Genomic DNA, 112745 nt, shown 5'->3' with positions numbered 1-112745 from the left:
GTCAGGACGAACCGGACCTTCTCGCCCTTGGGCAGCCACAGGGTCGGACCCGGGTTGCCGTTCTGCGGATTCCGGTCGCCGGGGATACCCGCGTCGTAGACGCCTCCGGCGTTCTCCGGGAAGTCCTTGAGGAACTTGTCCGGGATGGACTCCAGGTTCTTGTCCGTCTTCGCGTCGCCCGTCACGCCGGGCACGTTCTCGACGTAGTTGAAGCCCCAGCTCCACTGGTAGCCGACCACGTTGATGGTGTGGGTGGGCTTGGCGGAGAGCTCGAGGAGCTTCGACTCGTCGCGTGCCGTGAAGTAGAAGAGCACGGAGACGATGATGAGCGGGGTGACCGTGTACAGCGCCTCGATGGGCATGTTGTACCGCGTCTGCGGAGGTACCTCGACCTTGGTGCGGCTGCGCCGGTGGAAGAAGACCGACCACAGGATCAGACCCCAGACCAGGACACCCGTGGCGAGCGCAGCCGCCCACGAGCCCTGCCAGAGGGAGAGGATCCGAGGTGCCTCTTCCGTCACCGGGGTGGGCATACCAAGGCGGGGGAAGTCTTCCCAGTTGTACGAGCAGCCGGTGGCTGTCGCCAGGATCAGGCCCGCAGTCAGCACCTGCGGCAGCTTCCGCCGCATCGAGCGCCGAGACGTGGGGGTACCACCCGCGCCTTGGCTGCGGGGGAGGTCGGAGCCGTTGGGACTCACGTAGCGCCTTCCCGAGAGTCTCGGCCCGCGCTGGTCGGCTACGGCCGTCTCGCTGGTCGGTCGCCGCCCCGGCCGCGGGCAGGGGTTTGGATGTTTATGCGGACCAAACCCTACTGGACGCTATTTGGGGTCGCGCGGGGAGGGTGCCCAACGCGCCGCCCGACTCCCCGAAGGGGTGGACGCGGGCATTCCGCGGGGGGCTCGGGGGCGGCCGTCCGGTGGTCGACGAGCGGGGCGGGCGGGCCGTCTGACGGGGGCTTACGCGCGGGGGCTCTACCGTGGTGGTGTGCCCTATTTCGACGCCGCATCCGCCGCCCCGCTGCACCCCGTCGCCCGCCAGGCGCTGCTTGCCTCCCTGGACGAGGGCTGGGCGGATCCCGCCCGTCTCTATCGCGAGGGACGGCGGGCCAGGCTGCTGCTGGACGCGGCGCGGGAGGCCGCCGCGGAGGCGGTGGGGTGCCGCCCCGACGAGCTCGTGTTCACTCCTTCGGGGACGCGCGCGGTTCACGCGGGAATTTCCGGAGCTCTCGCGGGCCGTCGGCGTGTCGGGGACCGGCTCGTGGTCTCGGCGGTCGAACACTCCTCCGTGCTGCACGCGGCCGAGGCGCACACGGCGGCCGGCGGGTCGGTGACCGAGGTGCCGGTGGGCCGCTCCGGTGCGGTGGAGGCCGCGGCCTTCGCGGCGGCGCTGGACGCGGGCACCGCGCTGGCCTGTCTGCAGTCGGCCAACCACGAGGTGGGGACGGTGCAGCCGGTGGCCGAGGTCGCCGAGGTGTGCCGGGCGGCGGGGGTCCCGCTCCTGGTGGACGCGGCGCAGTCGCTGGGCTGGGGGCCGGTCGAGGGCGCCTGGTCGCTGCTCGCGGCGAGCGCGCACAAGTGGGGCGGTCCGGCCGGGGTGGGGCTGCTCGCCGTACGGAAGGGCGTGCGGTTCGCCGCCCAAGGACCGGCGGACGAACGGGAGTCCGGGCGGGCGCCCGGGTTCGAGAACCTGCCGGCGATCGTGGCGGCGGCGGCGTCCCTGCGGGCGGTGCGGGCGGAGGCGGAGGCCGAGGCGGCCCGGCTGCGGGGGCTGGTGGACCGGATCCGGGCGCGGGTGCCCGAGCTGGTGCCGGACGTGGAGGTGGTGGGCGATCCGGTGCGCCGGCTTCCCCACCTCGTGACCTTCTCCTGTCTCTATGTCGACGGAGAGACCTTGCTGCACGAGCTGGACCGGGAGGGTTTCTCCGTTTCGTCCGGTTCGTCGTGTACGAGTTCCACTCTCACGCCCAGCCATGTGCTGCGGGCGATGGGGGTGCTGAGCGAGGGCAACGTCCGGGTGTCCCTGCCGGTAGGGGCCTCGGAGGGCGATGTGGACCGGTTCCTCGACCTGCTGCCGGGGGTGGTCGGGGCGGTACGGGAGCGGCTCGGGGCCCCGGAGGCGGTGGCCGGGAAGAGCGACGGGGCGGGCTCACTCGTGGTGGACGCCCTGGGCAGGCGCTGCCCGATCCCGGTCATCGAACTGGCCCGGGTGATCGGGGACGTACCGCTGGGCGGCACGGTGACGGTCCTCGCCGACGACGAGGCGGCCCGGCTGGACGTTCCGGCCTGGTGCGAGATGCGCGGCCAGGAGTACGTCGGCGAGGAGCCCTCGCCGAAGGGCGGCACCGCCTACGTGGTGCGACGGGTGGCGTAGCGGCCTCGGGGCCCGCGTGGCGCGGGCCCCGAGGGGCCGGGAGGGCCCGTCGCGTCAGGCGAGGTGCGCCTGGACCTCGGCGCCGGCCTCGTGGCCGTACGCCTTGACGAACCGCTCCATGAAGTTGGCGCGGCGCAGGGTGTACTCCTGGGTGCCCAGGGTCTCGATCACCAGGGTGGCGAGCATGCAGCCGACCTGGGCGGCGCGCTCCAGGCCGACGCCCCAGGACAGGCCGGTCAGGAAGCCGGCGCGGAACGCGTCGCCGACGCCCGTCGGGTCGACCTTGGCGTCCTCCTCGGGGCAGCCGACCTCGATGACGGGGTCGCCGACGCGCTCGATGCGCACGCCGCGCGAGCCGAGGGTGGTGACGCGGTGGCCGACGCGGGCGAGGATCTCCTCGTCGGTCCAGCCGGTCTTGGACTCGATGAGGCCCTTCTCGTACTCGTTGGAGAAGAGGTAGGTCGCGCCGTCGAGCAGGGTGCGGATCTCGTCGCCGCCCATGCGCGCGATCTGCTGGGAGAAGTCGGCGGCGAAGTTGATGCCCCGCGCCTTGCACTCCTCGGTGTGGCGCAGCATCGCCTCGGGGTCGTCGGCGCCGATCAGCACCAGGTCGAGCCCGCCGACGCGGTCGGCGACGGCCTTCAGCTCGATCTGCCGGGCCTCGCTCATCGCGCCCGTGTAGAAGGAGCCGATCTGGTTGTGGTCCTTGTCCGTGGTGCAGACGAAGCGGGCGGTGTGCAGGACCTCGGAGATCCGTACGGATTCGGTGTCGACGCCGTGGCGGTCGAGCCAGGCGCGGTACTCGTCGAAGTCGTAGCCGGCCGCGCCCACCAGGATCGGGTTGCCGCCGAGCTGGCCCATGCCGAAGCAGATGTTCGGGCCGACGCCTCCCCGCCGGATGTCGAGGTTGTCGACGAGGAAGGAGAGCGAGACCGTATGCAGCTGGTCCGCGACGAGCTGGTCTGCGAACCGGCCGGGGAAGGTCATGAGGTGGTCGGTGGCGATGGAGCCGGTGACTGCGATACGCACGGCTGGGCGCTCCTGCGGGACGGAGAGGGTTGACGGTTCACGCTACCGGTCCGGGGGCCCCGCTGCCGAACAGCGGAAACTACCCCAGAGTAGGTCTTTTCCGGGAAGCCGTGCCGTGCGTACGGTGCGCTTATGCCCTCGCACCCCGCTCCCCGGGAGCCTCAGGAGTCCGATCTCAGCCTGGACCAGCTGCGCGGCGACAGCGCGCGGATGGCACCGCACTGGGTGGTGCCGGCGGCCGCGGCGGCCGCCCCGGTCTCTCCCGCGCTGATCCACGGTGTCGTCGTCCCGCCCGCCTCGGCGCGGCTGATCGACGCCACCTCCGAGTACGGCGGCTGACCGGGACGGAACCACTCGGCCGCCCGTTCCGTCCCATCCGTGTCTTCCAGAGATTTCGGCGGGACGAAGGAGCGATGCGGTGAGCGGTACGGAGAACCCCCGGCGGAAACGTACGCCGTTGCTGGTCGCCTCGGTGACGGCGGGAGTGCTGCTGGTCGGCGGCGGGGGCGCGTTCTTCGCCACCACCGCCTCCGACGGGGGTGACGGTACGAGAAGCGGTGCCGCCACTCCCCCGCGGCTGCACCTCGACGGCAAGAGCGACAGCGGCGTGGGCGACGGCCCGGGCATCGCGCCCGGCGAGCCGGACCCGAACGACGGCGGTGCCGTCTACAAGGCCAAGGGTCCCCTCCCCCAGGGGCCCTCCTCGGCCGCGGTCCACCGGCCAGAGGGCCGGGTCACCTCGGCGGAGGTGACCCGGCTGGCGAAGGCGCTCGGCATCCCGGGCGCTCCGAGGCTGGAGGGCGCGGTCTGGAAGGTGGCGCCCGAGAAGGACGGCTCCGGGCTGCGGCTCGACGTGTCGGCCGAGGCTCCGGGCAGCTGGACGTTCTCGCGGCACGACGGCGGCCCGGCCGGGGACGCCTGCCTCAAGGGCAGGGCGTGTCCGCCTCCGGGCGAGCCGAAGCCGCCGCGCGGCGGTACGCCGGTGAGCGAGGCGGCGGCGAAGGCCGCGGCCGCGCCGGTGCTCAAGGCGATCGGGCAGGGCGACGCGAAGCTGGACGCGACCCAGGTGATGAGCGGCTCGGTGCGCGTGGTCAACGCGGACCCGGTCGTGGGCGGGCTGCCGACGTACGGCTGGTCGACCGGGATCCAGGTCGGTCCGGAAGGCTCTCCGGTGGCCGGCAGCGGCCAGCTGAAGGAGCCGGTGAAGAGCCATACGTATCCGGTGATCGGCGCGGAGCAGGCGCTGAAGGAGCTGAACAAGTCGTCGGCCGGCGGGCCGATCGGCATCGGCGGCTGCGCGACCGCCCCGCCGGCGGGCGCGGACGTTCCCACGGTGACCTGCGAGCCGGATGCCCGGCCGCGGGAGCTGGCCGTGACCGGCGCGACGCTCGGTCTCGCCTCGGAGTTCGTGGACGGCAAGCGGGCGCTCGTACCGTCGTGGCTGTTCCGGGTCGAGGCCGAGGCAGGGGCCGAGCCGCACACGGTCGTGCACACGGCGGTGGCTCCTGAGCATCTGGCGCCGCCGGCGAAGCCGTCCCCGGCCCCCTCGGACGAGGGCACGCCGCGGCAGATCGGCTCGTACCGGACGGACGCGGACGGCCGGAAGCTGTCGGTGACCTTCTGGGGCGGGGTGTGCAGCACGTACACGGCGACCGCGCAGGAGAGCCCCGGCAAGGTCACGGTGCGGGTGAGCGAGAAGCCCGCCGACCCGGACCGGGCGTGCATCGCCATCGCGGTGGAGGTGACGAAGACGGTGACGCTGGACCAGCCGCTGGGCAGCAGGACGGTCGTGGACGCGGCGAGCGGGGAGCCCGTGCCCAGGAAGTAGCCGCGCTCCCCCGAGCATGCACGAAGGCGGCCGCCCGGAATCCGGGCGGCCGCCTTCGTACGTCGTGCGCGTTCAGGGGTCAGCTGAACGAGTCGCCGCAGGCGCAGGAGCCCGTGGCGTTGGGGTTGTCGATCGTGAAGCCCTGCTTCTCGATGGTGTCGACGAAGTCGATGGAGGCGCCGCCGAGGTAGGGGGCGCTCATGCGGTCGGTGACGACCTTGACGCCGTCGAAGTCCTTGACGACGTCGCCGTCGAGCGAGCGCTCGTCGAAGAAGAGCTGGTAACGCAGGCCGGAGCAGCCGCCGGGCTGAACGGCGACGCGCAGCGCCAGGTCGTCGCGGCCTTCCTGGTCCAGCAGGGCCTTGACCTTGGCCGCGGCGGCGTCAGACAGGAGGATGCCGTCGCTGACAGTGGTCTTCTCGTCCGATACGGACATCTGCTTCTCTCCCGGTGTGTACGGAGACTGCTTGCCGACGGTTGCAACCGGCGGGACGCCGGAATCATTCCGGGCGAGGCTCGGCTTTCGCGTCTTTTCCTCTTCATGCTCGCACACCGGCCGCGGAAGGGTCACGCGCCGCTGTCCAGGCCGCCGTGCGGACTTTCGTCACATCGACACTATGGACATCGTCAAAGTGACGTGAAGCGGTTATCATAGATAGCGTCATTTCGACGAAAAGGCTCGCTCCGCAGATAAGAAAGGGTGCGTGACGTGACCACCGCCCAGCCCCTGGACGTTCAGCCGACGCCGCTCGCCCTCCTGCTGCTCGGCCGCGAGGCCGACCCGAAGAGCGAGCGCGGCGTGGAGTGCCCCGGCGACCTGCCGTCGCCCTCCGACCCCGACCTGGTGGAGCGCGCCCGCGCCGCGAAGGAGAAGCTCGGGGACAAGGTCTTCGTCCTCGGCCACCACTACCAGCGCGACGAGGTCATCCAGTTCGCGGACGTCACCGGCGACTCCTTCAAGCTCGCCCGCGACGCGGCGGCGCGTCCGGAGGCCGAGTACATCGTCTTCTGCGGTGTGCACTTCATGGCCGAGTCCGCCGACATCCTCACCACCGACGACCAGAAGGTCGTCCTGCCGGACCTGGCGGCGGGCTGCTCGATGGCCGACATGGCCACCGCCGAGCAGGTCGCGGAGTGCTGGGACGTGCTGACCGAGGCCGGGATCGCCGAGCAGGTCGTGCCCGTCTCGTACATGAACTCCTCGGCCGACATCAAGGCGTTCACCGGCAAGCACGGCGGCACGATCTGCACCTCGTCCAACGCCAAGCGGGCCCTGGACTGGGCCTTCGAGCAGGGCGAGAAGGTGCTGTTCCTGCCCGACCAGCACCTGGGCCGCAACACCGCCGTCCGCGAGATGGGGATGTCGCTGGACGACTGCGTCCTCTACAACCCGCACAAGCCGAACGGCGGCCTGACCGTCGAGGAGCTGCGCGCGGCGAAGATGATCCTGTGGCGGGGGCACTGCTCGGTGCACGGCCGGTTCTCGCTGGACTCGGTCAACGACGTGCGCGAGCGGATCCCGGGCGTGAACGTCCTCGTGCACCCGGAGTGCAAGCACGAGGTCGTGGCGGCCGCGGACTACGTCGGCTCGACGGAGTACATCATCAAGACGCTGGAGGCGGCCCCGGCCGGCTCGAAGTGGGCCATCGGCACAGAGCTGAACCTGGTCCGGCGCGTGGCCAACGCGCACCCGGACAAGGAGATCGTCTTCCTCGACAAGACGGTCTGCTTCTGCTCGACGATGAACCGGATCGACCTTCCGCACCTGGTGTGGGCGCTGGAGTCGCTGGCCGAGGGCAACCTGGTCAACCGGATCGAGGTCGACAAGGAGACCGAGAGCTTCGCGAAGCTGGCCCTGGAGCGGATGCTGGCGCTGCCGTAGGCAGCGGGCACGCGTGAAGGGGCGCCCCCGTTTGGGGGCGCCCCTTCGGCGTGCGGGGGCGGTTACACGCCTGCGGGCTCCTTCGCCTGCGGCGGGACCGGGGTCTCGCCCGTCTTCGCCGCTCGCTTCGCCGCCTTCTTCTTCGCGCGGCGCTCCTTGCGGAGTTCGACCATCGCGTAGAGCGTCGGGACCAGCAGCAGCGTCAGCAGTGTCGAGGTGATCAGGCCGCCGATCACGACCACGGCGAGCGGCTGGGCGATGAAACCGCCCTCGCCCGTGATGCCGAGCGCCATCGGGAGCAGGGCGAAGATCGTCGCCAGGGCCGTCATCAGGATCGGGCGCAGCCGGTGGCGGCCGCCCTCGACGACCGCTTCGACGACGCCGACGCCCTGCGCCCGGTACTGGTTGATCAGGTCGATCAGCACGATCGCGTTGGTCACCACGATGCCGATCAGCATCAGCATGCCGATCATCGCCGGGACGCCCATCGCCGTACCCGTCACCAGCAGCAGACCGATCGCCCCGGTCGCCGCGAACGGGATCGAGACCAGCAGGATCAGCGGCTGGATCAGCGATCTGAAGGTCGCCACCAGGAGCATGAAGACGATCGCGATCGCCGCCAGCATCGCCAGCCCCAGGTTGCCGAACGCCTCGGACTGGTCCTCGGAGACACCGCCGATGGAGGCGCTCGCGCCCTCCGGCAGGTCAAGCCCGTCGATCTTCGTCTGGAGGGCGGCGCTCACCGCGCCGGTGTTGTCACCGGTCGGCTCGGCCGTGATCGTCGCCGCCCGCGAGCCGTCGATCCGGGTCATCGAGACCGGGCCGGGGACCAGCTTCACGTCGGCGATGTCGCCGAGCCTGACCGGCCCGAGCGGCAGGGCCTTCAGCTCGGCCATCGTCGTGGCCCGCTTCGCGGAGGTGAGGACGACGTCCCGCTCGGTGTCGTCGAGGATCGCCTTGCCGGCCGGGGTGCCGCGCACCGCCTGCGCGACGGCCATGCCGAGCGTGGTGTCGTCGAAGCCCGCCTCCGCCGCCCTGGCGTTGGCCCGGACGGAGATCCTCGGCACCGACTGGGACAGGTCGCTCTGGACGTCGGTGACGTCGTCGAGCTCCGCCACGCCGGCCTTGACCGCCTCGGACGCCTTCTTCAGCGTGTCCGCGTCGGCCGCCTTGACCACCACGCTGAGGTCCTGGCTGCCGAAGCCGTCGCCCGCCGCGATCGTCGTGTCGCCGATGCCGTCGAGCGCGCCCAGCGCCTCGTCGATGGCGTCGCGGGTCTTCTCGTACGACGCCGAGTCCTCCAGCGTCACCTGGTACGAGGCCTGGTTGGCGCCCGTGCCGCCGCCGAAGGCGGCCATGAAGCCCGAGGAGCCGACCGTGACCTGGTAGTCCTTCACGCCACCGGTGGCGGCGAGCACCTTCTCGACCTTCTTCGCGGCCTCGTCGGCCGCCGCAAGGCTGGTGCCCGGGGCCAGCTCCTGCTTGATGCTCATGACCTCCTGGTCGCCCTGGTCGAAGAAGTTGGTCTTCAGGAGCGGGGCCATGCCGAAGGTGCCGATGAGGACGACGACCGCGATCGCCACGCTGGTGAGGCGGCGCCGGGTCGCGAACCGCAGGACCGGGACGTACAGACGCTGCAGCCGGCTCCTGTTCTCCTTCTCCTCGGCCAGCCGCCGGGCTTCGTCCGGGTCCGCGGACGTGCCCTTGGGGGCGCGCAGGAACCAGTACGACAGGACCGGGACGACGGTCAGGGAGACCAGCAGGGAGGCGAGCAGGGCGGCGGTCACCGTCAGGCTGAACGACCCGAACAGTTCGCCCACCATGCCGCCGACCAGCCCGATCGGCAGGAAGACCGCGACGGTGGTGAGGGTCGAGGAGGTGACGGCGCCCGACACCTCCCGTACGGCCGTGAGGATCGCCGCCTGGCGCTCCTCGCCATAGCCGAGGTGCCGCTTGATGTTCTCCAGCACCACGATCGAGTCGTCGACGACCCGGCCGATGGCGATGGTCAGGGCGCCCAGCGTCAGCATGTTGAGCGACAGGTCGCGGGTCCACAGCACGATGAGCGCCAGGACCACCGAGAGCGGGATGGAGACCGCCGTGACCAGGGTGGAGCGCAGGGAGGCGAGGAAGACCAGGATCACCAGGACGGCCATGACGAGCCCGAGCGCGCCCTCGGTGGTCAGACCGGAGATGGACTTGGAGACCGCCGGGCCCTGGTCGGACACCACGGTCAGCTCGGCGCCCGCGCCGAGGTCCTCTCGGAGCTCGGGCAGCTTCTCCTTGACCGCGTCGGAGATGGAGACGGCGCTGCCGTCGTTGTCCATGGTGGCCATCACGGCGAGGCTCGGCTTGCCGTTGGTACGGGTGAGGGAGACCCGGGAGGACTCCTCCTGCTTGACCGTGGCCACGTCGGCGAGGCGGACCGCCTTGCCCTTCTCGGACTTGATCCGCAGGTCCTGGATCTGCCGGAGCGAGGTGAAGCCGCCGCCGACCTGGACCGTGCGGCTCTTGCCGGCCTCGGAGAACGAGCCGGCCGGGACCGTGCCGCCGCCGGCCCGGACGGCCTCGGCGAGCTTCATGGTGTTCAGGCCGGCCGCGGCGAGCCTGGCGTCGTCGGGGGTGATGGAGACCTGGAGGTCCTGGACGCCGTCGACGGAGACCTGGCCGACCCCGTCGATGTCCTCCAGGGCCGGGACGACGGTCCGCTCCAACTGGTCCGCGAGCGCCTGCTGGTCCTTGTCCGAGGTGACGGCGAGGACGACGGTCGGGATGTCGTCGGTCGAGCCCGCCACGACCTGGGGGTCCACGCCGTCGGGCAGGGCGGTCCTGGCCCGGTTCACGGCCTGCTGGACGTCGGCGACGAGCTGCTTGGTGCCCTCGTCGCCGTAGTCGAAGGTGGCCATGATGACCGCGTTGCCCTCGGAGGCGGTGGCGGTGACGCCCGTGATGCCGTCGACGGCCTCAAGGGTGTTCTCGAGCGGTTCGACGACCTGCTTCTCGACCACCTCGGGGGAGGCGCCCTGGTACTGGGCGAGGACCGAGACCATCGGGAGCTCGATCGAGGGCAGCAACTGCTGCTTCAGCTGCGGGATCGCGATCGCTCCGAAGAGGATGGCGACGATGGACATCAGCCCTATCAGGGCCCGTTGTGCGAGGCTGAATCTGGACAGCCAGGACATGGGGTCTCTCTTCTGTGGCGTGCTCGGCAGGCGGGCGGTGACAGGTGCCCGCCTCCACGATCAGCCATGGGAGGCGCCGGATCCTCGGCCCCCGGACCCACTTCCTCGTCCCGCGCGTACCGCGCCTGGAGTACGCCGGGGTGCTCCCTCACTCCACCTTCGGACGTACCAGACCCGACTCGTAGGCCGTGACCACCAGTTGAGCCCGGTCGCGGGCGCCGAGCTTGGACATGGTCCGGTTGACGTGCGTCTTGACCGTGAGGGGGCTGACGTGGAGGCGTTCGGCGATCTCGTCGTTGGAGTGGCCGCCCGCGACCAGGACGAGGACCTCGCGTTCGCGGGTGGTGAGGGCGGCCAGGCGCTCGGAGTGCCGCGGCGCGTTCTGCCCCTCCTCACCGTCCGCACCGCCGCCCTGGGCGAGGAATCTGGCGATCAGTCCCCTGGTCGCCACGGGCGAGAGCAGCGCCTCGCCGGCGGCGGCGATCCGGATGGCGTTGAGGAGTTCCTCCGGTTCCGCCCCCTTGCCGAGGAAGCCGGAGGCGCCGGCGCGGAGCGACCGCACGACGTACTCGTCCACCTCGAAGGTGGTCAGCATGACGATCCGTACGGCGGACAGCTCGGGGTCCTCCGTGATCATGCGGGTGGCGGCGAGCCCGTCCGTACCGGGCATGCGGATGTCCATCAGGACGACGTCCGCCTTAGCGGACCGGGCCAGGGCGACGGCCTGGGCGCCGTCCGCGGCCTCGGCGACCACCTCCATGTCCGGCTCGGAGTCCACCAGCACCTTGAACGCGCTGCGCAGCAGGGCCTGGTCGTCGGCGAGCAGCACCCGGATCGTCATGTGTCCTCCCCCGTACGGGCCGTGGTGGGCAGTATCGCCTGCACGCGGAAGCCGCCGCCGTAACGGGGGGCGGCGGTCAGGGTGCCGCCGAGGGCGGTGACCCGCTCGCGCATGCCGATCAGGCCGTGGCCGCCCGTACCGGTGTCGGCGGGGGCGTCCTTGGGCCTGCCGTCGTCGAGGACGGTGATCTCGATCGTCCGGCCGACCCGCACGACGCTCACCTCCGCCCTGGCGTCCGGCCCGGCGTGCTTGCGCACATTGGTCAGCGCCTCCTGGATGATCCGGTACGCGGCGAGGTCGACGGCCCCGGGCAGGGCGGCGCTGTCGTCGGTGCGGGCCAGTTCGACGGGGAGACCGGCGTTGCGGAAGGTGGTGAGCAGTTCGTCGAGGACGCCGAGGCCGGGCGCCGGCTCGGTGGGGGCCTCCGGGTCGCCGGACTGGCGGAGCAGACCGACGGTGGCGCGCAGCTCGTTGAGGGCCGAGCGGCTGGCCTCGCGGACGTGCGCGAGGGCCTCCTTGGCCTGGTCGGGGCGCTTGTCCATGACGTGCGCGGCGACCCCGGCCTGGACGTTGACCAGCGCGATGTGGTGGGCGACCACGTCATGGAGGTCGCGGGCGATCCGCAGGCGCTCCTCGGCGACACGGCGCCGTGCCTCCTCCTCGCGGGTGCGTTCGGCGCGTTCGGCCCGCTCCCGGATGGCGTCGACGAAGGCCCGCCGGCTGCGGACGGCGTCACCGGCGGCCGCGGCCATGCCGGACCAGGCGAAGACGCCCAGGTTCTCCTGGGCGTACCAGGGCGTGGGGCCGAAGAGCATCCCGGCGGCGGTCAGCACCGTCATGGTGGCGAGGCCGACGCGCCAGGTGGTGGGGCGGTCGGTGCGGGAGGCGACGGTGTAGAGCGCGACGACGGCGGCCATGGCGACGGGCGCGGGCCTGTCGTCGGCGAGCAGCTCGACGAGGGCGACCGCGGAGGTGAAGCCGAGGACCGCGAGGGGCGCGCGCCGTCGCGGGACGAGGGCGGCGGCCCCCAGCACCATGAGCAGGACGCTGGAGGCGTCCGGGGTGCGGTCGCCGAACGTCGGGCCGTTGGGGCTGCCGTGGGGATCGGCGAAGGAGCCGGTGACCATGCAGACGAGCACGGCGAGAGCGAGGCCGGCGTCGAAGGCGAGGGGGTGCGTCCGCAGCCAGTGCCGGCCGCGCGAGAACCCGCTGTCGAGGGAGGTCACACCGGGCAACGGTACGGGGTGGCGCACGGCGGTGCCCCGCGCCCCCGGGAAGGGGCGCGGGGCACCGGGAGTGTCGGGTGCCTGGGCTCAGCCCGGGATGAGCCCGTCGTCCGAGAGCATCTCGCGGACCTCTTCGAGGGTCGCGTCGGGAGACGGGAGGATCAGCTCGGACGGCTCCAGCGCGTCGTCCGGGAGCGGGGAACCGAGCGTGCGGACGGCGTCGAGCAGGGCGGAGAGGGTGCGGCGGAAGCCCGCGCCGTCACCCGACTCCATCTCGTCCAGCAGCTCGTCGTCGAGTTTGTTCAACTCGGCGAAGTGACTGTCCGCCAGCTTCCACTGGCCCTCCCCCATGATCCGTACGATCATGACGCGCCGTCCTTAGGGCTCGTTACCGCTCAGGGATGGTGACCGCTCAAGGTTCGTCACTGCTTGTCGAAACGGGGGTTCGACTGCTGCTGGTCCTGCGGCGCCGCCGTTCCGGTGCCGCCCTCGATGGCCTGCTTCGAGGCCGCGGGGCCTCCCGCCAGCTCGGCCTTCATCCGCTGGAGCTCCAGCTCGACGTCCGTGCCTCCGGACAGCCGGTCGAGCTCGGCCTGGATGTCGTCCTTCGCCAGGCCCGACTGGTCGTCGAGCGCGCCCGAGGCGAGCAGCTCGTCGATCGCGCCGGCCCGGGCCTGCAGCTGGGCCGTCTTGTCCTCGGCGCGCTGGATGGCCACGCCGACGTCGCTCATCTCCTCCGAGATACCGGAGAACGACTCGGCGATCCGGGTCTGGGCCTGCGCCGCCGTGTACGTCGCCTTGATCGTCTCCTTCTTCGTACGGAAGGCGTCGACCTTGGCCTGGAGCCGCTGCGCGGCGAGCGTGAGCTTCTCCTCCTCGCCCTGCAGCGTCTGGTGCTGCACCTCCAGGTCGCTCACCTGCTGCTGGAGCGCCGCCCGCCGGGACAGCGCCTCGCGCGCCAGGTCCTCGCGGCCGAGCGCCAGCGCCTTGCGGCCCTGGTCCTCCAACTTGGCGGACTGGCCCTGGAGCTGGTTCAGCTGCAGTTCGAGCCGCTTGCGCGAGGTCGCCACGTCGGCGACGCCCCGCCGGACCTTCTGCAGCAGCTCCAGCTGCTTCTGGTAGGAGTAATCGAGGGTCTCGCGCGGATCCTCGGCCCGGTCAAGGGCCTTGTTTGCCTTCGCGCGGAAGATCATCCCCATACGCTTCATGACACCGCTCATGGGCTTCGCGCGCCCCCTTCTGACGGACTCGGCTCAAGCACTCCAACAGGATCCACAGTACGGTCCCTGTATCCATTACCGCACTGTTCGGGGCCGGATGTGCTCCTCCCCAAGGACGACTGCGGTGCGGTTTCCCTCCCGCCCAGGGAGTAGAGGGATCTCGGGGTGACCGTGCCCGTCTTCCGTGCGTACCCCCACAGACGCGGGCCGTTAGCGGATCGTTCCCGCCGGGGCTGGGGTCCATGCCCCCCACCACGTACCCTTGGGTTTTGTGTTCCGTAGCCGTTCGAAGGAAGAGAAGGCCCCCACCGACAAGGTGACGGCGGACCTCTCCAAGCAGCCCCGCGACCCCGAGGCCCCCAAGGGCCGCCCGACTCCGAAGCGGAGCGAGGCGCAGACCCAGCGCCGCCGTGCCGCGACGGTGCCGACCGACCGCAAGGAGGCCATGAAGCGCCAGCGAGAGGCGCGCCGCGCGGACCTCGCCCGTCAGCGCGAGGCGCTGGCCAGTGGCGACGAGCGTTACCTGCCGGCCCGTGACAAGGGTCCGGTCCGCCGCTTCGTGCGCGACTTCGTCGACTCGCGCTTCGCCATCGCGGAGTTCTTCCTCCCGATGGCCGTGGTGATCCTCGTGCTGTCGATGATCCGCGTCCCGGCGCTGCAGAACATCTCGCTGCTGCTCTGGCTCGGTGTGATCGTCATGATCGTCATCGACTCGATCGGCATCTGGCTGCGGCTGAAGAAGCAGCTGAACGAGCGCTTCCCGAACGAGTCCAAGCGCGGCGCGGTGGCCTACGGCCTCATGCGTACGCTCCAGATGCGCCGACTGCGACTGCCGAAGCCGCAGGTCAAGCGCGGAGAGCGGCCCTGAGCGGGAACGGCTCCGGCTCTGCCACGGGCGGCCCGCTGCTGCCCGCCGTGTCCCCGTGGCCTGCCGGTCACGGGGGCCTGCGCGAGACCGTCCGCCAGGAGATGATCGCCCGCCAGCTCGACGAGCAGATAGCCGGCCGCTACCCCGTGGGGCAGCGGCTGCGGATACTCGACGCGGGCATGGGGCAGGGCACCCAGGCCCTGCGGCTGGCCAGGGCCGGGCACACGGTGACCGGTCTGGAGGCCGACCCCGAGCTGCTCAAGGCCGCCCGTGAGGCGCTGGCCACCGAGCCGGCCGGGATCCGCGAGCGGGTCCGGCTGGTGGAGGGCGACGGCCGCGAGACCGGGGTGCACTTCCTGCCGGGCAGCTTCGACGTCGTGCTCTGCCACGGCGTGCTCATGTACGCGGACGAGCCGGACGCGCTCCTCGCCGGCCTGGCCCGGATGCTGGCGCCCGGCGGCCTGCTGTCCCTGGTCGTACGGAACGCGGAGGCACTGGCCATGCGGCCGGGACTCGCCGGGGACTGGGCGGGCGCGCTGGCCGGGTTCGAGTCGGACGTGTACACCGACGACAACGGCCTCAAGGTGCGCGCCGACCGGCTCGACGCGCTGACGGCGACGCTCGCGGGGATCGCGGCGCCGCTGCACGCCTGGTACGGCGTACGGGTCTTCACCGACGGCGTGCCGGGTGACGAGGGACTGCCGTCCGCCGAGCAACTGGACCGGCTCTTCATGGCGGAGGACCGCGCGGGCCGCACGGACCCGTACCGCCGTATCGCGGCGCTCCTGCACCTGTGCGGGGTCCGGGGCTAGCGGGAGCCTTTCCGCCCCGGAGGCGCTGGGGGCTTTGCCCGGCGGCCTTACGGAGGCCCGCGGGACCGAGACGGCGCGCGGCACCGAGACGGCGCATGGGCGCGCGGCCTTGCCTGTGTGTGCGCCGGTGCGCTCCCGCCGGTTCGGTTGCCGCGTCAGGTGACCGGGGTGCTGCCGCGTCCTCCTCCCCGTGAGTACCGACACCTCCCCCGCCGCCGCTTCCCCCGTGCCCGCACGCGACGTGTGGCGCGCGCTCTACGCCCACTTCCGGCCGCATCGCCGGACGGTCGCCCTCGGTGCGCTCTTCGCGCTGGCCGGCGCCGCCGGCGGGCTCGCCCAGCCGCTCGCCGCGAAGGCTCTCGTGGAGCGCCTAGGCGACGGCGGATCGGTCGCCGGGATCCTGCTCCTCCTCACCGCCCTGGTCGTCGTCGGGACGGCGATCGAGTCGCTCGGCGCGTACATCCTGGAGCGGACGGCCGAGTCCGTCGTCCTGGCCGCCCGCCGCACGCTGATCGGCCGGCTGCTGCGGCTGCGGCTGCCCGAGGTGGAGAAGACCCAGCCGGGCGATCTGATGTCCCGCGTCACCTCCGACACCACCCTGCTGCGCGCGGTCACGACCCAGTCGGTGGTCTCGGCGGCGACCGGCGGACTCGCCTTCGTGGCGACGCTCGTGCTGATGGGGCTGATGGACCCCGTCCTGCTCGGCGTCACCGTGGGCGTGATCGCGCTGATCGGCGGCGCGGTCGCGTTCGTGATGCCGAGGATCTCGCGGGCCACGAAACGCTCCCAGGAGGCGGTGGGCGAGATCTCCACGGTCCTGGAGCGGGCGTTCGGCGCGTTCCGTACGATCAAGGCGTCCGGCGCCGAGGAGCGGGAGACCGCGGTCGTCGAGGCGGCGGCGCACGAGGCCTGGCGGCACGGGGTGCGCTCGGCGAAGTGGCAGGCGGTGGCCGGATCCTCGATCGGGCTCGCCGTGCAGGTGTCGTTCCTCGCGGTGCTCGGCATCGGCGGCGCCCGGGTCGCGTCCGGAGCGATCTCCGTCTCCTCGCTCATCGCCTTCCTGCTCTTCCTCTTCTATCTGATCGAGCCCGTCTCCAAGCTGGTCGACGCGGCGACGCAGTACCAGGTGGGCTCGGCGGCGATCGGCCGCATCCTGGAGGCCGAGCGCCTCGCGACGGAGGAGCTGGGCGAGCCGGCCGCGGGCGGGGTGGCGGACGGCCCCGCCTCGGTCGTCTTCGAGGACGTCTCCTTCCGCTACCGCGACGACCTCCCTCTCGTCCACCAGGGCGTCTCCTTCACCGTCCGCGGCCCCGGGATGACCGCCTTCGTCGGCCCGTCCGGCGCGGGCAAGACGACCCTGTTCGGGCTGATCGAGCGCTTCTACGAACCCTCGGGCGGCCGGGTCCTGATCGACGGGAAGGACGTACGCGACTGGTCGCTGCCCGATCTGCGCGCGGCCATCGGGTACGTCGAGCAGGACGCCCCGGTCCTCTCCGGCACGCTGCGCGAGAACCTGGTGTTCGCCGCGCCGGAGGCGACGGAGGAGGAGATCCGGGACGTGCTCGTACGGGCCAGGCTCGACGGGCTCGTCGAGCGGCTGCCGGACGGTCTGGAGACGGTCGTCGGCCACCGCGGGTCCAAGCTGTCGGGCGGTGAGCGGCAGCGGGTGGCGATCGCCCGGGCGCTGCTGCGCAGGCCCCGGCTGCTGCTGCTGGACGAGGCGACCTCGCAGCTGGACGCGGTGAACGAGCTGGCGCTGCGCGACGTGGTCGCGGAGGCGGCCCGCGAGGTGACGGTCCTGGTGGTGGCGCACCGGCTGTCGACGGTGACGCTGGCGGACCGGATCGTGGTGATGGAGTCGGGGCGGGTCCGGGCGGTGGGCACGCACGGCGAGCTGGTCGCGGGCGACGAGCTGTACGGGGAGCTGGCGGCCACGCAGTTCCTGTCGTCGGCCCCCTGATCGGCGGCGCTCACCGGGCCGGTCCTACGGGGTGAACGGGATACTCCGGACATGGACGTCTCCCGTGCCCGCGCCCGTTGCCTCGCTCGTGCCCGTACGCGCCGTCTGCTGCTGCCCTTCGCCGCCGGGGCCTGCGCCGCCGCCCTGGCCGGCGGCTGCACATCTGGTGCGGTGCCGGAGGCGGAGCGCTCCACGCAGGCGGCCGCCCCGCTCGCGGCAAACGACCTCCAGGACGACTACCGGGCCGTCATCAAGGCGGTGCTGCCGTCCGTCGTCCAGATCGACGCCTCGCAGAGCCTCGGCTCCGGAGTGGTGTACGACGCCAAGGGGCACATCGTCACCAACGCGCACGTGATCGGGCGGGAGGAGAGCTTCCGGGTCACGGCGGCGACCGGCGGGCAGCCGGTGGTGGGCAAGCTGGTCTCGGCGTACCCCGAGCAGGATCTCGCCGTCATCAAGCTGGACTCCGTCCCGCAGGGGCTGAAACCGGCGAAGTTCGGCGACTCCGCCAAGGTCGACATGGGGCAGATCGTCCTGGCGATGGGCTCCCCGCTGGGTCTGTCGGGCAGCGTCACCCAGGGCATCGTGTCGGCGACCGGCCGCACGGTCAGCGCGGGCCGTGCCGGCGGTGGTACGGGGGCGACCATCGGGAACATGGTGCAGACGTCCGCGGCGATCAACCCGGGCAACAGCGGGGGCGCGCTGGTCAATCTGGACAGCGAGGTCATCGGCATCCCGACACTGGCGGCGACGGACCCGCAGATGGGCGGCGGCGCGGCGCCGGGGATCGGGTTCGCGATCCCCGCCTCGATGGTCAGGACGGTCGCCGACCAGATCATCGAGAGCGGCAGGGTGACCGACTCCGGCCGGGCGGCCCTGAACATCATCGGCCGGACGGTGCTCGACGACGCCTACGAGCCGTCGGGGGTCGCGGTGGTCGAGGCGCCGGCGAACGGGGCGGCGGGGAGGGCGGGGCTGCGGCCGGGGGACGTGATCACCCGGGTGGGCGACGAGCCGATCACGACGATCACGTCGCTGTCGGAGGCGCTGGCCGCGCTGAAGCCGGGCGACAGGGTGACGGTGGTGTACGAGCGGGCGGGCCGGGAGTCCCGGGCGGAGGTCACGCTGGGCAAGATGTGACCTCGTGGTCGTGGCCTCCCTCCGCCGGGGCAGGCACGACCACGAGGCCGGGGTCCGCGGTCCGGGGGCTCTAGCCCTCCGCGTTCAGCGGCATCGGGCCGTAGATCTTCGTGCCGTCCTCCGAGAGCGTCACCTGGTCCGCGCCGCCCTCCAGGAGGTCCTTCCAGTACTCACCGATCCAGGACTCGGCGTCTCCCTGGGTCGTGAACTCCTCCGGCGCCACCGCCGGCTGGACCTCCGTGCCGTCGGACTTCTCGAACCGCCACGTCCATGCCATGTCCGCCTCCTGAAGGCTCACCGGATGATCGGTTTCCTGCCCGCAGCGTAGCCGGGCGCGCACCCCTCGCGGTGACGCGGGAGGATCTGAGGGTGGAACTGACTCTGCTCGGCACCGGTGCCCCCCTCGGGCTCCCCCGCCCCGACTGCCCCTGCGCCGTGTGCGCGACCGCTCGTGGACCGCAGGCGCGGGCGGCCACCGCCCTGCTCGTGGACGGGGCGCTGCTGCTGGACCTGACGCCGGGGGCCGCGCTGGCCGCCGCCCGGTCCGGGCACTCGCTGGTGGGCGTACGGCAGGTCTTGTTGACGCATCCGCACGACGGGCCGGCCGTGGAGGTGCCGGCCGGGCTGCCGGCGGCGGGGCGGGTCCCGGACGGGCGGGAGCTGACCCTGATCAGCGGGCACCGGGTACGGGCCCTGCCGATGGATTCGCCGGGGACCGGCTACGAGGTGATCTCCCCGGACGGCGAGCGGCTGCTTTATCTGCCTCCGGGCGGCGCCCCGGCCGGGCTGCCGGACGCGCACCGCACCCCGTACGACATGGTCGTCCTGGATGTCACCGGACGGCCCGACGCGCTCGCCAGGCTCCGGGCGACCGGGGCTGTCGGGGCGAGCACCGATGTGGTCGCCGCCCACCTGGACCATGACGTCCCGGGCGGTGCCGAGCTGGACCGGCGGCTCGCGGCGGCCGGGGCGCGGGCGGTGCCGGACGGGACGACGCTGTACGTCGGGGAGTACCACGCCGTGACCGACGTGCCGCGGCGCACGCTGGTGACCGGGGGCGCCCGGTCGGGCAAGTCGGTGGAGGCGGAGCGGCGTCTGGAGACCTTCCCCGAGGTGCTGTACGTGGCGACCGGCGGGACGCGGGAGGGCGATCGGGAGTGGGCGCAGCGGGTGAGCCTGCACCGTGACCGGCGGCCGGGTTCCTGGCGTACCGCCGAGACGTGCGATCTCGTACCGCTGCTCGGGTCCGACGGTCCGGCCCTGCTGATCGACTGTCTGTCGCTGTGGCTGACGGACGCGATGGACCGGGCCGGGGCCTGGGACGACGAGCGGTGGGCGCACGGCGGGCAGGAGGAGTTGCGGGAGCGGACGGCCGAGCTGGTGGCGGCGGTGCGCGCCACCTCCCGTACGGTCGTCGCCGTGACGAACGAGGTCGGTTCGGGAGTCGTCCCGGCCACGGCGTCGGGGCGCCGCTTCCGGGACGAGCTGGGCCGGCTGAACGCGGCCTTCGGCGACGAGTGCGAGCAGGTGCTCCTCGTCGTCTCGGGACAGGCCCTGGTGCTGCGCGGGTAGGGTGCGATCACCCATGGCCATCGCCGACGTCACGAGGAAGAGCCTTGAACCTGGACGACTTCTCCGATCTGATCGAGCGCCCGGACGGCGGGATACGGCGTGACGCCGAGGAGCGCCGGGAGCGGTTGATCGTTCCGCCCGGCGCGCTCGGCCGGCTCGACGAGCTGGGCGAGTGGCTGTCGGCGGCGCAGGGTTCGGTCAAGGTGCGGGCGATCGAGCAACCGCGGGTGGTGCTCTTCGCGGGTGATCACGGGGTGGCCTCGCTCGGGGTGTCGGGCCGTCCCGCCGGTACCGCGTACGAGCTGGTCCGCGCGGTGCTCGACGGTGCGAGCCCGGTGGCGGTGCTGGCCCGGCGGGCCGGCGTGCCGGTGCGGGTGGTGGACGCGGGTCTGGACTGCGATCCGGAGCTGCTGCCCGCCGAGGTGGTACGGCACCGGGTGCGGCGGGGCAGCGGCCGGATCGACGTCGAGAACGCGCTGACCGCCGAGGAGACCGTGGCGGCGGTCGAGCTGGGCGTCGCGATCGCGGACGAGGAGGCCGACTCGGGCACGGACCTGGTCGTCCTGGGTGATCTGAGCGTCGGCGGTACGACGCCGGCGGCCACCCTGGTCGCGGCGCTGTGCGGCACGGACGCCTCGGTGGTCACCGGCCGGGGCGGCGCGGGGATCGACGATCTGGCCTGGATGCGCAAGTGCGCGGCCGTCCGGGACTCGCTGCGGCGCGCGCGGCCGGTCCTGGGCGATCAGCTGGAGCTCCTCGCGGCGGTCGGCGGCGCGGATCTGGCGGCGATGACGGGGTTCCTGCTGCAGAGCGCGGTGCGGCGGATGCCGGTGATCCTGGACGGTGTGGTGGGGGCGGCCTGTGCGCTGGTGGCGCAGCGGGCGGCGTTCCGTGCGCCGGACTGGTGGCTGGCGGGTCAGGTGAGCGGGGAGCCGGCGCAGGCGAAGGCGCTGGACCGGATGGCGCTCAACCCGCTGCTCGATCAGGGCGTCACTGTGGGCGAGGGAACCGGGGCGCTGCTCGCTCTTCCCCTCGTCCAGGCCGCGGCCGCACTGGCCGCCGAGCTGCCGGAGCGACCGGAACCGACCATTCCGGAAGAGCCCGCGGCGGTCTCCGCGGACGAGGAGAGCTGAGACGGATCACGGCACCGGGCGCGTCCTTCCGCCACGCGCGGACGGGTGCGCCCGGCGACCGATCATGACGAGCGATGCCCCATATGATCGCTTTTCATGGGAGAGGTCCGTTTGTCCACCGAAGGAGCGCCCGGGAGCACGGCCCGATCGCGGCGCGGCGCCGCTTTCGCCGTCTGGTATCTGCGCGCCGTCACGTTCGTCAACTTCCTGAGCGCCGTCTGGGTCTCCTTCGGCCAGGACCTCCGCCGGCACAACACGGACGACTACTTCACCCCGTACCTGCTGACCGCGGGCTTCGCCTCGGGCGTCTTCACGCTCTTCCTTGCGATCACCATGCGCCGCCGCAAGCGCGCCGCCTGGATCCTCAACACCGTGCTCAGCGGGCTCTTCCTGCTGCTCCTCGCCTTGGCGATGACCCTCCCCGAGATCCGGCAGCACGCCCAGAACTGGGTCTCGCTGGCCCTCACGGCCGCGTTCGTGCTCGCGCTGCTCCTCGGCCGCGGGGAGTTCTACGCCAAGGGCGACCGCTCCAACCCGATGCTCGCCGCGGCCGTGGCGGTCGGCGGACTCCTGGTCGCCTCGCTGCTCGCCGCGGTCCTGGTCACCGTCACCGACACCTCCCCCGGCACCTCCACCTTCCTGGAGCGCTGGCGGTACGGCGTGATGCGGCTGGTCACCCTGGCCTCGGACGGCTCCCGCTTCGACGGGATCACCCCACCGGGCTGGGTCGACGTCACCATCAACGTCCTGTACACGCTGCTGCTGATCGCCGTGCTCTTCGCCGCCTTCCGCTCGCGCCGGGCCGTCGACCCGCTCACCGAGGAGGACGAGGACAGACTGCGGGCGCTGCTCGACAGGTACGGGGACCGCGATTCGCTCGGCTACTTCGCGCTGCGTCGCGACAAGAGCGTGGTCTGGTCCCCCAGCCGGAAGGCGGCGATCACCTACCGCGTGGTCGGCGGCGTCTCGCTCGCCTCCGGCGACCCCATCGGCGACCCGGAGGCCTGGCCCGGCGCGATCGAGCCGTGGCTGGCCGAGGCCCGCGAGCACGGCTGGATCCCGGCCGTGATGGGCGCGAGCGAGGAGGGCGGCACCGTCTACGCGCGGCACGGCTTCGACGCCCTGGAGCTGGGCGACGAGGCGATCGTGGAGACCGCGGAGTTCACCCTGGACGGCCGGGCCATGCGCACGGTCCGGCAGGCGTTCAACCGGGTGAAGCGGGCCGGGCACCAGGTGCGGATCCGGCGCCACGAGGACATCCCGGCCGACGAGATGGACGAGCTGCTCCGCAAGGCCGACGACTGGCGCGACGGGGCCACCGAGCGGGGCTTCTCGATGGCCCTCGGCCGGCTCGGCGACCCGCGCGACGGCCGGTGCGTGATGCTGGAGTGCACGGACGGCAGCGGTGCGCCGCGGGCCCTGCTCTCCTTCGTCCCCTGGGGCCCGAAGGGCCTCTCGCTGGACCTGATGCGGCGTGACCGGGACTCCGAGAACGGCCTGACGGAGTTCATGGTCATCGAACTCCTCCAGCGCGCCGAGGAGATCGGGATCACCCCGGTCTCACTGAACTTCGCGATGTTCCGCTCCGTCTTCGAACGCGGCTCGAGGCTCGGGGCGGGAGGGCTTCCTGGAGGCCCCCGGGCTGCCGAAGTGGCTGCACCGCAAGCACCTGGAGGGCCGGAGATGAGGCCCGCCCTCAAGGATTTCGCCCGCCGCGAGTGGGGGTCGCTGTTCACCGCCGTACGGACGGCCCTCGTCGCGCGCGGGTGGCGGGCGATCCCGCTGACGCTGACCGCCATCTGCCTCACGTCCGCGTTCCAGCTGATGCAGAACCAGGAGTGGGGCTATCAGCCGGTGCAGAACGTCGGCTCGGTACGGGCCGAGGAACCGCTCTGGCTCGCCCTCCTCCGTACCCCGCTCTCGCTGTTCGTACCGGCCCTGGATCTGCCGGTGTGGGGCGCGCTGGCGCAGATCCTGCTGGTCTTCGGGATCGCCGAGATCTGCCTGGGCCGGTGGCGGACGCTCGCGATCGCCTATCTCGCCACGCTGGCCGGGACGCTGTACGCCCGGATCGGCATCGCGCTCGGCCCGGAGAACCCGCTCGGGCTGCCGGCCTCGGACGCGCGGGTCGTCGACACCGGACCGTCGGCCGCCGTGGTGGGCCTCGCGGTCTACGTCTGCTGGCGCCACCGGGCGCGGTGGACCGGCGCCCTCGTGATCGTCGCGATGGTCGTGGAGATCCTCGTCAAGAACAACCTGGCGGGCAAGGAGCATCTGGCGGCGATCGCGGCCGTGCTCGGGCTCATCGCCTGCGTCGCCTGGTGGGAGCGCCGTCAAGGCCGGCCGGAACCGGAGCCCGGGCCCGGGGCGCGCTCCTGGAAGCCGCCGATCAGGTCCTGAACCCTGCGGCGGACGCGGGTCCAGCGCCGGTCGTGGCGGTAGGCGCGCACCGTGGCGCGGGCGCGGGTCCGCGGGCGGCGGGCGTAGGCGTGCCGTGACCACCAGGAGCCGGGACGGGCGAGCCGTACGGCCGCCACGATCGCGACGAACGGCACCAGCGCGCCGATGACGGCCATGCGGAACTTCCCCTTCACCAGGGCGATGAGCACGAAGAGGAAGTTCCCCGCGAGAGTGAGCAGGAAGGTCGCCCGGCTCTGGCGCTCGTCGGCGGTCATGTCGTCGACGCCGAGCGGTGAGAAGCCGCCGAGTGCCAGCAGCACCAGCGCGGCCGTCAGGACGACGACCTCCACGCTCTGGCGCCCCTGTTCGCTCCAGTACACGTCGTCGAGATGGAGGATCAGCGCGAACTCGTCGAGGACGAGACCCGCACCGATCCCGAAGACGATCGCGAAGACGGCGACGCCGACGCCGTGCCGTCCGCTGCCGATGGCGCCGAAGCCGCCTACGACGGTGAGCACGACGCCCGGGACGACGTGGTGGATGTGCAGACCGCCGGGAGAGACGTTCTTGAACGGCCCCCTGCCGGCCCGGATCAGCCGGGTGATCGTCCGCGTGACCAGGAAGGTCAGGACGAAGGAGGCCAGGGCGAGCAGCATCGGGAGCTTCCCGGGCTCGACGATGTTGCGGGAGAACCAGTGACCCATGCCACCCACTTCCGGTTTGCGCTCAATGCGCAATTTACAAGGCCGGGCTCTGGCCTACCCTGCCCGGATGGACGGCCTGCGTTTCGCCTTCGGCACCCTGACCGTGCTGCCCGCCCGCGTCACCCGCTGGGACCGGGACGCGGCGCGCGCCGGCATGCTCTGGGCCCCGCTCGCCGGCCTCGTCGTCGGCCTCTTCTCCGCCGCGCTCGGCGGCGCGTTCCTGCTGCTCGGCGCGGGCCCGCTGCTCGCAGCCGTCGTCACGGCGGCGGTGCCCGCGCTGCTGACCAGGGGGCTGCACCTGGACGGGCTCGCGGACACGGCGGACGGCCTCGGCAGCGCGAAGCCGGCCGAGGAGGCGCTCGCCGTCATGAAACGGTCGGACATCGGCCCGTTCGGCGTCGTCGTGCTCCTCTTCGTCCTCCTCGCCCAGGTCGCCGCGCTCCACCGGCTGTACGGGGAGGGCTGGGCGCACGGCGCGGTGGCCGCCGCGCTCGCCGCGACCGTCGCCCGCCTCGCGCTGACCCACGCCTCCCGCGCGGGCGTCCCCGCGGCCCGCCCGGAGGGCCTGGGCGCGATGGTCGCCTCGACCGTCCCGGCCCGGTCGGCGGCGCTGGTCACGGGGGGCGTCCTGATCCTGTGCGCGGCCGCCGGCGCGCTGTTCTCGCCGTACGACGCGGTCCGTCACGTCCTGGCGGCGGTGGCGGGGCTCGGGGCGGCCGCGCTGCTGCTGCGACGGTGTGTGCGCCGGTTCGGCGGGGTGACGGGGGACGTGTTCGGGGCGGTGGAGGAGACCGCGGGGACGGTGGCGCTGGTGGCACTGACCCTGGGCGCTCTCTGAACCCCCGGGGCCCTGTCCAGGACCCCGGGGAACAGCGGCCGTCTCATCGCACGGGCGCCAGGGCGTGCGGGAGCGTGCCCCACGGGTGGGCGCCCGCGCCGGGGACCGCGCAGTGGACCCGGGTCGTGGGCAGGGCGTCGGGCGGGGCGGCGTAGACGAGGTGGCAGTAGTGGTCGGCGACGGGCAGGTCGAGCGTGCGGTAGGAGTCCCAGGGGCCCTCGAAGGTGACCAGCAGGTCGGCGAGGTCGGCGTAGCCGGGGGCGGGGTGCGCGCCGTGGTTGAGGACCACGGTCCGGGCCCCGGCGGCCCGCGCGGCGACGCCGAGGCGCTGATAGTGGGTCAGGGCCCCCGGCTCGGTCGGCACCTGGTCCAGGAAGGCGCCGTCGGCGCCGTACCAGTCGCGGTGGCGGAGCAGATCGGCGACGACCTCGCCGTGCGGGCGCCGGCCGTACGCGGTGTCGGTGTAGCCGAGCACCCGCACCCCGGCCTCCCGGAGCCGGCCGGCGACGGCGGCGAAGGCGGGATCGGGCGCCGGTCCGGCGCCGTCGGCGGGGTTCAGCACGACGCCGTAGAGGGCGCGCGCCGACTCGATCACCGCCGTCCACGCCTCCGGACGGTCGGCGGGGTGCTCGTAGAAGGGCACCAGCAGAGAGGGGACCGGTCGAGTCGGGTTCACAACTTCCCTAGGCACGATGGGCGGTCGGTCGGGTAAGCAGGGCGCAGGGGGACGGTGGCGGGCACGTCGGCCGAGTGTGGACGAGCTCTCCGGGCGTGCGCGGTGAACGCGAAGGAGACACCTCTGACGAGTGAATCGCCGTCGCCGTGAGCGAACGCGGAGAGCGAGCGTAGGCTCGTTCCCGGCGCTCATCGGGCCGAAATACGATACGGCGGGCACGGTCGGCCCATCCCTCGACCGCCACAGGACTCAACGGAAGCGAGATTTCACCACCGTGACTGCTCTCACTCTCAGCACTGCCGGTGCGGCGACGCTGCGCGCCGACGCACTCGTCGTCGGCGTAGCGAAGTCGGGCAAGGCCCTCGTCGTCACGCCGGGCGCCGAGGCCGTGGACAAGGCGTTCGACGGAAAGCTCGCCGCCGTCCTGGAGACCCTGGGCGCCTCGGGTGCCGAGGGTGAGGTGACCAAGCTGCCCGCCCCCGCCGGTCTGAAGGCCCCCGTCGTCCTGGCCGTCGGCCTGGGCTCGGCGCCCGAGGACGGCGAGGCGTTCGGCACCGAGGCGCTGCGCCGTGCCGCCGGTACCGCCGCCCGCACCCTGACCGGCGCCAAGAAGGCCGCGTTCGCGCTGCCGATCGCCGCCGTCGAGGACGCCGCGGCGATCGCGGAGGGCGCGCTGCTTGGCGCGTACGCCTTCACCGCCTACCAGGAGAACGGCAAGGACGGGAAGAAGCCGCTGGCCGAGGTGGCCCTGCTGGGCGCCAAGCCGCGCGACAAGGCCTTCAAGGCCGCCGCGGAGCGCGCGCAGGCGGTCGCCGAGGAGATCAACCGGGCGCGCGACCTGATCAACATGCCCCCGAACGACCTGACCCCGGCCGCCTTCGCCGCCGAGGCTCAGGCCGCGGGCAAGGCGCACGGCCTCAAGGTCCAGGTCCTGGACGAGAAGGCGCTCGCCAAGGGCGGCTACGGCGGCATCCTGGGCGTCGGCGCCGGTTCGGAGAACCCGCCGCGGCTGGTCCGTATCGCCTACACCCACCCGAAGGCGGAGCGGACCCTCGCCCTGGTCGGCAAGGGCATCACCTACGACTCGGGCGGCATCTCGCTGAAGCCGGCCGGCCACAACGAGACGATGAAGTGCGACATGAGCGGCGCCGCCGCCGTGTTCGCCGCCGTCGTCGCCGCCGCCCGGATCGGTCTGGCCGTCAACGTCACCGGCTGGCTGGCGCTCGCCGAGAACATGCCGTCGGGCTCGGCCACCCGCCCCGGCGATGTGCTGCGCATGTACAGCGGCAAGACCGTCGAGGTCCTGAACACCGACGCCGAGGGCCGCCTCGTCCTCGCCGACGCGCTGACCCGGGCCTCGGAGGAGAACCCGGACGCGATCGTCGACGTGGCGACCCTGACCGGTGCGATGGTCCTGGCCCTGGGCAACCGGACGTTCGGCATCATGGCCAACGACGACGCCTACCGCACCGCGATCCACGAGATCGCCGAGGAGGTCGGCGAGCAGTCCTGGCCGATGCCGCTCCCCGCGGACCTGCGCAAGGGCATGGACTCCCCGACCGCCGACATCGCCAACATGGGCGAGCGGATGGGCGGCGGCCTGGTCGCCGGCCTCTTCCTCAAGGAGTTCGTCGGCGAGGGCATCACCTGGGCCCACCTCGACATCGCGGGCCCGGCCTTCCACGAGGGGGCGCCGTACGGCTACACCCCGAAGGGCGGCACGGGATCCGCGGTCCGCACGCTGGTGCGGCTGGCGGAGCGCACGGCCGACGGCGAGCTCTGACCGCTCGCGCGTGCCACCGGCCCCCGGGTGCTGAGCCCGGGGGCCGTTGCGCTCACGACGAAATCCGTACGTTCGTACGTGCCGATCACCTGTCCGTACGGGCGATCGGCCGTCTCACACCCCGGCCCCGCGTCCCGCCGTCCGGCAACAAGTGCGAAGATGGGTTCTCGGCAGGACAGGGCCCCCACCACAGGGCCGAAGAAACAGCGGCCGAACACCAGCCGCCGCCCGGTCGGAGATGACCGGCGACCGGCGCACATGCATGGAGGACGTGACGTGGCGAACGACGCCAGCACCGTTTTCGACCTAGTGATCCTCGGCGGCGGTAGCGGCGGTTACGCCGCGGCGCTGCGCGGAGCGCAGCTGGGCCTGGACGTCGCACTGATCGAGAAGAACAAGCTCGGCGGCACCTGCCTGCACAACGGCTGCATTCCCACGAAGGCCCTGCTCCACGCCGGCGAGATCGCCGACCAGGCCCGCGAGGCGGAGCAGTTCGGTGTCAAGGCCTCCTTCGAGGGCATCGACATCAAGGCCGTGCACAAGTACAAGGACGATGTGATCTCGGGCCTCTACAAGGGTCTGCAGGGACTCGTCGCCTCCCGCAAGGTGACCTACATCGAGGGTCACGGTCACCTGTCCTCCCCGACCTCGGTCGACGTGGACGGCCGCCGCGTCGAGGGTCGGCACGTGCTCCTCGCGACCGGTTCCGTGCCGAAGTCGCTGCCGGGCCTGGAGATCGACGGCAACCGCATCATCTCCTCGGACCACGCGCTGACCCTGGACCGTGTCCCGGAGTCCGCGATCATCCTCGGCGGCGGTGTCATCGGCGTCGAGTTCGCTTCCGCGTGGAAGTCCTTCGGGACCGACGTGACGGTCGTCGAGGGTCTGAAGCACCTGGTCCCGGCCGAGGACGAGAACAGCTCCAAGCTTCTTGAGCGCGCTTTCCGCAAGCGCGGCATCAAGTTCAACCTCGGAACGTTCTTCCAGTCCGCCGAGTACACCGACAGCGGCGTCAAGGTCACCCTGGCCGACGGCAAGACCTTCGAGGCGGAGGTGCTGCTGGTCGCCATCGGCCGCGGCCCGGTCTCGTCGGGTCTGGGCTACGAGGAGCAGGGCGTCGCGATGGACCGCGGCTACGTCCTGGTCGACGAGTACATGCGCACGAACGTGCCGACGATCTCGGCCGTGGGCGACCTCGTCCCGACGCTCCAGCTCGCGCACGTCGGCTTCGCCGAGGGCATCCTGGTGGCGGAGCGTCTGGCCGGTCTGAAGACGGTTCCGATCGACTACGACGGCGTGCCGCGGGTGACGTACTGCCACCCGGAGGTCGCCTCCGTCGGGATCACCGAGGCGAAGGCCAAGGAGATCTACGGCGCGGACAAGGTCGTCGCCCTGAAGTACAACCTCGCGGGCAACGGCAGGAGCAAGATCCTGAAGACCGCGGGCGAGATCAAGCTCGTCCAGGTCAAGGACGGTGCCGTGGTCGGCGTCCACATGGTCGGTGACCGCATGGGCGAGCAGGTCGGCGAAGCGCAGCTGATCTACAACTGGGAGGCGCTGCCGGCCGAGGTCGCGCAGCTCATCCACGCCCACCCGACGCAGAACGAGGCGCTCGGCGAGGCTCACCTGGCTCTGGCCGGCAAGCCCCTCCACTCCCACGACTGACGCTCACGTCATCTACGGGCGCGACGACCACTTTCCGCAATTCGTTAGGAGCAACTGAAACCATGCCGGTTTCCGTAACCCTGCCGGCGCTCGGCGAGAGCGTCACCGAGGGCACCGTCACCCGCTGGCTCAAGGCCGAGGGCGAGCGTGTCGAGGCCGACGAGCCGCTGCTCGAGGTCTCGACCGACAAGGTCGACACCGAGATCCCCGCCCCCGCGTCGGGTGTCCTGTCCTCCATCAAGGTGGCCGAGGACGAGACCGTCGAGGTGGGCGCCGAGCTGGCGATCATCGACGACGGCTCGGGTGCCGACGCGGCCGCTCCGGCCGCCGAGCCGGCCCAGGCCGAGGCCCCGGCTCCGGCCGCTCAGCAGGAGGCCCCGCAGCAGGAGGCCCCGGCCCCCGCGCCGCAGGCCGCCCCCTCCACCGAGGTGCAGACCCCGGCTCCGGCCCCGACGGCCGAGGCCGCGGCCGGCGGCGGTTCCGCCGAGGGCACCGACGTCGTCCTGCCGGCGCTGGGCGAGTCCGTCACCGAGGGCACCGTCACCCGCTGGCTGAAGTCGGTCGGCGAGTCGGTCGAGGCCGACGAGCCGCTGCTCGAGGTCTCCACGGACAAGGTCGACACCGAGATCCCCGCTCCGGCGTCGGGCGTCCTGCTCGAGATCGTCGTGGGTGAGGACGAGACCGCCGAGGTCGGCGCCAAGCTGGCCGTCATCGGTGCCGCGGGTGCCGCCCCGGCCGCCGCTCCGGCTCCGGCCGCCGCTCCCGAGGCCCCGGCGCCCGCTCCGGCTCCGGCTCCCGCCCAGGCCGCTCCCGCCGCCCCGGCACCGGCCCCGGAGGCTCCGGCCCCGGCGCCCGCCCAGGCCGCTCCGGCTGCCCCGGCCCCCGCGCCGGCGCCCGCCCCGGCGGCTCCGGCTCCGGCTCCGGCTCCGGCTCCGGCCGCCCAGGCTCCGGCCGCCCCCGCCGCCGCACAGCCGGCGGAGGACGGCGCCTACGTGACCCCGCTGGTCCGCAAGCTCGCCACCGAGAACGGTGTCGACCTGGCGACCGTCAAGGGCACCGGCGTCGGTGGCCGTATCCGCAAGCAGGACGTCCTCGCGGCCGCCGAGGCCAAGAAGGCCGCCCCGGCTCCGGCCGCCGCTGCCGCCCCGGCTCCCGCCGCGAAGGCGCCGGCCCTGGAGGTCTCCCCCCTCCGCGGCCAGACCGTCAAGATGACCCGCATGCGCAAGGTCATCGGCGACAACATGATGAAGGCGCTGCACGGCCAGGCCCAGCTGACCTCGGTCGTCGAGGTCGACATCACCAAGCTGATGCGTCTGCGCGCCGCCGCGAAGGACTCCTTCGCGGCCCGCGAGGGCGTCAAGCTGTCCCCGATGCCGTTCTTCGTGAAGGCGGCGGCCCAGGCGCTGAAGGCCCACCCGGTCATCAACGCCCGGATCAACGAGGACGAGGGCACCATCACGTACTTCGACTCGGAGAACATCGGCATCGCCGTGGACTCCGAGAAGGGTCTGATGACGCCGGTCATCAAGGGTGCGGGCGACCTGAACATCGCCGGTATCTCGAAGGCCACCGCCGAGCTGGCCGGCAAGGTCCGCGGCAACAAGATCACGCCGGACGAGCTCTCGGGCGCGACCTTCACGATCTCCAACACCGGCTCGCGGGGCGCGCTGTTCGACACGATCATCGTGCCGCCGAACCAGGTCGCCATCCTGGGCATCGGTGCCACGGTCCGCCGTCCGGTCGTCGTCAACCACCCGGACCTGGGTGAGACGATCGCGATCCGCGACATGACGTACGTCGCGCTCTCCTACGACCACCGTCTGGTGGACGGCGCCGACGCGGCCCGCTACCTGACGACGGTCAAGGCGATCCTCGAGGCCGGCGAGTTCGAGGTCGAGCTCGGCCTGTAGGCAAGCCCCTGAGCTGTAACAAGGCTCACCAGCGGCGCCCCTGCCGGGGAGTACTCCCTGGCAGGGGCGCCGCCGTATTGTCATAGGCGTCAGCACGTCCCTAAGGAGCGGCTTCATGAGCGTGCCCGTCGTCCACTCGCTGCGCGAACAGATCCGCGAGCACATCGTGGAGGGCATCGTCAGCGGCCGCTGGAAGCCGGGCGAGCGGATCGTGGAGCGGCGGATCGCCACGGAGCTGGAGGTCAGCCAGACCCCGGTCCGCGAGGCGCTGCGGGAGCTGGAGTCGCTGCGGCTGATCGAGTCGGCCCCCAACAAGGGCGTACGGGTACGGAACCTCACCGCGGCCGATCTGGAGGAGAGCTACCCCGTCCGGGCCGGTCTGGAGCAGATCGCGGCCGAGCTGGCGGCGACCCGTCTCGCGGCGGACTGCTCGGCCCTGGAGCCGCATGTGACGGCGTTGTACGAGGCGGACCGGACGGCCGACGGGACGGCGCAGGTGCGGCACACCGTGGCCTTCCACCGGGAGCTGGTGAAGGCGGCCGGGAACGGTGTGCTGCTGCACACCTGGGAGGGCCTGGGCATCGAGGTCTTCACGGCGCTGTCGATCCGCTGGCTGGGCACGGTGCAGAAGTCGTACGCCGAGGAGCACCAGGAGCTGGTGGAGGCCTTCCGGCGGGGCGACCCGAACATCGGCGCCCTGGTCAAGGCCCATGTCCTGGGCTGTGCGCCGAGAGCCTGAGCCCCCTTTCGCAGGCCCGACAACCCATCGAGCGGACCGTCCGGACGGCGGTCCGCTCATTCGTGCGCGCCCGACCTCATCCGGCTCCTCACCTGCGAAAACAAGGCACCCGGTGCCCATTTTCGCGGCACCCTGTGCCGACTTTCCCGATCCGAAGAGGTTTTCGCCTTCAACCCTTTGATCGATCATCGATCGGCGGCTTACAGTCTTCGGCGGGCCGCACCCCGGCCCTCGCCCTGTCCTGCCAGACAAGGCACCCCTTCTCCACCCCCATCTGTCCGGAAGGCGGCGATCATGACCGATCCCGTAGGCAAGATTCCGAGTGAGCTCGACCAGCTCCCGGACCGTGACACCGAGGAGACCGCCGAGTGGGCGGCCTCCCTCGACGCCGTCACCAAGGCCGCCGGCCCTCATCGGGCCGCCTACCTGATGCGCCGCACCCTCCAGCACGCCGAGGGCGCGGGCCTGGCCCTGCCCAAGCTGCTGGAGACGGACTACGTCAACACCATCCCCACCTCCGCCGAGCCGGGCATCGACGGCGACGAGGAGATGGAGCGGAGGATCACCGCCTGGAACCGCTGGAACGCGGCCGCGATGGTCTCCCGCGGCGCCAAGCACGGCGTCGGCGGCCACATCGCCACCTTCGCCTCGGCGGCCTGGCTGTACGAGACGGGCTTCAACCACTTCTTCCAGGGCAAGGAGGCCGACGGCTCCGGCGACCAGCTCTACATCCAGGGCCACGCCTCCCCCGGCATCTACGCCCGCGCCTTCCTCGACGGCCGCCTCACCGAGGCGCACCTCGACAACTTCCGGCAGGAGTCGGGCGGCGAGGGCCTGCCCTCCTACCCGCACCCGCGCCGCCTCCCCTGGCTGTGGGAGTTCCCGACCGTCTCCATGGGTCTGGGCCCGCTCTCCGCCATCTACCAGGCGCGCTTCAACCGCTACCTCACCAACCGCGGCATCAAGGACGTCTCCGCGTCCCACGTGTGGGCGTTCCTCGGTGACGGCGAGATGGACGAGCCGGAGTCGACGGCGGCCCTCGCACTCGCCGCCCGCGAGGGTCTGGACAACCTGACCTTCGTCATCAACTGCAACCTGCAGCGCCTGGACGGCCCGGTCCGCGCCAACTTCAAGATCGTGCAGGAGCTGGAGGCCCAGTTCCGCGGCGCCGGCTGGAACGTCGTGAAGTCGCTGTGGGGCAACGCCTGGGACGAGCTGTTCCAGCTCGACACCTCCGGCGCGCTCGTCCGCCGGCTGCGTGAGGTCCCGGACGCCCAGGTCCAGACGTACCAGACCCGGGACGCGGCCTACATCCGCCAGGACTTCTTCGGCTCCGACCCGGCGCTCGTCGAGATGGCGAAGCTGCTGAGCGACGACAAGATCCTGGAGTGCTTCCACCTCTCGCGCGGTGGCCACGAGCCGCGCAAGGTGTACGCCGCGTACAAGGCCGCGCTGGAGTTCAAGGGCGCGCCGACGGTCGTCCTCGCGCAGACCGTGAAGGGCTTCACCCTCGGCGAGGGCTTCGCCTCGAAGAACGCGAACCACCAGATGAAGAAGCTCTCGGTGGACGAGTTCAAGAACATGCGCGACCTGCTTGAGCTGCCGATCTCGGACGCGCAGTTCGTCGACGGCGTGGTGCCCTACGGCCACCCGGGCGCCGACTCCCCCGAGGTCCGCTACCTCCAGGAGCGCCGCGCGGCCCTCGGCGGCCCCGCCCCGGCCCGCCGCACGCACGCCCTGGCCCCGCTGCCCGCGCCGGCCGAGAAGGCGTTCGCCGCGTTCGACAAGGGCTCCGGCTCGCAGTCGGTGGCGACCACGATGGCGTTCGTACGGCTGGTGAAGGACCTGGTCCGCGACAAGGAGACCGGCAAGCGCTGGGTCCCGATCGTCCCGGACGAGGCCCGTACCTTCGGTATGGAGTCGCTCTTCCCGTCGCTCGGCATCTACTCGCCGAAGGGCCAGACGTACGAGCCGGTCGACCGCGACCAGCTGATGTACTACAAGGAGGCCGTCAACGGCCAGATCCTCAACGAGGGGATCACCGAGGCCGGTTCGATGGCCGACTTCATCGCCGCTTCGTCGTCGTACGCGACGCACGGCGAGGCGATGATCCCGTTCTACATCTTCTACTCGATGTTCGGCTGGCAGCGCACCGCCGACCAGATGTGGCAGCTCGGCGACCAGCTCGGCCGCGGCTTCCTCGTCGGCGCGACCGCGGGCCGTACGACGCTGACCGGTGAGGGACTGCAGCACGCGGACGGCCACTCGCCGATGATCGCGGCGACCAACCCGGCCGCGCTGACGTACGACCCGGCGTTCGCCTACGAGGTCGCGGCGATCGTCAAGGAGGGCCTGCGCCGGATGTACGGCGAGGCCGCCCCGGGCGAGGACCGGGACGTCTTCTACTACCTCACCGTCTACAACGAGCCGATGCCGCAGCCGGCCAAGCCGGCGGGTGTGGACGAGGGCATCATCAAGGGCCTGTACCGCTTCAACACGGCGGAGTCGGCCGGTCTGTCCCTGCCCGCGAACGCCCCGCGCGTCCAGCTGCTCGGCTCGGGCACGGCGATCCACTGGACCCTGCAGGCGCAGAAGCTGCTCGCCGAGGAGTGGGGTGTCGGCGCGGACGTGTGGTCCGCGACCTCCTGGACCGAGCTGCGGCGCGACGCGCTGGAGGCGGACGCGGCGCTGCTGCGCGGCGAGGAGCGGGTCCCGTACGTCCGCAAGGCGCTCGAAGGGATCGACTCCCCGGTCCTCGCGGTCTCCGACTACATGCGGCAGGTGCCGGACCAGATCGCGCAGTGGGTCGAGCAGGACTACTCCTCGCTCGGTGCGGACGGCTTCGGCCTGTCGGACACCCGCGAGGCGGCCCGCCGCCACTTCGGTGTCGACGCGCAGTCGATCGTGGTCGCGGCCCTGGCCCAGCTCGCCCGCCGCGGCGAGGTACGGGCGACGGCCGTGAAGGAGGCGCGCGAGCGCTACGGCCTGTAAGGCCTTCGACCGGCCGGGCAGAATGCCTCTCATGCGCGCTGCCCGGCTGATCAAGATGGTGCTGCTCCTCCAGTCCCGTCCTTCGATGACGGCGGCCGAACTGGCCGAGGAGCTGGAGGTGTCGGAGCGCACCATCACCCGTGATGCCCTCGCCCTCTCGGAGGCGGGGGTTCCGGTGTATGCGGACCGGGGGCGGGGCGGGGGTTACCGGCTCGTCGGCGGTTATCGCACGCGGCTCACGGGGCTGGCCCGCGGCGAGGCGGAGGCGTTGTTCCTGTCCGGGCTGCCGGGGGCGCTGCGGGACATGGGGCTCGGGGACGCGGCCTCGGCGGCCCGGCTGAAGGTGTCGGCGGCGCTGCTGCCGTCGCTGCGCGACGCCCCGGAGTCGGCGGCGCAGCGTTTCCATCTGGACGCGCCCGGCTGGTACCAGGAGCCGCGCACACCGGAGTTGCTCGCGCCGATCGCCGAGGCGGTGTGGGACGACCGGATGATCTCGGCCCGCTACCGCCGCGGCGACACGGAGGTAGACCGCGAACTGGCGCCGTACGGGCTCGTGCTGAAGGCGGGCGTCTGGTACGTGTGCGCCCGGGCCGGCTCCTCGTTCCGTACGTACCGGGTGGACCGCTTCACGGCGGTCGCGCTCGGCGAGGAGCGCTTCGTACGGGACGAGGGCTTCGATCTGCCGGCGTTCTGGGAGGCGCGGGCGGCGGAGTTCGCCCGGTCCCTGCTGCGTACGGAGGTGGTGCTGCGGCTGTCGGAGGCGGGGGCCCGCCGGCTGCCGTACGTCACGGACCGCGCGGCGGTCGAGGAGGCGCTGGCCTCGGGGTCGACCGACGCGGAGGGGCGGGTGACGGTGACGCTCCGGGTGGAGAACGAGGAGGTCGCCTTCTCGCAGCTGCTGGCGCTCGGTCCGGAGGCGGAGGTGCTCGCCCCGGACAGCCTCCGCGCGCGGTTCGCGGAGGCGGCCCGGGGCATGGCGGCGCTGTACGGCTGAGCCGCTCAGCCGATGAACCGCTCAGCGCTAGCGGTAGTCGTCGACGGAGACGTCCGGGTCGCTCTCCTTGGCGATGATGTAGCCCCAGGCGTCCGGACGGGAGCCGTCGGCGTCGGTGAAGCCGTACTCCTTGGCCAGTTGGCCGCTGGAGAGGGACTGGCCGTTCCAGCGGGCCCGGTCGGGGTCGGCGGCGAGGGCGGCGACCGCGCGGCCGGCGTAGACCGGGGACTCGGAACTGGCGAAGTCGGGGAGCTTCTCGACGGCGTCGCGCCAGTTCTCCTCGGTGACGCCGAAGTGGTCCAGCATCTGCTCGGAGCGGAGCCAGCCCGGGGTGAGCGCGACCGCGGTGCAGCCGACGTCCTTCAGGTCCTTGGAGAGGCCGAAGGCCATCCGGATCGGCGCGTTCTTGGTCAGGTCGTAGAAGAGGTTCTCGCGGAACCGGGTGGTGTTGTACTCGGCCGTGCCGTCGGTGACCTCGACGACGAGGCCGCCGGGGTGCCGGACGAGCAGCGGCACCGCGAGCCGTGCGGTGATGGCGTGGGTCTTGACGCCGAGTTCGAGCATGCGCAGGCCGCCGGTGAGGTCGGTCTCCCAGAACGTGTCGCCGAACTTGATCAGGTGTTCGCCTCCCCACACGTCGTTCACGAGGATGTCCAGCCGTCCCCGCTCCCGGTCGATCCGGTCGACGAGGGCCCGCACCTGGTCGATCTCCAGGTGGTCGGTGGGGACGGCGACGCCCTCGCCGCCGGCGGCCGTCACCAGCTCGGCGGTCTCCTCGATGGTCTCGGTGGTGCGTCCGACCTCGCTGACCCTGTCCCGTGTGGTGCGTCCCGTCACGTACACCGTGGCTCCGGCCGCGCCCAGCTGTACGGCGATGGCCCGTCCCGCGCCCCTGGTCGCACCGGCCACCAGGGCGATCCTGCCGCCGAGCGGCTTCGTTTCGTCGGTCATGAATCGAGCGTCCCAGGAAAGTACGACATCCTCTGTCCGGATTGTTTTCGGCCGTTTCCGGGTGCGTCGCACTCCCCCAAGGCCGATGCTGTATCCCGTGATGGACGAAACGGAGTTCTGGGAGATCATCGACTCCACCCGGGAGGCCGCCGAGGGCGATCCCGAGGACCATGCCGACCTGCTCGTGGAGCGGTTGCTGCAGCTCGATCCCGACTCCGTGCTGGACTTCGCCCGTCATTTCGAGGCCCGCTACAACCGTGCGTACCGCTGGGACCTGTGGGGCGCGGCGGCGATCCTGCTCGGCGGGGCGGGCGACGACGCCTTCGACTACTTCCGCTGCTGGCTGATCGGGCAGGGGCGGGAGGTCTTCGAGGGCGCGGTGCACGAGCCGGACGCCCTGGCCGAGCTCCTGGACGAGTTCGACGAGGAGATCGACGGGGACGGCGAGGAGCTCGGGTACGCGGCGGACGAGGCGTACGAGCAGCTCACGGGCGCGGAGGCGCCGGACCTGGGGATTCCGCCCCAGCCGGCCGAGCCGGAGGGCAGCCCGCTGGAGCTGGAGGACGACGCGGCGCTCGCGGAGCGCTTCCCGAGACTGTGGTCGCGATTCGGGGGGACGGAGATCTGACGGGAGTACGACCGACGGACCGGTACGGCCCCGGGGCCGGCGCGACCGACGAGGTGAGCGGTACGGCCCCGGTAGCCGTACCGGTCACGCAAGCCGCCGAGGGGCGGGCGGCCCGTCAGAAGTGGGTGCCGCCGTCGATGCGCACCTCGGTGCCGGTGATGAACCTGCCGTCCTCGCTCGCCAGCATCGCGACGACCCCGGCGACGGTCTCGGGCCCGGCGAAGCCCTGCCCGAGGGCGGGGGCGAGCTTGGCGAAGAGGGACAGGTCGGCGTCCTCGGGGAGGCCGGGGCCGACGCTCTGCCTGCTGGCGCCGGTGCCGTCGGTCATGCCGGAGGAGATGGAGCCGGGCTGGACGGCGGTGAAGCGGATGCCCCGCTTGGCGTACTCGGCGGCGAGCGCGTGGGTCATGGACTGGATGCCGCCCTTGCTGGCCGCGTAGGCGGACATGTACGGGTGGGCGAACATCGCCGAGGTGGAGGAGAAGTTCACGACGGCGGAGCCGTTGCCCGCGAGGAGGGCGGGTATCGCCTCGCGGATCACCAGGAAGGTGCCGGTCAGGTTGATCCGGACGACCTGTTCGAAGGCGTCGAGGCTGGTCTCGTGGGTGTGCGAGGAGCGCAGCACGCCGGCCGCGTTGACCAGCACGTCCAGGCCGCCCAGCGCCTCGACGGCGGCGGCGACGCCCTCGCGCACCGACGTCTCGTCGGCGACGTCCACGACGACGGTCGTCAGGCGGTCCGCGTGGGCTCCGGCTTTAGCGGCGGTGTCCTTGAGCCCGGCCGCGCTGATGTCGGCGGCGACCACGTCGCCGCCCTCGGCGAGCATGCGGAGCACGGTGGCCTGGCCGATGCCGGAGCCGCCGCCGGTGACCAGGGCGCGGCGTCCTTCGTAGCGGTTCATGTTGCTGTCCGACCTCTCGGGCTGTCCGTCTGGGCGTGAGACACCGTACGCCGAAGTGGCACGTTTTGCCATTACTACACATCATGCCGCCGCGGCAGGCGCGGGCGTACGCTTCGTACGGTGAGCACCAAGCCCCCTTCGCTGACGGAGCGCCGCAAGGCGGCGACGCAGCTCGACATCGCCCGCGCCGCCGCCGAGCTCTTCACCGAGCGCGGCCCCGACGACACCACGGCCGAGGAGATCGCCCTGCGCGCCGGGGTCGCCCTGCGCACCTTCTACCGCTACTTCCGCTCCAAGCAGGACGCCGTGGCCCCGCTCCTGGCGGGTGGGGCGGACCGCTGGCGCGAGCGGCTGGCGGCCGGACCGGGGGCGGCCCTGCCCGACGCGCTGGAACGCTCGATCGCCGCGTCGCTGACACCGGCCGACGCGGAGGCCGCCGAGGGGCTGCGCTGGACACGGGGTCTGCTGCGGGCGGCCGAGCGGGACCCGGCGCTGCGGGCGGTCTGGTACCGGGTCAACCAGGAGTCCGAGGACCGGCTGCGGGTCGTCGTCGCGGAACTCGCCGGGCCGGACGCCGACCCGCTGGAGGTGCGTCTCGCCGCGGCGGCGGCCACGGACGCGATCCGGATCGCCCTGGAGACCTGGGCGGAGACGGACGCGCCGGCAGAGGGAGCGGGCGGGCCGGCCGCGCTCGCGGTGCGGTGCCTGCGGGAGCTGATGGGCGGGATGCGGCTGCTCGGCCCCGACGTCAGGGAGCCAGGGACCGCCCCATGAGGACGTCGTCGACGTACCGGCCGTGCAGGAAGAACTCGCCGGGCAGCACGCCCTCGACCGCGAAGCCCTCGGACGCGTAGAGCGTGCGGGCCGGCGTGTTGTGGCCGAGCACGCGCAGGGTGATGCGGTGGCCGCCCTGCCGCAGCGTCTCCGCCATCGCGGCGCGCAGCAGCGCGCGGGCCACGCCCAGGCCGCGGGCGCTCTCGGCGACGGCGAGGCCCTGGATCTGGCGGACGTGCCGGTTGCAGGCGAGCGGTGTGGGCGGCACGAGCCGCAGATAGCCGACGACGGTCCCTCCGTCCTCGGCGACGAGGTAGTCCTCCGGCCGGTGACGGTCGTCGAAGAACGGCTCGTACGGAGGCTCCGGCGCGGGCTGCACGGCGTGCAACGGCGACCAGGTGGCCCGGTCGAGCTCCCCGAGCGGGCCCGCGTCCTCCACGAGGGCGGGACGGATACGTATCTGCGGCTCCGGCGCGGTCATGGCGCCACTGTGCCACGCGTGCCGGGGAGGGCAGGATGTTTTTTATGCAACGCTCCCGTATCGCGGTCACCGGCGCCTCCGGTCTCATCGGCTCGGCCCTGGTGCGCTCCCTGCGCGCCGACGGCCACGACGTCCTGCGCCTGGTCCGCCGCCCCGCCCGCACGGCCGACGAGGTCGAGTGGGATCCGTCCCGGCTGTACGTGGACGCCTCCGGCCTGGTCGGCGTCGACGCGGTCGTGCACCTGGCGGGCGCCGGTGTCGGCGAGCGCCGGTGGAACGAGGCGTACAAGAAGGAGATCCGCGACAGCCGCGTGCTCGGGACGGCGGCGATCTCGCAGGCCCTCGCCTCGCTGGCGGAGCCGCCGGAGGTCCTGGTGTGCGGTACGGCGCTCGGCTACTACGGCGACACGGGCACGCGCGCGGTGGACGAGACCGCTCCGGCGGGCGAGGGCTTCCTGCCGTCGGTGTGCGTGGAGTGGGAGGCCGCGGCGGCCCCGGCGGAGGAGGCCGGCATCCGGGTCGCGTACGCCCGCACCGGGCTGGTGGTGGCGCGTGAGGGCGGGGCGTGGGGGCGGTTGTTCCCGGTCTTCCGCGCCGGGGTCGGCGGCCGGATGGGCAGCGGCCGGCAGTACTGGAGCTTCATCTCGCTGCACGACGAGGTGGCCGCCCTGCGCCATCTGATCGACACCGGCTCCCTGTCCGGGCCGGTGAACCTGACGGCTCCGGAACCGGTCACCAATCGCGAGGTGACGGCGGCGATGGGCCGTGTGCTGCGCCGCCCGACGCTGCTGACGGTGCCGGCGCCGGCGCTGAAGGCGGTGCTGGGGGACTTCGCCCAGGACGTGCTGGGCAGCCAGCGGGTTCTGCCGGGCCGGTTGCTGGAGTCGGGGTTCGACTTCGCGTTCCCGACGATCGACGAGTCGATCCGGGCGGCGGCCTGAGCGCCGTGTGACGGCGGGGGCGGCGGCCTGAGCTTCTGTGACGGCAGGGGCGGCCGGGGCGGCGGAGGCGGCGCGGACGGTCTGTCCCGGGCGTGTGCGACCCCGTGCTGCGTGCACCCCGCCGCGCGCGGCTGGCGCCTGCGGGCGCGCTGCCTAGGCTGGACGGCCCCTGAAGGAGAACTCGGCATTCAGGGGGTCTGTCGGGGGCATGAGCCTCCCACCAGCCGCGCCGACCCGGGGAGGGGCACGTGCTCAGTACCGCACGCCATGCGCACCACACGGACGTCGTCATCGTCGGAGCCGGGGCCGCGGGTCTCGCGGCCGCCCACCGGCTGATCAGGGCGGGGCTCACCGTCACGGTCCTGGAGGCCGAGGCGCGCGTGGGGGGCCGGATGGCCACCGACGACGTCGACGGCTTCCGGCTCGACCGCGTCGGCCCGCTGCTCACGACGTCGTACCAGGAACTGCGCCGCACACCGGCCCTGGACGATCTCGTCCTGCGCCCGTTCGCACCGGGGGCGCTGGTCCACAGCGACGGACGGTACGTCAGGAACGGCGGGCCGGGGGGTGTGAGGTGGGGGGCCTCTCACGCGCCCCGGAGCGGCGGATGGGGGCCCACGCATGTCTCCCGGAGCGGCGGGTGGGGGTCCGCCCCCAGGGGCGTAGGGGGCGCGTTCACAGTGGCGCGCGCCCTCGCGAGCGCCCCCCGTAATCCGACGGCCTCGCTCGATCAGGCGCGCCTCGGCGCGACGTTGGCCCGGCTCGCCGCCACGCCCGCGCAGCGGTTGCTGACCCGGCCGGAGCGTACGGCCGTCGAGGCCCTGAACGCCCGGCTGCCCGCCCGTACCGTCCAGGGTTTCCTCCGCCCACTGCTCGCCGCGCTGCTCGGCGACCCCGATCTCGCCATGTCGAGCCGTACGGCCGATCTCGCTCTGCGGGCGTTCGCCCGGGGGCGGTTGTGTGTGCCGCAGGGCGGGGCGGGGGCGCTGCCGGAGCTGCTGGCCGCGTCCCTTCCGCCGGGCACGGTCCGTACGGGCGTCCGGGCGGTCGATGTGTCGATCAACAAGGTCGTGACGGCGGAGCACGGCGTGTTCGGCTGCCGTTCGGTCGTTCTGGCGACCGGGGCGCGGACCGCCGCCGAGCTGCTGCCGGGGCTCCGGGCGCCCGGCTTCCACGCGGTCACGGTGCTGCACCACACGGCGCCCGTCGCACCCACGTCCCACCCGGTGCTGCTCCTGGAGTCCGATCCCGGCGGCCCGGTCGCGCACACGGCGGTGATGAGCGCGGTCGACCCCGCGCGCGTCCCCGAGGGCCGGGCGCTGATCACCTCGACGGTCCTGGGCACACTGCCCGACGATCCGGAGCGCCGGGTCCGCAAGCATCTCGCCACGCTGTACGGCACGTCGACGGACGAGTGGGAGCTGCTCGCCCTCCACCACACCCCGGACGCCGTCCCGGCGATGCCCCCGCCCCACGACCCGCGCCGCCCGGTGCGTCTGCTGGCGGGCCTCTACGTCTGCGGCGACCACCGCGACACGGGCACCCCGCAGGGCGCCCTCCGCTCCGGCCACCGCGCCGCCCACGCCCTCCTGACCGACCTCGGCATCCGCCTGATGGCGGACGCGGCGACGGCGGACGTGGCGGCGTAGACGAGGTCCCGGCCGGGCATCGTCCCGGCCGGGTTCAGCCGATGGCCGCCACGCGGTCGCGGTAGGTGCGGACCGCCGCGGCGTCGCGGTAGGGCTCCAGGCGGCGCTCGAAGTCGCGGATGTACTCGACGGCACGGGCCGAGCGCATCTCGGACGCCTGCTGGGCGGCCTCCGCGCCCAGGGCGCAGGCCTGGTCCAGCTCGCCGAGGCCGAGCCGGGCGGAGGCGAGGACGACCCGGGAGAAGAGGCGGCTGCGCGCGAAGCCGGGCGCGCGCAGTTGCAGCGAGCGTTCGGCGTGCTGAGCCGCCGACCGGTACTGCTGCAGGTCGCGGTGGCAGTGCCCGAACTCGTCGGCGAGCTGCCCCTCGTCGAAATTCCGTGCCCAGTACGGCACTTCATCACCGGGCCGGGCCGCTTCGAGGGCTCGCTCGGCGCGCGCGAGGGAGGCACCGCACGCCCGCGCCTCGCCGAGTACGCCGTGCCCGCGGGCCTCCACCGCGTGCAGCAGCGCCTGTACGACGGGGGGCGCGGCGGAGCCGACGCCCTGCTGGGCGACGCGGGCGAGCTGTACGGCCTCCCGCCCGTGCCCGAGGTAGACGGCCTGGCGGCTCATGGTGATCAGGACGTACGAGCCGTACGCCCGGTCCCCGGCCGCCTGGGCGAGCCGCAACGCCTGGACGAAGTACCGCTGCGCCAGTCCGTGCGCGGCGATGTCGTACGAGGTCCAGCCGGCCAGTCGGGTCAGGTCCGCGGCGGCGGCGAACAGGCGGCGGCCGACGGACTCGCCGTACGTGCCGCGCAGCATCGGCTCGGCCTCGTGCTCCAGATAGCGGACGAGGGCCTGCCGGGCGTGGCCGCCGCCGTAGGCGTGGTCGAGGGTGCGGAACAGTTCGCCGACCGAGCGCAGGGCGGCGATGTCGCCGCTGGAGACCCGCTGCCCGGGGCCCCGGTCGGTGCCGCGCTGGCGGGGGACGGAGAACCGACCCTGGGCCGGCACGCGGGGCTCCTGACCGGCGTGCGGCCCCGCGTCGGCGGCGGGGCGTCCGTCCGTACCCAGTCGGCCGTCGGCACCTGGGCGCCCCTCGCCGCCCGGCCGGGCGTCACCACCGAACCGGCCGTCGCCTGCGAGCCGGCCATCGGCGCCGCCCACGCGCCCGTCCGGACCGGGCCGGCCCTCCTGCGGCACGCGGCCGCCGCCCGGCGCGTGCGGCTCCCCCCGGGCGACCCGCTCGTCCGCGCGGCCGATCAGCCAGTCCCGGCTCGGGACCACGAGGCCCGCCGGGGTGAACGCGATCTTGCGGAGCTCGGCGTGGCTGCCGGAGTCCTTCCGCCAGAGGCCGCTGACGATGTCGACGGCCTCCTCCGGTGTGGCCGCGAACTCCAGGCCTGCGTAGACCGGCGCGCAGGCGTCGAGGCCGAGGTCCTGGGCCGAGAGCCGGCGGCCGAGACGCCGGGTGAAGACCTCGGCGATCAGGGCGGGGGTCGTGCCGCGCGGCTGCTGACCGCGCAGCCAGCGGGTCACGGAGGTCTTGTCGTACCGCAGGTCGAGGCCGTGCTCAAGGCCGAGCTGGTCCACCCTTCTGGCCAGGCCCGCGTTGGAGAATCCGGCTTCGGCGATGAGCGCGGCGAGCTGGCGGTTCGGGATGCGCTGGGGGGGTCGTTCCGTCATCAGCTGTGCGGTCTCCTGCCTTCCGGGCCCGGGTGGCAGCCCTGTGTGGACCCTCATGGAACGGCGCGAATTTAGCGGCCCCGGCCGCCCGTACCGCCACCTTCGCCCCACATTCATCCGATCGTGTGAGGATTGGGGGCGCCGCTGACGCAGGAGACCCCGCCGCACCTGCCGGACCGGTGTCCGCGGCGCCGCCGTACAGTGGCATGGGCGCGAATGACGCATGGTGTCGAGCCGGCCCCCGGGACGATCCCCGGAACCCGGCCTCCGGCACCCCTGAGGAGGCATTGCCGTGAGTGAGCTGCGATTCGTCCGTCTGGGCTTCGGTGAGGACGCCGTCGAGTACCAGGTGGCCTGGGACAAGCAGCGCGAGGTGCACGCGGCCCGGTTCGCCGACGAGATCGAGGACACCTGTCTTCTCCTGGAGCACCCGCCGGTGTACACCGCCGGCCGGCGCACGGAGGACAGTGAGCGCCCCCTGGACGGTACGCCGGTGGTGGACGTGGACCGCGGCGGCAAGATCACCTGGCACGGCCCCGGTCAGCTCGTGGGCTACCCGATCATGAAGCTGCCCCGCCCGGTCGACGTCGTCGCGCACGTCCGCCGTCTGGAGGAGGCGCTGATCCGCACGGCGGCCGAGTTCGGCCTGGAGACCACCCGGATCGAGGGCCGCAGCGGCGTGTGGGTGCTGGGCGACCCGGTGGAGGAGCGGCCGTCGTTCGGCGGGCTCTCGCTGGACTTCGACCCGCGGCTGCACGACGAGGAGTTCGACCCGCGGATGAACGGGCCGGAGTACGCCCCGTCCAACGCCGGACAGCGCCGGGAGGACCGGAAGCTGGCGGCGATCGGCATCCGGGTCGCCAAGGGCGTCACGATGCACGGCTTCGCGTTGAACGTGAACCCGGACAACACCTGGTTCGACCGGATCATCCCGTGCGGCATCAGGGACGCCGGCGTGGCCTCGCTCGCCAACGAGCTGGGCCGGGACATCACGATCGAGGAGGTCCTGCCGGTGGTGGAGAAGCATCTGAAGGCGGTGCTGGAGGGCGCGGAGCTGAAGCCGCGCGAGGTCGCACGCGAGACGGCTCCGGCCACCGCGTCCGCCTAGGCCGCGACGGCTCAGCGAGCACCGGCGGGGAATGCCGGGCTCCGGCCGCAGGTTGGCCAGACGGATAACCGTACGAAACAACGGGCGTACCCTGGTGGGCGCCGAAGAATCGAAGCTACAGGGAGCCGGTCGTGTCCGCAGTCGCACCCGACGGACGCAAGATGCTGCGCCTGGAGGTCCGTAACGCTCAGACCCCCATCGAGCGCAAGCCCGAGTGGATCAAGACCCGGGCGAAGATGGGTCCCGAGTACACGAAGATGCAGAGTCTCGTGAAGAGCGAGGGGCTGCACACGGTCTGCCAGGAGGCGGGCTGTCCCAACATCTTCGAGTGCTGGGAGGACCGCGAGGCCACCTTCCTCATCGGCGGTGACCAGTGCACGCGGCGCTGCGACTTCTGTCAGATCGACACGGGCAAGCCGGAGGCGCTGGACCGTGACGAGCCGCGCCGGGTGGGCGAGTCGGTCGTCACGATGGACCTGAACTACGCCACCATCACCGGCGTCGCGCGCGACGACCTGGAGGACGGCGGCGCCTGGCTGTACGCGGAGACCGTGCGCCAGATCCACGAGCAGACGGCGGGCCGCGCCGACGGCCGTACGAAGGTGGAGCTGCTCGCCCCCGACTTCAACGCGGTGCCGGAGCTGCTGGCGGAGGTCTTCGCCTCGCGCCCCGAGGTCTTCGCGCACAACGTCGAGACGGTTCCGCGGATCTTCAAGCGGATCCGTCCGGGCTTCCGTTACGAGCGGTCGCTGGACGTCATCACCCAGGCGCGCGACTACGGTCTGGTCACGAAGTCGAACCTGATCCTGGGCATGGGCGAGACCCGTGAGGAGATCAGCGAGGCGCTGCGGCAGCTGCACGACGCCGGCTGCGAGCTGATCACGATCACGCAGTACCTGCGTCCGTCGGTCCGGCACCACCCGGTGGAGCGCTGGGTGAAGCCGCAGGAGTTCGTGGAGTTGAAGGAGGAGGCCGACGAGATCGGCTTCTCGGGTGTGATGTCGGGCCCGCTGGTCCGCTCGTCTTACCGGGCTGGGCGTCTGTTCCAGCAGGCCATGGAGAAGCGCAGCCGAGCCGGAGCGTAGGTTGCGGGTCCGCCCGAGGAACGAGGGCGGGCACGCGGCCGCAGCGGTGGCGAGGCGGAGCTCGACCAGCAGGTGATCCAGAAGCGCAGCCGAGCCGGAGCGTAGGTTGCGGGTCCGCCCGAGGAACGAGGGCGGGCACGCGGCCGCAGCGGTGGCGAGGCGGAGCTCGACCAGCAGGTGATCCAGAAGCGCAGCCGAGCCGGAGCGTAGGTTGCGGGTCCGCCCGAGGAACGAGGGCGGGCACGCGGCCGCAGCGCTGGCGAGGCGGAGCTCGACCAACAGGTGAGCGCCGCGGCGCGGTCGACAACGCCACTCAGGCTGTGTGAATCCGCGCACAAGTAGTTACCGGCCGGTAGTGGCCGAATCCTTCGCGGCCCGTACGCACCCCCAGGTCAGGGGGTCGTACGGGCCGCTGCCGTGTTCCTGGAGCCGTACGGATGGCCGCATCAGCGTTTCACCAGTGTTTGACCGCCGGGTCATGCCCTGGTAACACCAGTCTGTGAGCCTCGTGTCACTCACCGCCACACCGCACGAGGCCGTACCCCCCACCTCGTCTCATCCGTGCTTGAGGGAGGACCCCGTCATGCAGGCCGCGACCCATGTCCGCGCCACCGCGATCCCGTCCGTCACCGATGCCCTGAAGGCCGTCGAGGCGCTGCTCCTCGCCGGCGGCCAGCGCACCGCCCGCCGTAACGCCTGGACCTCCGTCCTGGAGGACCGCCGCCGGGCCAAGGACCGGGTCGAGGCCCAGCACGTGATGGAGGCGGTGGCGGGGCGCGCCTCCCAGGCCACGTAAACTTCAGGACATGGCGAGGAAGGCAAACACGGGCAGCGGCGACGCTGCGAACCAGGGGCGACTGAAGCAGATCGCCCTCACGTACAAGATGACCCGGAAGGCCGACCCGAAGGTCGGACTTGTCGTCGCAGGCGTGGGCATCGTCGTGCTCGGTGTCCTCCTCGCGATCGGCTTCGTGATCGGGCACCCGGTCTATCTCGGGATCCTGGGCTTCATCCTGGCGCTGCTGGCCATGGCGATCGTCTTCGGGCGGCGCGCCGAGCGGGCGGCCTTCGGCCAGATGGAGGGCCAGCCGGGCGCGGCGGCGGCGGTGCTGCAGAACATCGGGCGCGGCTGGTCGACGACGCCGGCGGTGGCGATGAACCGGAACCAGGACGTCGTGCACCGCGCGGTCGGCCGGGCGGGCATCGTCCTGGTGGCGGAGGGCAACCCGAACCGGGTGAAGACCCTGCTCGCGGCCGAGAAGAAGCGGATGGCCCGGATCGTGGTGGACGTGCCGGTGCACGACATCGTCGTCGGCAACGGCGAGGGTCAGGTGCCGCTGAAGAAGGTCCGCACGACCATGCTCAAGCTGCCGCGGGTGCTCTCCGGCCCGCAGGTGACGGCGGCCAACGACCGGCTGCGGGCGATGGGCGACCTGATGAGCAACATGCCGCTGCCGAAGGGCCCCATGCCGAAGGGCATGCGGATGCCGCGCGGCGGAAAGATGCGCTGAGGCCGCCGGAACGGCTGACACGAGAAGGGCGCCTCCGGGACCGAGAGGTTCCCGGGGGCGCCCTTCTTCTCGTACGGCGCGCCGCTACGAGGGCCGGTGGTCAGATCCGGACCTGGACGGCGCCGGTGAGGCGGTCGTGCAGGCCGCGTCCGTCGCGGTCCCAGATCAGGGCCGGGACGGCGAGGCAGACGAGCACGCTGCGGAGCACGACGCGGACGAAGCCGAGGCGACCGCCGTGCACGGAGACGACCCGGAGACCGAAGAGGCGCTTGCCGGGGGTGCAGCCGACGGTGCCGACCGTGAGCACGCTCAGGGCGAGCAGGATGACCAGGGCCCAGTTGCCGGTCGCCTGACTGTAGCCGTCCGTGACCAGGCCGTATGCGATCAGCATGCAGAGCGCCCAGTCGACGGCCAGGGCGCCGATCCGTCGTCCGGGGCGGGCGATCGACCCCGGGCCCTCCTCGGGGAGGCCGAGCTGCTGCCCCCGGTAGCCGAAGTCCACACCCGCGTCCTCGGCCGCCGCGCGGGGGCCGGAGAGCCACGATCCCAATGCTTGCCTGTTGTCCACGCGTCCACGGTACTGTGCCCGCTTTTGATCACTTCCGGCTGGGTCGGCGTCGGCCGGGCCGGCCCTCCCGCCGACTCGCCGCCGGCGCTCCCGCGTGCTCTCCGCGATGCCGGTCCCACCCCGCGCGGTTAACTTGGGTGAAACAATTGGGTCATGCTTGAGAAATCCCGTCTGCCTATGGTCGGGTCCAGCGTGTGCCACCGCACTGGCCGCACGACCGAGCTGCAACCCCGCCCCTCCCCGGGCCGGGAGTAGGAGGAGTTGGATGTTCCAGAACGCCGACGAGGCCAAGAAGTTCATCAAGGACAACGACGTCAAAATGGTCGACGTCCGTTTCTGTGACCTTCCGGGAGTGATGCAGCACTTCACGATCCCTGCGACGGCGTTCGACCCGTCCGAGGAGCTCGCCTTCGACGGTTCGTCGATCCGCGGCTTCCAGGCGATCCACGAGTCGGACATGGCGCTGCGCGCGGACCTGTCGACGGCGCGCCTGGACCCGTTCCGCCGTGACAAGACGCTGAACATCAACTTCTTCATCCACGACCCGATCACGGGCGAGCAGTACAGCCGTGACCCGCGCAACATCGCGAAGAAGGCCGAGGCGTACCTCGCCTCCACCGGCATCGCGGACACCGCGTTCTTCGGTCCGGAGGCGGAGTTCTACGTCTTCGACTCGGTCCGCTTCGAGACCTCGGCGAACCAGGGCTTCTACCACATCGACTCCGAGGCCGGCGCCTGGAACACCGGCAAGGTCGAGGACAACCGCGGCTACAAGGTCCGCTACAAGGGCGGCTACTTCCCGGCCCCGCCGGTGGACCACTTCGCCGACCTGCGCGCGGAGATCTCCCTGGAGCTGGAGAACGTCGGCCTGCAGGTCGAGCGCCAGCACCACGAGGTCGGCACCGCCGGCCAGGCCGAGATCAACTACAAGTTCAACACGCTGCTCGCCGCGGCCGACGACCTGATGCTCTTCAAGTACATCGTGAAGAACGTCGCCTGGCGCAACGGCAAGACCGCGACCTTCATGCCGAAGCCGATCTTCGGCGACAACGGCTCGGGCATGCACGTCCACCAGTCGCTGTGGCAGAACGGCGACCCGCTGTTCTACGACGAGCAGGGCTACGCCGGCCTGTCGGACACCGCCCGCTACTACATCGGCGGCATCCTGAAGCACGCCCCGTCGCTGCTGGCCTTCACCAACCCGACGGTGAACTCGTACCACCGCCTGGTGCCCGGCTTCGAGGCCCCGGTCAACCTGGTCTACTCGCAGCGCAACCGCTCCGCGGCCATGCGCATCCCGATCACGGGCTCGAACCCGAAGGCCAAGCGCGTCGAGTTCCGCGCGCCGGACCCGTCCTCGAACCCGTACCTCGCCTTCTCGGCGCTGCTCCTCGCGGGCCTCGACGGCATCAAGAACAAGATCGAGCCGGCGGAGCCGATCGACAAGGACCTCTACGAGCTGGCCCCGGAGGAGCACGCGGGCGTCGCCCAGGTCCCGACCTCCCTCCCGGCGGTCCTCGACGCCCTGGAGGCGGACAACGAGTACCTCCAGGCGGGCGGTGTCTTCACCTCCGACCTGATCGAGACCTGGATCGACTACAAGCGGACGAACGAGATCGCCCCGATCCAGCTGCGCCCGCACCCGCACGAGTTCGAGCTGTACTTCGACCTCTAAACAGCGGATCGCGTACGAAGGCCGCCACCCACGCCCGGGTGGCGGCCTTCGCCGTGCTCCGGCGCCGGGTCGTCAGCCGCCGGCGCGCAGATGCTGGGCGTGGGCGAGGAGCCAGGAGCGGGCCACCACCTCGACGTTGCCGCCCAGCGCGTCGGCCGCGCGGATCAGCGCGTCGGCGGCGGCCCGGGGGCGAGGCAGGGTGCGGGCGCGGGCGGCCTCGGCCAGTTCACTCGCCGCCGCGGCTTCCGCCGCCCCGGCGATCCGGAGCGAGACCGAGGCCCGCTCGGCCGTCTCGGCCGCCTGCGCGTACCGGCCGTCGCACCAGTACGCCCACGCCAGGTTGCAGAGGCAGACGCCCTCGGAGCGGGGGTTCTCCATCCGGGAGGCCTCGTCGAACGCCGCCTTCAGCATGGTCACCGCTTCGCCGCCGCGTTCGAGACCGAGCAGGGCGAGGCCCTGGGCGTTCAGGGCGTTGTTGATCCCTTCCGGGATGCCCGCGGCCCGGTAGGCGCGTACGGCCTGCTCGCCCGCGGTGATGGTCTCCTCCCAGCGCTCCAGCGCGAGCAGCGCGATCGTGCGCGCGTTCCACGCGCGGGCCTCGGTGAGGAGGTCTCCGGTGGTGCGCGCGAGGGCGCTCAGCCGGTCGGCGCCTGCGAGGGCCGTCTCGCCGTCGCCCAGGTAGCTGTGGGCGAGGCCGAGGGAGAGGATCGCGTGCACCTCGCGTTCGGTGTCGCCGATCGCGTGCGCCAGGTCGGCGGCGCGGGCCAGCGGGCCGACGGCGGCGTCGAGACGGCCCAGCTGCCGGTAGGCGTCGCCGAGCCCGAACAGGGCGTTCTGCAGCGCGCCGTGGTCGCCGAGGCGCTCCGCGAGGTCGGCCGCCTCGGTGAACAGGCCGACCGCGTGTTCCATCGGGCCCGCGGTCAGCCGGGCGTGTCCGAAGGCCCCGACGTGGGCGAGCCGTGCCCGGTCGTCGGTGAGCCGTCCGTCGAGGGCCAGGTGCATCGAGATCGCGCCGAGCACCGAGCCGTGCCAGACCATCCACTCGCTGATCCCGCTCAGGACGGTGGCGGCGGCGTCGTAGTCCCCGGCGCGCACCAGGTGGTCGAACCGCTGCCGGTGCGGCCGGATGTCGTCGACGGTCCGCCATGCCGAGCGGGGCGGGGCGATGTCGGCGTACCAGTCGGCGATCCGCCGCTCCACCGCCTGGCGCCCCATGGCGCCGTCGGCCGGCATCGCGGAGTAGGCCAGGTCGGCGTCCATGGGGTGCAGCGCGAACGTCCGGCGCGCCCGGTCCACCGACAGCAGGTGGACGCGAATCAGGCGCGACAGGATCGGCGCGATGTCGAGTTCCGGGTCGAGCGCGGCCACGATCCGGCGGAGGGTGTCCTGTGTCACCGGTGTACGCAGGGCGGCGAGGACGCCGAGGACGTTCCGGCTCTCCGGGCCGAGCCGCCGGTACCGGTCCTCGGCGAGGCCGGCGACGACGTCGCGGCGCTGGGCGTAGTTCTCCAGGACGTCCTGGAGACTCGGCAGGGTCAGGGCGTCGTCGGCCATGGCCCCGACCAGGAGTTCCAGGGCGCGCGGCACCCCGTGGACGCGGACGGCCGCCCGCAGCAGCTCCTCGTCGGAGAGGCCCGCGATGCCGAGGCTGCCGTCACGGTCCAGTTCGCGCAGCAGCGCGACGGACTCGGCGGGGCGCAGCCCCTCGGACAGTTCGACCTGCGCGACGAAACGGCGCAGTTCCGGTGCGAGCCTGACCGGTAGCTGCGAGGTCACCAGGAGGCGTGGGGTGGGTCCGGCGCGGAAGAGGCAGTCCAGGAAGACCGCGAGTTCCTCGTCCTCGATGTTGCCGTCGTCGTCGAGGAGTTCCTCGAAGTTGTCCATGAGGATGAGGAAGAGCCTGTCCCCCATGGCGCCGAACAGTGCGTCGAGCTTGTCCTGTACGGGCGACGGCGTGGCCCAGGTCTCGCGCAGGCGGGGCAGGTGCTCGGGGCCGAGGAGCTGGGCGCAGTCGAAGTAGAGCCGCTCCAGGGAGATGCCGGAGGTGCGGGTGCTGAGATTGACGAGGCCCGACGGCGGTGGCGCCTGAACGTGCCCCGGCCACTGGCCGCGGTGGACGAGGTCCATGAATCTGGCGGCGAGCGCGCTCTTGCCCATGCCTCGTCGGCCCGTGATCGTGACCATGCGGAGCGACGGATCGGCCAGATGCCGGCCGATCGTCTCGATCTCGCGGGTACGGTTCTTGAACAGCTCGATCCCGTGCGCGACCGGCAGACCGATCACCTGGGACGTACGGGATTCCTCGGACGGCGTGCCGGTGGCGGGGCCGGGGAGGCCGGTGTCGTCGGAACCGGCCTCCGGCAGCGCCAGCGGGTCGGCGATCGACAACAGCGCGGCCAGGGCGGCGCGTTCCGGTTCGTCGCAGGCGCGCAGGACGTGTTCGATACGGGTGGCGGTCAGCCGGCCCGCGCCCTCCCGGCGGTGGTGCTCGGCGACCACTCCGACGATGCGGCGGCCCGCCCACACCGCCGCACCGGACATCCCCGCCCAGGGCGACGCCTCGGGGTGGGGGTCGGCTCCGGCCGGCGCGACGGTGATCTCCAGGGTGCCGGTTCTGAGGTTGGACAGCGCCGCCACGGTCCCGTCGGCCTGGTGGAGTTCGCGGAACTGTCCTCCGTCGGGGCGGCGGCGCTGCTTCCACAGCGGGAATCCGGCCGCGTGCACGTCGACGACGGCGTGGCGGTCGTCGGTGACCCGGCCGAACCGCGCGGGGGTGACGGCCGGGGAGCCGGCCGGTGGTTCGATGGACAGCACGGCCGCGTCGGTGCCGGTGTCGGACCAGGCGACCGTCGCCGGTGTCGTCCACTGGCCGGGCCGGTCGGCGTTGAAGCGGACGCGTACCTCGGTCGCGTCGGCCACCACGTGCGCCGCGGTCAGCACGGCCGTACCGGTGACGCGGTAGCCCGAACCGCGGCGGCGGCCCCCGGTGGTGAGGACGATGATCTCGGCGATGCGGTTCGGGTCCACTCCGCCGTCGTGGGGCGGCGTCACGGCGCGGTCAGTCCTCGTCGGGCAGGTCGGCGCCGGAGATCAGCGCGGGCAGGTCCGGGGCGTCCGCGCGTACGGGCTGCAGCGTCAGCGTGATCCGCTGTGTGGCGGCGGTGGCCTGCCGGGCGGCGGCGCCGGCTTCGAGGACCCAGAACCGCACCTTCGCCCCGGGCTCGCGGCTCTTCTCCATCCCCACGGTGAGCTCCAGCTCGACCCGCTCCGCCTGGAAGCGGAGGTCGGCGTGGTCGCCTTCCGACATCGCGCGGCTCAGCTCCTGCCGCAGCTGCGTGATCATGTCGGCCAACTCGACCGCGTTCTCCACCGGTGGGTCCCCCTCGCTCCCCCGCGGCCGCGTGCCGGCCGCCTCACGTCACCACCTGCCGGTGGAGGGCGGTCGCCCGCCCCCAGGCCGAACGGTGGAAGATCAGGACGAGATCCTATCGGTCAACTGGCGCCGAACGCAGGGGCGTTCCGTGCGGCCAAAGCCGCCGTCTCCCGGCGCTCGGGGGAGGCGGCGGCCCTCGCCTTCGCTCGCGATCGGTCGGGCGGTCAGGTCGGTGTGACGGTTGGTCGGGTCGGGTCAGGTCGGGTCAGGTCACGTCGGGTCGGGTCGGGTCAGCGGCCGTAGCGGAGCAGGGCGCGGACCATCTGGCAGGTGGTGTCCGAGGGCGGGTGGATGCCGAGGAGTTCGGCCGTGGTGGCTATCTTCGCGTTGCCGGCCTTCGCAGGGTCGTGGATGCCCGCGTCGAGCAGGGCGATCGCGAGGCGCATGGCCTTCAGACGACGGTTGTGGCTGATGTACCACTCGCGGGGGCGGCCCGCGGGCAGCGGCTGCTTCCGCAGGGGCTTCCAGGGTTCGAGGGACAGCGTCCGGGTCATGGCGACGGCCATGGGCGACCTCCTGGCGAACGGTGGGTGCGGGCCCTCCCCGGGACCCTCACCTTCATCTACGATTTTACCCGCGGCCACTGACAATCATCCCTGGCCAGAGGGGCTTTGGGGCCCCGGAGCGGGTAGGTTTGCGCCATGGAGATCTGGATCAATCCCGCCTGTTCCAAGTGCCGTGGCGCCATCGATCTGCTCGACCGGGAGGGCGCCGGTTACACCGTGCGCCGCTATCTGGAGGACGTACCGGATCCCGACGAGATCCGGGCCGTTCTCGAGCGCCTGGGCCTTGAGCCGTGGGACATCACGCGGACGCAGGAGCCCGTCGCCAAGGAGCTGGGCCTGAAGGACTGGCCGCGGGACGAGGCGAACCGGGACCGGTGGGTGGAGGCGCTCTCGGCGCATCCCAAGCTGATCCAGCGGCCGATCATCACCGCCGACGACGGTACGGCCGTGGTGGCCCGGAGCGAGGAGGCGGTGCGGGACGCGCTGTCGCGCTGAGGGCGGGCAGGTCGGGAGTGCGAGAGAGGTGGACGGCTTGTCCGGAGGTCCCGCCGAAGAGCCCGAGCACGGCCGCGGACGGCTCGGGACGACGGTGGGTGCCTGGACCGAGGCCGCGGAAGTCCTCGGGGCCGATCTGCATCTGGAGTTGACCGGCCCGGGGAGCCGGCGCGCGGTGCTGATCAGGGCGTTGCGGGAGGCGGTACGGAGCGGGCGGCTGGAGCCCGGGGCGCGGCTGCCGCCGTACCGGTCGCTCGCCGCCGATCTCGGGCTGGCCCGGAACACCGTGGCCGACGCCTACGCGGAACTGGTGGCCGAGGGCTGGCTGACCTCCCGTCAGGGGTCCGGGACGCGGGTGGCGGCGCGGGCGGTGGCCACGGAGCCGGGCACGGCGGGAACGGCGAGCACTGGGGGGACGGCGGAAACGGCCGGGGCGGCAGGGGCGGCGGGCACGGCCGGGGCGGCAGGGACCTCGGGCCGGGTGGTGGTGGCGTCCGTCCCGTACGACCTGGTCCAGGGCAAGCCTGACCCGGCCGCCTTTCCGCGTACGGCCTGGCTCGCGGCGGCGCGACGGGCGTTGACGGCGGCGCCGCACGAGGCGTTCGGGATCGGTGACCCGCGGGGGCGGGTGGAGCTGCGGCGGGCGCTCGCGGAGTATCTGGCACGGGTGCGCGGAGTGCGGACGAGCGCGGACCGGATCGTGGTCTGCTCGGGCACGGCGCACGCCCTGCGGCTGCTGGCCCGGACCGTGACCGGCCCGTGGGCCGTGGAGGAGTACGGGCTCCCGTTCCACCGGGGGCTCCTCGCCGAGGCCGGGGTCCGTACCGTGCCCGTGGCGGTCGACGAGAACGGCGCCGATGTCGGCGCCCTGCCCTTCCTGCCCGGCGCGGTCGACGCGGTGCTCCTCACCCCCGCGCACCAGTTCCCGACCGGTGGGCCGCTCCTGCCCGACCGCCGGGCGGCCGTCCTCGACTGGGCGCGGGAGACGGGCGGCCTCGTCGTCGAGGACGACTACGACGGGGAGTTCCGCTACGACCGGCGGCCGGTGGGCGCCCTGCAGGGCCTCGCCCCCGAGCGTACGGTCCTCCTCGGCTCCGTCAGCAAGAGCCTCTCCCCGATGCTCCGGATCGGCTGGATGGTCCTGCCCGGGACTCTGGTGGACGCCGTCGTGGCGGCGAAGGGCGAGCGCGAGCCGTACTCGTCGGCCACCGACCAGCTCACCCTCGCCGATTTCGTCGCCTCGGGCGGGTACGACCGGCATGTCCGGCGGATGCGCCGTCACCACCGCGGGCGGCGCGACCGGCTGGTGGCGGTCCTCGCCGAGCGTGTGCCGGAGGTACGGGTGACGGGTCTCGCGGCGGGGCTGCACGCCGTGGTGGAGCTGCCCCGGGGCACGCAGCGCGCGGCGGTCGAGGCCGCGGCGCGGCACGGGGTCGCGGTGGAGGGGCTCGCCGGCTACCGGCATCCGGACGCGGCCGATGACGTACGGAGGGCGGACGGCCTGGTCGTCGGCTACGCGACGCCTCCCGAGCGGCTGTACGGCGCGGCCCTCGACGCCCTCTGCGCCGCTTTGGGTGAGGTTCTGTCCGGCTGACCGGGCCGGGCGCGGCGGGCCGGGGCATGGTTACCCGGCCGCGGATTGAGCGGAACGGCCGCGCTCCTCGTATCTGACGCCACAGGAACCGACGGAAGACGAACGGAGCCTCACGTGTCACGCAGAAGAACGCTCAGCCGGAGGAAGAAGATCGCGCTGCTGGCAAGTGCCCTTGTGCTCGCCGGGGGTACGGCGGTGGTGCTGACCGGTACGAGTCAGGCCTCCCCGGCCTGCGAAGGACTGGTTACGGCGCTCGCGAACAACGAGCGCTTCATCGCGGACCAGCGCGCCAAGCCCGACGCACTGTCCCCGGCCCGCATCGCCAACCGGGAAGCGGTGATCGCCGAGATCCGCCGCAAACAGGCGGCGTCCGGCTGCGACACCGACAGCGGTACGGGGGCTGTCGGTACGGAGACGGATGCGGGCGCGGAGACCGGTGCGGAAGCGGAAGCCGACGCGGAGACCGGCGCCGGTGCGGAGCCAGAGGCCGGTGCGGAGGCCGGCGCGGGCGCGGAGACCGGTACGGAGGCAGAGGCCGGTGCTGGCACGGAAGCCGGCGCGGGCGCGTCCGGGGAGGTCGTCTGTGCCGGGTCCACCGTCACCCTCTCCGGTGAGGGCGGCGCCCCCGCCGCGTCCAGCGACCGGTTCCCGCCCGGCACGCGCCTCAAGGTGACCAACCTGGACAACGCCAAGTCGACCACGGTCGAGGTCACGTCCGCCTCCGGCAGTTGCGTGCTCCTCAACGACGCGGCCTTCGAGCAGGTCCGCGAACCGGGCAAGTTCCTGATCCGCGAGGCCCGGATCGAGCGCGTGGGCTGAGCCCGCTCAGGAGGTGGCGCCGACATGACCCCCCGACGCCACCTCCGCCGCCCCGTCAGAGTCCCCCTCCCGCTCCGCCTCCGCGAGGATCTCGGTCAGCCGGAGTCCGAACCGGGCGTCGCACCCGTGCGAGACCCCCGTACGCGCCGATTCCAGCAGCGCGTCCACCGCACGGCCCAGCGCCCCCAGCGCGCCGTCCCACCCCGGCATGACGGCCCGTCCGCGCTGGCCGTGCAGCGTGAGCGCCGCCTCCGCCGCCTCCGGCGGCGCGCTCAGGGTCAGGGTGGCCGTACTGCTCGCGCCGGAGGCGTGCCGCAGGACCAGGTGGCGGGTGTCCCCCGGGCCGCGCACGGACGTGATGTCCGTGACATCGCCGAGTACGGGGAGGTAGACGGAGAGCACATGGGGGCCGACGTCCCACAGGCCGCCCTTCTCGCGCCGCCACGGGGAGGCCGCGTACGCGCTCGTGGAGCCTGGGGCGAAGAGGGAGCCCAGCCAGTGGGCTTCCCCCAGGAACCAGCCGCCCGTCGCCGCCTGTTCGTCGATCCAGCGGGCGGTCGGCTCCGCGAACCGCAGCGTGCAGAAGACGACCGACGCGACCCCGGCCTTCTCGACCGCCTCGGCCACCTCCCTGGCCGCCGCCACCGTCGTGGCCACCGGCTTGTCGAGGAGCACATGGCAGCCCGCGGCCGCCGCTCGCGCCGCGAGCGGTGCCTGGATGTCCGGCGGCAGGGCGAAGGCCACGGCGTCGCACGCTTCGAAGAGGGCGTCGACGTCACCGTACGCGCGCGTGCCGCAGGCGGCGGCGAGTTCCTCCGCCGCCTCGGGCCGTCTGCCCCATACCCCGGCGAACTCGGCGCCCGGATGCGCGGCCAGCGCCGGCGCGTGCGTGCGCCCGGCCCAGGGGCCGGTGCCGAGGAGTCCGATACGGGGCTTGCCGCCCGGGAACGTCGTCATGCCCCCAGTCTGCCGGTCCCCACCGACATCGCCCCGCGGCGGCCCCACCGGGAGGAACAGCAGGAACGGGAAGAACGGGAGAGCCGAGTAACACGGGGTTCACAAACGGGCAACGGGCGGGAAATCCCTTGTTGCGAAGCTGCGCGCAGACACAGAGCACGACACCGCAGCTCTCGCAGCGTCGCGAGCCGCCGCGAGTACCCGCAGCGCACGCCCAAAGGATGAGGCCCGTGACCTTCAAGGCTGAGTACATCTGGATCGACGGCACCGAGCCGACCGCGAAGCTTCGCTCGAAGACGAAGATACTGCCGGGCACGGGCGCCACCCTCGACGAGCTGCCGATCTGGGGCTTCGACGGATCCAGCACGAACCAGGCCAAGGGCCACGCCTCGGACCGTGTCCTCAAGCCGGTCTTCGTCTGCCCGGACCCGATCCGCGGCGGCGCCGACATCCTCGTGATGTGCGAGGTCCTCAACACGGACATGACGCCGCACGAGTCCAACACGCGCGCCGCGCTGGCCGAGGTCTACGCGAAGTACGCCGCTCAGGAGCCGATCTTCGGCATCGAGCAGGAGTACACCTTCTTCGACGGCGAGCGTCCGCTCGGCTTCCCGGTCGGCGGCTTCCCGGCCCCGCAGGGCGGCTACTACTGCGGCGTCGGCGCCGACGAGATCTTCGGCCGTGACGTCGTCGAGGCGCACCTGGAGAACTGCCTGAAGGCGGGCCTGGGCATCTCCGGCATCAACGCCGAGGTCATGCCGGGCCAGTGGGAGTTCCAGGTCGGCCCGCTGGCGCCGCTCGAGGTCGCCGACCAGCTGTGGGTGGCGCGCTGGCTGCTCTACCGCACGGCCGAGGACTTCAAGGTCTCGGCGACGCTGGACCCGAAGCCGGTGAAGGGCGACTGGAACGGCGCGGGCGCGCACACCAACTTCTCCACGAAGGCGATGCGCGAGGGCTACGACGCGATCATCACCGCGTGCGAGTCCCTGGGCGAGGGCTCGAAGCCGCTCGACCACGTCAAGAACTACGGCGCGGGCATCGACGACCGCCTGACGGGTCTGCACGAGACGGCCCCGTGGGACGAGTACTCCTACGGCGTGTCGGACCGCGGCGCCTCGGTCCGTATCCCGTGGCAGGTCGAGCAGGACCGCAAGGGCTACATCGAGGACCGCCGCCCGAACGCGAACGTCGACCCGTACGTGGTGACGCGCCTTCTGGTGGACACCTGCTGCGAGGCCCTGGAGAAGGCCGGCCAGGTCTGATCCGCTCCGGTACGTGGATGAGGGCGCCCACCGTGAGGTGGGCGCCCTTCCGCCTTTCCCGGAAGGGGCTTTGGCCGGGGAGTGGCTGCTCGTCGGTGGTTCCTTCTGGTTGAATGAGGCCATGGCCATCACCCAGAACGTCGCCGCGACGGGTCGTCACGACCTGGAGCCGTTCTGGCCTTCCCGTCAGCACCACGACTTCGACCGGGTGTGTTGCCGCGCGAGGAACGCGTCGGCCCTCTAAAGCCTTCTGGCCCTCGGTAGCCTTCCGGCCTTCGGTCGACGCGCACGACGTACGAGACCTCTCCGTCCGTTTCTCCGCGCGAAAGAGCTGACTCCTCATGGCCCACACCCAGAGCGCTTCCCCGACCACGTCCCTCACGGCCGTCCGTCCCGGCCGGCACCGACTCCGTGCCGTCGACCCCCAGGAGGCCGTCGGCCTCGCCCGGGTCGCGGAATTCCTGCCGCCCGGTGCCACGCTGCTGCCCGCGCCCCCGCACACGCTGCCGGCGCTGCCCGGTCGACCGCCCATGGTCGGCTATCTCGTCCTCGTCCCGGCCGACCAGCACGCACCGGCGGCCGCCCCGGCGGCGACGGCCGAGCCGCAGGAGGGGCCGGTGTCCATCGACAGCGCCCGGCGGATCGCCGCCGTGGACGGGAGGGCGCTGGACCTCACCTACCTCGAGTTCGAGCTGCTCGCCCATCTCGTCGCCCATCCCCACCGGGTCCACACCCGCGACCAGTTGGTGACGACGGTGTGGGGGTACGGGCATGTGGGCGACGGCCGGACCGTCGATGTGCATGTGGCGCGGCTGCGCCGCAAGCTGGGTGCCGAGCACCGCCGCACGATCCGGACCGTGCGGCGGGTCGGCTACACGTACACGCCCTGATCAGGCGGGCGTGGCGAGGTCCCGGTCACGCTTCCGGGACCTCGCCTTCGTCACCAGGCCGGTCACGAGGTCGGCCGCGAGGAACGCCAGCAGGCTCAGGCCCAGCATCGGCACGAACCAGCCCACCAGGGCCGTAGCGGCGAGCAGCGGCAGCAGCAGCGTCGGCGGAACCCTCCGCCACGCCCCGCGCGCGACCGGGCGGCCCGGGCGGCGCAGCCACCACATGCGGTAGCCCCAGAGGATCAGCAGGATGAGGGCGAGCGCGAGGGCGGCGAGGACCAGCTGGTTGGCCAGGCCCAGGAGGACGCCCATGTGGACGTCGATGCCGAAGCGGGTGAGCTTGGCGAGCAACGGATATTCCGCGAACCGGAGTTCGTCCATGACCGTGCCGTCGGCCGGGTCCACCGCCACCGAGTCCAGGTGGACCGGGAACTGGGTGTCGGTCTCCTTGACGACATAGCCCTTGCCCTCGGAGGGCAGGACGACGGAGATCCTGCCGTCGACGCCGGCCGCGCGGGCCGACTCGACGACCCTGTCGATGCCGACGTCCGTGCCCGGCGCTGTCGGGGCCGGGTGGCCGGCGCCGTGGCCCGCGCCGTGGCCCTCGTGCTCGGACGGGCCGCCGGCCGCCGCGCCTTCGAGCGTCGCCGAGACGGTCGGGGTGGCGCCGCCGAGCTGGTCCTGGACCGCGCCGATGTTCTCGCCCGCGTACCGCGACCAGGTCAGTCCGGTCGCGGAGAGGACGACGAGTCCGGTCACCGCCCACAGGCCGACCGAGCCGTGCCAGGAGAGGGTACGGCGGCGGGACTTCGGGCCGCGCTCCGGTACGAACAGGGAGCGGCGGTTCTTCCTGCGGCGGCCGGTCCACAGCGCCAGGCCGCCGAGCGCGACCACCCACAGCCAGCTGGCGGCCAGCTCGCTGTAGTTGCGGCCGAGGTCGCCGAGGTGCAGATCCCGGTGGAGCCCGTCGATCCAGGTGCGCAGCGGCAGCGCGCCCGAGCTGCCGTAGCTGGGCAGCTGTCCGCGTATCTCCCCGGTGTACGGGTCGACGAAGACGGCGAGGGACGTGCCCTCCTCGACGTCCGGGTCGGCCATCAGTACGCGGGTGGTGGCGCCGGGCTCGGAGGAGGGCCAGACGGCGGTGACGGTGCCGTTGGGGTTCACCTTGGTGGCGGCGTGCACCTGCTGGGAGAGCGGCACGGTCCGGTCCCCGACGGGGACCTCCAGTTCGTGCGCGTAGAGCACCTTCTCGGCCTGGAAGGAGAGGGCGTAGAGGAGTCCGCTGGCGGCCGCGGCGAGCAGGAAGGGGGCGATGAGCACGCCCGCCCAGAAGTGGACGCGCAGGACGAGGGGGCGCAGGGCGCTCCAGGTCGTTGCGCGTTCGGGGGCGTCGGCGGCCGGGCCGGCGGGCGCTTCGGCCGCGTCCGGGCGCGCGGGATCGTCGATGGTCATGACTGTCCTCGGAGTGTGTCGGTGTCGGTGTCGTGCCGACAGGGGGTATCGGCCCCCGGGTCAGACGTGAGCTCCGAGGGCGGTGGCGCGGGTGGCGGACAGCCGGGGCGGGCCGCGCCGGGAGAGGGCGTGCGCGAGGACGACGCCGCACAGGCCTCGGGGGCGCGGGCGGGTGCGTACGAGAGGCGCGGGCTGGGGCGAGGGGAGGTGCGCGACGGCGAGCAGCAGGCGCAGCGGGGTGAAGGCCAGTGCCCCGACGGCTCGGCCGAGGGCGAAGAGCGCGGCCTCGCCGCGGGCCAGCCAGAGGCCGCAGACCACGGCGGCCAGGACGTGGGCGGCGAGCATCCCGACGGAGGTGTGGCCGCCGGCCATGTCGAAGACCGGGTTCGCGCTGGGATCCGCCATGGAGGCGTGCCCCAGGGACGTGTGACTCATGGACGCGTCGCCCATGGACGCGTGGCCCAGGGAGCCATGGTCGGCGCCGGTGTGCGCCGCACCACCGTGCTGTTCACCACCGTGCGGCTCACCCGACGAGAAGATCAGGTGCAGCGCCGTCTGGACCGCCAGCAGCCCGCCGCCGATCGAGAGCGGGCCCCGGCGCCGTCCGCTCACCAGCCACGCCAGGCCGCTCGTGACGGCGAAGGCCGCGTACAGCGAGCCGGGAGCGAGATCGTGCGCAGACATGGACGAATGCCCCACAGCCGCCAATGTCACGCACACCGCCGCGAAGAGTGCGGCTCGCAGGGCGCGTATCGGCGACCGGGCATCCGTCATGGTCCGGACATGGTGACATCCCGCCACCGGCCACGGGAGACCGCCTCCCAACCCTCTCCCCGCACGCCTCCCGCACCCTGCCCGGTTCCGGTTTCCTCCCGCATTCCTCCCGCAGCGGAACGGCTGTGCGAACGGCCGCCCCCGGGTGCACAGTCGTGGCATGAGACTTCTGATCTTGGGCGGTACGGAATTCGCCGGGCGCGCCGTGGCCGAGGCAGCGCTCGCCCGCGACTGGGAGGTGACGGTCTTCCACCGGGGCCGTCATGACCCCCCGCCCGGCACGCGGACCCTGATCGGCGACCGTACGGCCCCGGCGGCGGAAGGGCTCGCCGCGCTGGCGGACGGGAAGTGGGACGTCGTCGTCGACACCTGGTCGTCGGCGCCCTCGGCGGTGCGGGACGCGGCCCGGCTCCTCGCCGACCGGGTCGGGCGGTACGTCTATGTGTCGAGCCGCTCCGTGTACGCCTGGCCGCCGGCGGCCGGTCTCAGCGAGGACGGTCCGCTGGTCGAGGGCGACCCGGACGCCGGTGAGGTGCCGTACGCGCAGGCCAAGCGGGGCGGCGAGCTGGCGGCCCTCGGCGCGTTCGGGCCGGACCGCACCCTGTTCGTACGGGCGGGGCTGATCATCGGCCCGTACGAGAACGTCGGCCGGCTCCCCTGGTGGCTGGGCCGGATCGCCCGGGGCGGCCCGGTCCTCGCGCCCGGACCGCGCTCGCTGCCGCTGCAGTACATCGACGTCCGCGACCTCGCCGAGTGGACGCTCGACGCGGCCGAGGCGGGGCTTTCCGGCCCGTACAACCTGGTCTCGCCGCCCGGGCACACCACCATGGGTGAGCTGCTCGACGCCTGTGTGCGGGTGACCGGTTCCGACGCCGAGCTGCGCTGGACCGACCCGGAGACGGTGCTCGCGGCCGGCGTGGAGCCCTGGTCCGACCTGCCGGTATGGATTCCGCCGGGCGAGCTCTACGACGCGATGCACACCGCCGACGTCTCCAAGGCACTCGCCGCGGGACTGCGCTGCCGGTCGGCGGCGGAGACGGTCGCGGACACCTGGGCGTGGCTGGAATCGATCGGCGGTTCGGCGCCCCAGCGTCCGGACCGGCCCCCGCTCGGCCTCTCCCCGGAGCGGGAGGCCGCCCTGCTGTCGGACCGACGTACGGCCGGCTCCGACTGAACGCCCCAGGCGTCCCTTCCGTATAGAGCCCCATGGGACGCACACGAAAACGTTCGACACGCGCGAAGCGCGTGGTGGCCGCCTCCGTCGCACTCGTCCTGGGCGGAGGCGGGCTCATCGCCGTCAATGTGTATGCCTCGGCCGGCGAGGGCCGGGGCGATCCGCCCGCCGGCCGGGCCACGTCGCTCTCCACGATCGACTGCCCGGACGTGGCCGAGGAACTGTCCGAGGTGCCGCAGTCCGTACGGGGTGCGGTGGACCGCGAACTGGCCACGCTGGACAGCCAGATCACCGTCGCGTACCAGCGGTTCGCCGACAACAAGGAGCGGGCGGAGCGCGATCCGGAGTTCGCCGAGCAGCAGATCCTGACCCCGCTGGAGAACGAGCGCCGTAACATCCTCCAGCGGATCGGTCTCCTGCTCGAACAGCCGCCGCTGGAAAGCCTGGCGCCCTGCACCCTCCGGGCGGACGACGACGCTCCGCAGGAGGGCGACGACGACGCGCAGGACGGCGAGGAGAACGACGGCGACGACGGTGCCGCCGGCAACGGGCCGGAGGCTTCCGACTTCGTCGACATCCAGTCCGTGGCCCCCAATGTGCGCACCCCCCGGCAGCTGCGCGGAGCCTCCCGCGGCACCTTCACCACCGACTGCGGGCGGAACGAGAACGGCAAGTTCAACCCGGACAACGTGATCGTCGCGCCCGGCGTGCGCAACGGCGCCCACCACATGCACGACTACGTCGGCAACCAGGCCAACGACGCCTTCGCCAGCGACGAGGACCTGGCCAGGGGCCGGACCACCTGCCGCAACCAGGGCGACCGCTCCACCTACTACTGGCCGGTGCTGCGGCTCCAGAACGGGCGGGCGGAGGCCGACGCGGAGGCCGACGGCGGCGGCAAGGACCAGAACGTCGGCGAGATACAGACGCCCGACGAGGTCACCCTGGAGTTCGTCGGCAGTCCGGTCTCCAAGGTCACGGCGATGCCGCGGTTCCTGCGGATCATCACCGGGGACGCGAAGGCATTCACCAACGGCGACGCGAACGCCAACGCCTCCTGGTCGTGCACCGGTTTCGAGAACCGCCAGTTGAAGGACAAGTACCCGATCTGTCCGGAGGGCAGCAAGGTCGTGCGCACCTTCCGGTTCCAGAGCTGCTGGGACGGGCGGAACACCGACAGCGCCAACCACCGGACGCACGTGGCCTTCGCCGATCCCGCCTCGGGCCGGTGCGGCGACGGCTTCCGGGCGATTCCGCAGCTCGTGCAGCGGATCGTGTACGACGTGCCGCCGGGCCCGGGGTTCGCCGTGGACTCCTTCCCGGAACAGCTGCACAAACCGGTCACCGACCACGGGGACTTCATCAACGTCTTCGACCAGCGGCTGATGAAGCGCCTGGTGTCCTGCCTCAACGAAGGTCGCCGCTGTTCCTAGGGTGTGTCCGGATGCCTTCCGGTCACACCCCGGTTCAGTGGTGCCCGCCGGTGTGCGAGGGGTGCGGCTCGGCGGTCTCGATCTGACCGCCGAGCCGTTCGCGTACCCGCTCCACGGTCCGCGCGTCGCCGGCCACCGTCCACTTGCGGCCGACGAGGTACGAACCGCCGTAGTCCTTGGCCTCATTGAGCCACTCGCGCTGGCCGCGGTCGCTGGCGAAGGTGAGCAGGACGTACGTCCCGTCGCCCGTCGCGCACGACGCCTGGCGCAGCTCGGCCGCGTCCGGCCGCAGCTCGGGCTCGCACGCGGCCTTCGCGGCGATCTCCTCCAGGGTGCCGGTGGCCTCCTCGGGCCCGTCGCCCCTGCCACCGCCACCGCACCCGGTCATCAGCACCATCGCGGCGGCCAGGACCGCCGCCTCCGCCGTTCGCCGCGTACGCATCAGCATCCCCTCATCCTGCCCGTCCGCTCACCTGTTCCGGGGCCGAACGCCAGGAGTGGTGGAATCCGATCGATTACGGTTTGGTACGAAAAGGACTGATCCGGAGGAGTCGACGCCATGCCCGCCATTCCCGCCACCAACGTCGCCAACCTCCGCGACCTCGGCCCCCTCCCTCTGGGCGAGGGCCGCAGCGTCCGCCCCGGCCGGGTCTTCCGCTCCGGCCGGCTGGACCGTCTCGACTCGGCCGACCCGGTGGTGGCCTCCCTGGGCATCCGTACCGTCGTCGACTTCCGCACCGCGGCCGAGCGCGCCGACCGGCCCGACCACGTCCCGGACGGCGGACGGCTGCTCGTCGCCGACGTGCTCGCCGACCATCTGGCGGAGAGCGGCCTGCCGCCCGCCGCCCGGCTGAAGACCCTCCTCGGCGACCCCGTGCTCGCCGAGGAGGTGCTCGGCGGGGGCAAGGTGCGGGAGGCCTTCGCCCGCACCTACCGGGCCTTCGTCTCCACCGACTCCGCCCGCGCGGCGTACCGGGCCTTCCTCACCGAGCTGGGCGATCCGCGCGGCGGCCCGCTGCTCTTCCACTGCACGGCGGGCAAGGACCGCACGGGCTGGGCGGCGACGATCCTGCTGTCGGTCCTCGGCGCGGACGACGAGACGGTGATGGCGGAGTACCTGTCGGTCAACACGGCCGTCCGCCGGGCCTTCGCGCCGATGGTGGAGGGCTTCACGGCGCAGGGCGGCGATCCGGACCTCGCACTGGCCCTGATCGGAGTGGTGCCGGAGTACCTGACCGCCGCCCTGGACGAGGTGGCGGTCCGGCACGGCTCGATGGAGAAGTACGTACGGGACGGGCTCGGGGTCCCCGACGAGGTGACGGACGTGATCCGCGAGCGGCTGACGGTGTACGCGGCCTGAGCCCGGCGGCCACACCGGGCGGACGACGGGTCCGCGCGGGCGACCGGCACCCGGGCCGGGTGACGGGCGACCTGCGTGACGGGGCCGGGCGACGGCGACGGGAGACCGGGGTGACCATCGCAAGATTCGCTCGTTCTGCTGAACGTGAGCACCCAGGAACTCGCCCCCTCCCCCCACGGCCCCGACCCCGCCCCCGGGCCCGTCGACGTCGAGCAGGCCGAGGCCGCGCTCGTCGAGCACTATCCGCGGCTGGTCCGGATCGCGTACCTCGTGCTGCCGCCCTCGCTGGGGCGCAACCGGCGGGTGCTGACCGCGCACGCGGTCGTCCAGCGGTCGCTGCCGCGCCGCCGGACGTCCGGCGGCGCCGTTCCGGCCGCGCGCCGGCCGGAGGACGCCGTCGATCCCGGCTACGCCTATGTGCGGGGCGAGGTGCTGCGGCAGGCGCTGACCGCCGGGCTGCCGCTGAAGCGGCGGGCGCTGCCGCGCCGGGCCCAGTTCCCGCCGCTGCTGCCGCAGGTGTGGGGACTCCGACTGTTCCCGCGGGCCGGCGGTGCCGACGAACTGGCCCTGGACCAGCGGCTCTCCGCGCTCTCGGGGCCCGCGCGCGCGGCGTACGTGCTGCGCGGACTGGAGCGGCAGGGCGATCCGGAGGTGCTGCGGGTGCTGGCGACGGCCGGGGTGCCGGAGGCGGACGCGGAGGCGGCGCTCGCCGAGGCGGACGGGGCCGGGGCGGAGTACGGCCTGCTCGAATCGCCCGAGTTCGACCCGTGTTCGCTCCAGGCCCGGCCGACGGACCTCATGCGGCGCCGCCAGCACGGCAAGGCGGTGCTCGCCGCGGCGGCGGCGGTCGCGGTGTGCGGGACGCTGCTCGGACTGCCCGGGGACGGCTGGGGCAGAAACGGTGCTGCGGCGCCCTCGTACGCCCGTAATCCGGCCGCCGAGGCGGCGCTGGACCCGGGGAAGGTGAAGCGGGTCCCGGCCGGGTTCTGGCAGCGTTCGGCCCGCGTGGACTTCTCGGTGTGGCCGGAGCGCGGCGGCCTGGCCGGGGACCGGGCGCTGCTGCGGCGGGCCCTCGCGGTGTGGGCGCGCCCCGGCGGCTCGGTGCGGTCGTCGGCGACGCCCGGGACGCCGGTGGGACCGCCGATGGGCGCGCCGCAGCTGCTGTACGCGGGGGAGGTCGACGGCGCGCGGGTGGTGCTGTTCCACGACGGACTGCGGGCGGTGCGGTACGCGGAGCCGGCCGGGGGGACGAGCGGCGCGGCGCTGGACTTCGCGCGGACGGACGGGGCGGACGAGGCCGGCTCGGCGGCGCTCGTCGTCTCGCGCGCCGCGGGCAACGTCCGCTATCTGACGGCTCCTTGGGTACGGGAGACGGTGGTACGTGATCTGCTGGCCCCGTCGAGGAAGCCATGGCCGCTGGGGCGGAACGCGGACGGGGTGACCGATCCGATGCCGAGCCCCGCGTCGGCACGGGCGTGCACGGCCTGGCACGCGCTCCAGGTCCGGGACGGTACGGGCGTGCGGCTCCTGACCGATCTCGGGGAGCTGGCGCCCGCCCGGCTGACGGCGGGGCCGCCGGCGGCGCCGGTGGACGCCACGGGCGAGGAGGCGCGGGCGGGGTGGGCGCGGACGGCGTGCGGTCTGACGGCGGTGTTCTCGCACGGGGTGCGGGCGGTGAACTCCTGGCGGTTCGCCACGCAGCCGCTGCCGGAGGGCGGCGGGCGGGCCGCCTGGCTGTGCACCCGGGCGGAGACATGGCGGGGCACCGGGAGCAGGGTCCTCGCCCAGTTCCAGGCGCCCGCCGCCGCCCCGGCGGCGCTCGCGGCGAAGGCCGAGGAGTCACCCGCGTGCGGGGTGCGGGACCCGCGGGTCCTTGCGGGCGTGCTGTGGCAGGCGAAGAGCGGCGGTTGGTACGTCCTGGCGGCGGGCAGCGGCGACTTCGCCTCCCTGGAGACCTCGGGCGGGGTCGTGGGCCGCGCGGACGGGCACCTCCTGGCCCTGAGAACGAAGCCGGGCGCCCGGGCGGACCTCCACGGCACGCTGAAGAACGGCACGAGGGTGGACGCGCTGCGGTAGGGGGTGCCAGGCCTACCGGGCGCGGGGCGCTCCAGGCGCGGGGCCCTGCGAAAAGGCCGTGCACGACCCTGTCGCCGCCGCCTACGCCTCAGTACATTGACGCCATGTCTAATACGCAGCCCGCCCCGGTCGCGTCGGAGCACATCGAACTCAAGGCCCGGAAGGTCTCCTTCGACTGGGAGGAGACCCCGCTCCACTGGGTTCCCGGCGACCCGTTCACCACCCACACCATCAACGTGCTGCACCTCCTGCTCCCCGCGGGCGAGCGCTGGTTCGTGCACGTCTACAAGCAGGCGCTGCCGCTCATCACCGACGACCGGCTGCGTGCGGACGTCATCGGCTTCATCGGGCAGGAGGCCGTCCACTCCCAGGCCCATGACGACGTCCTCCCCCACCTCAAGAAGCTCGGCCTCGACCCCACCCCGTACACCGCGCAGGTCGACTGGTTCTTCGAGAAGCTGCTCGGCGACCGGACCCTGCCGCCCGGCAGGCCGCGCCGCTGGTGGCTGATGGAGCGGGTCGCCCTCATCGCCGCGATCGAGCACTACACCGCCTTCCTCGGCAACTGGGTCCTCAACGCCGAGGAGCTCGACCGCCGGGGCGCCGACCCCACCATGCTCGACCTGCTGCGCTGGCACGGCGCGGAAGAGGTCGAGCACCGCTCCGTCGCGTTCGAACTCTTCATGCACCTCGACGGCGGCTACCGCCGCCGGGCGCGCACCTGGGCCACCGCCTTCGCCGCGATGGTCTTCCTCTGGCAGCGCGGCACCCGTTTCTTCATGGAGAACGATCCAACGCTCACCGACGGAAAGGCGTCCGTCGGGCAGCTCGTCCGCAAGGGCAGGGAAGGCGTGCTGCCGTCCACGCCGGACCTGCTGCGCGCGATCCCCCGCTATCTCAGCCGCTCCTACCACCCCTCCCGGGAGGGGGACACCGCCCAGGCGGCCGCCTACCTCGCCTCCTCCCCCGGCGCCAACGGAGGCCGCTGATGCCCCGACCGGTCACCCTCCTCCTGGCCGCCGGAGCCGTCCTCCTCGCCAAGCGCGCCGCGCGCCGCCGGATCACCGCCTCACCGCTGTGGCCCATGCCCGCCCTCGACGAACCGACCTCGGGCCGCGGCCGGCTCTCCACCGTCACCCGCAGGGTCCTGATCACCGAGCGCGCCGAGCCCGCCGAGGGCGTGGTCCGGCTCCGCCTCGAAGGCGCCGGACTGCCCGCCTGGCAGCCGGGCGCCCACATCGACCTCGTCCTGCCGTCCGGCCTCGTACGCCAGTACTCGCTCTGCGGGGACCCGGCCGACACGGAGGCGTACACGGTCGCCACCCGGCTGATCGAGGACGGCCGCGGCGGCTCGCGCGAGGTGCACGAACAGCTCCACGAGGGGACGGAGGTCGAGATCCGCGGGCCCCGCAACCGCTTCCCGCTCGCCGACGCCCCCGCCTACGTCTTCGTCGCCGGAGGCATCGGCATCACGCCCGTCCTGCCCATGCTCCGCGCGGCGGAGGCCGCCGGCGCCGACTGGCGGCTGCTGTACTGCGGACGCGACCGGGCCACCATGGCGTTCCTCGACGAGGTCGAGAAGCTGGGCGCGGCAGGCGACCGCGTGAGCGTCGTCGCCGAGGACGAGTCGGGCCGGCCGGAGCTCGGCTTCCTCTCCGAGGTGACGGCGGAGACCGCGGTGTACTGCTGCGGCCCGGACGGTCTGATGGACGCGGTGGCCGCCGCGATGCCGCCGGGCCGCGTCCCGTACCTGGAGCGCTTCTCCCCCGCCGCAACGGCCGGTGGCGGCGACGCCTTCGAGGTCGAACTCCGGCGCTCCGGACGTACGGTGACGGTGGCGCCGGACCAGTCGGTGCTCGCCGCCGTCCGGGCCGAGGTGCCCGGTGTCCCGTACTCCTGCGAGCAGGGATTCTGCGGAACCTGCCAACAGCGGGTCGTGGAGGGCGAGATCGACCACCGGGACGAGCTGCTCACCGACGCCGAGCGCACCGACTCGATGCTGATCTGCGTCTCGCGGTGCGCGGGCGGGCGGCTGGTCCTCGACCTCTGATCAGGGAGACCTCTGACCATGCAGGCCCCCGATCAGGGGAGGATCAGCCAGTCGAAGGCCAGCGCGGCGCCGAGACCGCCCACCAGGAGCCAGGTCCCCAGCCGCGTACGGCCGTTGCGGGAGAGCTCGATGACCACGCCGCAGAGGATCATGGCGAGGCCGTACACCCCGACCACGAGGACGGACGTACGGCTGGCCAGCCGGATCACCAGGACCGCCGCCATCGCGACCAGCAGGACGGACGCGGCCGCTATCCGCAGTCGACGGGCCTGCCTCGGAGTCAAACCGGATGCGCTCATGTGGTGGGAGCGTAACGGACGCCCGTTAGGCTGTTCGCATGACGACCGGGGTGCGCCGCAGGATGGGCGTCGAGGAGCGCAAACAGCAGCTGATCGGGGTGGCCCTGGAGCTGTTCAGCCACCGTTCGCCCGACGAGGTCTCCATCGACGAGATCGCCGCGGCCGCCGGGATCTCGCGGCCGCTCGTCTACCACTACTTCCCCGGCAAGCAGAGCCTGTACGAGGCGGCGCTGCGGCGGGCCGCCGACGAGCTGGCCGCCCGGTTCCTGGAGCCGCCGCGGGGCCCCCTGAGCGGGCGGCTGCTGCGGGTGATGGGGCGGTTCTTCGACTTCGTGGAGGGACACGGCCCGGGGTTCGCCGCGCTGATGCGCGGCGGGCCGGCGGTGGGCTCGTCCACCACGAACGCGATGATCGACGAGGTGCGGCAGGCCGCCTACGAGCAGATCCTCGCCCATCTGGAGGTGACGAACCCCTCCGCCCGGCTCGAACTGGTCGTCCGCTCCTGGGTGTCCCTCGCCGAGTCGACCGCGCTGCTCTGGCTGGACGGCCGGCGGATCCCGCGCGCCGAGCTCGAGTTGCAGCTGGTGCACGACTTCGCGGCGCTGGCCGCGGTCAGCGCCGCGTACGACGAGGGCATGGCGGACATCGTCGTACGGATCCTCGGCGACGAGCCGGCCGACGGCCCGTTCGGCGACCTGGTCGGCCGGCTGCTCACGCTGGCGCCCCAGGCTCCCGCCCAGCCGGCGCCGTAGCCCGCCCGGCGACCGCCGGGCGAGGCGGCCCGGCTCGTCCCGTGGCTCAGGCCTTGCGGTAGGAGGCGTCGAGGTCGCGCACCTCGGCGGAGATCCGTACGCCCTCCGTCTGCTTGAGATGGGCGGGCAGCAGCGCGAGCACGGCCTCCGTCAGACGGGCCTTGGTCTCCTCCGTGCGGCCCGGCAGCAGGGCGATGTCGACATGGACGACGACGTCGTCGGTCGAGCCGTCGCCGCAGACCGACTCCTCGATCTCACGGAAGCGGGTCTTGCAGGCGTCGAGCCGCGTGTCCACCGTCTCCACGACCAGCGGGTGCAGGGCGAGCGCGAAGCCGCGCCGGTCGAGCGGCGCGGAGTAGTCCACGGTGATCTGCGGCATGGGGGTCACTCCCGTTCGTACGGATGTCTGGCCACACCTTTACGGTGATCACCATGAGCGCACAAGTGGCCTTCCGGCAGGCGGACGACGGTGATCTGGACCTTCTGGTGGGGATGTTCGACAGGGCGGCGCACTGGATGGTGCGCAACGGCATCGACCAGTGGAAGCCCGGCGACAAGACCGCGGAGCACTTCCGGTCCCGGATGGCCGCCGGTGAGGTGTGGCTGGCGTGCCAGGACGGCCGGGCCGTCGGGGCGTACGAGCTGTGGTGGGAGGACGAGCAGGTGTGGGGAGCGCGGCCGCCGGAGGCGGGTTATGTCCACCGGCTGATGACCGACCGGGAGGCCGCCCCGGCCGGCACCGGCCGTGTGCTCCTCGCGCACGCGGAGGAGCGGACCGCGGCCGGTGGGCGGCGCCTCGCGCGGCTGGACTGCGAGGCGGGCGATCCGCGGCTGCGGACCTACTACGAGTCGGCGGGGTACACGGCGGTCGTCGAGGAGCTGGAGAAGGTCGCCGCCGACGGGCGGCGCTACCGGGTCACGCTGCTCGAGAAGGCCGTGGCCTGACGGCCGGCCCGGCGCCGGGGTGCATCCCGGGCGCCGGGCCGGCCGGTGCCTCACCGGGCGGTGAAGACGGCCACCGTCCGGGCCGGGACCGTGAAGGTGCCCGAACCGGCCTCGTATGAGGCGGTCTTGACCGTGTCGTCCGTGCCCGACGCCTGCACCGGGTGCAGACGGTGGGCCGTGCCGGCCAGGGCGGCGACCCGCTGGGTCTGCCGCTCCGGGGTGGCGTTGAAGACGACGACCAGGTCGCCGAGGCGCATGGTGATCACGCCCGGGGTCTCACCGGCACCGGAGAGCGGGAAGGACAGGGCGTCCTGCACCTGCCCGGCGGTGGCGAGGGAGAAGACCGGCTCGGTGGTACGGATCTTCTGCAGGTCCCGGTAGGCGGCCGACGCGCCGTCGATCTCCGCGCAGCCGACCGTCAGCGACGGGGCGGTGAGCAGCGGCTTTCCGTACGCCCACTTGGCCTTGTTGTCGGCGGCCGGGGGCAGTCCGCGGCCGAAGCCGTTGCCGTCGCGGCAGTCCCAGTGGATCGCGTTGAACCAGTCGCCGCTGTCGTACGAGTTGCGGTCCAGCGACTTCGACCGCAGCAGGTCCGAGCCCGCCTGGGAGAGCGCGGGACCCTGCGAGAGCGTCGCCGTCGCCATGGCGAGGACCTGCATCCTGGCCCGGTCGGCGGCCGGCGTGCCCGCCGGCAGCTTGAAGGCGAGCGCGTCGTACAGCGTCTCGTTGTCGTGCGCGTCGGCGTAGGCGAGGGCGTCGCCGGGGGCGGCGGCGTAGCCGGCCGGGGCGCCGTTGTAGTCGACCTGGGAGCCCTTGACCGTACGCCCGGAGGTGTCGGTGAAGGTGTAGGAGGCGAGGTTGCCGCTCAGCCCCACCTTGATCAGGTCCTGGTAGTGGAGCAGACGGGCCTTCTGCTGCTCCGGGGTGCCGTTGGCGGGCGAGGAGTTGGGCTCGGTGAACAGGCCGGAGGCGAAGCCCTGGACGCCGGGGTCCTCGTCGAAGGGGCCGCCGCCGCGGACGGCGTCGCGGGCCCGGTCGGAGAAGGTGGCGATGCCGGTTCCGGCCATGTTCTTCTGGGTGGCCTGGACGAAGCGGGCGTCGTCGGCGATCTCGCCGAAGTTCCAGCCCTCGCCGTAGAGGACGATCGCCTTTCCGTCGACGCCGTCCTTCTCGACGGTGAGCGCGTCCAGGGCCTTGCGGACGGCGAGGATGTTCTCCTTCGGGTGGTGGCCCATGAGGTCGAAGCGGAAGCCGTCCACCTTGTACTGCTTGGCCCAGGTGACGACCGAGTCCACGACGAGCTTGCCCATCATGGCGTTCTCGGGCGCGGTGTTGGCGCAGCAGGTGGAGGTGGCGACGGAGCCGTCGGCCAGGAGCCGCTGGTAGTAGCCGGGCACGATCCTGTCGAGGACCGACTTGTCGGACTGGCCGGCGGCGACGGTGTGGTTGTAGACGACGTCCATGACGGTGCGCAGTCCGGCGCCGTTGAGGGCCTGGACCATCCGTCGGAACTCGACCGTGCGGCGGGTGCCCTCGGGGTCGGTGGCGTAGGAGCCTTCGGGGACGGTGTAGTGCAGCGGGTCGTAGCCCCAGTTGTAGGCGTCCTTGGCCGCGGCGGCGGCCACGCATGCCTGCTGCTCCTCGGAGTCGGGGGCGTAGGCCTTGAGATCGCAGGCGGGGGTGGTCTGCTCGGACTTCTTCTCGGGGATGGTGCCGATGTCGAAGGCGGGCAGGAGGTGGACGTAGGAGGTGCCGGAGGCGGCCAGCGCCTTCAGGTGGCGCGAGCCCTTGCTGCCGGGGTCGGTGAAGGCGAGGTAGGTGCCCTTGTGGTCGGCCCTGGCCGTCGGGTCCGCGATCGAGAAGTCGCGGACGTGGAGTTCCTGGATCTGCGCGTCGCGCAGGGGTACGGCCGCCGGCTTCCTCAGGCCGGTCCAGCCCTCGGGGGCGAGCTTGGGGTCGGCGAGGTCGGTGACGAGGCTGCGGGCCGAGTCGGTGGTCAGGGCGGTGGCGTAGGGGTCGGTGACCTTGTTGGTGACGATCCGCTGGACGCTGGGCGCCCAGACCTTCACGACGTAGCGGTACGGCTTTCCGGTCCACGCGCGCGTGCCGGTGACCGACCAGACGCCGGAGGCGTCGTCGCGGCGCATGGGCACGGTCTTCCCGTCGAGTTCGAGGGCGACGGACTGGGCGGTGGGCGCCCACAGGGAGAGCGTGGGGCGGCCGTGGCGGAACACCGGGCCGAGTGAGGCCGTGGTGGCCTTCGGCGCGTACAGGTCGTCGAGGACCCCGGCGAGCTGGACGCCGGTGGCGGTCAGGACGGCGCCGTTGGCCGCGTACTGGGCGGCGACGAGCTGGCCCTTGAGGGCGTCGCGGACGCGGTCGCGGTCGCGCGGGTCGACGGTGAAGGCTCCGTACGCCTTGAGGTGCGGGAACGCGGCCTTCTGGGCGTCGGTCAGCCGCGTCGGGGTCAGGCGCAGCGCCTGGCGGTCGCCGGTGAGGGTGCCGTTCTCGACGGTGATCGCGCCGGAGCGGGAGGAGAGCAGCACGCTGGAGGCGGCTGCGTCGCTGCCGTTCCAGGCGAGGGTGGTCTCGTCGATCCAGACGGCCTGGGCCTTGGTGAGGTCGAGCGCCGCGCCGCCGCCCTTGGGCTGCGGCAGCAGGTACTTCTCCTGGCCCGCGAGCATCCAGACCTCGTGGCCGTTCGCCTTGAGGTCGAGGGACTGGTCGGAGGGCAGGTCCTTCTCGTCGCCCTTGTGCAGGATGTAGCTGAGGGAGGTCGCTCCGGGCGCGAGGGGCACTTCGTAGACCGCGCCGTAGGCGTCGGTGCGCACCGGCTGCAGCGGCTTGGACCAGTCGGTCGGGTGCGCGGCGCCGGTCCAGGTGTGCAGGCCCCAGCCGGCGTAGTCTCCGTCGGCGCGCTGGTAGTGGAGGACGGCCTTGGTGGTGTCCTGGGGCGGGTAGGCGCCTTCGGGCGCGGCGTTCAGGACGTCGGGCCTGCCCTGCTCGATCCAGACCTCGCCGGTGCGGGAGAGGTCGATGGTCCGGTCGGCGTCGGTGTCCTTGACGCCGTCCTTGTTCACGGCGATGAAGCCGACCGAGGAGGCGCCGGGCTTGAGCTTGACGTAGGCGAAGGCGCCGTACGCGTCGCGGCCGGTGAAGGGCTTCCCGGCGGGCCAGGTGGTGCCTTCGCCGTCGGCGATGTCGCCCCAGGTGTAGAGGCCCCAGTCGTCGTAGTTCCCGTCGGCGCGCTTGTAGTGGACGATCGCGTGGTCGCGCTGGGTGGCGGTCGGCGGCTGCTCGACGGCCGGGGCGCCGCTGGTGGTCGTGGCGGTCGCGCTCGCGGTGCGGCCGGTGCTGTCGACGACGACGGCCTTGTAGCGCAGGGCGGTTCCGACGGGGGCGGTGATCTTCTGGGTGACCTTGTACGGGGCGTGGTCGGCGGAGCCGAGGACCTGCCACTTCCCGTTGCCGGTCTGGGCGGCGAACACGACGCGGTTGAGCTGTCCGCCGTCGACATCGGCGGAGACCTCGACGGTGCCGGTGGCGCCGGCCGCCGGTGCCTTGAGGGTGATCGCCGGCGCGGAGGCGGGGGCGGGGAGCGGCTTCGCCGCCTTGAGGACGAGGGAGCCGAGCGCCGGGACGGTGACCTTCACCGTGGTGTCGGCGCCGCTGGTGACGCGGGCGTCACCGCCGTGGATCGCGGTGAAGGCGGTGCCCGCGGCGGAACCGGTCGGGATCTCGACGGTCTTCGCCTCGGTGGAGCTGTTCACGGCGACCAGGTACTCGGCGGCCCCGGCCTTCGCCCGGGCGTCGGTACGGGAGAAGGCGTAGACCGAGCCCTCGGCGTACCGCTGCTGCTGTACGCCGTCGCGCAGCGCGGGGTTCTTCCGGGTGAGCTCGGCGAGGGCGGCGATCTGCCGGTAGAGGGGGTGCGAGGTGTCGTACGCGTCGTCGGCGTGCGTACGGTCCGTGCCGATCCGGTCGTCGTCGAGGTAGTCGGGGGTCCGGGAGGCGAAGAGGGTCTGGCGGGAGTCCTTGTCGCCGCCGGGGCCGGTGAAGCCCTGCTCGTCGCCGTAGTAGACGACGGGGTTGCCGCGGCTGAGGAACATCAGCTCGTTGGCGAGCTGGTAGCGCCGCAGGAGTTCGGCGTCGTCGGCCTTCGGGTTGTCCTGCTTGAGGAAGGTGCCGAAGCGGCCCATGTCATGGTTGCCGAGGAAGGGCACCGACTCGTAGGCGTTGGCCTTGTCGGTGGTGTAGCGGTAGTCCTGGGCGAAGAGGCCGGCCAGTCGGTCGGCGGAGCCGCTCTGGGAGGCGAAGGCGCGGGCGGCGTCCTGGAAGGGGAAGTCGAGGGTGGCGTCGAGGCGGCCCTCGGTGACGTACTTCGAGGTGATCTTCGGGTCGGCGGAGTAGACCTCGCCGAACATGAAGAAGTCGTCGCGGCCGCGCTTGGCGGCGTACTCGTCGAGGGCGGTGGCCCACTGGGTCCAGAACTCGGTGTTGACGTGTTTGACGGTGTCGATCCGGAAGCCGTCGATGTCGAAGTCGCGCACCCAGCGCTGGTAGATCTTCTCCATGCCCTCGACGACCTCGGGGCGCTCGGTCCACAGGTCGTCCAGGCCGACGAAGTCGCCGTACTCGGAGGACTCTCCGGCGAAGGTCGAGTCGCCCCGGTTGTGGTACATGGTGGGGTCGTTGAGCCAGGAGGGGACCTTGAGGTCCTTCTTGGCCGGGGGCACCACCGGGGTGCGGGGGAAGGAGTCCTTGTCGACGCGCGGGAAGCGCTTGGACCCGTCGGCGTAGTCGCCGTCGTCGAAGGGGACGCCGTCCTTGGTGAGGTAGGGGAAGGCGCCCTTGGAGAGGTACGTGTACGACTTCTCCTGGTAGTCGACGACGTCGGCGGTGTGGTTGGTGATGACGTCGAAGAAGACCTTCATGCCCTTGGCGTGGGCCTTGTCGATCAGCTTCTCCAGGTCAGCGTTGGTCCCGAAGTGCGGGTCGACCTGGGTGAAGTCGGTGATCCAGTAGCCGTGGTAGCCGGCGCTGGCGTCCTTGCCGGTGCCCTGCACGGGCTGGTTCTTGAAGATCGGCGCCATCCAGATGGCGGTGGTGCCGAGGCCCTTGATGTAGTCGAGCTTCTTCGTCAGCCCCTTCAGGTCGCCGCCCTGGTAGAAGCCCTTGTCGGTGGGGTCGAACCCGGTGTCGAGACGGGTGCCGGTGAGACCGCCGCGGTCGTTGCGGGTGTCGCCGTTGGCGAACCGGTCGGGCAGGACGAAGTAGAACTGCTCCCGGGTGAGGTCGTGGCGCGCGGGCTGCGCGGCGAGCGCCTTGTCGGAGGGCGGCGGCGGTGGCGGGGGCGCCGCGGCGGCGGGCAGGGCGGGCACGAGGGCCGCGCACAGGGCGGTGGCCACGGCGGCCGCCGTTCTCTTGCGTATCACGAGGGTTCTCCCTGGAGGTACGGGAAGGAGGGCCGCCCCTGGCGGGGCGGCCCTGTGAAGCGGAACTGTCAGGTGCGGAACGTGTCGTTCAAGGTGACCAGGCCGGAGGACGGGACCGTCGCCGTCCGGTTCGCGCCGGTCTCCCAGGTCACGTTGCCGGACGCGTCCTTGCGGAGGTACTTGTACGCGAAGGTCGTGCCCGCCGGCAGGGAGACGTCCAGCTTCCAGACCGGGTACGAAGAGGAGTCCAGTTTCAGGGCCGAGGACGTCGACCAGTTGCCGAGCTCGGGGCGGTCTCCGGTGACGTAGATGTTCTCGCCGGGGACCGTCGTGGCGTCGACCGCGAACGACGCTCCCGTAGCGGTCTTGGACCCGCACGTCTTTGCGCCGACGTGCAGCGCCACCGCCGTGTTCGCGCCGAGCGTCGCCGTGAACTGGCCCGCCGAGTTCACCGTCACGGCCTTGTCGCTCTGCACGTCGCAGTAGGTGCCCGCCGGCAGCGAGGTCTGGAAGGTGCGGCTGAGCGGGGAGCCCTCGCGGTTGATCGCCACGAACGCCTTGTCGCCGCGGCCGAACGCGATCGCGTTGTTGCCGTTGTCCCACCAGTCGGTGACCGACGTGCCCCGGGCCGCGTTGCGGAAGGCGACCATGGAGGCGATCTCGCGCCAGGCGTGCTGGCACTTCCAGCCGTCGGTGTAGCAGGCGTTCACCTGGCCGCCGTTCGGCGCGCCGGCGTCCTTGTCGGACCACTCGTAGCCGGAGTGGACGTCCGGGGAGCCGTACGGCCAGGCCAGCATGAAGACGTTGGCCAGCGTGTAGGTGGCGCCCCACTTGTAGTTGAGGGTGTCGCCGCCGCGCTCGGTGTCGTGGTTGTCGACGAAGACCCCGGACTTGCCGGAGGACATGTAGCCCCAGGACTCGCCGAAGTTGCTCAGGTAGGCGAGCTTCTCCGAGCCGAAGATCCGCTTGAGGTCCCGTGCGTAGCGGAACTCCTGGACGTCTCCGTTGCCGAGGTACTCGCTGGGCGAGACGGCCTCGCCCGCGCCGAAAATCGCCTCCTGCTTCCAGTAGACGCCCGGGTTCGTCAGGCGTGACTTGATGTTCGCGAGGTCGGCGGCCGGCATGTGCTTGGCCGCGTCGACCCGGAATCCGTCGACGCCCAGCGAGAGGAGGTCGTTCAAGTAGGCGGCGATCCGGCCGCGCACCCAGTCCTCGCCGGTGTCCAGGTCCGGCAGGCCGACGAGCTCGCAGCTCTGGACGTTGGTTCGGTCCTGGTAGTTGGAGATCGTGGTGCGGCAGTCGTCCATGTCGGCGCCCGAGTAGAGGCCGGGGTAGTCGTACTTGGAGAAGGAGGTCCCGCCGGTGCCCGTACCGGACGCGTTCGCCATGTGGTTGACGACGGCGTCGGCGACGACCTTCACGCCCGCCGCGTGACAGGTGTCGACCATGTGCTTGAAGGCGGTTCGGTCGCCGAGGGGTCCGGCGATCTTGTAGCTGACCGGCTGGTAGGCGGTCCACCACGTGGAGCCCTGGATACGTTCCTGGGGCGGCGACACCTGGACGTATCCGTAACCGGCGGGGCCGAGCTGCTCGGTGCAGGCCTTCGCCACGGAGGCGAACTTCCACTCGAACATCACCGCGGTGACGTCCTTCTCACCGGGTGCTGCGGCCTGCGCAGAGGCAGGCGCCGTGACGGCCACAGCGGCTCCCGCCACGAAGGCGAGTGCAGCGGCCACGGTCTTTCTGGCCATGTTTCCTCCTGGGGAAGGGAGGTGCGGGGGGGCGAAGAAGTTCGCAATCTCTTGCTGCAAGAAAGCAGCAAGTGTTTTCGGACGTGACCGTACGAGTACCCCGGCGCCCGGTCAACCCCCTGGACACACTCCCGTCACCCGCCGGAAACTCAGCGGGTGCGCGGCTGCGCGGTGGAGCCCCGGACCACCAACTCAGGCTGGAAGACGAACTCCGTGCGCTGCACGGGATTCCCCTCGATCTCCTCCAGAAGCGCCCCGACCGCGGCCGTCGCCATCGCCTGCACCGGCTGGCGCACGGTGGTCAGCGGCGGGCTGGTGAACGCGATCAGCGGCGAGTCGTCGAAGCCGACCACGGACACGTCGTCCGGTACGTCCAGGCCCCGGGCGCGGACCGCGCGGATCACGCCGAGCGCCATCAGGTCCGACCCGCAGACGATCCCGGTGCACCCCTGGTCGAGCAGGATGTCGGCCGCCGCGTGCCCGCCCTCGACACCGAAGAGCGTGGGGCGGACGTACCGTTCGGCCTCCGCCCGCTCCATGCCCAGCAGATGGTGGAGTTCGGCGGCGAAGCCCTCCGCCTTGCGGCGCGAGGGCACATAGCGCGTCGGGCCGATCGCCAGGCCGATCCGTTCATGGCCGAGCTCGACCAGGTGCCGTACGGCCATGCGCGCCGCGGCCCGGTCGTCGGGCGAGACGAAGTTGGCGTCGACGTGTTCGTTGAAGCCGTTGATGAGGACGAACGGCACGCCGCGGGCCGACAGCCGCACATAGCGGCGGGGATCGGCCATCGCGTCGGCGTGCAGCCCGGAGAGGAACACGATGCCGTTGACCCCGCGCTCCTCCAACTGCTCGACCAGCTCGTCCTCGGTGGCGCCGCCGGGCATCTGGGTGCAGAGCACCGGGGTGTAGCCGTGCCCGGCCAGGACCTGCTCGATGACCTGGGCGAAGGCCGGGAAGATCGGGTTGGTCAGTTCGGGCACGACCAGACCGACCAGGCCGGCGCTGCGGCGCTTGAGCCGTACGGGACGTTCGTACCCGAGCACGTCGAGCGCGGCCAGGACGCGGTGCCGGGTCGCGCCGGCGACGCCCGCCTTGCCGTTGAGGACGCGGCTGACGGTGGCCTCGCTGACGCCGGACTGGGCCGCGAGGTCCGCGAGCCGCGGGGTGCCGTTCCCGGCACCCCGCGGCAGGGGGATCGTCACACCGCCCACCAGACGGTGGTGTCGGCGGGCAGCTCCGCGAAGCCCTCCCCGTGGGAGACGGGCTCGTTGGCGAGCAGGAACCGGCCGGGCAGCGGGACGGAGATGGCCCGGCCGGTGGTGTTGGCGGTGCAGACGAAGCCGTCGCGGCGGAAGGCGAGCACCCCTTCGGGCGCCTCCATCCACTCGACGCCCTCGCCCGCACCGAGTCCGGGCTGTTCCCGGCGCACGGCGAGCGCGCTGCGGTACAGCTCCAGGGTGGAGCCGGGGTCCCCGGCCTGTGCCTCGACGCTGAGCCCGCCCCAGGTGGCGGGCTGCGGCAGCCAGCTGCCGCCGCTGCCGAAGCCGTACGAGGAACCCTCGACGGTCCACGGGATGGGCACCCGGCATCCGTCGCGGAAGCCGTCCTGCCCGGTGGCCCGGAAGAACGACGGGTCCTGGCGCACCTCGTCGGGCAGATCGGTGACGTCCGGCAGGCCGAGCTCCTCGCCCTGGTAGACGTAGGCCGAGCCGGGCAGCGCCAGCATCAGCAGCGTCGCGGCCCGGGCCCGGCGCAGCCCGAGTGCGCGGTCGCCGGGCTCGCGCAGCTGGGTGCCGAGTCCCGGCGGGTTGGCGAACCGGGTGGCGTGCCGGGTCACGTCGTGGTTGGACAGCACCCAGGTGGTGGGGGCGCCGACCGGGCGCATCGCTTCGAGCGAGGCGTCGATCACCCGGCGCAGCTCGGCGGCGTCCCAATCGGTGCCCAGGTACTGGAAGTTGAACGCCTGGTGCATCTCGTCGGGGCGCACGTAGTTCGCGGTGCGCTCGACGGTGGGGGTCCACGCCTCGGCGACGAGGACGCGCTCACCGTCGTATTCGGAGAGGACCTGCCGCCAGGAGCGGTATATCTCGTGGACGCCGTCCTGGTCGAAGAAGGGCATGACGTCGTTGCCGAGCAGCTTGAGCTGGTCGTGGGCGCCGATGTCGGGCAGGCCCTCGGCCTTGACCAGGCCGTGGGCGACGTCGACGCGGAAGCCGTCGACGCCCATGTCCAGCCAGAAGCGCAGGATGGAGCGGAACTCGTCGCGGACCGCCGGGTGTTCCCAGTTGAAGTCGGGCTGCTCGGGCGCGAAGAGGTGCAGGTACCACTCCCCCGGGGTGCCGTCCGGCTCGGTGACCCGGGTCCAGGCCGGGCCGCCGAAGATGGACTCCCAGTCGTTGGGGGGCAGTTCACCGTCCGCGCCCTTGCCGGCGCGGAAGTGGTAGCGCTCGCGCAGCGGCGACCCGGGTCCCTCGCGCAGGGCGCGCTGGAACCACTCGTGCTGGTCGGAGGAGTGGTTGGGGACCAGGTCGACGATGATCCGCAGGCCCAGCTCGTGCGCCTCGCGGATCAGCGCGTCGGCGTCGAGGAGGCTGCCGAACATCGGGTCGATGGCCCGGTAGTCGGCGACGTCGTAACCGGCGTCGGCCTGCGGGGAGGCGTAGAAGGGGGAGAGCCAGACGGCGTCGACCCCGAGGTCCCTCAGGTACGGCAGCCGGCTGCGGATGCCCTCCAGGTCGCCCATGCCGTCGCCGTTTCCGTCGGCGAAGCTGCGCGGATAGACCTGGTAGATCACCGCGTCTCTCCACCAGCCCGTGTGCGTGCCGGTGGTCGGGGCGGCGGGGGCAGCGAGGTGCTGGGTCATGACTTCCCTGGGAGGTAAGGAGTTGCGTACATGTACGGGCGGTTGGGCCGCCACGCGGGCGCTCAGCCCTTGACCGCGCCGGCGGACATGCCGGTCACGAGGTGCCGCTGGGCGACGAGGAAGACCAGTGCCGCCGGGATGGCGATGAGCACGGAGGCGGCGGTCATCGGGCCCCACTGGGCGCCGTACTGGTTGACGAACTTCTGCAGTCCGCCGGCCAGCGTGAGGTTCTCGTCGCCGACCATGAAGGCGGAGGCGTAGGCGACCTCGCCCCAGGCGGTGATGAAGGAGTAGAACGCGGTCACGGCGATGCCCGGCTTGGCGAGCGGCAGGATCAGCCGCCAGAAGGTGCCGAACGGGGTGAGTCCGTCGACCTGGCCCGACTCGTCGATCTCCCGCGGGATGGTGTCGAAGAAGCCCTTCATCATCCAGGCGCAGAACGGCACGGCGATGGTGAGGTACGTGATGACCAGGCCGGCCGGCTGGTTGAGCAGCCCCATCGAGGACATGATGTTGTAGATCGGCACGATCAGGACGGCGACCGGGAACATCTGGGTGATCAGCAGCGTCCACATCAGTCCGCGCTTGCCGGGGAAGCGGAAGCGGCTGACGGCGTAGCCGGTGGTGGAGGCGATGAAGACGCCGAGGAGCGTGGTCAGGCCGGCGACGAGCAGCGAGTTGCCGAACCAGCTGAGGAACTCGGTGTTCTCCAGCAGGTCGGTGTAGTTCGCGAACGTCGTCTCCCGGAAGAAGTCCGTGGTGGTGGCGTACTTCGCCGGCTTGAGGGAGGTCAGGAAGACCCACAGCACGGGGAAGACGGCGATCACGGAGGCCACGGCCAGGGTGGCGTGCAGGCCGATGGAGGCGAGCGGCGAGCGGCGTCCGCGCAGCGGGGCGTCGCCGGTCCGGTCGAGTGCGTCGGTGGTCACCAGACTTCTCCCTGCTTGCGGAGGACTCGCCGGTAGACCGCGGCGAAGATCATCAGGAGGACCAGGATCAGTACGCCCCAGGTGGACGACTGGGCGAAGTCGCGCGGGCTGATCTCGAAGGAGAACTTGTACGCCTGGGTGACGAGGATCTGGGTGGCCTCGCCGGGCCCGCCCCGGGTGAGCAGGAAGATCACCGGGAACATGTTGAAGGTCCAGATGGTGCTCAGCAGGATCACGGTGGTGGACACCGAGCGCAGGCCGGGCAGGGTGATGTGGCGGAAGCGCTGCCAGGCGTTGGCGCCGTCCATCTCGGCGGCCTCGTAGAGCTCGCCGGGGATGGACTGCAGGCCGCCGAGGAGGGCGACCATCATGAAGGGGACGCCGAGCCAGACGTTGACGGCGATGACCGAGAACTTGGCCCAGGTCGGGTCGTTGAGCCACGGCAGGGCGTCGAGGCCGCCGCTCGTGAGGATCTGGTTGAGCATGCCGCGGCGCTCGTCGTAGAGGAAGCGCCAGGCGAAGACGGAGACGAAGCCGGGCACGGCCCAGGGCAGGATCAGCAGCAGCCGGTAGACGGAGCGGCCGGCGATCCTGCGGTTGAGCATGTTGGCGAGGCCGAGGCCGAGGACGAAGGTCACCGAGACACAGGACACCGTCCACACCAGCGTCCAGCCGAGCGTGCCGAGGAACTGGCCTCCGGTGAGCGCGTCGGCGTAGTTGTCCAGGCCGACGAACTCGTAGGTGGCCGGGATCTCGTTGATGCCGATGCTGCGGGCGACGTTCCGCTCGTTGGCGTCGGTGAGGGAGAGATAGATACCCCGGAACAGCGGATATCCGATGATCACGCCGATCACCACGGTCACCGGGGCGACCATCGCCCAGGCGTACCAGTGGGTGGAGAGGGAGCGCCGGAGCTTCCCCCCGGGGGTGCCAGTACCGCGGCTCCGGCCGCGGGCGACGTCGTCGCCCGCGGCCTTCGCCACCGACTGGCTGCTGGTGTCCACAGCCATCAGCCGGCCTGCCTTCCTTGTTACTTCCAGTCCTTCAGGAGCTTGCGGTAGGCGTCACCCGTCGCCTTGGCTCCCTGCTCCGGGCTGGTCTGGCCGGTGAGGACCTTGGTGTACTCGACCTGCAGGGGGGCGAAGAGGCTGCCGCCCTCGGGGACCCAGGGGCGCTCGACGGCCTTGTCGACGACCGGCTTGAAGAAGCCGATCATCTCGTTGCTCGCGACGTCGGGCTTGATGTAGACCGACTCGCGGGTCGGAAGCAGGCTGAGCTCCTTGGCGGCGGTGGTCTGCGCCTCGGCGGAGGTCATGTACTCGGCGAAGGCGTAGGAGGCCTGCAGGTTCTTGGAGCCCGCGTACACGGCGAGGTTGTGACCGCCCTGCGGGGCGCCCTGACCGGCGGAGCCGGCCGGGACGGGCGCGATGCCGAGGTTCGCCTTGTCGGCGAACTCCTTGCCGGCGTAGGTGTCGGTCACGGCCCACGGGCCGTTGATCATCATCGCGACCTTGCCGTCCTTGAAGGCGGCCTGCATGTTGTCCCAGCCGTTGCTGGCGTCGGTGATGGCGGCCTTGGAGTCGACCAGGTCCTTGACGACCTTCATGGCCTTCACACCGGCGGGGCCGTCGATCGTGACCTTCTTCTGCTCGGCGTTGACCATGTCACCGCCCTCGCCGTAGAGGAAGGAGAGGAACCAGTAGGCGTCGTCACCGCGGAGGTAGAGACCGGTCTTGCCGGTCTTCTCCTTGATCTTGGTGGCGACGGTCTTCAGCTCGTCGATGGTCTTCGGCGGTTCGACACCGGCGTCCTTGAAGATCTTCTTGTTGTAGAAGATGCCCATGGAGTCGATGACCTGCGGAACGGCGTAGGTCTTGCCGTTGTACTTGGTGGAGGCGGCGGCCTGCTCCAGGAAGTCGCCCTCGTTCTTCAGGGCGGCGGTTCCGTCGAGCGGGGCGAGGTAGCCCAGGTCCGCGAACTCCGGGGTCCAGGCGACCTCGGAGCGGATGACGTCGGGGGCGCCGGAGCCGGACTGGGCCGCGTTCTTGAACTTGTTCTGCGCCTCGCCGAACGGCACGTTGACGTACTTGACGGAGACCTTCGGGTGCTTCTTGGTGAAGCCCTCGGCGAGCTTCTTGAAGACCTTGTCCTCGCTGCCGACGTTCGACGTGTCCCACCAGGTGACGGTGCCGGAGAGCTCGCCCGAACCCTTCGTGCCGCCGGTGCCGCCGTCGTCGCTTCCGCACGCCGCCAGGGTCACGCCCAGGGCAGCGACCAGCGCGGTGGCCGCTATGCCACGCCGCATGTGAACTCCTTCAAACGATCCCGGATGAACGAGGGGCGAAGACCTTCCTCATGCGACCGCTCCCTCGCGGCGCGCCGGGTTGCCAGGAACGTAACAGGGATGAAAACGAGCCGAAAGACCTTGCGTGAAATTTCTGCAAGGACGGGGGATCGTTACATCCGCGTGTCCCGAAGGTTGCCACCGGATCGCTTGACAGCGCGGAAAAGGGCGCTCTTGCGGAGCTCTCAGCGCCCTGCAAGGGTTTTCGGCATTCCTTGCAGGGCCGTTTCATGACCGCCCTGACCTCGTTGTCAGTACGACACCCCGACGATCCTCGGCCCTGGAACACGCGAGAGGGACACCCCACATGGCCCACGAGCTCACCTCACCGACGCCGCTGCCCGACCTTGCAAGCCCTTGCGAAGACGGCGCCCGCCGCGCCGAATGGTGGCGGGATGCCGTCATCTACCAGGTGTACGTCCGTTCCTTCGCGGACAGCGACGGCGACGGGATCGGCGACCTGCGCGGCGCCCGCGAGCGGCTGCCGCATCTGGCCCGGCTCGGCGCGGACGCCGTGTGGCTCACGCCCTTCTACGCCTCCCCGCAGGCGGACGGCGGCTACGACGTGGCGGACTACCGCGCGGTCGACCCGGTCTTCGGGGATCTGGCGGACGCCGACGACCTGGTGCGGACCGCGCACGAGTTCGGCCTGAGGGTGATCGTGGACATCGTCCCGAACCACACCTCGGAGCGGCACCCCTGGTTCACGGCGGCGCGGGCCGCGGCGGGCCCGGAGCGGGACCGCTACATCTTCCGGCCGGGCCGCGGCGAGGACGGCGCCGAGCCGCCCAACGACTGGGAGTCGGTCTTCGGCGGCCCGGCGTGGACGAGGGTGGCGGACGGGTCCTGGTACCTGCACCTCTTCGCACCCGAGCAGCCGGACCTCAACTGGGAGAACGCGGAGGTGCGGGCAGAGTTCGACTCCGTCTTCCGCTTCTGGCTCGACCTGGGCGTGGACGGCTTCCGGATCGACGTCGCCCACGGCATGGTCAAGGCGGAGGGCCTGCCCGACATCGGCCACGGCCGGCAGGCGCGCCTCATCGGCACCCAGCGGCTGCCCTTCTTCGACCAGGACGGGGTCCACGAGATCCACCGCGGGTGGCGGCGCCTGCTGGAGTCGTACGGCCCCGATCGCATCGGGGTCGCCGAGGCCTGGGCGCCGACCCCGGAACGGCTCGCGCTCTACGTACGCCCGGACGAACTGCACCAGGCGTTCAACTTCCAGTTCCTCAACTGCCCCTGGGACGCGGCGGCGCTGCGGTCGGTGGTCGAGGAGTCGCTGCGGGCCACGGCCTCGGTCGGCGCGCCCACCACCTGGGTGCTCTCCAACCACGACGTGGTCCGGCACACCACGCGGTACGGCGCGGGCGACCCGGCCACGGGCCTGCGGCGGGGCCGCGCGGCGGCGCTGCTGATGCTGGGGCTGCCCGGCTCCGTCTACCTCTACCAGGGCGAGGAGCTGGGCCTGCCGGAGGTCACCGACCTCCCGGACCGGCTCCGGCAGGATCCGGCGTTCCTGCGCGGGGAGGGGCAGGACGGGCTGCGCGACGGCTGCCGCGTCCCGCTGCCGTGGACGGCCGAGGGCCCCTCCTTCGGTTTCGGCCCGGCCGGCTCCTGGCTCCCGCAGCCCCCCGAGTGGGCCGCCCTGAGCGTCGCGGCCCAGAGCGGCGTCCCCGGCTCGACCCTGGAGCTGTACCGCGCGGCCCTCCGGCTGCGCCGGGAGCACCCCGCCCTGGGCGCGGGCGACGCGGTGGAGTGGCTGGAGGCCCCGGAGGGCGTCCTGGCTTTCCGGCGCCGCTCCGACGGCGGTGACGTGCTGGTGGCCCTGAACACGACGGCCCGCTCCGCCGACATCACCGTGGAGGCCGACATCACCGTGGAGGCCGGCATCACCGTGGCCGAGCCCCTGACCGGGCCCCCGGCCTGGACCGTCCCCGCCTCGCTCCTGCTGAGCAGCGCCGGCGGCGAGGGGGCCGGAGCGGGCGCCGAAGCCGACCCCGTACTCCCCTCCCCCACCCGCGAGTTGACCCCCGCCGCCCCCGCCGGGCCCGAGCCGCGCACGATCCGGGTTCCCGCCGAGTCCTGCGTCTGGTGGGCAATCTGACGTGCGACCGGTACAGTCCAATCCCATGACCGCGCGGCTTGCCGACATCGCAGCCCAGGCGGGGGTCAGTGAAGCCACAGTCAGCCGCGTGCTCAACGGCAAGCCCGGTGTGGCCGCGGCCACCCGTGAATCCGTGCTCGCCGCACTCGACGTCCTCGGGTACGAGCGTCCGGTGCGGCTGCGCCAGCGCAGCGCCGGACTGGTGGGACTCATAACCCCCGAACTGGACAACCCGATCTTCCCCGCGCTCGCGCAGGTCATCGGGCAGGCCCTGACCCGGCAGGGCTACACCCCCGTCCTCGCCACCCAGACCCCCGGCGGGTCCACCGAGGACGAGCTCACCGACATGCTCGTCGAGCGCGGGGTCTCCGGCATCATCTTCGTCTCGGGACTGCACGCCGACACCACGGCCGACATGACGCGCTACGACCAGCTGCGCGGCAAGGGTGTCCCGTACGTCCTGATCAACGGCTTCTCCCCCAAGGTCCAGGCTCCCTTCGTCTCGCCCGACGACCGGGCCGCGATGCAGCTGGCCGTGACGCACCTGGCCGCGCTCGGCCACACCCGGATCGGCCTCGCGGTCGGGCCCAAGCGGTTCGTACCGGTGCTGCGCAAGATCGAGGGCTTCCGGCTCGGCATGCGGGACCGGCTCGGCCTCTCCGCCGAGGAGTCCGAGGAGCTGATCCAGCACTCCCTCTACACCCTGGAGGGCGGCCAGGCCGCCGCGGGCGCCCTGATCTCGGCCGGCTGCACCGCCGTCGTCTGCGCCAGCGACATGATGGCGCTCGGCGCCATCCGCGCCGCCCGGCAGCGGGGGCTGCACGTCCCCAAGGACGTCTCGGTGGTCGGCTTCGACGACTCGCCGCTCATAGCGTTCACCGATCCGCCGCTGACCACCATCCGCCAGCCCGTGCAGGCGATGGGGCAGGCGGCGGTCCGCGCGCTGCTCGAGGAGATCGGGGGGACCCCCGCCCCGCACAGCGAGTTCGTCTTCATGCCCGAACTGGTGGTTCGCGGTTCAACCGCTTCCGCCCCGACCCCGAGGAACCCCTGATCCCGGCGCGCCCGGCCTCCCTCCCGAGGCGGAGCACATGCGCCGAGAACCCGACCGGAGGATGATCGGTCGAGGGGCGTGGATCTGGCAGACTCTCTCCCTATGGGTGAAACGACCGTGAAGAGTTTGGAACGCCGGACAGCGGCCACCCCGTCACCCATCGTGGCCGACGGCAGGTTCGCGCGTCTGCGCGCTCGCGTGCCTCGACGGCCGCGGATCTGGTTCGAGATCCTGCTCATCGCGGTCAGTTACTGGACGTACTCGCTCATTCGCAACGCGGTGCCGGAGCAGAAAGCCCAGGCGCTGCGGAACGCCGACTGGATCTGGCAGGCCGAGCAGTCGCTCGGCCTGGCTTTCGAGCAGACCGTCAACCATGCCGTGAACTCGGTGACATGGCTGATCGTGTCGATGAACTACTACTACGCCACGCTGCACTTCGTCGTGACGATCGGTGTGCTGGTGTGGCTGTACCGGTGGCAGCCGGGGCGTTACGCCGGTTTCCGTACGGTCCTGTTCGCCACCACCGGTGTGGCCCTGGTCGGTTACTACCTGTATCCGCTCGCGCCGCCCCGGCTGATGAACGGCCAGAGCTTCATCGACACCGTCCTGGTGCACCAGACCTGGGGCTCGATGGCCTCCGGCAACCTCAAGCACATGTCGAACCAGTACGCCGCGATGCCGTCGATGCACATCGGCTGGTCGCTGTGGTGCGGTCTGACCATCTTCGCCCTGGCCAAGGCGCCGTGGGCGCGCATCCTGGGGCTGCTCTACCCGACGCTGACGCTGGTCGTCATCGTGGCCACGGCCAACCACTTCTGGCTGGACGCCGTGGGCGGCATGATCTGCCTGGCCTTCGGCTTCGGCGTCTCGTACGTCTGGTACGGCTCGGCGCCGCAGCGGCTGCCCAAGCTGGTCGGACCGGCGGAACCGGTGGCGCGTGGCGCGGTGCCCGCGGCGGGCGCCGACGTGGGCGGTCTCGACGACGTGGACGACCTGGACGGTCTGGACGGTCTGGACACGGAGGGCCGCGGTCCGGTCGCCGCGGCGAGCCCCGCGCGGGAACCCGGCCGCGGCCCCGAGTACGACGCCGACCAGGCCCCGGTCAGCACCGGTAGGTGACGCGGCCCCCGGCCATGGTGAGCCGGACCGGCGCCCGCTCGGTCTCGTCGGCCGGTGCCGTCACCGGGTCGACGGTGAACGCGGTGAGATCCGCGCGGTAGCCCGGCGCGATCCGCCCGGCGATCGCCTCCTCCCCGGCCGCGACCGCCGCGTGCGTGGTCAGGCCCTCAAGGGCCATGAGGCCGGTCAGCCCGTGCCGCGCCGAGGCCGCGCCGCGCGGGGTCTGGGCGGTGGCGAGGATCTGCCGGGCGTCATAGTGGGCGATCGGCCAGTCCGAGCCGAGCGCGAGGTACGCCCCGGCGTCCCGCAGATCCCGGCACCGCCAGGCCCGTCCGGCCCGCTCCTCCCCGAGCCGCTTCGACCACTCGTCGGTGCGGTCGGCGCGGGTGTACGCGGTGTGCGGGGGCTGCATCGAGGCCACCACCCCGAGCGCCGCGAACCGGCCGAGCTGGTCGTCCGGCACGGTCTCGATGTGCTCGACACGGTGCCGGGGGCCACCGGGCCCGAGGGCTTCCACGGTGTCGAGGACGTGGCGGACGGCCGCGTCGCCGATGGCGTGCGTCGCGGTGCCGACCCCGGCCTCGTGGAGGTGGCGTACGGCGGCGGAGTAGGCGGCCGGGTCGGGCCAGAAGGCGTCCGTGCCCTGGCCGTGGCAGTCGGCGTGCTCCAGCCAGGCGGTGCCGCCCTCGACGGTGCCGTCCATGAAGAACTTCACGCCGCCGACCCGCCACAGGCGCCCGGCCCGCTTCTGGAGCCGTACCAGCTCCGCCAGCTCCTCCCGGTCGGCGCCGGGCATGCACCAGGGGGCCAGCCGCAGCCGCAGCGGCAGGTCGCCGTCCTCCTCCAGGGCGGCCAGCAGCCCGGGTACGTCGTGTCCGCCGAGGTCCATGACATGGGCACCGGTCAGGCCGGTGGCGGCCATGGAGCTCAGCAGCGCGACGAGCCGGTCGCGCCGCTCGGCGTAGGGCTGGACGGGCAGCAGCGGGGTCATCAGATCCATGGCGGCGTGCTCGATCAGATGGCCGGTGGGCCGTCCGTCGGCGTCGCAGACGACCTCGGAGCGCTGGGCGAAGGCGCGGGGGCCGTCGACGCCCGCGGCCTTGAGCGCCGCGACGCTGACGAGGGTGGAGTGCCCGTCGTAGAGCCGCAGGTGGGCGGGGGCGCCGCCGAGGACGTCCTCGATGAGGTCGTGGTGGATCGGGCGGCCGCCGAAGACGTTGTGGTCGAGGCCGGCGCCGATCACCCAGCCGTCCCGGCGCTCGGCGCCGGCGAGCACGGCCCGCAGCTCGTCGAGGTCGCGCACGGCGGACAGGTCCGTGCCGGTGAACATCTCCAGGCCCCACACGGGGTGGCTGTGCGCGTCGGTGAGACCGGGGGTGAGGGTGGCGCCGGCCAGGTCGACCGTCTCGGTGCCGGGGCCGCTCCAGTCGCGGGCGTCGGTGTCGTCGCCGAGGGCGGTGATCAGTCCGTCGCGGACGGCGACAGCGGTGTGGCCGGTGAGCTCGGGCGTGCGGACTCGGGCGTTGACGAGGACGAGGTCGGGTGCGGACACGACGGCTCTTCTCCTTGGGTGGATGCGGGGTCGGAATCGGGACCGGAACGGGGTTCGGAATCCGGTTCGGAATCCGGTTCGGCGGCGAAGTTCGCGTACACCTCGGGGCGGGTGCGGCGCAGCCGGTACGCCAGGAGCAGGCCGAGGAGGAAGACGCCGGGGACGAGGGCGACGAGGACCGTGTTGACGGTGGCGGAGGCCCCGGTGAAGACGTCGATCTTGGAGACGACCAGGACGATCGCCCCGGCGAGCAGCACGGCCGCGACGACCGGGGCGACGACGGTGCGCAGGACGCCTTCCCCGTGGCGGACGCGGCGGAAGTAGAGCGGGACGGCGAGGGCCGCCAGGAGCTGGAGGGCCATGAGGCCGATGCCGCCGGGGGTGTTCACCCAGAGCAGGAGCTGCGTGTACGGATCGGCGTCCGCGGCCGCGAAGCCGAGGACGACGGCCAGGCCGAGGACGGTCTGCGCGAGGCCCGCGACGTACGGGGAGCGGTGGCGCGGGTGGACCCTGCCGAGGAGCGGCGGCAGCACGCCCTCCTCGGCGAGCGCGAGGCCGTAGCGGTTGATCGCGTTGTGGAAGGCGAGGAGGGAGGCGAGGACGCTGGTGACGATGAAGACGTGCATCAGGTCGGCGGCCCAGGCGCCGACGTAGGTGGTGATCGCGGCGAAGAAGAGCCCGCCGGTGTCGCCCGCGGCGGCCTCGACGACCTTGTCGTCGCCGAAGGCCTGGATGACGGTCCAGACGACGAAGGCGTAGAAGAGGCCGAGGAAGCAGACGGCGATGTAGGTCGCGCGCGGGATGGTGCGGGCGGGGTTCCGGGCCTCGCGCCGGTAGATCACGGTCGACTCGAAGCCGGTGAAGGCGGTGAATGCGAAGGCGAGGACGGCCGCGCTGCCGGGGACCAGGACGTGGGCGGGGGCGAAGGAGGCGAACGAGAGCCCGTCCGCGCCGCCTTCGAGCAGCACGCCGGCGGCGAGCAGGACGAGGATGCCGGTCTCGGCGACGAGCAGGACGCCGAGGACCTTGGCGCCGAAGTCGATCGAGCGGAAGCCGCCGTACCAGATGAGCAGCAGACCGGCGATCGAGACGGGGAGCCAGGGGATGTCGACGCCCCACAGGGCGTGGGCGGTGTCGGCGGTGGCGGAGCCGAGCAGGCCGTAGACGCCGATCTCCATGCCGTTGTAGCCGAGCATGGCGAGCAGGGCGGCGGCGATGCCGACGGGCTTGCCGAGGCCCCGGGTGATGTACGCGTAGAACGCGCCGCCGCTCTTGACGTGGCGGGTCATCGTGGTGAACCCGACGGCGAAGATCGCGAGGGTGACGCCCGCGAGGAGATACCCGGCGGGGGCGCCGATGCCGCCGAGGACGAGGGCGATCGGGGCGACACCGGCCATCACGGTGAGCGGGGCGGCGGCGGAGACGACGAAGAAGGAGATGTCGGCGGTGGAGAGCGTGCCGGTTCTCAGCCCCTCGGGCTCGTCGGGGGAGGTGGGTGCGGGCATGGAAGGGGGAGCCCTTCTGCTACGGCGGGGAAGGAGGGTGCGCGCGGAGGGTGCGCGACCGAAAACCTAAAGGCTTTCGGTTGCGGCAATGTAGCCTCCGAGACGACGTACGGGAAGACCTCAGCGAGAGAGCGGGAGCATGGGACGGCCGCGGACACCCTTGATCGACCGGGAGCGCATCACCACGACGGCGCTCCAACTCGTCAGCGCGCAGGGGGATTTCAGCGTTCCGCAGATCGCCAGGGCGCTCGGCGTGCAGACCGGGTCGCTGTATCACCACGTGGACGGCCGGAGCGGGGTCGTCGAGCTGATGCGGGAGCGGGTCTGCGACGCGATCGACGGCGGGACGCTCGACCTGGAGCCGTGGGACGCGGCGATGGCCGCCTGGGCGCGCTCCTACCGCTCGGCCTTCGCGGCCCACCCCCGGGTCATCCCGATGCTGATGACCTCACCGGTCCGCGCGCCGAAGGTCCTCGCCCAGTACGAGCGCGCGGTCGGCCGCCTGCTGGCCGCCGGATTCGCGAACGCCGACGTCATGACCGTGATCGTCGCCCTGGAGAACCTGGTCCTCGGCTCGGCGCTCGACCTGGCGGCCCCGCGGACCATGTGGGAGCTGCCCGACGAGACGACCACGCCACGGCTTGCCGAGGCGCTGACGGCGGCGGCCGCGGACCGCGCGAACGCGGCGTTCGAGCTGGCGCTGGAGGCGTTCCTGACGCACTGCCGGGGCATGCCGACGGGCCATGCCGACGGGCGCGGGGCGCCAGGCCCCGTGGCCGGGGGCCGACGCGGCCGCCACGCTCAGGCTCCGTAGCCCGGCCCGACGCTTCTGCCCGCTCAGGCTCCGTAGCCGGGGGCCGACGCGGCCGCCGCGCTCCGCAGCCCGACCCAGCACGTCGCCCGCGCTCAGGCTCCGTAGAACAGCTCCTCCACCACGGCCCTGGCCCGGCGCGTGATCCGGCGGTAGTCGTCGACCATCTCGCCGACGTGACCGGGGCCGTAGCCGAGGTAGCGCCCCACCGCGGCCAGTTCGCGGCCGTCGGACGGGAAGGTGTCTCCGGGCCGGCCGCGGACCAGCATCACGGCGTTGCGGACGCGGCTCGCCAGGACCCAGGCCTCGTCCAGGATCTGCGCCTCGTCCGTGGGGATCAGCTCCGCCGCCCGGGCGGCGGCCAGCGCGTCGCGGGTCCGGGTGGTGCGCAGCCCGGGCTCCGCCCAGCCGTGGCGCATCTGGAGCAGCTGGACCGTCCACTCGACGTCGCTCAGACCGCCCCGGCCCAGCTTCGCGTGGAGCGTCGGATCCGCTCCGCGCGGCAGACGCTCGTTCTCCATCCGGGCCTTGAGGCGGCGGATCTCGCGCACCGCGTCCTCGCCGAGGCCCTCCGCCGGATAGCGCAGCGGATCGATCAGCTCGATGAACCGCTTCCCCAACTCCGGGTCGCCCGCCATCGGTTCGGCGCGCAGCAGGGCCTGGCTCTCCCAGACCAGGGACCAGCGGCGGTAGTAGGCCTCGTACGACTTCAGCGTACGGACCAGCGGACCGCTCTTGCCCTCCGGTCGCAGATCCGCGTCGATCAGCAACGGCGGGTCGGCGGTGGGGAGTTGGAGGAGCCGGCGCATCTCCGTGACGACCCGGTTCGCGGCCCGCGCCGCCTCGTGCTCGGCCACGCCCTCGCGCGGCTCGTGCACGAACAGGACGTCGGCGTCGGAGCCGTAGCCGAGCTCGTGCCCGCCGAACCGGCCCATGCCGATGACCGCGAACCGCGTCGGCAGCCGGTCCCCCCACTCGGCGCGCACCGCGGCCCGCAGCGCGCCCGCGATGGTCGCCGCGTTGAGGTCGGTCACCGCCTGGCCGACCCGGTCGACCAGCGCGCCCGGGTCGTGCTCGCGCGGGCTGTCCTCCGTGCCGTAGGAGCCGATGATGTCGGCGGCGGCGGTACGGAACAGCTCGCGGCGGCGAACGCCACGGGCCGCCGCGACCGCCTGCTCGGCGCTGTCGGCGCGGCCGACGGCGGCCAGCACCTCCTGTTCGAGGTGGTCGCGGCCGCGCGGGGTCAGCCCCTCCGGGTCGCCGAGGATCGCCACCGCCTCGGGCGCGCGCAGCAGCAGGTCGGGGGCGAGCCGCCCGGCGGAGAGCACCCGGGCGAGGTTCTCGGCCGCCGCGCCCTCGTCGCGCAGCAGGCGCAGGTACCAGGGGGTCTTGCCGAGCGCGTCGGAGACCTTGCGGAAGCCGAGGAGCCCGGCGTCGGGGTCGGCGGAGTCCGCGAACCAGCCGAGCAGGACCGGGAGCAGCGTGCGCTGGATCGCCGCCTTGCGGGTGACGCCGGAGGCCAGGGCCTCCAGGTGGCGCAGGGCGGCGACGGGGTCGGCGTAACCGAGCGCTTCGAGCCGCTGGCCCGCGGCCTTGGGGCTGAGCCGGGTCTCGCCGGGGGTGAGCTGGGCGACCGCGTCGAGCAGCGGCCGGTAGAAGATCTTCTCGTGCAGCCGGCGGACGACGGCGGCGTGCCGCTTCCACTCGCGGTTCAGCTCCGCGACGGGGTCGGTGCGCAGTCCGAGCGAGCGCCCGAGCCGGCGCAGGTCGGTCTCGTCCTCGGGTACGAGATGGGTGCGGCGCAGCCGGTGGAGCTGGATGCGGTGCTCCATGGCGCGCAGGAAGCGGTACGCCGCGTCGAGCTGGGCCGCGTCGACGCGGCCGACGTAGCCGCCGGCGGCGAGCGACCTCAGGGCGTCCAGGGTGCTGCCGCCGCGCAGCGTGGCGTCGCTGCGGCCGTGCACCAACTGCAGGAGCTGGACGGCGAATTCGACGTCCCGCAGGCCGCCGGGGCCGAGCTTCAGCTCGCGTTCCACCTGGGCGGCCGGGATGTTCTCGACGACGCGGCGGCGCATCTTCTGCACGTCGGGGACGAAGTTCTCGCGCTCGGCGGCCTGCCAGACGAGCGGGGAGACGGCCGCGATGTAGGCGGCGCCGAGCTCCGGGTCGCCCGCCACGGGACGGGCCTTCAACAGGGCCTGGAACTCCCAGGTCTTGGCCCAGCGCTGGTAGTAGGCGAGGTGGGAGGAGAGGGTGCGGACGAGGGGGCCGTTGCGGCCCTCCGGGCGGAGGTTGGCGTCGACGGGCCAGATGGTGCCCTCGACGGTGGCCTCCGAGCAGATCCGCATGAGGTGGGAGGCCAGCCGGGTCGCGGCCTGGAGCGCCTTGGCCTCCTCCGTGCCGGACGTGCCGGAGGTGCCGGAGGTGCCGGACACACCCTCGATGGGCTCGCCGACGAAGATCACGTCCACGTCGGAGACGTAGTTGAGCTCGTGGCCGCCGCACTTGCCCATCGCGATGACGGCGAGCCGGCACAGCGCCGCGTCCTCCGGGGCGGCGCTGCGGGCGATGGCGAGGGCGGCGCGCAGCGTCGCGGTGGCGAGGTCGGCCAGCTCGGCGGCGGTCTGGGCGACGTCGATGGTGCCGCAGACGTCCCGGGCGGCGATCGCGAGGAGGCAGCGGCGGTAGGCGACCCGCAGGGAGACGGGGTCGGTGGCGTCGGCGAGGCACCGCTCGAACTCGGCGACGCCGGGGTGGAGATCGGCCGCCTCGTACGTGACCAGGGCGTGCCAGTCACGGGGGTGGCGGGCCAGGTGGTCGCCGAGGGCCTCGGAGGTGCCGAGCACGCCGAGGAGCCGGTCGCGGAACGGCTTGGCGGACAGCAGCGTGGAGGTGAGGGTCTGGCGTTCCTCGTCGGGCTGCGCCTCGACCAGGCGGACCAGGCCGCGCAGGGCCAGGTCGGGGTCGGCGGTGGCGCCGAGCGCGTCGAGCAGCACGGAGTCGCCGCGCAGGGCGCCCAGCTCGGGGACGTCGAGCAGCCGCTCGGCGCCGGACGGATCGGTGAACCCGTGCCGCAGCAGCCGCGTGAAGATACTGCTCCTGCGCCCCGGCACCGTCATTCCGCCGCTCCCTCCGCCGTTCCTTCCACCGTTCAAGGATTCGAGCCTATCCGGAGGGCGGGGCGGGGTCGCTCCAGGACCGGGGACCGATGAGTTCGTGGCCCGGGGACGGTCTGCCCTGGTGACGGCACTCGTCGAAAGGACCGCGCCATGCCTCCCGCCATGCCCACCGAGACCTCGCTGGACCCCCGCTACAGCGCGCCGGAGGCGCACGCCGCCGACTGGTCGGAGGCCGTCGCCCGACTCACCGGGGCGGAGGTCTTCTGGCTGACCTCGGTCCGCCCCGACGGCCGCCCGCACGTCACGCCGCTGATCGCGGTCTGGTCGGAGGGGGCGCTGCACTTCTGCACCGGACCGGACGAGCGCAAGGCCCGCAATCTGTCGGCCAACGCCCAGGTGGCCCTCACCACCGGCACGAACAGCCTCTCCGCGGGCTTCGACGTCGTGATCGAGGGCGAGGCCGTCCGGGTGACGGACGAGACGCGGCTGCGCGCCCTGGCCGGCGCCTATGTCGACAAGTACGGCCCGGATTGGCGATTCGACGTGCGCGACGGCGTCTTCGTGGGCGACGGTGGAGTCGCCCTGGTGTTCGCCGTCGCGCCCCGCACGGCCTTCGGCTTCGCCAAGGGCGAGCCGTTCGGCCAGACCCGCTGGCGTTTCTGAGGAGTATCTCCATGAACTGGACGCTCGAAGTCGTTCCCGTGCCTGTCACCGACATGGACCGGGCGAAGGAGTTCTACGGCGACAAGTGCGGCTTCAAGATCGATCTCGACGACGAGGTGGCGCCGGGGATGCGGATCATCCAGGCGACCCCGCCCGGCTCGCGCTGTTCGATCGCGATGCTCAGCGGAATGCCGACGATGCCGGGCACGAAGGAGATGGCGCCGGGCTCGCTCCACGGCCTCCAGCTCTGCGTGACGGACATCGAGGCGGCCCGCCGGGAGCTGATCGACCGGGGCGTGGACGTCACCCCGATCCGCCACGTCGGCGCGTCGGGCTGGGAGGACGGCAAGGGCGACACCTGGAACTCGTTCATGTCCTTCGAGGACCCGGACGGCAACGGCTGGGTGGTCCAGGAGGCCCCGTCGGAACTGTCGGAACGCTGAGCGACCCGGCACAGCTGAGCAACCCGGCACGGCGGATGCCCTCCGCCGCGCCGGTCTGTCGTTCGGGTGGGCCGTAGCCGCTGGGCCGCGCTCACAGCACCGGCGGGTTCTTGCGCAGGCCGCCGCAGCAGCCGGCACGGGTTCGTCCCGCAGACCCCGTTCGACTGGTCGCCGCCGCCGGCGTGCTGGTGCCGGTTGTCCGCCCGCGTCTGGGCGGTCCGGCGCCGGTCGGCTTCCCCAAGTGGGCTCCAGCGCGCGTGACGGCGCCTAGCCGAACACGGCGTCGGCTATCTCTTCCAGCCAGTACCGCACCTGGTGCCGCCGGCGGCAGAATCGCTTCGGGCGCCTCCACCGGCGCTGATCGAGCGGCCGGTGGCACTGCTTGCACTGCTTCACTCGCGTCTGCCGTTCCCCATGGCCTCGACTCTAGCGGCCCCTCTGACCAGGGAGAACCCGATGAACACCCCGCCCGGGCCCGCGCCGGGCCGTGGACGGGCGCTACGAGGGTCCTCGGTTCGACGCCTGACGGCCCAGGCCAAGTGAGACGGCTCAGGGCCGACGGTTCGCCACCGTCGGCCCTGAGCGTCGGTTCCAGGGTCTACCCGCTCCGACCTGCGCCTACAGCACCGGCAGGTTCTTGCGGAGCTCGAAGGCCGTGACCTCGGAGCGGTACTCCTCCCACTCCTGCTTCTTGTTGCGCAGGAAGAAGTCGAAGACGTGCTCGCCCAGCGTCTCCGCGACCAGTTCGCTCTTCTCCATCAGGGCGATCGCCTCGCCCAGGTTCTGCGGCAGCGGCTCGATGCCCATCGCGCGGCGCTCCGCGTCCGAGAGCGCCCATACGTCGTCGTCGGCGCCGGCCGGGAGTTCGTAGCCCTCCTCGATGCCCTTGAGGCCCGCCGCGAGGAGGACCGCGTAGGTCAGGTAGGGGTTGGCGCCCGAGTCGATGGAGCGGACCTCGACGCGGGAGGAGCCCGTCTTGCCCGGCTTGTACATCGGGACGCGGATCAGGGCCGAGCGGTTGTTGTGGCCCCAGCAGATGTACGAGGGGGCCTCGCCGCCCGCGCCCGCGCTGCGGGCCGAGCCGCCCCAGATGCGCTTGTAGGAGTTGACCCACTGGTTGGTGACGGCCGAGATCTCCGCCGCGTGCTTGAGCAGGCCGGCGATGAAGGAGCGTCCCACCTTGGAGAGCTGGTACTCCGCGCCGGACTCGTAGAACGCGTTCCGGTCGCCCTCGAAGAGGGAGAGGTGGGTGTGCATGCCCGAGCCCGGGTACTCCGAGAACGGCTTCGGCATGAACGTCGCCTGCACGCCCTGCTCCAGCGCGACCTGCTTCATGACCAGGCGGAAGGTCATGATGTTGTCGGCCGTGGACAGTGCGTCGGCGTAGCGCAGGTCGATCTCCTGCTGGCCCGGGGCGCCCTCGTGGTGGGAGAACTCCACCGAGATGCCCATCGACTCCAGCATGGTGATCGCCTGGCGGCGGAAGTCCATGCCGACGTTCTGCGGTGTGTGGTCGAAGTAGCCGGAGTTGTCGGCCGGGGTCGGCTTCGTGCCGTCAAGCGGCTTGTCCTTCAGGAGGAAGAACTCGATCTCGGGGTGGGTGTAGAAGGTGAAGCCCAGGTCCGAGGTCTTGGCGAGGATGCGCTTCAGGACGAAACGCGGGTCGGCGAAGGACGGCGAGCCGTCCGGCATGAGGATGTCGCAGAACATCCGCGCCGTCCCCGGGGCCTCGGCGCGCCACGGCAGGATCTGGAAGGTGCTCGGATCCGGCTTGGCGATCATGTCCGATTCGTAGACGCGGGCGAACCCCTCGATGGCGGAGCCGTCGAAGCCGATGCCCTCGTCGAACGCCTGCTCAAGCTCGGCGGGCGCCACCGCCACCGACTTCAGGAAGCCGAGCACGTCGGTGAACCACAGCCGCACGAACCGGATGTCACGCTCCTCGAGCGTCCGGAGCACGAATTCCTGCTGCTTGTCCATTTTTACGTTCCTACCCATCGTTGCTGGTCAGGCCGCCTGTTCCCACCGCCTCGGGCACATCGGAGGGCACCTGAGCATCCCACCACATGGTTTCGCGCACGTTGCACACCCATAGTGCCTGCTCGGTTGTGACGCAGGTAACGAGGGACGGGCCGATTCCGGGCGCCTGTTCCCACCCAGGGTTTCCCCTCCGCTCGCCCCCTGGGCCACCCGGCCGGTATCGATCGGTACCCCGTTCGGCCCATCCGACGCCATCTCCCACTACGATCTGCGCCCATGGGGGCCCCGCGGCGCACACGCCTGTCGCAGCACGCGCGTCCCATGGCGCTGGTGAGTGCCGTGGCGACGCTGCTCGCCGCGCTCTTCGTCTGCGCGGGCACCACCGACGCCCCGGCGCACCGTCCCTCCGAGCCCCGGATGACGCTCGCCTTCGCGGCCGAGGAGGCCGAGGAGTACGTCTGCCCGTACGACCGCGACGACTGCTCCCTCTTCCCCTCGCTCAGCCCGGCGGTACTGACCGCGCCGCCGCTGGACCCCCCGCCGCAGGCGGAGGGCCGGCTCCCGCGCCTCGACGCGCCGCACCGCACCGGCCTGGCGCCCCGCTCCGACGCGCTGCCGCGCGCGCCGGACCTGCACGTCCTTCAAGTTCTGCGGACGTGAGCGGCCGGGTCTGCCTCAGCGCTCATCCCGCACGCCACGTCACGTCATGACACCCCTCACCGAAGAAGGACGACATCACCATGGCCGCCAACCGCTCCGCCACCGCCGACCGCCGCGCCCGAATAGAGGAGATGCGCCGCGCCGAGCAGGCCCGCGAGCGCCGCAACCGCTTCCTCACGATCGGCGTCTCCGCCGTCGTCGTCCTCAGCCTCGTCGGCTTCGGCGGCTACATGCTCAACAAGGAGTCCGAGAAGAAGGAACAGAAGGAGGCCGTCGCCAAGGCCCCGATCAAGGACGAGAAGTCCTGGGACGCCAAGAAGCTCGGCCGCAACCACGTCACCACCGCCGTGACGTACGAGATGAAGCCCCCGGTCGGCGGCGACCACCACCAGGTCTGGCAGAACTGCGACGGCGACGTCTACAAGGCGCCCGTCGCCGAGGTGAACGCCGTGCACTCGCTGGAGCACGGCGCCGTCTGGGTCACGTACAACAAGAAGGCCCCCGAGGCCGAGGTGAAGAAGCTGGCGGAGAAGGTCGGGAAGACGCCGTACTCGCTGATGAGCCCGGTCGACGACCAGGCGGGCGCGATCATGCTGAGCGCCTGGGGCAAGCAGGTGACGGTGGACAGCGCGACCGACCCGCGCGTCGACGCCTTCTTCACCAAGTACGTGCAGGGTCCGCAGACCCCCGAGCCGGGCGCGGCCTGCACCGGCGGGATCGGCCAGTGAGCCGCGGCCGCCCGAACCGTACGCAGTGGGCGGCGGTGATCGCCGTCGCCCTGGCGATGCTGTTCGCCGGTGGCGCCGTCACGGTCGCCTCCGCGGAGCGCGAGGAGGCGCCGGCGACCCCGGTGTCGGGCTCGGCGGACGCGGGCTTCGCCCGTGACATGTCGGTCCACCACCAGCAGGCCGTCGAGATGTCGTTCATCGTCCGCGACCGGACGACGGACGAGGACGTGCGCCGGCTGGCGTACGACATCGCCAACACCCAGGCCAACCAGCGCGGCATGATGCTGGGCTGGCTGGACATGTGGGGCCTGCCGAAGGTCGAGTCCGGTACGGAGCCGATGGCCTGGATGGGCATGGGCGGGCACGGCGACAGCGGGCCCCTCGACGGGGCGCTGATGCCCGGCATGGCGACGAAGACGGAGCTGGAGCGGCTGCGGAAGGCCAGCGGCGTGGAGGCGGAGATCCTCTACCTCCAGTTGATGACCGACCACCACAAGGGCGGGGTCCACATGGCCCAGGGTTGTGTGGACAAGTGCTCCGTGGACGTGGAGCGGAACCTCGCGCAGGGCATGGTCGACGCCCAGGAGTCCGAGATGGGGCTCATGGCGGAGCTGCTGAGGCAGCGGGGCGCGAAGCCGCGCGCCTGACGCCGTCCGGAGCCGGCGGCTCCTCGCCACGAGGACCGGTCGCCGGACCCACGGCGCGGCCCCCGCGACCGGTGCCGGTCGCCGGACCCACGGCGCGGCCCCCGCGACCGGCACCGGTCGCGGGGGCCGCGCCGTACGCGGAGAATGGGTGACGCTCGGGGACGTAGGTACGACGACGTTGTACGGAGGTACGCACCCCATGACCACGGCGAAGGACATCATGCATCCCGGGGCCCGTTGGGTCCCCCGGCACGAGACGCTCGACCGCGCGGCGCAGATGATGCGCGACCTGAATGTCGGCGCGCTGCCGATCGCCGACGAGAACGAACGGCTCTGCGGCATCATCACGGACCGTGACATCGTGGTCGGCTGTGTGGCCGAGGGCCATGACCCGGCGAAGGTCACCTGTGGCGAGATGGCGCAGGGCACCCCGCGCTGGATCGACGCGGGTTCGGACGTGAGCGAGGTCCTCGACGAGATGACCGGCCACCAGATCAAGCGGCTTCCGGTCATCGAGAACAAGCGGCTCGTCGGCATGATCAGCGAGGCGGACCTGGCGCAGCACCTGGACGACGAGCAGATCAAGGAGTTCTGCGCGCGCGTCTACGCCGCGCCCTGATCCCCACCCCGATCCTGTCCCTGATCCCGATCCAGTTCCAGTACCGCCCGTGCGACGGCTTCCGGGCGGTCCAGCATCACCAGATGGCCCGAGGGTTCGACCGCCTCGTAGCGGGCGCCGAGCGCTCGGGCCAGCGCGCGTTGGCGGCCCGCCCAGCGGGCGGAGCCGTCGGGGGCCGCCAGGACGGTGACGGGCCGGCCGGGCGGCAGGGGGAAGCGTCCGCGCAGGACGAGGAGTTCGGCGGCGACGGCGCGGTAGTGGGTGTTCTCCAGGAGCGCGCCGCGCAGGGCCCGTGAGGTGGCGTACACGCGGCGGACGAGCGGGGCGGGCGCCGGGTCGGCGCCGTGTCGGGCGCGGGACAGGCGGACGGTGGCGCGGCGGACGGCGGGGCCGGCCGCGGCCGGGGCGCCGAGAGCGCCGAGCAGGGCCCCGAGGCCGTGGGCGGCGGCGGTGCGCAGCGCGGGGGCCGCGGGGGTACTGGCGTGCTCCTCGACGGAGGAGTCGACGAGGACGATCCCGGCGGTACGGTCCGGGTGGAGCCGGGCGAAGGCCTCCGCGTGGAACCCGGCGATGGAGTGCCCCACGACGGTGGCGGGGCCCGGCAGGCCGAGCGCGTCCAGGAGCCCCGCGATCCGGTGCGCCTCGCCCGTCGCGCTGGGCGGCACGGCGGCGGGGGCGGAGAGCCCGTGGCCCGGCCGGTCGAAGCGGACGACCGTGCGGTGCGGGGTGAGCAGCGGAACGACCGGGTCCCAGTCGAACCAGCTCATGGCGAGCCCGGCACTCAGCACACAGACGGGCCCCGAACCCTCGGCGACGACGTGGTGGGCCACGCCCCCGATCCGTACGAACACGCTCAAGAAGGCTCCCTGGCCACGGCGGAACGGCGAGTGGTGCGCTCCAGACTTTCACGAGCCCGACCCCCGGCCGCCGCCCGGGTCTGCCGCAGACCGGGACCGGCGGCGACAGGCTTCGGGGCGGCCGCATACGGCGGCGGGGGCGGTCACGAACACGTCTCGTCCACAAAATCCCTGGCCTGTACACATTCGACTGGCTTAACGTCTTGATCAACAGGGTCGGTGTGATGCGTCCATGACGGTCAAAGCCCCCTGAACCCCCTACCTCGCTCGAAGGATGCCGCATGACCCTGCCCCCGAACGCCCCCGACCAGTCCCCCTGGGGGCCGCCGCCGGCCGGGCTGCCCGGCCCGCCGATGCAGCCTCCGCACCAGCTCCGCAACGGCCTCGGGATCGGCGCGCTGGTCGTGGGCTGCGTGGGGCTGTTCTTCGGGATCATCCCGTTCCTGTTCTGGCTGGGCGGCATCCTCGGTGTCGTGGCCCTCGTCCTCGGCATCGTCGGTCACGGCCGCGCCCGCAAGGGCGAGGCGACGGACAAGGCGCAGGCGGTGACCGGCATCGTGCTCGGCTCGGTCGCGATCGCCGCCGCGCTCGTCTGGCTGGTCGTCATCATCACGGCGGTGAAGGACGTCCGCGACGACATCGAGCGGGAGCAGGGCCGGTCGGAGGGCGCGAGCACCGCTCCCGCGGAACCGGGGGCGGGCGCCCCGGAGCCCGAGCCCACCGAGACCGGCCCGGCGACGCTGGCGTTCGGCGGGACGCACACGTACGAGGACGGTGTGAAGGTCACGGTCTCCAAGCCGCGGCCGTACCGGCCGGACCAGTTCGCCGCCGGGCACACCAGGGGAAACAAGGCGGTCCAGCTCACCATCACCATCGTCAACGGCGGCAAGAAGGCCCTCGACATCACGACGGCGCTGCCGGACGTGCGGGACGGCCAGGGCGCGCGGGCGAGCCAGATCTTCGACGGCAGCCGGGCCTCCGAGCCGTTCCAGGGCACGCTGCTGCCTGGCAAGCAGGCCAAGGCGAACTTCGCCTTCTCGCTGCCCGCCGACGCGACCGGCGAGATCCAGCTGGAGGTGGGCCCGACGGTCCTGACGTACGACAACGCCATCTGGACCGGCCCGGCCTCATAAGCCCCGTGCGGGGGCGCCCCGGGAGGCGCCGAGAGCCCCCCTCAGCCCCCGCACCGTCGCGTTCCTGGCCTATCCCAGGACATCGCGTCGCTCTGACGATTACACTGGGCGGGTGCCTCAACTACGCCTCGCTCTGAATCAGATCGACTCGACCGTCGGCGATCTCACCGCCAACGCCGAGGCGATCGTCCACTGGACCCGGCACTCCGCCGCTCAGGGCGCGCATCTGGTCGCGTTCCCCGAGATGGTGCTGACCGGCTATCCCGTCGAGGACCTGGCGCTGCGGTCGTCCTTCGTCGAGGCGTCCCGGTCCGCGCTGCGGGCGCTCGCGCGGCGGCTCGATGACGAGGGGTTCGGGGAGCTTCCCGTGATCGTCGGCTATCTCGACCGCTCCGAGCGGGCGCAGCCGAGGTACGGCCAGCCCGCCGGCGCGCCGCAGAACGCGGCGGCGGTGCTGCACCGGGGCGGGGTCGCGCTGTCGTTCGCCAAGCACCACCTGCCCAACTACGGCGTCTTCGACGAGTTCCGCTACTTCGTGCCCGGCGACACCATGCCCGTCGTCCGTGTCCACGGCGTCGACGTCGCCCTCGCCATCTGCGAGGACCTCTGGCAGGACGGCGGCCGGGTCCCGGCGGCCCGCAGCGCGAACGCCGGGCTGCTCGTCTCGATCAACGCCTCGCCGTACGAGCAGAACAAGGACGACACCCGGCTGGAACTGGTCCGCAAGCGCGCCCAGGAGGCCGGCTGCACCACCGCCTACCTCGCGATGATCGGCGGCCAGGACGATCTCGTCTTCGACGGCGACTCGATCGTCGTCGACGCGAACGGCGAAGTCGTCGCGCGTGCGCCGCAGTTCTCCGAGGGCAGCGTGATCCTCGACCTCGATCTGCCGGCCGCCGCGGCCGACGCCCCGGCGGGCGTCGTCGACGACGGGCTGCGGATCGACCGCGTGATCCTCTCCGAGGACCCGGTGCCCGCGTACGAGCCGGAGTTGACCGGGGGGTACGCGGACCGGCTCGACGACGACGAGGAGGTGTACTCGGCGCTGGTCGTGGGCCTGCGGGCGTACGTCGCCAAGAACGGCTTCCGCTCCGTCCTCGTCGGTCTGTCCGGCGGCATCGACTCGGCGCTCGTGGCCGCGATCGCCTGCGACGCGGTCGGCGCGCAGCACGTGTACGGCGTCTCGATGCCGTCGAAGTACTCCTCGGACCACTCCCGCGGCGACGCCTCCGAACTGGCCCGGCGCACCGGACTCAACTTCCGTACGGTGTCGATCGAGCCGATGTTCGACGCGTACATGGGCTCCCTCGGCCTCACCGGCCTCGCGGAGGAGAACCTGCAGTCGCGGCTGCGCGGCACGATGCTGATGGCGATCTCCAACCAGGAGGGCCACATCGTCCTCGCGCCGGGCAACAAGTCCGAGCTGGCGGTGGGGTATTCGACCCTGTACGGCGACTCGGTCGGCGCGTACGGCCCTATCAAGGACGTGTACAAGTCGGCCGTGTTCCGCCTCGCGCGCTGGCGCAACCGGGCGGCCGAGGAGCGCGGCCAGATCCCGCCGATCCCGGAGAGCTCGATCAGCAAGCCGCCGAGCGCCGAGCTGCGGCCGGGCCAGGTCGACACGGACTCGCTGCCCGACTACGACGTCCTGGACCGGCTCCTCGCGCTGTACGTCGACCGCGACCAGGGCAAGGAGGCGATCGTCGCGGCCGGTTTCGACGAGGAGCTGGTGACCAGGACGCTGCGGATGGTGGACACGGCGGAGTACAAGCGGCGCCAGTACCCGCCGGGCACCAAGATCTCGGCGAAGGGCTTCGGCAAGGACCGCCGCCTGCCGATCACGAACCGCTGGCGCGAGACGACGAGCGGGACGACGAGCGAGGCAAGGACCGGGACGAGGACCGGGACGACGCCCCGCTGACCCGCTCGTCCTCCGCCGCGAGGGGGCTTCCCGCGACGACGCGGGAGGCCCCCTCCGCCGTACGGTCGAGCAGTCCCGCCACGGCGGCGACGGCCAGACCCACCACCGCCAGACCCGCGCCCACGAGCGCCGGGGAGGTCCAGCCCCAGCCCGCGGCGACGGCCGAGCCACCGGCCCAGGCGCCGGCCGCGTTGGCCAGGTTGGAGGCGGAGTGGTTGGAGGCGGAGGCCGGGGTGGGCGCGTCCTTGGCGTGGTTCATGACCAGCATCTGGAGGGGGGTGGTGGTCATGAAGCCGACCGCGCCGAGGACGACGACGGTCACGAGCGCCAGCCACGGCACATGGACGGTGAACCGGAAGGCGACCAGGACGAGGGCGAGCGCGGCGAGGGAGCCGTACAGGGTCGGTCGCGGCGCCCGGTCGGTCAGCGGGCGCAGCGGAGCGCCGATGACGACGCCGATCGCGTAGGCGGAGACGGGGTGGCCCGCTGTGGGGACGGAGGTGCCGAGGTCGTCGGCGCGGTGGCGGCTCCGGAGAGACCCCGTCGTCCCGGCGGCCGCCCGTCGTGGCCGGGATCCGTCAGAGCCGGACGCGGGCCGCGATCGGCAGGTGGTCGCTCTTCGTCTCCGGGAGCGCCCAGGAGGAGACCGGTTCGACGTTCTTGACCATGATCTGGTCGATCCGCGCCATCGGGAACGACGCCGGCCAGCTGAAGCCGAAGCCGTCGCCGGAAGCGCCCTGGGTGGAGCGCATCTGGGAGGTGACGGCGTTGAGCGAACGGTCGTTCATGGTGCCGTTGAGGTCGCCGAGCAGCACGATCCGCTCGTGCGGGTCGGCCGCGATCGCCTCACCCAGCGCGTTGGCGCTGTTGTCGCGCTGATTGGCGGTGAAGCCCGCGTCGAGCCTGACCCGTACGGACGGCAGGTGCGCGACGTACACGGCCACCTCGCCCTTGGGGGTGGCGACGGTGGAGCGCATGGCGCGCGTCCAGCCCATCTGGATGTCCACCTCGCGCGTCTCGCTCATCGGGTACTTGCTCCACAGCCCGACGGTGCCCTGCACGGAGTGGTACTTGTACGTGTCCGCGAGACCGCGCTCGTAGACCGGGACCATCTCGCCCTTGAGCTCCTCCAGGGCGACCACGTCGGCGCCGGAGGCGGCGATCTGGCGGGCCGTGCCCTCGGGGTCGGGGTTGTCGGCGTTCACGTTGTGGGTGGCGACGGTCAGGTCACCGCCGGCGGTCGACTTGTCGGTGACCAGGCCGCCGAAGATATTGAGCCAGACCACGGCCGGGAGCAGCAGGGCGATCAGCGCGGTCGCGGAGCGCCGCAGCAGCGCCAGGACGAGCAGGACCGGCACGAAGAGGCCGAGCCAGGGAAGGAAGGTCTCGGTCAGGCTGCCCAGGTTGCCGACCCGGTTGGGGATCTCGGCGTGGAAGACCATCAGGAAGGTGAGCAGGACCGCGCAGGCGGCCAGGAGGATCCCGCGGCGCCAGATGCCCCGGTCGCCCCGCAGGCGGTCGAACGCCGATCGGATCCGCGATCCGGAGCGCTCGTCCCGCGCGCCGCCGTACTCGGTCTCCGTCATGTCCACCCGCGCCATCTCCGCTGTCCTCACTGCCTTGCCGCCGTGCCGTCTTGCTCTTGCTCTGCTTCTCGGTCCTGCGGCAGCTCGTCGTTCTCGCGCTGCCGCACGTTCCTTCTCCGCTACCCGACGTCGACACTAGGTGATGACGGACGGGTCGCACTGCCACGAGGGACGACAGGGCGGCGCGGCGGGTTCCGGCCGGCGGCCGGGGCGGCGCGGCTGTGACAGAACGCGCACATTCGTGCGTTTTCCCGGCGGTGTGACCGGCGGTGTGAAGAGCACCACTCCGGCCCACTTCCCCCTGCGCCGCGCGGAGTGCCACCATGGACGTGGTCCGGGGACGCCGTCAGGGCGCCTCGAGATGACGAAGGAGCCGTTCACCATGACGCTTCAGGCTGCCCAGAAGCAGTCCGTCGACAGCACCAAGGCGCTGTACGGAGGCAAGGGCACGCGCCGCATCACCGTCCACGACATCGCCGCCGCCAAGACCCGGGGCGAGAAGTGGCCCATGCTCACCGCCTACGACGCGATGACCGCGTCCGTCTTCGACGAGGCCGGCATCCCGGTCATCCTCGTCGGCGACTCCATGGGCAACTGCCATCTCGGCTACGACACCACCGTGCCCGTCACGATGGACGAGATGACGATCCTGTCCGCCGCCGTCGTACGGGGCACCAAGCGCGCCCTCGTCGTCGGCGACCTCCCCTTCGGTTCGTACCAGGAAGGGCCCGTACAGGCCCTGCGCAACGCCACCCGCCTCGTGAAGGACGCGGGAGTCAACGCGGTCAAGCTGGAGGGCGGCGAGCGCTCGCTGCCGCAGACCGAGCTGCTCGTCCAGGCCGGGATCCCGGTCATGTCCCACCTGGGCCTGACCCCGCAGTCCGTCAACACGATGGGCTACCGCGTCCAGGGCCGCGGCGACGAGGCCGCGCACCGGCTGCTCAGCGACGCCAAGGCGGCGCAGGACGCGGGCGCGTTCGCGGTCGTCCTGGAGCTCGTACCGGCCGAACTGGCCGCCGAGGTCACCCGCTCCCTGCACATCCCGACGATCGGCATCGGCGCCGGGCCGGACACGGACGCCCAGGTCCTCGTCTGGACCGACATGGCCGGTATGACCGGCGGCAAGGTGCCCCGCTTCACCAAGCAGTACGCCGACCTGCGGCAGACGCTCGGCGACGCCGCCCGCGCCTTCGCGCAGGACGTGACCGGCGGGGCGTTCCCCGCCGAGGAGCACAGCTTCCACTAGGGGCACAGCTTCCCCCAGGGGGTGTCCGGCCCTGAACCGCCGGACGGACCAGCCACCGCGGTACGACCGACAGCCCGCCGACATCCCCCATCGGCGGGCTGTCGCTCGTCCGCAGGTCGTCTGTCGGTCGTCTGTCGGGGCGTTGTCGGTGGCGGCTGGTCAACTGAGGGCATGACGCGATCACACACCAACGCCGTCGAGGTACGGGGCCTCGTGAAGCACTACGGCGAGACGAAGGCCCTCGACGGGGTCGACCTCGATGTACGGGAGGGCACGGTCCTGGGGGTCCTCGGGCCGAACGGCGCCGGCAAGACCACGCTCGTACGCTGCCTGTCCACCCTGCTCGTCCCGGACGCCGGGACCGCCACCGTCGCCGGCTACGACGTGGTGAGGCAGCCCCGCCAGCTCCGCCGCACGATAGGGCTCACCGGTCAGTACGCCTCGGTCGACGAGAAGCTCTCCGGCTGGGAGAACCTCTACATGATCGGGCGGCTGCTCGACCTCTCCCGCAAGGACGCGCGGCGCCGCGCCGACGAGATGCTGGAGCGCTTCTCGCTCACCGAGGCCGCCAAGCGGCCCGCGATGAACTACTCCGGCGGCATGCGCCGCCGGCTCGACCTGGCCGCCTCGATGATCGGGCAGCCGGCCGTCCTCTATCTGGACGAGCCCACCACCGGCCTCGACCCGCGCACCCGCAACGAAGTCTGGGACGAGGTCCAGCGGATGGTGTCGGAGGGCGTGACCGTCCTGCTCACCACCCAGTACATGGAAGAGGCCGAACAGCTCGCGAGCGAGCTGACCGTCATCGACCGCGGCCAGGTCATCGCCAAGGGCAAGGTCGACGAGCTCAAGGCCCGGGTCGGCGGCCGCACGCTGAAGATCCGCCCGGTGGACCCGGCCGACCTGCCCGCCATGGCGGGCGCGCTGCGCGAAGCCGGTCTCGACGGCATCGCCGGCTCGACGGTCGTCCCCGACGAGGGCGTGCTGTACGTCCCGATCCTCAGCGACGGTCAGCTGACCGCGGTCGTCGGCCTGCTGGGCGCGCGCGGTTACGGCATCACCCACATCGGAACCCATCTGCCCAGTCTGGACGAGGTGTTCCTGGCCATCACCGGCCAGAAGGCGACCGTGTCCGACGCGACTCCCGAGGAGGTCGCCGCATGAGCACCACGACCACACAGCTCACCAAGTCCCCCGTCCGCACCCCGGGCCCGTCGCCGGTGCGCGGCGCAGTCGCCGACGAGGGCCGGATCGGCCCGCGGGCCAACCTCCGCCACATCGGCGCCCTGGTCCGCCGCAACGCGCTGCAGATCAAGCAGGACCCGGAGTCGATGTTCGACGCCGTCCTGATGCCGATCATCTTCGTCCTGCTGTTCGTGTACGTCTTCGGCGGCGCGATCTCCGGCAAGGGCAACAACGAGGCGTACGTCAACTACGTGGTGCCCGGCCTGATGGCGATGATGGGCATGAACATCTCCATGGCCGTCGGCGTGGGCATCAACGACGACTTCAAGAAGGGGGTCATGGACCGGTTCCGTACGATGCCGATCGCCCGGTCCTCCGTCCTCATCGCGAAGATCGTCGTCGAGATCGGCCGCATGCTGATCGCCACCGCGATCCTGCTCGGGATGGGCTTCCTGCTCGGCCTGGAGATCAAGACCTCGGTCCTGGACCTGTTCGCCGCGATCGGGCTGTCCGTGGTGTTCGGCGCGTCGCTGATGTGGATCTTCATGCTGCTCGGTCTCACCATGAAGACGGCGCAGGCCGTGCAGGGAGTGGCCATGCTCGTCCTGATGCCGCTGCAGTTCGGCTCGTCGATCTTCGCCCCGCCGACGTCGATGCCCGGCTGGCTGGAGACCTTCACCGACTACAACCCGCTGTCGAACCTCGCCGACGCGGCGCGGAACCTGATCAACGGCGGTCCGGTGGCCGAGTCGGTGTGGATGACCCTCGGCTGGGCGCTGCTGATCACGGTCGTCACGGCGCCGCTCGCGGTCGCCAAGTTCCGCAAGAAGACCTGAGCCGAGCCGTACGGACAGGGGTTTCAGGACTCGGCACGCCCGCTGATCGCGTCGGCGCTGTCGAGCAGGGCGGTGGCCTCCCCGAGGGAGAGGCCGCCGCCCTCGGCGTACGCCGCTTCGAAAGCGTGGTCCCCGAGCACGGAGCGGGCGAACCGGGTGGCGCGCTCCAGGTTCTCCCGCTCCAGCGGCGTGAGCGGATGTCCCGGCGGCAGGTGGCTCGCGGAGGCGCCCAGGAGCCGGGCGCCGATCGTCGCGCGCGGTCCGCCGAGGCCGGTCAGGGCCCGGGCGGCGGTCACCAGATGGACGGCGGGCATCTGCGGCGCCACCATCATCGACAGCGTGCCTCTTGACCGCTCCAGGGCCTCCCGGGAGCGCGTCAGCGCGGAGGCGTACGCGCCGTCGAGGTTGTCGAGCCACCCGAGGCTGCCCAGGGTGAAGCCCTCGAAGATGGACAGCGTCTCGGAGCTGAACTCCCCCAGCAGGGTGGTGAGATGGGCGCGGGCCTCGTCGGTGCGGCCGGTGCGGCCGAGCAGGATCGCGAGGAAGATCCGCGCGGCGAGCACCGGCTCGTGGCCACGGGTGGGCCCGGATTCCAGGACCTGCCGCAGGATCGCCTCGCCCTCCTCCGCGCGGCCGGTGTGGGCGAGCATGTCCGCGTAACGGGCCCGCAGCAGGGCCGTCTGGGACTGGGCGCCGATCCGTTCCGCGTACCCGATGGCGGCGGCGAAGTCCTCGGCCGCGCCCTCGTAGTCGCACCGCTTCTCGCGGGTCTCGCCCCGGGCGGAGAGCGCCTCGGCCGCGCCCCAGGCGTCGTCGAGACGGACGAAGATCCTCAGGCTCTCGTCGGCGTCGGCGCTCGCGTCGTGGGCCAGGTCGGCCCGGTTGGCGAGCATGTTGGCGCGCCACTGGAGGGCGTTGGCGAGCTCCCAGTCGTAGCCGTAGGTACGGCACGCCTCGACGGTCGCGTCGAGCATCTCCCGCATCCGGCCGGCCTCGCCGGTGAGCACGACGGCGAAGACGACGAGAGAGCCGGGCAGCCGGCAGATCTGGGGCAGCCCGGGGCGGTACGGGGCGGTGATGCGGCGCAGCCGCTCGGCGCCCTCGGGGGTGGTCCAGCCGCCGGTCTGGTGGTCCATGCTGATCAGTTGGACGAGCCGCAGGCCGCGCCGGGCCTCCCACAGCTGGTCCTCCCCGAGCGGCGGCGGTTGGGCGGTGCAGGGTTCGAAGAGGGGTACGACGGAGGGCGCGTCGGGGCCGAACGGGTCCGGTCCGAGGGCGGCGACGGCCTCGGACCAGTGCAGGGCGTCGGCGCGCAGATCGCGCATCTGCCAGTACCAGAGCAGGGCGTGGACGAGGCTGAGGGCCTCGTGCTCGTCGCGGACGGCGACGGCACGGCGCAGGGCGGTGCGCAGATTCTCGTACTCGAGCGTGAACCGGGCGACGGCCGCGACCTGGCCGCCGCCGCGGAGTTCGGGGTCGGTGGCGCGGGCGAGCTCCCGGTAGTGGACGAGGTGCCGCCGCTCTACGGCCGCCCGCTCCCCGGCGGCGTCGAGGCGGTCGGCGGCGTACTCGGCGACGGTCTCCAGGAGCCGGTAGCGCATGCGGGCGCCGTCGACGGGTGCGGCGATGACGAGCGACTTGTCGACGAGGGAACCGAGGAGGTCGAGGAGGTCGGGGGCG

At 72.3% G+C, this 112745-nt stretch carries 95 protein-coding genes and 2 pseudogenes (2 of these 97 cut by a window edge); 57 read left to right on the top strand and 40 right to left on the bottom strand.

Going from position 1 to position 112745, the window contains the following annotated elements; translation table 11 throughout:
* Positions 1 to 698 carry the 5' portion of a cytochrome c oxidase subunit II gene (gene coxB / locus ACIRB4_RS08215; RefSeq protein WP_403289242.1) on the bottom strand. 298 nt of this gene lie to the left of the window's left edge, so 698 of the gene's 996 nt are visible here — the first part of the coding sequence; it begins with the start codon at positions 696 to 698; the stop codon falls past the left edge of the window.
* 286 nt (positions 699 to 984) lie between these two features.
* Here coxB and ACIRB4_RS08210 point away from each other — a divergent pair, with 286 nt between their 5' ends.
* Complete coding sequence (locus tag ACIRB4_RS08210) at positions 985 to 2370, top strand: cysteine desulfurase/sulfurtransferase TusA family protein (protein ID WP_403289241.1); 1386 nt, start codon at positions 985 to 987, stop codon at positions 2368 to 2370.
* A 54-nt stretch (positions 2371 to 2424) separates the two neighbouring features.
* Here ACIRB4_RS08210 and ACIRB4_RS08205 read toward each other — a convergent pair whose 3' ends face one another.
* Positions 2425 to 3399, bottom strand: a complete 975-nt coding sequence (locus tag ACIRB4_RS08205) for a carbohydrate kinase family protein (protein WP_403289240.1) — start codon at positions 3397 to 3399, stop codon at positions 2425 to 2427.
* 132 nt (positions 3400 to 3531) lie between these two features.
* On the opposite strand from ACIRB4_RS08205, the gene ACIRB4_RS08200 reads away from it, so the two are divergent.
* Together ACIRB4_RS08200 and ACIRB4_RS08195 are read left to right on the top strand one after the other, a co-directional pair.
* Complete coding sequence (locus ACIRB4_RS08200; RefSeq protein ID WP_403289239.1) at positions 3532 to 3738, top strand: hypothetical protein; 207 nt, start codon at positions 3532 to 3534, stop codon at positions 3736 to 3738.
* Between the two features lie 79 nt (positions 3739 to 3817).
* A complete protein-coding gene (locus ACIRB4_RS08195) occupies positions 3818 to 5227 on the top strand; it encodes a hypothetical protein (protein ID WP_403289238.1) in 1410 nt (469 codons plus the stop codon).
* Positions 5228 to 5306: 79 nt separating this feature from the next.
* Here ACIRB4_RS08195 and ACIRB4_RS08190 read toward each other — a convergent pair whose 3' ends face one another.
* Positions 5307 to 5663, bottom strand: coding sequence for an iron-sulfur cluster assembly accessory protein (locus tag ACIRB4_RS08190; RefSeq protein ID WP_018848827.1), 357 nt, complete (start codon positions 5661 to 5663; stop codon positions 5307 to 5309).
* Positions 5664 to 5927: 264 nt separating this feature from the next.
* On the opposite strand from ACIRB4_RS08190, the gene nadA reads away from it, so the two are divergent.
* Complete coding sequence (gene nadA / locus ACIRB4_RS08185; RefSeq protein WP_403289237.1) at positions 5928 to 7109, top strand: quinolinate synthase NadA; 1182 nt, start codon at positions 5928 to 5930, stop codon at positions 7107 to 7109.
* A gap of 62 nt (positions 7110 to 7171) precedes the next feature.
* On the opposite strand, the gene ACIRB4_RS08180 is transcribed toward nadA, so the two are convergent.
* The 5 genes from ACIRB4_RS08180 to ACIRB4_RS08160 all read right to left on the bottom strand — a co-directional run bounded on the left by ACIRB4_RS08180 (position 7172) and on the right by ACIRB4_RS08160 (position 13578).
* On the bottom strand, positions 7172 to 10291 hold the full coding sequence (locus ACIRB4_RS08180) for an efflux RND transporter permease subunit (protein ID WP_403289236.1): 3120 nt from the start codon (positions 10289 to 10291) through the stop codon (positions 7172 to 7174).
* A gap of 148 nt (positions 10292 to 10439) precedes the next feature.
* The gene (locus ACIRB4_RS08175) at positions 10440 to 11132 is read right to left on the bottom strand and encodes a response regulator (protein WP_403289235.1); all 693 of its coding nucleotides are present in this window, start codon (positions 11130 to 11132) and stop codon (positions 10440 to 10442) included.
* A complete protein-coding gene (locus ACIRB4_RS08170; RefSeq protein WP_403289234.1) occupies positions 11129 to 12358 on the bottom strand; it encodes a sensor histidine kinase in 1230 nt (409 codons plus the stop codon). The genes ACIRB4_RS08175 and ACIRB4_RS08170 overlap by 4 nt, the downstream gene beginning before the upstream one ends.
* 87 nt (positions 12359 to 12445) lie before the next feature.
* Positions 12446 to 12724 carry a hypothetical protein gene (locus ACIRB4_RS08165; protein WP_403289233.1) on the bottom strand — a complete coding sequence of 93 codons (279 nt, stop codon included), beginning with the start codon at positions 12722 to 12724 and terminating at the stop codon, positions 12446 to 12448.
* Positions 12725 to 12780: 56 nt separating this feature from the next.
* Positions 12781 to 13578 carry a PspA/IM30 family protein gene (locus ACIRB4_RS08160; RefSeq protein WP_403289232.1) on the bottom strand — a complete coding sequence of 266 codons (798 nt, stop codon included), beginning with the start codon at positions 13576 to 13578 and terminating at the stop codon, positions 12781 to 12783.
* A gap of 271 nt (positions 13579 to 13849) precedes the next feature.
* Between ACIRB4_RS08160 and ACIRB4_RS08155 the strand changes: the two genes are divergently transcribed.
* From ACIRB4_RS08155 to ACIRB4_RS08140, 4 genes are all read left to right on the top strand, one after another.
* Positions 13850 to 14446, top strand: a complete 597-nt coding sequence (locus ACIRB4_RS08155; RefSeq protein ID WP_356888987.1) for a DUF3043 domain-containing protein — start codon at positions 13850 to 13852, stop codon at positions 14444 to 14446.
* 101 nt (positions 14447 to 14547) lie between these two features.
* A complete protein-coding gene (locus ACIRB4_RS08150) occupies positions 14548 to 15258 on the top strand; it encodes a class I SAM-dependent methyltransferase (protein ID WP_403289650.1) in 711 nt (236 codons plus the stop codon).
* Positions 15259 to 15448: 190 nt separating this feature from the next.
* Positions 15449 to 17218, top strand: coding sequence for an ABC transporter ATP-binding protein (locus ACIRB4_RS08145; protein WP_403289231.1), 1770 nt, complete (start codon positions 15449 to 15451; stop codon positions 17216 to 17218).
* 51 nt (positions 17219 to 17269) lie between these two features.
* Entirely contained in the window at positions 17270 to 18358 is a 1089-nt protein-coding gene (locus ACIRB4_RS08140) for a S1C family serine protease (protein WP_403289230.1), read from the top strand.
* A 70-nt stretch (positions 18359 to 18428) separates the two neighbouring features.
* Here the strand turns inward: ACIRB4_RS08140 and ACIRB4_RS08135 are convergent, their stop codons facing one another.
* Positions 18429 to 18635, bottom strand: a complete 207-nt coding sequence (locus tag ACIRB4_RS08135; RefSeq protein WP_356888990.1) for a hypothetical protein — start codon at positions 18633 to 18635, stop codon at positions 18429 to 18431.
* Positions 18636 to 18727: 92 nt separating this feature from the next.
* On the opposite strand from ACIRB4_RS08135, the gene ACIRB4_RS08130 reads away from it, so the two are divergent.
* From ACIRB4_RS08130 to ACIRB4_RS08115, 4 genes and pseudogenes are all read left to right on the top strand, one after another.
* Positions 18728 to 19930, top strand: a complete 1203-nt coding sequence (locus ACIRB4_RS08130; RefSeq protein ID WP_403289229.1) for a bifunctional adenosylcobinamide kinase/adenosylcobinamide-phosphate guanylyltransferase — start codon at positions 18728 to 18730, stop codon at positions 19928 to 19930.
* Between the two features lie 44 nt (positions 19931 to 19974).
* Positions 19975 to 21063, top strand: coding sequence for a nicotinate-nucleotide--dimethylbenzimidazole phosphoribosyltransferase (gene cobT / locus ACIRB4_RS08125; RefSeq protein ID WP_403289228.1), 1089 nt, complete (start codon positions 19975 to 19977; stop codon positions 21061 to 21063).
* Positions 21064 to 21159: 96 nt separating this feature from the next.
* Positions 21160 to 22750 (top strand): annotated as a pseudogene (locus ACIRB4_RS08120) (phosphatidylglycerol lysyltransferase domain-containing protein).
* A complete protein-coding gene (locus ACIRB4_RS08115; RefSeq protein ID WP_403289227.1) occupies positions 22747 to 23463 on the top strand; it encodes a hypothetical protein in 717 nt (238 codons plus the stop codon). Before ACIRB4_RS08120 ends, ACIRB4_RS08115 begins: the two are co-directional and overlap by 4 nt.
* Here the strand turns inward: ACIRB4_RS08115 and ACIRB4_RS08110 are convergent.
* The gene (locus ACIRB4_RS08110; RefSeq protein WP_403289226.1) at positions 23397 to 24167 is read right to left on the bottom strand and encodes a hypothetical protein; all 771 of its coding nucleotides are present in this window, start codon (positions 24165 to 24167) and stop codon (positions 23397 to 23399) included. The two genes, ACIRB4_RS08115 and ACIRB4_RS08110, sit on opposite strands and share 67 nt — an antisense overlap.
* Positions 24168 to 24234: 67 nt before the next feature.
* Here ACIRB4_RS08110 and cobS point away from each other — a divergent pair, with 67 nt between their 5' ends.
* Complete coding sequence (gene cobS / locus ACIRB4_RS08105; RefSeq protein ID WP_403289225.1) at positions 24235 to 25005, top strand: adenosylcobinamide-GDP ribazoletransferase; 771 nt, start codon at positions 24235 to 24237, stop codon at positions 25003 to 25005.
* A gap of 43 nt (positions 25006 to 25048) precedes the next feature.
* Here the strand turns inward: cobS and ACIRB4_RS08100 are convergent, their stop codons facing one another.
* Complete coding sequence (locus tag ACIRB4_RS08100) at positions 25049 to 25681, bottom strand: spherulation-specific family 4 protein (RefSeq protein WP_403289224.1); 633 nt, start codon at positions 25679 to 25681, stop codon at positions 25049 to 25051.
* A gap of 274 nt (positions 25682 to 25955) precedes the next feature.
* Between ACIRB4_RS08100 and ACIRB4_RS08095 the strand changes: the two genes are divergently transcribed.
* The 6 genes from ACIRB4_RS08095 to ACIRB4_RS08070 all read left to right on the top strand — a co-directional run bounded on the left by ACIRB4_RS08095 (position 25956) and on the right by ACIRB4_RS08070 (position 35763).
* Complete coding sequence (locus ACIRB4_RS08095; protein WP_403289223.1) at positions 25956 to 27464, top strand: leucyl aminopeptidase; 1509 nt, start codon at positions 25956 to 25958, stop codon at positions 27462 to 27464.
* A gap of 276 nt (positions 27465 to 27740) precedes the next feature.
* Positions 27741 to 29129 (top strand): dihydrolipoyl dehydrogenase, encoded by a 1389-nt coding sequence (gene lpdA, locus ACIRB4_RS08090; RefSeq protein WP_403289222.1) that lies wholly within the window; start codon positions 27741 to 27743, stop codon positions 29127 to 29129.
* 62 nt (positions 29130 to 29191) lie between these two features.
* Positions 29192 to 31039, top strand: a complete 1848-nt coding sequence (gene sucB, locus ACIRB4_RS08085) for a 2-oxoglutarate dehydrogenase, E2 component, dihydrolipoamide succinyltransferase (RefSeq protein WP_403289221.1) — start codon at positions 29192 to 29194, stop codon at positions 31037 to 31039.
* 115 nt (positions 31040 to 31154) lie between these two features.
* A complete protein-coding gene (locus ACIRB4_RS08080; protein WP_356895317.1) occupies positions 31155 to 31778 on the top strand; it encodes a GntR family transcriptional regulator in 624 nt (207 codons plus the stop codon).
* A 294-nt stretch (positions 31779 to 32072) separates the two neighbouring features.
* Positions 32073 to 34769: a pyruvate dehydrogenase (acetyl-transferring), homodimeric type gene (aceE, locus tag ACIRB4_RS08075; protein WP_403289220.1), complete on the top strand. Its 2697-nt coding sequence runs from the start codon at positions 32073 to 32075 to the stop codon at positions 34767 to 34769.
* A gap of 31 nt (positions 34770 to 34800) precedes the next feature.
* Positions 34801 to 35763: a helix-turn-helix transcriptional regulator gene (locus ACIRB4_RS08070; protein ID WP_403289219.1), complete on the top strand. Its 963-nt coding sequence runs from the start codon at positions 34801 to 34803 to the stop codon at positions 35761 to 35763.
* 27 nt (positions 35764 to 35790) lie between these two features.
* Here the strand turns inward: ACIRB4_RS08070 and ACIRB4_RS08065 are convergent, their stop codons facing one another.
* The gene (locus ACIRB4_RS08065; protein ID WP_403289218.1) at positions 35791 to 36714 is read right to left on the bottom strand and encodes an SDR family oxidoreductase; all 924 of its coding nucleotides are present in this window, start codon (positions 36712 to 36714) and stop codon (positions 35791 to 35793) included.
* 100 nt (positions 36715 to 36814) lie between these two features.
* On the opposite strand from ACIRB4_RS08065, the gene ACIRB4_RS08060 reads away from it, so the two are divergent.
* The gene (locus tag ACIRB4_RS08060; RefSeq protein WP_403289648.1) at positions 36815 to 37342 is read left to right on the top strand and encodes a DUF4240 domain-containing protein; all 528 of its coding nucleotides are present in this window, start codon (positions 36815 to 36817) and stop codon (positions 37340 to 37342) included.
* Between the two features lie 115 nt (positions 37343 to 37457).
* Here the strand turns inward: ACIRB4_RS08060 and ACIRB4_RS08055 are convergent, their stop codons facing one another.
* The gene (locus ACIRB4_RS08055) at positions 37458 to 38243 is read right to left on the bottom strand and encodes an SDR family NAD(P)-dependent oxidoreductase (RefSeq protein ID WP_403289217.1); all 786 of its coding nucleotides are present in this window, start codon (positions 38241 to 38243) and stop codon (positions 37458 to 37460) included.
* 120 nt (positions 38244 to 38363) lie between these two features.
* Here ACIRB4_RS08055 and ACIRB4_RS08050 point away from each other — a divergent pair, with 120 nt between their 5' ends.
* Entirely contained in the window at positions 38364 to 39017 is a 654-nt protein-coding gene (locus ACIRB4_RS08050) for a TetR/AcrR family transcriptional regulator (RefSeq protein ID WP_403289216.1), read from the top strand.
* On the opposite strand, the gene ACIRB4_RS08045 is transcribed toward ACIRB4_RS08050, so the two are convergent.
* The gene (locus ACIRB4_RS08045) at positions 38992 to 39498 is read right to left on the bottom strand and encodes a GNAT family N-acetyltransferase (RefSeq protein ID WP_403289215.1); all 507 of its coding nucleotides are present in this window, start codon (positions 39496 to 39498) and stop codon (positions 38992 to 38994) included. The genes ACIRB4_RS08050 and ACIRB4_RS08045 overlap by 26 nt on opposite strands.
* Positions 39499 to 39542: 44 nt before the next feature.
* Here ACIRB4_RS08045 and ACIRB4_RS08040 point away from each other — a divergent pair, with 44 nt between their 5' ends.
* Together ACIRB4_RS08040 and ACIRB4_RS08035 are read left to right on the top strand one after the other, a co-directional pair.
* On the top strand, positions 39543 to 40439 hold the full coding sequence (locus ACIRB4_RS08040) for a TIGR01777 family oxidoreductase (RefSeq protein WP_403289214.1): 897 nt from the start codon (positions 39543 to 39545) through the stop codon (positions 40437 to 40439).
* 248 nt (positions 40440 to 40687) lie between these two features.
* The gene (locus ACIRB4_RS08035; RefSeq protein WP_403289213.1) at positions 40688 to 42088 is read left to right on the top strand and encodes an NAD(P)/FAD-dependent oxidoreductase; all 1401 of its coding nucleotides are present in this window, start codon (positions 40688 to 40690) and stop codon (positions 42086 to 42088) included.
* 34 nt (positions 42089 to 42122) lie between these two features.
* On the opposite strand, the gene ACIRB4_RS08030 is transcribed toward ACIRB4_RS08035, so the two are convergent.
* Positions 42123 to 43757 carry a regulator gene (locus ACIRB4_RS08030; protein ID WP_403289212.1) on the bottom strand — a complete coding sequence of 545 codons (1635 nt, stop codon included), beginning with the start codon at positions 43755 to 43757 and terminating at the stop codon, positions 42123 to 42125.
* A 292-nt stretch (positions 43758 to 44049) separates the two neighbouring features.
* Here ACIRB4_RS08030 and lipB point away from each other — a divergent pair, with 292 nt between their 5' ends.
* The 4 genes from lipB (at position 44050) to ACIRB4_RS08010 (ending at position 47461) form a co-directional block, all read left to right on the top strand.
* On the top strand, positions 44050 to 44865 hold the full coding sequence (gene lipB, locus ACIRB4_RS08025; RefSeq protein ID WP_403289211.1) for a lipoyl(octanoyl) transferase LipB: 816 nt from the start codon (positions 44050 to 44052) through the stop codon (positions 44863 to 44865).
* Between the two features lie 131 nt (positions 44866 to 44996).
* Entirely contained in the window at positions 44997 to 45950 is a 954-nt protein-coding gene (gene lipA, locus ACIRB4_RS08020; RefSeq protein WP_403289209.1) for a lipoyl synthase, read from the top strand.
* Between the two features lie 583 nt (positions 45951 to 46533).
* On the top strand, positions 46534 to 46746 hold the full coding sequence (locus tag ACIRB4_RS08015) for a hypothetical protein (RefSeq protein WP_356895292.1): 213 nt from the start codon (positions 46534 to 46536) through the stop codon (positions 46744 to 46746).
* Positions 46747 to 46756: 10 nt separating this feature from the next.
* Complete coding sequence (locus ACIRB4_RS08010; protein WP_403289208.1) at positions 46757 to 47461, top strand: DUF4191 domain-containing protein; 705 nt, start codon at positions 46757 to 46759, stop codon at positions 47459 to 47461.
* 100 nt (positions 47462 to 47561) lie between these two features.
* Here ACIRB4_RS08010 and ACIRB4_RS08005 read toward each other — a convergent pair whose 3' ends face one another.
* A complete protein-coding gene (locus ACIRB4_RS08005; RefSeq protein ID WP_403289207.1) occupies positions 47562 to 48029 on the bottom strand; it encodes an RDD family protein in 468 nt (155 codons plus the stop codon).
* Between the two features lie 265 nt (positions 48030 to 48294).
* Here ACIRB4_RS08005 and glnA point away from each other — a divergent pair, with 265 nt between their 5' ends.
* Complete coding sequence (gene glnA / locus ACIRB4_RS08000; protein WP_158986691.1) at positions 48295 to 49704, top strand: type I glutamate--ammonia ligase; 1410 nt, start codon at positions 48295 to 48297, stop codon at positions 49702 to 49704.
* Between the two features lie 72 nt (positions 49705 to 49776).
* Here glnA and ACIRB4_RS07995 read toward each other — a convergent pair whose 3' ends face one another.
* From ACIRB4_RS07995 to ACIRB4_RS07985, 3 genes are all read right to left on the bottom strand, one after another.
* The gene (locus ACIRB4_RS07995) at positions 49777 to 52755 is read right to left on the bottom strand and encodes a trypsin-like peptidase domain-containing protein (RefSeq protein WP_403289205.1); all 2979 of its coding nucleotides are present in this window, start codon (positions 52753 to 52755) and stop codon (positions 49777 to 49779) included.
* 7 nt (positions 52756 to 52762) lie between these two features.
* Positions 52763 to 53074: a trypco2 family protein gene (locus ACIRB4_RS07990; protein ID WP_403289204.1), complete on the bottom strand. Its 312-nt coding sequence runs from the start codon at positions 53072 to 53074 to the stop codon at positions 52763 to 52765.
* A gap of 293 nt (positions 53075 to 53367) precedes the next feature.
* Positions 53368 to 53643 (bottom strand): hypothetical protein, encoded by a 276-nt coding sequence (locus ACIRB4_RS07985; protein WP_403289203.1) that lies wholly within the window; start codon positions 53641 to 53643, stop codon positions 53368 to 53370.
* Positions 53644 to 53778: 135 nt separating this feature from the next.
* On the opposite strand from ACIRB4_RS07985, the gene ACIRB4_RS07980 reads away from it, so the two are divergent.
* The 3 genes from ACIRB4_RS07980 to ACIRB4_RS07970 all read left to right on the top strand — a co-directional run bounded on the left by ACIRB4_RS07980 (position 53779) and on the right by ACIRB4_RS07970 (position 56551).
* Positions 53779 to 54138 (top strand): arsenate reductase family protein, encoded by a 360-nt coding sequence (locus ACIRB4_RS07980; protein WP_403289202.1) that lies wholly within the window; start codon positions 53779 to 53781, stop codon positions 54136 to 54138.
* A 94-nt stretch (positions 54139 to 54232) separates the two neighbouring features.
* Positions 54233 to 55732 carry a PLP-dependent aminotransferase family protein gene (locus ACIRB4_RS07975; RefSeq protein WP_403289647.1) on the top strand — a complete coding sequence of 500 codons (1500 nt, stop codon included), beginning with the start codon at positions 54233 to 54235 and terminating at the stop codon, positions 55730 to 55732.
* Between the two features lie 114 nt (positions 55733 to 55846).
* The gene (locus tag ACIRB4_RS07970) at positions 55847 to 56551 is read left to right on the top strand and encodes a hypothetical protein (protein ID WP_403289201.1); all 705 of its coding nucleotides are present in this window, start codon (positions 55847 to 55849) and stop codon (positions 56549 to 56551) included.
* A gap of 6 nt (positions 56552 to 56557) precedes the next feature.
* On the opposite strand, the gene ACIRB4_RS07965 is transcribed toward ACIRB4_RS07970, so the two are convergent.
* On the bottom strand, positions 56558 to 57508 hold the full coding sequence (locus ACIRB4_RS07965) for a Gfo/Idh/MocA family protein (protein WP_403289200.1): 951 nt from the start codon (positions 57506 to 57508) through the stop codon (positions 56558 to 56560).
* A 230-nt stretch (positions 57509 to 57738) separates the two neighbouring features.
* Between ACIRB4_RS07965 and glnII the strand changes: the two genes are divergently transcribed.
* The 3 genes from glnII (at position 57739) to ACIRB4_RS07950 (ending at position 59660) form a co-directional block, all read left to right on the top strand.
* A complete protein-coding gene (glnII, locus tag ACIRB4_RS07960; protein WP_403289199.1) occupies positions 57739 to 58770 on the top strand; it encodes a glutamine synthetase in 1032 nt (343 codons plus the stop codon).
* Positions 58771 to 58891: 121 nt separating this feature from the next.
* A complete protein-coding gene (locus tag ACIRB4_RS07955; protein WP_403289198.1) occupies positions 58892 to 59014 on the top strand; it encodes a hypothetical protein in 123 nt (40 codons plus the stop codon).
* 97 nt (positions 59015 to 59111) lie between these two features.
* Complete coding sequence (locus ACIRB4_RS07950; RefSeq protein ID WP_403289197.1) at positions 59112 to 59660, top strand: winged helix-turn-helix domain-containing protein; 549 nt, start codon at positions 59112 to 59114, stop codon at positions 59658 to 59660.
* Here ACIRB4_RS07950 and ACIRB4_RS07945 read toward each other — a convergent pair whose 3' ends face one another.
* Both ACIRB4_RS07945 and ACIRB4_RS07940 read right to left on the bottom strand, forming a co-directional pair.
* Positions 59661 to 61112 (bottom strand): PepSY-associated TM helix domain-containing protein, encoded by a 1452-nt coding sequence (locus ACIRB4_RS07945; protein ID WP_403289195.1) that lies wholly within the window; start codon positions 61110 to 61112, stop codon positions 59661 to 59663.
* A 60-nt stretch (positions 61113 to 61172) separates the two neighbouring features.
* Positions 61173 to 61796: a hypothetical protein gene (locus ACIRB4_RS07940; RefSeq protein ID WP_403289194.1), complete on the bottom strand. Its 624-nt coding sequence runs from the start codon at positions 61794 to 61796 to the stop codon at positions 61173 to 61175.
* Positions 61797 to 62046: 250 nt separating this feature from the next.
* Between ACIRB4_RS07940 and ACIRB4_RS07935 the strand changes: the two genes are divergently transcribed.
* Entirely contained in the window at positions 62047 to 63060 is a 1014-nt protein-coding gene (locus ACIRB4_RS07935) for an NAD-dependent epimerase/dehydratase family protein (protein ID WP_403289193.1), read from the top strand.
* Positions 63061 to 63092: 32 nt separating this feature from the next.
* Entirely contained in the window at positions 63093 to 64493 is a 1401-nt protein-coding gene (locus ACIRB4_RS07930; protein WP_403289192.1) for a DUF1996 domain-containing protein, read from the top strand.
* A gap of 34 nt (positions 64494 to 64527) precedes the next feature.
* Here ACIRB4_RS07930 and ACIRB4_RS07925 read toward each other — a convergent pair whose 3' ends face one another.
* Positions 64528 to 64935: a hypothetical protein gene (locus ACIRB4_RS07925; RefSeq protein ID WP_403289191.1), complete on the bottom strand. Its 408-nt coding sequence runs from the start codon at positions 64933 to 64935 to the stop codon at positions 64528 to 64530.
* 117 nt (positions 64936 to 65052) lie between these two features.
* On the opposite strand from ACIRB4_RS07925, the gene ACIRB4_RS07920 reads away from it, so the two are divergent.
* The 4 genes from ACIRB4_RS07920 to ACIRB4_RS07905 all read left to right on the top strand — a co-directional run bounded on the left by ACIRB4_RS07920 (position 65053) and on the right by ACIRB4_RS07905 (position 69979).
* Positions 65053 to 65853 (top strand): tyrosine-protein phosphatase, encoded by an 801-nt coding sequence (locus ACIRB4_RS07920; RefSeq protein ID WP_403289190.1) that lies wholly within the window; start codon positions 65053 to 65055, stop codon positions 65851 to 65853.
* A 144-nt stretch (positions 65854 to 65997) separates the two neighbouring features.
* The gene (locus ACIRB4_RS07915; protein ID WP_403289189.1) at positions 65998 to 67929 is read left to right on the top strand and encodes a hypothetical protein; all 1932 of its coding nucleotides are present in this window, start codon (positions 65998 to 66000) and stop codon (positions 67927 to 67929) included.
* Positions 67930 to 68033: 104 nt separating this feature from the next.
* Positions 68034 to 68918: a metal-dependent hydrolase gene (locus tag ACIRB4_RS07910; RefSeq protein ID WP_403289188.1), complete on the top strand. Its 885-nt coding sequence runs from the start codon at positions 68034 to 68036 to the stop codon at positions 68916 to 68918.
* Positions 68918 to 69979, top strand: a complete 1062-nt coding sequence (locus ACIRB4_RS07905; protein WP_403289186.1) for a PDR/VanB family oxidoreductase — start codon at positions 68918 to 68920, stop codon at positions 69977 to 69979. The genes ACIRB4_RS07910 and ACIRB4_RS07905 overlap by 1 nt, the downstream gene beginning before the upstream one ends.
* Positions 69980 to 70011: 32 nt before the next feature.
* Here the strand turns inward: ACIRB4_RS07905 and ACIRB4_RS07900 are convergent, their stop codons facing one another.
* A complete protein-coding gene (locus ACIRB4_RS07900; RefSeq protein WP_403289185.1) occupies positions 70012 to 70278 on the bottom strand; it encodes a hypothetical protein in 267 nt (88 codons plus the stop codon).
* Positions 70279 to 70316: 38 nt separating this feature from the next.
* Here ACIRB4_RS07900 and ACIRB4_RS07895 point away from each other — a divergent pair, with 38 nt between their 5' ends.
* Positions 70317 to 71030 (top strand): TetR/AcrR family transcriptional regulator, encoded by a 714-nt coding sequence (locus ACIRB4_RS07895; RefSeq protein ID WP_403289183.1) that lies wholly within the window; start codon positions 70317 to 70319, stop codon positions 71028 to 71030.
* Positions 71031 to 71076: 46 nt separating this feature from the next.
* Here the strand turns inward: ACIRB4_RS07895 and ACIRB4_RS07890 are convergent, their stop codons facing one another.
* Positions 71077 to 71409 (bottom strand): 5-carboxymethyl-2-hydroxymuconate Delta-isomerase, encoded by a 333-nt coding sequence (locus ACIRB4_RS07890; RefSeq protein ID WP_403289181.1) that lies wholly within the window; start codon positions 71407 to 71409, stop codon positions 71077 to 71079.
* Between the two features lie 53 nt (positions 71410 to 71462).
* On the opposite strand from ACIRB4_RS07890, the gene ACIRB4_RS07885 reads away from it, so the two are divergent.
* Positions 71463 to 71975, top strand: coding sequence for a GNAT family N-acetyltransferase (locus ACIRB4_RS07885; RefSeq protein WP_403289179.1), 513 nt, complete (start codon positions 71463 to 71465; stop codon positions 71973 to 71975).
* A gap of 50 nt (positions 71976 to 72025) precedes the next feature.
* Here the strand turns inward: ACIRB4_RS07885 and pulA are convergent, their stop codons facing one another.
* The 7 genes from pulA to ACIRB4_RS07850 all read right to left on the bottom strand — a co-directional run bounded on the left by pulA (position 72026) and on the right by ACIRB4_RS07850 (position 85258).
* Positions 72026 to 77410 carry a pullulanase-type alpha-1,6-glucosidase gene (pulA, locus tag ACIRB4_RS07880; RefSeq protein WP_403289177.1) on the bottom strand — a complete coding sequence of 1795 codons (5385 nt, stop codon included), beginning with the start codon at positions 77408 to 77410 and terminating at the stop codon, positions 72026 to 72028.
* Positions 77411 to 77478: 68 nt separating this feature from the next.
* Positions 77479 to 79161 (bottom strand): carbohydrate-binding module family 20 domain-containing protein, encoded by a 1683-nt coding sequence (locus tag ACIRB4_RS07875; RefSeq protein WP_403289175.1) that lies wholly within the window; start codon positions 79159 to 79161, stop codon positions 77479 to 77481.
* Positions 79162 to 79310: 149 nt separating this feature from the next.
* The gene (locus tag ACIRB4_RS07870; protein WP_403289173.1) at positions 79311 to 80372 is read right to left on the bottom strand and encodes a LacI family DNA-binding transcriptional regulator; all 1062 of its coding nucleotides are present in this window, start codon (positions 80370 to 80372) and stop codon (positions 79311 to 79313) included.
* Entirely contained in the window at positions 80360 to 82024 is a 1665-nt protein-coding gene (locus ACIRB4_RS07865; RefSeq protein ID WP_403289171.1) for an alpha-amylase family glycosyl hydrolase, read from the bottom strand. The genes ACIRB4_RS07870 and ACIRB4_RS07865 overlap by 13 nt, the downstream gene beginning before the upstream one ends.
* Before the next feature lie 62 nt (positions 82025 to 82086).
* On the bottom strand, positions 82087 to 82956 hold the full coding sequence (locus tag ACIRB4_RS07860; RefSeq protein ID WP_403289645.1) for a sugar ABC transporter permease: 870 nt from the start codon (positions 82954 to 82956) through the stop codon (positions 82087 to 82089).
* Positions 82950 to 83963, bottom strand: coding sequence for a carbohydrate ABC transporter permease (locus ACIRB4_RS07855; protein WP_403289169.1), 1014 nt, complete (start codon positions 83961 to 83963; stop codon positions 82950 to 82952). Before ACIRB4_RS07855 ends, ACIRB4_RS07860 begins: the two co-directional genes overlap by 7 nt.
* A gap of 20 nt (positions 83964 to 83983) precedes the next feature.
* Positions 83984 to 85258: an extracellular solute-binding protein gene (locus ACIRB4_RS07850; RefSeq protein WP_403289167.1), complete on the bottom strand. Its 1275-nt coding sequence runs from the start codon at positions 85256 to 85258 to the stop codon at positions 83984 to 83986.
* Positions 85259 to 85604: 346 nt separating this feature from the next.
* On the opposite strand from ACIRB4_RS07850, the gene ACIRB4_RS07845 reads away from it, so the two are divergent.
* The 3 genes from ACIRB4_RS07845 (at position 85605) to ACIRB4_RS07835 (ending at position 89574) form a co-directional block, all read left to right on the top strand.
* Positions 85605 to 87401 (top strand): alpha-amylase family glycosyl hydrolase, encoded by a 1797-nt coding sequence (locus tag ACIRB4_RS07845; RefSeq protein WP_403289165.1) that lies wholly within the window; start codon positions 85605 to 85607, stop codon positions 87399 to 87401.
* Positions 87402 to 87426: 25 nt separating this feature from the next.
* Positions 87427 to 88455, top strand: a complete 1029-nt coding sequence (locus tag ACIRB4_RS07840; RefSeq protein ID WP_403289164.1) for a LacI family DNA-binding transcriptional regulator — start codon at positions 87427 to 87429, stop codon at positions 88453 to 88455.
* Positions 88456 to 88557: 102 nt separating this feature from the next.
* The gene (locus tag ACIRB4_RS07835) at positions 88558 to 89574 is read left to right on the top strand and encodes a phosphatase PAP2 family protein (protein WP_403289162.1); all 1017 of its coding nucleotides are present in this window, start codon (positions 88558 to 88560) and stop codon (positions 89572 to 89574) included.
* Here the strand turns inward: ACIRB4_RS07835 and ACIRB4_RS07830 are convergent.
* Positions 89558 to 91126: an amidohydrolase gene (locus ACIRB4_RS07830; RefSeq protein ID WP_403289160.1), complete on the bottom strand. Its 1569-nt coding sequence runs from the start codon at positions 91124 to 91126 to the stop codon at positions 89558 to 89560. The two genes, ACIRB4_RS07835 and ACIRB4_RS07830, sit on opposite strands and share 17 nt — an antisense overlap.
* Positions 91036 to 92631 carry an APC family permease gene (locus tag ACIRB4_RS07825; RefSeq protein ID WP_403289159.1) on the bottom strand — a complete coding sequence of 532 codons (1596 nt, stop codon included), beginning with the start codon at positions 92629 to 92631 and terminating at the stop codon, positions 91036 to 91038. Before ACIRB4_RS07825 ends, ACIRB4_RS07830 begins: the two co-directional genes overlap by 91 nt.
* Before the next feature lie 139 nt (positions 92632 to 92770).
* On the opposite strand from ACIRB4_RS07825, the gene ACIRB4_RS07820 reads away from it, so the two are divergent.
* Positions 92771 to 93445 carry a TetR/AcrR family transcriptional regulator gene (locus ACIRB4_RS07820; protein WP_403289158.1) on the top strand — a complete coding sequence of 225 codons (675 nt, stop codon included), beginning with the start codon at positions 92771 to 92773 and terminating at the stop codon, positions 93443 to 93445.
* A 92-nt stretch (positions 93446 to 93537) separates the two neighbouring features.
* Here ACIRB4_RS07820 and ACIRB4_RS07815 read toward each other — a convergent pair whose 3' ends face one another.
* The gene (locus ACIRB4_RS07815; RefSeq protein WP_403289155.1) at positions 93538 to 96561 is read right to left on the bottom strand and encodes a bifunctional [glutamine synthetase] adenylyltransferase/[glutamine synthetase]-adenylyl-L-tyrosine phosphorylase; all 3024 of its coding nucleotides are present in this window, start codon (positions 96559 to 96561) and stop codon (positions 93538 to 93540) included.
* Between the two features lie 150 nt (positions 96562 to 96711).
* On the opposite strand from ACIRB4_RS07815, the gene ACIRB4_RS07810 reads away from it, so the two are divergent.
* On the top strand, positions 96712 to 97224 hold the full coding sequence (locus ACIRB4_RS07810; RefSeq protein ID WP_403289154.1) for a pyridoxamine 5'-phosphate oxidase family protein: 513 nt from the start codon (positions 96712 to 96714) through the stop codon (positions 97222 to 97224).
* An 11-nt stretch (positions 97225 to 97235) separates the two neighbouring features.
* Positions 97236 to 97667, top strand: coding sequence for a VOC family protein (locus ACIRB4_RS07805; protein WP_403289152.1), 432 nt, complete (start codon positions 97236 to 97238; stop codon positions 97665 to 97667).
* Between the two features lie 618 nt (positions 97668 to 98285).
* Here the strand turns inward: ACIRB4_RS07805 and ACIRB4_RS07800 are convergent.
* Complete coding sequence (locus ACIRB4_RS07800; RefSeq protein WP_352188302.1) at positions 98286 to 99647, bottom strand: glutamine synthetase family protein; 1362 nt, start codon at positions 99645 to 99647, stop codon at positions 98286 to 98288.
* A 321-nt stretch (positions 99648 to 99968) separates the two neighbouring features.
* Between ACIRB4_RS07800 and ACIRB4_RS07795 the strand changes: the two genes are divergently transcribed.
* From ACIRB4_RS07795 to ACIRB4_RS07780, 4 genes are all read left to right on the top strand, one after another.
* Positions 99969 to 100307: a hypothetical protein gene (locus ACIRB4_RS07795; RefSeq protein WP_403289150.1), complete on the top strand. Its 339-nt coding sequence runs from the start codon at positions 99969 to 99971 to the stop codon at positions 100305 to 100307.
* Between the two features lie 80 nt (positions 100308 to 100387).
* On the top strand, positions 100388 to 101035 hold the full coding sequence (locus ACIRB4_RS07790) for a DUF3105 domain-containing protein (protein WP_403289149.1): 648 nt from the start codon (positions 100388 to 100390) through the stop codon (positions 101033 to 101035).
* Between the two features lie 56 nt (positions 101036 to 101091).
* Positions 101092 to 101682: a DUF305 domain-containing protein gene (locus tag ACIRB4_RS07785; protein WP_403289642.1), complete on the top strand. Its 591-nt coding sequence runs from the start codon at positions 101092 to 101094 to the stop codon at positions 101680 to 101682.
* Between the two features lie 199 nt (positions 101683 to 101881).
* The gene (locus ACIRB4_RS07780) at positions 101882 to 102301 is read left to right on the top strand and encodes a CBS domain-containing protein (protein ID WP_403289148.1); all 420 of its coding nucleotides are present in this window, start codon (positions 101882 to 101884) and stop codon (positions 102299 to 102301) included.
* Here the strand turns inward: ACIRB4_RS07780 and ACIRB4_RS07775 are convergent.
* The gene (locus ACIRB4_RS07775) at positions 102286 to 103158 is read right to left on the bottom strand and encodes an alpha/beta fold hydrolase (protein ID WP_403289147.1); all 873 of its coding nucleotides are present in this window, start codon (positions 103156 to 103158) and stop codon (positions 102286 to 102288) included. The two genes, ACIRB4_RS07780 and ACIRB4_RS07775, sit on opposite strands and share 16 nt — an antisense overlap.
* A gap of 281 nt (positions 103159 to 103439) precedes the next feature.
* Here ACIRB4_RS07775 and ACIRB4_RS07770 point away from each other — a divergent pair, with 281 nt between their 5' ends.
* Together ACIRB4_RS07770 and ACIRB4_RS07765 are read left to right on the top strand one after the other, a co-directional pair.
* The gene (locus tag ACIRB4_RS07770) at positions 103440 to 104291 is read left to right on the top strand and encodes a DUF4190 domain-containing protein (RefSeq protein ID WP_403289146.1); all 852 of its coding nucleotides are present in this window, start codon (positions 103440 to 103442) and stop codon (positions 104289 to 104291) included.
* Positions 104292 to 104403: 112 nt separating this feature from the next.
* Positions 104404 to 106212, top strand: coding sequence for an NAD+ synthase (locus tag ACIRB4_RS07765; RefSeq protein WP_403289145.1), 1809 nt, complete (start codon positions 104404 to 104406; stop codon positions 106210 to 106212).
* Here the strand turns inward: ACIRB4_RS07765 and ACIRB4_RS07760 are convergent.
* Positions 106130 to 106687: pseudogene (locus tag ACIRB4_RS07760) on the bottom strand (MFS transporter); the annotation flags it as partial. The gene ACIRB4_RS07765 and the pseudogene ACIRB4_RS07760 overlap by 83 nt on opposite strands.
* Before the next feature lie 103 nt (positions 106688 to 106790).
* Positions 106791 to 107813 carry an endonuclease/exonuclease/phosphatase family protein gene (locus tag ACIRB4_RS07755; protein WP_403289143.1) on the bottom strand — a complete coding sequence of 341 codons (1023 nt, stop codon included), beginning with the start codon at positions 107811 to 107813 and terminating at the stop codon, positions 106791 to 106793.
* 367 nt (positions 107814 to 108180) lie between these two features.
* Here ACIRB4_RS07755 and panB point away from each other — a divergent pair, with 367 nt between their 5' ends.
* The 3 genes from panB to ACIRB4_RS07740 all read left to right on the top strand — a co-directional run bounded on the left by panB (position 108181) and on the right by ACIRB4_RS07740 (position 111065).
* Positions 108181 to 109044, top strand: a complete 864-nt coding sequence (gene panB / locus ACIRB4_RS07750; RefSeq protein WP_403289141.1) for a 3-methyl-2-oxobutanoate hydroxymethyltransferase — start codon at positions 108181 to 108183, stop codon at positions 109042 to 109044.
* 171 nt (positions 109045 to 109215) lie between these two features.
* Complete coding sequence (locus ACIRB4_RS07745) at positions 109216 to 110208, top strand: ATP-binding cassette domain-containing protein (protein WP_403289139.1); 993 nt, start codon at positions 109216 to 109218, stop codon at positions 110206 to 110208.
* Complete coding sequence (locus ACIRB4_RS07740; protein WP_403289137.1) at positions 110205 to 111065, top strand: ABC transporter permease; 861 nt, start codon at positions 110205 to 110207, stop codon at positions 111063 to 111065. The genes ACIRB4_RS07745 and ACIRB4_RS07740 overlap by 4 nt, the downstream gene beginning before the upstream one ends.
* 23 nt (positions 111066 to 111088) lie before the next feature.
* On the opposite strand, the gene ACIRB4_RS07735 is transcribed toward ACIRB4_RS07740, so the two are convergent.
* Positions 111089 to 112745: the end of an AfsR/SARP family transcriptional regulator gene (locus ACIRB4_RS07735; protein WP_403289136.1), read on the bottom strand. Its footprint extends 2063 nt past the window's final position; only the last 1657 of its 3720 coding nucleotides appear in the window; its start codon lies beyond the right edge, outside the window; the stop codon is at positions 111089 to 111091.

Origin of the sequence: Streptomyces sp. NPDC093600 (assembly GCF_044764755.1) — a bacterium.
Lineage (GTDB): Bacteria > Actinomycetota > Actinomycetes > Streptomycetales > Streptomycetaceae > Streptomyces.
Note: the sequence above shows the minus strand (reverse complement) of the source record. Positions and strands in the feature narration are given on the sequence as shown.

Excerpts from the sequence above, each read along its gene's own strand:
- ACIRB4_RS08140 (WP_403289230.1), top strand. The coding sequence starts at position 17,270 with ATGGACGTCTCCCGTGCCCGCGCCCGTTGCCTCGCTCGTGCCCGTACG.
- ACIRB4_RS07935 (WP_403289193.1), top strand. The coding sequence starts at position 62,047 with ATGAGACTTCTGATCTTGGGCGGTACGGAATTCGCCGGGCGCGCCGTG.
- ACIRB4_RS07835 (WP_403289162.1), top strand. The coding sequence starts at position 88,558 with ATGGGTGAAACGACCGTGAAGAGTTTGGAACGCCGGACAGCGGCCACC.
- ACIRB4_RS08150 (WP_403289650.1), top strand. The coding sequence starts at position 14,548 with ATGATCGCCCGCCAGCTCGACGAGCAGATAGCCGGCCGCTACCCCGTG.
- aceE (WP_403289220.1), top strand. The coding sequence starts at position 32,073 with ATGACCGATCCCGTAGGCAAGATTCCGAGTGAGCTCGACCAGCTCCCG.
- ACIRB4_RS08165 (WP_403289233.1), bottom strand. The coding sequence starts at position 12,724 with ATGATCGTACGGATCATGGGGGAGGGCCAGTGGAAGCTGGCGGACAGT.
- ACIRB4_RS07945 (WP_403289195.1), bottom strand. The coding sequence starts at position 61,112 with ATGACCATCGACGATCCCGCGCGCCCGGACGCGGCCGAAGCGCCCGCC.
- ACIRB4_RS07785 (WP_403289642.1), top strand. The coding sequence starts at position 101,092 with ATGCTGTTCGCCGGTGGCGCCGTCACGGTCGCCTCCGCGGAGCGCGAG.
- ACIRB4_RS07795 (WP_403289150.1), top strand. The coding sequence starts at position 99,969 with ATGGCGCTGGTGAGTGCCGTGGCGACGCTGCTCGCCGCGCTCTTCGTC.
- ACIRB4_RS07800 (WP_352188302.1), bottom strand. The coding sequence starts at position 99,647 with ATGGACAAGCAGCAGGAATTCGTGCTCCGGACGCTCGAGGAGCGTGAC.
- ACIRB4_RS08060 (WP_403289648.1), top strand. The coding sequence starts at position 36,815 with ATGGACGAAACGGAGTTCTGGGAGATCATCGACTCCACCCGGGAGGCC.
- ACIRB4_RS07850 (WP_403289167.1), bottom strand. The coding sequence starts at position 85,258 with ATGCGGCGTGGCATAGCGGCCACCGCGCTGGTCGCTGCCCTGGGCGTG.
- ACIRB4_RS08045 (WP_403289215.1), bottom strand. The coding sequence starts at position 39,498 with ATGACCGCGCCGGAGCCGCAGATACGTATCCGTCCCGCCCTCGTGGAG.
- ACIRB4_RS07810 (WP_403289154.1), top strand. The coding sequence starts at position 96,712 with ATGCCTCCCGCCATGCCCACCGAGACCTCGCTGGACCCCCGCTACAGC.
- ACIRB4_RS08190 (WP_018848827.1), bottom strand. The coding sequence starts at position 5,663 with ATGTCCGTATCGGACGAGAAGACCACTGTCAGCGACGGCATCCTCCTG.
- ACIRB4_RS08065 (WP_403289218.1), bottom strand. The coding sequence starts at position 36,714 with ATGACCGACGAAACGAAGCCGCTCGGCGGCAGGATCGCCCTGGTGGCC.
- ACIRB4_RS08010 (WP_403289208.1), top strand. The coding sequence starts at position 46,757 with ATGGCGAGGAAGGCAAACACGGGCAGCGGCGACGCTGCGAACCAGGGG.
- ACIRB4_RS07820 (WP_403289158.1), top strand. The coding sequence starts at position 92,771 with ATGGGACGGCCGCGGACACCCTTGATCGACCGGGAGCGCATCACCACG.
- ACIRB4_RS07865 (WP_403289171.1), bottom strand. The coding sequence starts at position 82,024 with ATGACCCAGCACCTCGCTGCCCCCGCCGCCCCGACCACCGGCACGCAC.
- ACIRB4_RS07895 (WP_403289183.1), top strand. The coding sequence starts at position 70,317 with ATGACGACCGGGGTGCGCCGCAGGATGGGCGTCGAGGAGCGCAAACAG.
- glnA (WP_158986691.1), top strand. The coding sequence starts at position 48,295 with ATGTTCCAGAACGCCGACGAGGCCAAGAAGTTCATCAAGGACAACGAC.
- ACIRB4_RS07805 (WP_403289152.1), top strand. The coding sequence starts at position 97,236 with ATGAACTGGACGCTCGAAGTCGTTCCCGTGCCTGTCACCGACATGGAC.
- ACIRB4_RS08135 (WP_356888990.1), bottom strand. The coding sequence starts at position 18,635 with ATGGCATGGACGTGGCGGTTCGAGAAGTCCGACGGCACGGAGGTCCAG.
- ACIRB4_RS07900 (WP_403289185.1), bottom strand. The coding sequence starts at position 70,278 with ATGAGCGCATCCGGTTTGACTCCGAGGCAGGCCCGTCGACTGCGGATA.
- ACIRB4_RS07930 (WP_403289192.1), top strand. The coding sequence starts at position 63,093 with ATGGGACGCACACGAAAACGTTCGACACGCGCGAAGCGCGTGGTGGCC.
- ACIRB4_RS07980 (WP_403289202.1), top strand. The coding sequence starts at position 53,779 with ATGGAGATCTGGATCAATCCCGCCTGTTCCAAGTGCCGTGGCGCCATC.
- ACIRB4_RS07780 (WP_403289148.1), top strand. The coding sequence starts at position 101,882 with ATGACCACGGCGAAGGACATCATGCATCCCGGGGCCCGTTGGGTCCCC.
- ACIRB4_RS08180 (WP_403289236.1), bottom strand. The coding sequence starts at position 10,291 with ATGTCCTGGCTGTCCAGATTCAGCCTCGCACAACGGGCCCTGATAGGG.
- ACIRB4_RS07890 (WP_403289181.1), bottom strand. The coding sequence starts at position 71,409 with ATGCCGCAGATCACCGTGGACTACTCCGCGCCGCTCGACCGGCGCGGC.
- ACIRB4_RS07985 (WP_403289203.1), bottom strand. The coding sequence starts at position 53,643 with ATGGCCGTCGCCATGACCCGGACGCTGTCCCTCGAACCCTGGAAGCCC.
- ACIRB4_RS07840 (WP_403289164.1), top strand. The coding sequence starts at position 87,427 with ATGACCGCGCGGCTTGCCGACATCGCAGCCCAGGCGGGGGTCAGTGAA.
- ACIRB4_RS08070 (WP_403289219.1), top strand. The coding sequence starts at position 34,801 with ATGCGCGCTGCCCGGCTGATCAAGATGGTGCTGCTCCTCCAGTCCCGT.
- ACIRB4_RS07940 (WP_403289194.1), bottom strand. The coding sequence starts at position 61,796 with ATGTCTGCGCACGATCTCGCTCCCGGCTCGCTGTACGCGGCCTTCGCC.
- ACIRB4_RS07905 (WP_403289186.1), top strand. The coding sequence starts at position 68,918 with ATGCCCCGACCGGTCACCCTCCTCCTGGCCGCCGGAGCCGTCCTCCTC.
- ACIRB4_RS08200 (WP_403289239.1), top strand. The coding sequence starts at position 3,532 with ATGCCCTCGCACCCCGCTCCCCGGGAGCCTCAGGAGTCCGATCTCAGC.
- ACIRB4_RS08040 (WP_403289214.1), top strand. The coding sequence starts at position 39,543 with ATGCAACGCTCCCGTATCGCGGTCACCGGCGCCTCCGGTCTCATCGGC.
- ACIRB4_RS07910 (WP_403289188.1), top strand. The coding sequence starts at position 68,034 with ATGTCTAATACGCAGCCCGCCCCGGTCGCGTCGGAGCACATCGAACTC.
- ACIRB4_RS08175 (WP_403289235.1), bottom strand. The coding sequence starts at position 11,132 with ATGACGATCCGGGTGCTGCTCGCCGACGACCAGGCCCTGCTGCGCAGC.
- ACIRB4_RS08160 (WP_403289232.1), bottom strand. The coding sequence starts at position 13,578 with ATGAGCGGTGTCATGAAGCGTATGGGGATGATCTTCCGCGCGAAGGCA.
- ACIRB4_RS08110 (WP_403289226.1), bottom strand. The coding sequence starts at position 24,167 with ATGGGTCACTGGTTCTCCCGCAACATCGTCGAGCCCGGGAAGCTCCCG.
- ACIRB4_RS07950 (WP_403289197.1), top strand. The coding sequence starts at position 59,112 with ATGGCCCACACCCAGAGCGCTTCCCCGACCACGTCCCTCACGGCCGTC.
- ACIRB4_RS08030 (WP_403289212.1), bottom strand. The coding sequence starts at position 43,757 with ATGACGGAACGACCCCCCCAGCGCATCCCGAACCGCCAGCTCGCCGCG.
- ACIRB4_RS07855 (WP_403289169.1), bottom strand. The coding sequence starts at position 83,963 with ATGGCTGTGGACACCAGCAGCCAGTCGGTGGCGAAGGCCGCGGGCGAC.
- ACIRB4_RS07815 (WP_403289155.1), bottom strand. The coding sequence starts at position 96,561 with ATGACGGTGCCGGGGCGCAGGAGCAGTATCTTCACGCGGCTGCTGCGG.
- ACIRB4_RS07920 (WP_403289190.1), top strand. The coding sequence starts at position 65,053 with ATGCCCGCCATTCCCGCCACCAACGTCGCCAACCTCCGCGACCTCGGC.
- ACIRB4_RS07885 (WP_403289179.1), top strand. The coding sequence starts at position 71,463 with ATGAGCGCACAAGTGGCCTTCCGGCAGGCGGACGACGGTGATCTGGAC.
- panB (WP_403289141.1), top strand. The coding sequence starts at position 108,181 with ATGACGCTTCAGGCTGCCCAGAAGCAGTCCGTCGACAGCACCAAGGCG.
- sucB (WP_403289221.1), top strand. The coding sequence starts at position 29,192 with ATGCCGGTTTCCGTAACCCTGCCGGCGCTCGGCGAGAGCGTCACCGAG.
- ACIRB4_RS07965 (WP_403289200.1), bottom strand. The coding sequence starts at position 57,508 with ATGACGACGTTCCCGGGCGGCAAGCCCCGTATCGGACTCCTCGGCACC.
- ACIRB4_RS08055 (WP_403289217.1), bottom strand. The coding sequence starts at position 38,243 with ATGAACCGCTACGAAGGACGCCGCGCCCTGGTCACCGGCGGCGGCTCC.
- ACIRB4_RS07740 (WP_403289137.1), top strand. The coding sequence starts at position 110,205 with ATGAGCACCACGACCACACAGCTCACCAAGTCCCCCGTCCGCACCCCG.
- ACIRB4_RS08080 (WP_356895317.1), top strand. The coding sequence starts at position 31,155 with ATGAGCGTGCCCGTCGTCCACTCGCTGCGCGAACAGATCCGCGAGCAC.
- ACIRB4_RS08015 (WP_356895292.1), top strand. The coding sequence starts at position 46,534 with ATGCAGGCCGCGACCCATGTCCGCGCCACCGCGATCCCGTCCGTCACC.
- ACIRB4_RS07755 (WP_403289143.1), bottom strand. The coding sequence starts at position 107,813 with ATGGCGCGGGTGGACATGACGGAGACCGAGTACGGCGGCGCGCGGGAC.
- ACIRB4_RS07825 (WP_403289159.1), bottom strand. The coding sequence starts at position 92,631 with ATGCCCGCACCCACCTCCCCCGACGAGCCCGAGGGGCTGAGAACCGGC.
- ACIRB4_RS07955 (WP_403289198.1), top strand. The coding sequence starts at position 58,892 with ATGGCCATCACCCAGAACGTCGCCGCGACGGGTCGTCACGACCTGGAG.
- ACIRB4_RS07745 (WP_403289139.1), top strand. The coding sequence starts at position 109,216 with ATGACGCGATCACACACCAACGCCGTCGAGGTACGGGGCCTCGTGAAG.
- ACIRB4_RS07770 (WP_403289146.1), top strand. The coding sequence starts at position 103,440 with ATGACCCTGCCCCCGAACGCCCCCGACCAGTCCCCCTGGGGGCCGCCG.
- ACIRB4_RS07845 (WP_403289165.1), top strand. The coding sequence starts at position 85,605 with ATGGCCCACGAGCTCACCTCACCGACGCCGCTGCCCGACCTTGCAAGC.
- ACIRB4_RS07875 (WP_403289175.1), bottom strand. The coding sequence starts at position 79,161 with ATGGCCAGAAAGACCGTGGCCGCTGCACTCGCCTTCGTGGCGGGAGCC.
- ACIRB4_RS08115 (WP_403289227.1), top strand. The coding sequence starts at position 22,747 with ATGAGGCCCGCCCTCAAGGATTTCGCCCGCCGCGAGTGGGGGTCGCTG.
- cobS (WP_403289225.1), top strand. The coding sequence starts at position 24,235 with ATGGACGGCCTGCGTTTCGCCTTCGGCACCCTGACCGTGCTGCCCGCC.
- ACIRB4_RS07790 (WP_403289149.1), top strand. The coding sequence starts at position 100,388 with ATGGCCGCCAACCGCTCCGCCACCGCCGACCGCCGCGCCCGAATAGAG.
- ACIRB4_RS07925 (WP_403289191.1), bottom strand. The coding sequence starts at position 64,935 with ATGCGTACGCGGCGAACGGCGGAGGCGGCGGTCCTGGCCGCCGCGATG.